General features: G+C 65.5%; 106 protein-coding genes and 2 tRNA genes (2 of these 108 only partly in view). 43 read left to right on the top strand and 65 right to left on the bottom strand.

The window, feature by feature from the left end; genetic code table 11:
• The 4 genes from ACXYN8_RS03960 to ACXYN8_RS03945 all read left to right on the top strand — a co-directional run.
• Positions 1-462, top strand: the 3' portion of a protein-coding gene (locus ACXYN8_RS03960) for a hypothetical protein (protein WP_458888009.1). The gene continues 417 nt to the left of window position 1, outside the view; only the last 462 of its 879 coding nucleotides appear in the window; its start codon lies off the left edge, out of view; the stop codon is at positions 460-462.
• Positions 463-523: 61 nt separating this feature from the next.
• Positions 524-599: transfer RNA gene (locus ACXYN8_RS03955), tRNA-Thr, on the top strand.
• 124 nt (positions 600-723) lie between these two features.
• Positions 724-2,115 carry a sugar transferase gene (locus ACXYN8_RS03950; RefSeq protein WP_458888008.1) on the top strand — a complete coding sequence of 464 codons (1,392 nt, stop codon included), beginning with the start codon at positions 724-726 and terminating at the stop codon, positions 2,113-2,115.
• Positions 2,115-2,555, top strand: coding sequence for a hypothetical protein (locus ACXYN8_RS03945; RefSeq protein WP_458888007.1), 441 nt, complete (start codon positions 2,115-2,117; stop codon positions 2,553-2,555). Before ACXYN8_RS03950 ends, ACXYN8_RS03945 begins: the two co-directional genes overlap by 1 nt.
• On the opposite strand, the gene ACXYN8_RS03940 is transcribed toward ACXYN8_RS03945, so the two are convergent.
• The 4 genes from ACXYN8_RS03940 to gmd form a co-directional block, all read right to left on the bottom strand.
• Positions 2,552-4,312, bottom strand: coding sequence for a pectate lyase family protein (locus tag ACXYN8_RS03940; protein WP_458888006.1), 1,761 nt, complete (start codon positions 4,310-4,312; stop codon positions 2,552-2,554). The two genes, ACXYN8_RS03945 and ACXYN8_RS03940, sit on opposite strands and share 4 nt — an antisense overlap.
• The gene (locus ACXYN8_RS03935; protein ID WP_458888005.1) at positions 4,309-4,755 is read right to left on the bottom strand and encodes a hypothetical protein; all 447 of its coding nucleotides are present in this window, start codon (positions 4,753-4,755) and stop codon (positions 4,309-4,311) included. Before ACXYN8_RS03935 ends, ACXYN8_RS03940 begins: the two co-directional genes overlap by 4 nt.
• A 71-nt stretch (positions 4,756-4,826) precedes the next feature.
• Positions 4,827-5,792 (bottom strand): GDP-L-fucose synthase family protein, encoded by a 966-nt coding sequence (locus ACXYN8_RS03930; protein WP_458888004.1) that lies wholly within the window; start codon positions 5,790-5,792, stop codon positions 4,827-4,829.
• A complete protein-coding gene (gene gmd, locus ACXYN8_RS03925; RefSeq protein ID WP_458888902.1) occupies positions 5,792-6,862 on the bottom strand; it encodes a GDP-mannose 4,6-dehydratase in 1,071 nt (356 codons plus the stop codon). Before gmd ends, ACXYN8_RS03930 begins: the two co-directional genes overlap by 1 nt.
• Positions 6,863-6,944: 82 nt before the next feature.
• On the opposite strand from gmd, the gene ACXYN8_RS03920 reads away from it, so the two are divergent.
• On the top strand, positions 6,945-7,697 hold the full coding sequence (locus ACXYN8_RS03920) for a WecB/TagA/CpsF family glycosyltransferase (RefSeq protein ID WP_458888003.1): 753 nt from the start codon (positions 6,945-6,947) through the stop codon (positions 7,695-7,697).
• Here the strand turns inward: ACXYN8_RS03920 and ACXYN8_RS03915 are convergent.
• Genes ACXYN8_RS03915 through ACXYN8_RS03890 form a run of 6 tightly spaced genes read right to left on the bottom strand, consistent with a single transcriptional unit; the run spans position 7,694 to position 14,904 of the window.
• The gene (locus ACXYN8_RS03915) at positions 7,694-8,935 is read right to left on the bottom strand and encodes a lipopolysaccharide biosynthesis protein (protein ID WP_458888002.1); all 1,242 of its coding nucleotides are present in this window, start codon (positions 8,933-8,935) and stop codon (positions 7,694-7,696) included. The genes ACXYN8_RS03920 and ACXYN8_RS03915 overlap by 4 nt on opposite strands.
• Positions 8,932-10,113, bottom strand: a complete 1,182-nt coding sequence (locus ACXYN8_RS03910) for a glycosyltransferase (protein WP_458888001.1) — start codon at positions 10,111-10,113, stop codon at positions 8,932-8,934. Before ACXYN8_RS03910 ends, ACXYN8_RS03915 begins: the two co-directional genes overlap by 4 nt.
• Positions 10,110-10,769: a hypothetical protein gene (locus ACXYN8_RS03905; protein WP_458888000.1), complete on the bottom strand. Its 660-nt coding sequence runs from the start codon at positions 10,767-10,769 to the stop codon at positions 10,110-10,112. Before ACXYN8_RS03905 ends, ACXYN8_RS03910 begins: the two co-directional genes overlap by 4 nt.
• The gene (locus ACXYN8_RS03900) at positions 10,762-12,882 is read right to left on the bottom strand and encodes a GumC family protein (protein ID WP_458887999.1); all 2,121 of its coding nucleotides are present in this window, start codon (positions 12,880-12,882) and stop codon (positions 10,762-10,764) included. The genes ACXYN8_RS03905 and ACXYN8_RS03900 overlap by 8 nt, the downstream gene beginning before the upstream one ends.
• Positions 12,883-12,886: 4 nt before the next feature.
• Complete coding sequence (locus tag ACXYN8_RS03895; protein WP_458887998.1) at positions 12,887-13,579, bottom strand: polysaccharide biosynthesis/export family protein; 693 nt, start codon at positions 13,577-13,579, stop codon at positions 12,887-12,889.
• On the bottom strand, positions 13,576-14,904 hold the full coding sequence (locus ACXYN8_RS03890) for an O-antigen ligase family protein (protein WP_458887997.1): 1,329 nt from the start codon (positions 14,902-14,904) through the stop codon (positions 13,576-13,578). Before ACXYN8_RS03890 ends, ACXYN8_RS03895 begins: the two co-directional genes overlap by 4 nt.
• On the opposite strand from ACXYN8_RS03890, the gene ACXYN8_RS03885 reads away from it, so the two are divergent.
• From ACXYN8_RS03885 to ACXYN8_RS03870, 4 genes are read left to right on the top strand one after another with little or no spacing between them, the layout of a single operon-like run.
• Entirely contained in the window at positions 14,806-15,906 is a 1,101-nt protein-coding gene (locus ACXYN8_RS03885; RefSeq protein WP_458888901.1) for a glycosyltransferase family 17 protein, read from the top strand. The two genes, ACXYN8_RS03890 and ACXYN8_RS03885, sit on opposite strands and share 99 nt — an antisense overlap.
• Positions 15,903-16,598 (top strand): sulfotransferase family 2 domain-containing protein, encoded by a 696-nt coding sequence (locus tag ACXYN8_RS03880; protein ID WP_458887996.1) that lies wholly within the window; start codon positions 15,903-15,905, stop codon positions 16,596-16,598. Before ACXYN8_RS03885 ends, ACXYN8_RS03880 begins: the two co-directional genes overlap by 4 nt.
• A complete protein-coding gene (locus ACXYN8_RS03875) occupies positions 16,595-17,428 on the top strand; it encodes a glycosyltransferase family 2 protein (protein WP_458887995.1) in 834 nt (277 codons plus the stop codon). Before ACXYN8_RS03880 ends, ACXYN8_RS03875 begins: the two co-directional genes overlap by 4 nt.
• Positions 17,425-18,702, top strand: a complete 1,278-nt coding sequence (locus ACXYN8_RS03870; RefSeq protein WP_458887994.1) for an O-antigen ligase family protein — start codon at positions 17,425-17,427, stop codon at positions 18,700-18,702. Before ACXYN8_RS03875 ends, ACXYN8_RS03870 begins: the two co-directional genes overlap by 4 nt.
• On the opposite strand, the gene queF is transcribed toward ACXYN8_RS03870, so the two are convergent.
• Positions 18,684-19,136 (bottom strand): preQ(1) synthase, encoded by a 453-nt coding sequence (gene queF, locus ACXYN8_RS03865; RefSeq protein ID WP_458887993.1) that lies wholly within the window; start codon positions 19,134-19,136, stop codon positions 18,684-18,686. The two genes, ACXYN8_RS03870 and queF, sit on opposite strands and share 19 nt — an antisense overlap.
• Positions 19,137-19,221: 85 nt before the next feature.
• Here queF and ACXYN8_RS03860 point away from each other — a divergent pair, with 85 nt between their 5' ends.
• The 8 genes from ACXYN8_RS03860 to ACXYN8_RS03825 all read left to right on the top strand — a co-directional run bounded on the left by ACXYN8_RS03860 (position 19,222) and on the right by ACXYN8_RS03825 (position 26,381).
• Complete coding sequence (locus ACXYN8_RS03860) at positions 19,222-20,064, top strand: sulfurtransferase (protein ID WP_458887992.1); 843 nt, start codon at positions 19,222-19,224, stop codon at positions 20,062-20,064.
• The gene (gene metC / locus ACXYN8_RS03855) at positions 20,061-21,269 is read left to right on the top strand and encodes a cystathionine beta-lyase (RefSeq protein ID WP_458887991.1); all 1,209 of its coding nucleotides are present in this window, start codon (positions 20,061-20,063) and stop codon (positions 21,267-21,269) included. The genes ACXYN8_RS03860 and metC overlap by 4 nt, the downstream gene beginning before the upstream one ends.
• 9 nt (positions 21,270-21,278) lie before the next feature.
• Positions 21,279-22,397 (top strand): mechanosensitive ion channel family protein, encoded by a 1,119-nt coding sequence (locus ACXYN8_RS03850; RefSeq protein ID WP_458887989.1) that lies wholly within the window; start codon positions 21,279-21,281, stop codon positions 22,395-22,397.
• A 112-nt stretch (positions 22,398-22,509) separates the two neighbouring features.
• Positions 22,510-23,271 carry a uroporphyrinogen-III C-methyltransferase gene (gene cobA / locus ACXYN8_RS03845; protein WP_458887987.1) on the top strand — a complete coding sequence of 254 codons (762 nt, stop codon included), beginning with the start codon at positions 22,510-22,512 and terminating at the stop codon, positions 23,269-23,271.
• Complete coding sequence (locus ACXYN8_RS03840; protein WP_458887986.1) at positions 23,268-23,567, top strand: DUF2849 domain-containing protein; 300 nt, start codon at positions 23,268-23,270, stop codon at positions 23,565-23,567. Before cobA ends, ACXYN8_RS03840 begins: the two co-directional genes overlap by 4 nt.
• 1 nt (position 23,568) lies before the next feature.
• On the top strand, positions 23,569-25,203 hold the full coding sequence (locus ACXYN8_RS03835) for a nitrite/sulfite reductase (protein ID WP_458887985.1): 1,635 nt from the start codon (positions 23,569-23,571) through the stop codon (positions 25,201-25,203).
• On the top strand, positions 25,196-25,621 hold the full coding sequence (locus ACXYN8_RS03830; RefSeq protein ID WP_458887984.1) for a DUF934 domain-containing protein: 426 nt from the start codon (positions 25,196-25,198) through the stop codon (positions 25,619-25,621). Before ACXYN8_RS03835 ends, ACXYN8_RS03830 begins: the two co-directional genes overlap by 8 nt.
• On the top strand, positions 25,614-26,381 hold the full coding sequence (locus tag ACXYN8_RS03825) for a phosphoadenylyl-sulfate reductase (RefSeq protein ID WP_458887983.1): 768 nt from the start codon (positions 25,614-25,616) through the stop codon (positions 26,379-26,381). The genes ACXYN8_RS03830 and ACXYN8_RS03825 overlap by 8 nt, the downstream gene beginning before the upstream one ends.
• Position 26,382: 1 nt before the next feature.
• On the opposite strand, the gene ACXYN8_RS03820 is transcribed toward ACXYN8_RS03825, so the two are convergent.
• The 29 genes from ACXYN8_RS03820 to ACXYN8_RS03680 all read right to left on the bottom strand — a co-directional run bounded on the left by ACXYN8_RS03820 (position 26,383) and on the right by ACXYN8_RS03680 (position 57,555).
• A complete protein-coding gene (locus ACXYN8_RS03820) occupies positions 26,383-27,291 on the bottom strand; it encodes an NAD-dependent epimerase/dehydratase family protein (protein WP_458887982.1) in 909 nt (302 codons plus the stop codon).
• Entirely contained in the window at positions 27,288-28,418 is a 1,131-nt protein-coding gene (proB, locus tag ACXYN8_RS03815) for a glutamate 5-kinase (RefSeq protein ID WP_458887981.1), read from the bottom strand. The genes ACXYN8_RS03820 and proB overlap by 4 nt, the downstream gene beginning before the upstream one ends.
• 52 nt (positions 28,419-28,470) lie before the next feature.
• The gene (gene obgE / locus ACXYN8_RS03810) at positions 28,471-29,553 is read right to left on the bottom strand and encodes a GTPase ObgE (protein WP_458888900.1); all 1,083 of its coding nucleotides are present in this window, start codon (positions 29,551-29,553) and stop codon (positions 28,471-28,473) included.
• A gap of 258 nt (positions 29,554-29,811) precedes the next feature.
• Positions 29,812-29,887, bottom strand: a tRNA-Ala gene (locus ACXYN8_RS03805).
• 110 nt (positions 29,888-29,997) lie between these two features.
• A complete protein-coding gene (locus ACXYN8_RS03800) occupies positions 29,998-31,143 on the bottom strand; it encodes a hypothetical protein (protein WP_458887980.1) in 1,146 nt (381 codons plus the stop codon).
• Positions 31,144-31,313: 170 nt separating this feature from the next.
• Positions 31,314-32,066: a Bax inhibitor-1/YccA family protein gene (locus ACXYN8_RS03795; protein WP_458887979.1), complete on the bottom strand. Its 753-nt coding sequence runs from the start codon at positions 32,064-32,066 to the stop codon at positions 31,314-31,316.
• A 109-nt stretch (positions 32,067-32,175) separates the two neighbouring features.
• Positions 32,176-32,973, bottom strand: a complete 798-nt coding sequence (locus ACXYN8_RS03790; protein WP_458887978.1) for a pyrroline-5-carboxylate reductase family protein — start codon at positions 32,971-32,973, stop codon at positions 32,176-32,178.
• 10 nt (positions 32,974-32,983) lie between these two features.
• Complete coding sequence (locus ACXYN8_RS03785) at positions 32,984-33,490, bottom strand: type III secretion system chaperone family protein (RefSeq protein ID WP_458887977.1); 507 nt, start codon at positions 33,488-33,490, stop codon at positions 32,984-32,986.
• A 117-nt stretch (positions 33,491-33,607) separates the two neighbouring features.
• Positions 33,608-35,617, bottom strand: a complete 2,010-nt coding sequence (locus tag ACXYN8_RS03780; RefSeq protein ID WP_458887976.1) for a tetratricopeptide repeat protein — start codon at positions 35,615-35,617, stop codon at positions 33,608-33,610.
• A gap of 126 nt (positions 35,618-35,743) precedes the next feature.
• Positions 35,744-37,471, bottom strand: coding sequence for a cell division protein FtsZ (gene ftsZ / locus ACXYN8_RS03775; protein ID WP_458887974.1), 1,728 nt, complete (start codon positions 37,469-37,471; stop codon positions 35,744-35,746).
• Between the two features lie 136 nt (positions 37,472-37,607).
• Positions 37,608-38,912: a cell division protein FtsA gene (gene ftsA, locus ACXYN8_RS03770; protein ID WP_458887972.1), complete on the bottom strand. Its 1,305-nt coding sequence runs from the start codon at positions 38,910-38,912 to the stop codon at positions 37,608-37,610.
• Positions 38,912-39,805: a cell division protein FtsQ/DivIB gene (locus tag ACXYN8_RS03765; protein WP_458887971.1), complete on the bottom strand. Its 894-nt coding sequence runs from the start codon at positions 39,803-39,805 to the stop codon at positions 38,912-38,914. Before ACXYN8_RS03765 ends, ftsA begins: the two co-directional genes overlap by 1 nt.
• 9 nt (positions 39,806-39,814) lie before the next feature.
• Positions 39,815-40,780 (bottom strand): D-alanine--D-alanine ligase, encoded by a 966-nt coding sequence (locus ACXYN8_RS03760; protein ID WP_458887970.1) that lies wholly within the window; start codon positions 40,778-40,780, stop codon positions 39,815-39,817.
• A complete protein-coding gene (gene murB / locus ACXYN8_RS03755) occupies positions 40,777-41,748 on the bottom strand; it encodes a UDP-N-acetylmuramate dehydrogenase (RefSeq protein ID WP_458887968.1) in 972 nt (323 codons plus the stop codon). Before murB ends, ACXYN8_RS03760 begins: the two co-directional genes overlap by 4 nt.
• Positions 41,748-43,163, bottom strand: coding sequence for a UDP-N-acetylmuramate--L-alanine ligase (murC, locus tag ACXYN8_RS03750; protein WP_458887967.1), 1,416 nt, complete (start codon positions 43,161-43,163; stop codon positions 41,748-41,750). Before murC ends, murB begins: the two co-directional genes overlap by 1 nt.
• Positions 43,160-44,359, bottom strand: a complete 1,200-nt coding sequence (gene murG, locus ACXYN8_RS03745) for an undecaprenyldiphospho-muramoylpentapeptide beta-N-acetylglucosaminyltransferase (protein WP_458887966.1) — start codon at positions 44,357-44,359, stop codon at positions 43,160-43,162. Before murG ends, murC begins: the two co-directional genes overlap by 4 nt.
• Positions 44,356-45,594, bottom strand: coding sequence for an FtsW/RodA/SpoVE family cell cycle protein (locus tag ACXYN8_RS03740; RefSeq protein WP_458887965.1), 1,239 nt, complete (start codon positions 45,592-45,594; stop codon positions 44,356-44,358). Before ACXYN8_RS03740 ends, murG begins: the two co-directional genes overlap by 4 nt.
• On the bottom strand, positions 45,591-46,970 hold the full coding sequence (gene murD / locus ACXYN8_RS03735; RefSeq protein WP_458887964.1) for a UDP-N-acetylmuramoyl-L-alanine--D-glutamate ligase: 1,380 nt from the start codon (positions 46,968-46,970) through the stop codon (positions 45,591-45,593). Before murD ends, ACXYN8_RS03740 begins: the two co-directional genes overlap by 4 nt.
• A 10-nt stretch (positions 46,971-46,980) precedes the next feature.
• Complete coding sequence (gene mraY, locus ACXYN8_RS03730; protein ID WP_458887963.1) at positions 46,981-48,051, bottom strand: phospho-N-acetylmuramoyl-pentapeptide-transferase; 1,071 nt, start codon at positions 48,049-48,051, stop codon at positions 46,981-46,983.
• On the bottom strand, positions 48,052-49,509 hold the full coding sequence (locus ACXYN8_RS03725; RefSeq protein WP_458887962.1) for a UDP-N-acetylmuramoyl-tripeptide--D-alanyl-D-alanine ligase: 1,458 nt from the start codon (positions 49,507-49,509) through the stop codon (positions 48,052-48,054).
• A 4-nt stretch (positions 49,510-49,513) separates the two neighbouring features.
• Complete coding sequence (locus tag ACXYN8_RS03720; protein WP_458887961.1) at positions 49,514-50,983, bottom strand: UDP-N-acetylmuramoyl-L-alanyl-D-glutamate--2,6-diaminopimelate ligase; 1,470 nt, start codon at positions 50,981-50,983, stop codon at positions 49,514-49,516.
• On the bottom strand, positions 50,980-52,737 hold the full coding sequence (locus tag ACXYN8_RS03715) for a peptidoglycan D,D-transpeptidase FtsI family protein (protein ID WP_458887960.1): 1,758 nt from the start codon (positions 52,735-52,737) through the stop codon (positions 50,980-50,982). The genes ACXYN8_RS03720 and ACXYN8_RS03715 overlap by 4 nt, the downstream gene beginning before the upstream one ends.
• Complete coding sequence (locus ACXYN8_RS03710) at positions 52,734-53,261, bottom strand: hypothetical protein (RefSeq protein WP_458887959.1); 528 nt, start codon at positions 53,259-53,261, stop codon at positions 52,734-52,736. Before ACXYN8_RS03710 ends, ACXYN8_RS03715 begins: the two co-directional genes overlap by 4 nt.
• Positions 53,258-54,205, bottom strand: a complete 948-nt coding sequence (rsmH, locus tag ACXYN8_RS03705; RefSeq protein ID WP_458887958.1) for a 16S rRNA (cytosine(1402)-N(4))-methyltransferase RsmH — start codon at positions 54,203-54,205, stop codon at positions 53,258-53,260. The genes ACXYN8_RS03710 and rsmH overlap by 4 nt, the downstream gene beginning before the upstream one ends.
• Entirely contained in the window at positions 54,202-54,645 is a 444-nt protein-coding gene (locus ACXYN8_RS03700; RefSeq protein WP_458887957.1) for a division/cell wall cluster transcriptional repressor MraZ, read from the bottom strand. The genes rsmH and ACXYN8_RS03700 overlap by 4 nt, the downstream gene beginning before the upstream one ends.
• A 415-nt stretch (positions 54,646-55,060) precedes the next feature.
• The gene (locus ACXYN8_RS03695; protein ID WP_458887956.1) at positions 55,061-55,798 is read right to left on the bottom strand and encodes an ABC transporter; all 738 of its coding nucleotides are present in this window, start codon (positions 55,796-55,798) and stop codon (positions 55,061-55,063) included.
• A complete protein-coding gene (locus ACXYN8_RS03690; protein ID WP_458887955.1) occupies positions 55,776-56,144 on the bottom strand; it encodes a hypothetical protein in 369 nt (122 codons plus the stop codon). Before ACXYN8_RS03690 ends, ACXYN8_RS03695 begins: the two co-directional genes overlap by 23 nt.
• Before the next feature lie 31 nt (positions 56,145-56,175).
• Positions 56,176-57,174 carry a cysteine synthase A gene (locus ACXYN8_RS03685; RefSeq protein WP_458887954.1) on the bottom strand — a complete coding sequence of 333 codons (999 nt, stop codon included), beginning with the start codon at positions 57,172-57,174 and terminating at the stop codon, positions 56,176-56,178.
• Positions 57,175-57,237: 63 nt separating this feature from the next.
• Positions 57,238-57,555: a 2Fe-2S iron-sulfur cluster-binding protein gene (locus ACXYN8_RS03680; protein WP_458887953.1), complete on the bottom strand. Its 318-nt coding sequence runs from the start codon at positions 57,553-57,555 to the stop codon at positions 57,238-57,240.
• Between the two features lie 90 nt (positions 57,556-57,645).
• Between ACXYN8_RS03680 and ACXYN8_RS03675 the strand changes: the two genes are divergently transcribed.
• The gene (locus ACXYN8_RS03675) at positions 57,646-58,263 is read left to right on the top strand and encodes a DNA-3-methyladenine glycosylase family protein (RefSeq protein ID WP_458887952.1); all 618 of its coding nucleotides are present in this window, start codon (positions 57,646-57,648) and stop codon (positions 58,261-58,263) included.
• 25 nt (positions 58,264-58,288) lie between these two features.
• The gene (locus ACXYN8_RS03670) at positions 58,289-59,095 is read left to right on the top strand and encodes an SDR family oxidoreductase (protein ID WP_458887951.1); all 807 of its coding nucleotides are present in this window, start codon (positions 58,289-58,291) and stop codon (positions 59,093-59,095) included.
• Here the strand turns inward: ACXYN8_RS03670 and ACXYN8_RS03665 are convergent.
• Positions 59,092-60,222 carry a hypothetical protein gene (locus tag ACXYN8_RS03665; protein ID WP_458887950.1) on the bottom strand — a complete coding sequence of 377 codons (1,131 nt, stop codon included), beginning with the start codon at positions 60,220-60,222 and terminating at the stop codon, positions 59,092-59,094. The two genes, ACXYN8_RS03670 and ACXYN8_RS03665, sit on opposite strands and share 4 nt — an antisense overlap.
• Positions 60,209-60,520, bottom strand: a complete 312-nt coding sequence (locus ACXYN8_RS03660) for a 4a-hydroxytetrahydrobiopterin dehydratase (protein WP_458887949.1) — start codon at positions 60,518-60,520, stop codon at positions 60,209-60,211. Before ACXYN8_RS03660 ends, ACXYN8_RS03665 begins: the two co-directional genes overlap by 14 nt.
• A gap of 39 nt (positions 60,521-60,559) precedes the next feature.
• Between ACXYN8_RS03660 and ccmA the strand changes: the two genes are divergently transcribed.
• From ccmA to ACXYN8_RS03645, 3 genes are all read left to right on the top strand, one after another.
• On the top strand, positions 60,560-61,144 hold the full coding sequence (gene ccmA / locus ACXYN8_RS03655; RefSeq protein WP_458887948.1) for a heme ABC exporter ATP-binding protein CcmA: 585 nt from the start codon (positions 60,560-60,562) through the stop codon (positions 61,142-61,144).
• A complete protein-coding gene (locus ACXYN8_RS03650) occupies positions 61,141-61,794 on the top strand; it encodes a heme exporter protein CcmB (RefSeq protein WP_458887947.1) in 654 nt (217 codons plus the stop codon). Before ccmA ends, ACXYN8_RS03650 begins: the two co-directional genes overlap by 4 nt.
• A 179-nt stretch (positions 61,795-61,973) precedes the next feature.
• A complete protein-coding gene (locus tag ACXYN8_RS03645; RefSeq protein ID WP_458887946.1) occupies positions 61,974-62,405 on the top strand; it encodes a cupin domain-containing protein in 432 nt (143 codons plus the stop codon).
• Positions 62,406-62,439: 34 nt separating this feature from the next.
• On the opposite strand, the gene ACXYN8_RS03640 is transcribed toward ACXYN8_RS03645, so the two are convergent.
• Genes ACXYN8_RS03640 through ACXYN8_RS03630 form a run of 3 tightly spaced genes read right to left on the bottom strand, consistent with a single transcriptional unit; the run spans position 62,440 to position 64,505 of the window.
• Positions 62,440-62,796, bottom strand: a complete 357-nt coding sequence (locus tag ACXYN8_RS03640; RefSeq protein WP_458887945.1) for a VOC family protein — start codon at positions 62,794-62,796, stop codon at positions 62,440-62,442.
• Between the two features lie 27 nt (positions 62,797-62,823).
• Positions 62,824-63,651, bottom strand: coding sequence for a type I methionyl aminopeptidase (gene map, locus ACXYN8_RS03635; RefSeq protein ID WP_458887944.1), 828 nt, complete (start codon positions 63,649-63,651; stop codon positions 62,824-62,826).
• Between the two features lie 26 nt (positions 63,652-63,677).
• Positions 63,678-64,505, bottom strand: coding sequence for a DUF3298/DUF4163 domain-containing protein (locus ACXYN8_RS03630; protein ID WP_458887942.1), 828 nt, complete (start codon positions 64,503-64,505; stop codon positions 63,678-63,680).
• A 66-nt stretch (positions 64,506-64,571) separates the two neighbouring features.
• Here ACXYN8_RS03630 and ACXYN8_RS03625 point away from each other — a divergent pair, with 66 nt between their 5' ends.
• The 8 genes from ACXYN8_RS03625 to ACXYN8_RS03590 all read left to right on the top strand — a co-directional run bounded on the left by ACXYN8_RS03625 (position 64,572) and on the right by ACXYN8_RS03590 (position 71,889).
• A complete protein-coding gene (locus tag ACXYN8_RS03625) occupies positions 64,572-65,960 on the top strand; it encodes a leucyl aminopeptidase family protein (protein ID WP_458887941.1) in 1,389 nt (462 codons plus the stop codon).
• A gap of 106 nt (positions 65,961-66,066) precedes the next feature.
• On the top strand, positions 66,067-66,417 hold the full coding sequence (locus ACXYN8_RS03620; RefSeq protein ID WP_458887939.1) for a hypothetical protein: 351 nt from the start codon (positions 66,067-66,069) through the stop codon (positions 66,415-66,417).
• Positions 66,414-67,340 (top strand): N-acetyl-gamma-glutamyl-phosphate reductase, encoded by a 927-nt coding sequence (argC, locus tag ACXYN8_RS03615; RefSeq protein ID WP_458887938.1) that lies wholly within the window; start codon positions 66,414-66,416, stop codon positions 67,338-67,340. Before ACXYN8_RS03620 ends, argC begins: the two co-directional genes overlap by 4 nt.
• A gap of 256 nt (positions 67,341-67,596) precedes the next feature.
• Positions 67,597-67,935, top strand: coding sequence for a P-II family nitrogen regulator (locus tag ACXYN8_RS03610; protein WP_458887936.1), 339 nt, complete (start codon positions 67,597-67,599; stop codon positions 67,933-67,935).
• Between the two features lie 67 nt (positions 67,936-68,002).
• Positions 68,003-69,412, top strand: coding sequence for a type I glutamate--ammonia ligase (gene glnA / locus ACXYN8_RS03605; protein ID WP_458887935.1), 1,410 nt, complete (start codon positions 68,003-68,005; stop codon positions 69,410-69,412).
• A 138-nt stretch (positions 69,413-69,550) separates the two neighbouring features.
• Entirely contained in the window at positions 69,551-70,162 is a 612-nt protein-coding gene (locus ACXYN8_RS03600) for a lysozyme (RefSeq protein ID WP_458887934.1), read from the top strand.
• Between the two features lie 61 nt (positions 70,163-70,223).
• Positions 70,224-71,273, top strand: a complete 1,050-nt coding sequence (locus tag ACXYN8_RS03595) for a hypothetical protein (RefSeq protein WP_458887933.1) — start codon at positions 70,224-70,226, stop codon at positions 71,271-71,273.
• Between the two features lie 19 nt (positions 71,274-71,292).
• Positions 71,293-71,889 (top strand): fasciclin domain-containing protein, encoded by a 597-nt coding sequence (locus ACXYN8_RS03590; protein ID WP_458887932.1) that lies wholly within the window; start codon positions 71,293-71,295, stop codon positions 71,887-71,889.
• Here ACXYN8_RS03590 and ACXYN8_RS03585 read toward each other — a convergent pair whose 3' ends face one another.
• The 4 genes from ACXYN8_RS03585 to ACXYN8_RS03570 all read right to left on the bottom strand — a co-directional run bounded on the left by ACXYN8_RS03585 (position 71,890) and on the right by ACXYN8_RS03570 (position 80,573).
• Positions 71,890-76,083, bottom strand: coding sequence for a translocation/assembly module TamB domain-containing protein (locus ACXYN8_RS03585; RefSeq protein ID WP_458887931.1), 4,194 nt, complete (start codon positions 76,081-76,083; stop codon positions 71,890-71,892).
• Positions 76,083-78,215: an autotransporter assembly complex protein TamA gene (locus tag ACXYN8_RS03580; RefSeq protein ID WP_458887930.1), complete on the bottom strand. Its 2,133-nt coding sequence runs from the start codon at positions 78,213-78,215 to the stop codon at positions 76,083-76,085. Before ACXYN8_RS03580 ends, ACXYN8_RS03585 begins: the two co-directional genes overlap by 1 nt.
• Before the next feature lie 46 nt (positions 78,216-78,261).
• On the bottom strand, positions 78,262-79,110 hold the full coding sequence (locus ACXYN8_RS03575; protein WP_458887929.1) for an arginyltransferase: 849 nt from the start codon (positions 79,108-79,110) through the stop codon (positions 78,262-78,264).
• Positions 79,111-79,319: 209 nt separating this feature from the next.
• Positions 79,320-80,573, bottom strand: a complete 1,254-nt coding sequence (locus tag ACXYN8_RS03570; protein WP_458887928.1) for a threonine ammonia-lyase — start codon at positions 80,571-80,573, stop codon at positions 79,320-79,322.
• Between the two features lie 83 nt (positions 80,574-80,656).
• Between ACXYN8_RS03570 and ACXYN8_RS03565 the strand changes: the two genes are divergently transcribed.
• Positions 80,657-82,354, top strand: a complete 1,698-nt coding sequence (locus ACXYN8_RS03565; protein ID WP_458887927.1) for an amidohydrolase — start codon at positions 80,657-80,659, stop codon at positions 82,352-82,354.
• Here ACXYN8_RS03565 and tatC read toward each other — a convergent pair.
• The 9 genes from tatC to ACXYN8_RS03520 form a co-directional block, all read right to left on the bottom strand.
• Entirely contained in the window at positions 82,351-83,145 is a 795-nt protein-coding gene (gene tatC / locus ACXYN8_RS03560) for a twin-arginine translocase subunit TatC (RefSeq protein ID WP_458888899.1), read from the bottom strand. The genes ACXYN8_RS03565 and tatC overlap by 4 nt on opposite strands.
• 14 nt (positions 83,146-83,159) lie before the next feature.
• Positions 83,160-83,555, bottom strand: a complete 396-nt coding sequence (gene tatB / locus ACXYN8_RS03555) for a Sec-independent protein translocase protein TatB (protein ID WP_458887926.1) — start codon at positions 83,553-83,555, stop codon at positions 83,160-83,162.
• Positions 83,556-83,595: 40 nt separating this feature from the next.
• Complete coding sequence (locus tag ACXYN8_RS03550; RefSeq protein WP_458887925.1) at positions 83,596-83,841, bottom strand: twin-arginine translocase TatA/TatE family subunit; 246 nt, start codon at positions 83,839-83,841, stop codon at positions 83,596-83,598.
• A 76-nt stretch (positions 83,842-83,917) separates the two neighbouring features.
• Entirely contained in the window at positions 83,918-84,532 is a 615-nt protein-coding gene (gene scpB / locus ACXYN8_RS03545; RefSeq protein ID WP_458887924.1) for an SMC-Scp complex subunit ScpB, read from the bottom strand.
• A complete protein-coding gene (locus ACXYN8_RS03540) occupies positions 84,529-85,329 on the bottom strand; it encodes a segregation and condensation protein A (protein ID WP_458887923.1) in 801 nt (266 codons plus the stop codon). Before ACXYN8_RS03540 ends, scpB begins: the two co-directional genes overlap by 4 nt.
• Entirely contained in the window at positions 85,326-86,357 is a 1,032-nt protein-coding gene (gene nagZ / locus ACXYN8_RS03535) for a beta-N-acetylhexosaminidase (protein WP_458887922.1), read from the bottom strand. The genes ACXYN8_RS03540 and nagZ overlap by 4 nt, the downstream gene beginning before the upstream one ends.
• 77 nt (positions 86,358-86,434) lie before the next feature.
• The gene (locus tag ACXYN8_RS03530) at positions 86,435-87,235 is read right to left on the bottom strand and encodes an SPOR domain-containing protein (protein ID WP_458887921.1); all 801 of its coding nucleotides are present in this window, start codon (positions 87,233-87,235) and stop codon (positions 86,435-86,437) included.
• The gene (gene argS, locus ACXYN8_RS03525) at positions 87,235-88,992 is read right to left on the bottom strand and encodes an arginine--tRNA ligase (protein ID WP_458887920.1); all 1,758 of its coding nucleotides are present in this window, start codon (positions 88,990-88,992) and stop codon (positions 87,235-87,237) included. The genes ACXYN8_RS03530 and argS overlap by 1 nt, the downstream gene beginning before the upstream one ends.
• Before the next feature lie 56 nt (positions 88,993-89,048).
• A complete protein-coding gene (locus ACXYN8_RS03520; RefSeq protein ID WP_458887919.1) occupies positions 89,049-89,699 on the bottom strand; it encodes a hypothetical protein in 651 nt (216 codons plus the stop codon).
• A 129-nt stretch (positions 89,700-89,828) separates the two neighbouring features.
• Here ACXYN8_RS03520 and ispH point away from each other — a divergent pair, with 129 nt between their 5' ends.
• The 3 genes from ispH to rnhA are packed head-to-tail and all read left to right on the top strand — an operon-like array spanning position 89,829 to position 92,262.
• Positions 89,829-90,800: a 4-hydroxy-3-methylbut-2-enyl diphosphate reductase gene (gene ispH / locus ACXYN8_RS03515; protein WP_458887918.1), complete on the top strand. Its 972-nt coding sequence runs from the start codon at positions 89,829-89,831 to the stop codon at positions 90,798-90,800.
• A gap of 15 nt (positions 90,801-90,815) precedes the next feature.
• Positions 90,816-91,799: a homoserine kinase gene (gene thrB / locus ACXYN8_RS03510; RefSeq protein WP_458887917.1), complete on the top strand. Its 984-nt coding sequence runs from the start codon at positions 90,816-90,818 to the stop codon at positions 91,797-91,799.
• Between the two features lie 16 nt (positions 91,800-91,815).
• Complete coding sequence (gene rnhA / locus ACXYN8_RS03505) at positions 91,816-92,262, top strand: ribonuclease HI (RefSeq protein WP_458887916.1); 447 nt, start codon at positions 91,816-91,818, stop codon at positions 92,260-92,262.
• Positions 92,263-92,288: 26 nt separating this feature from the next.
• Here the strand turns inward: rnhA and ACXYN8_RS03500 are convergent, their stop codons facing one another.
• The 3 genes from ACXYN8_RS03500 to ACXYN8_RS03490 all read right to left on the bottom strand — a co-directional run bounded on the left by ACXYN8_RS03500 (position 92,289) and on the right by ACXYN8_RS03490 (position 94,482).
• On the bottom strand, positions 92,289-92,465 hold the full coding sequence (locus ACXYN8_RS03500; RefSeq protein WP_458887915.1) for a YegP family protein: 177 nt from the start codon (positions 92,463-92,465) through the stop codon (positions 92,289-92,291).
• Between the two features lie 62 nt (positions 92,466-92,527).
• Positions 92,528-93,634: an NAD(P)/FAD-dependent oxidoreductase gene (locus ACXYN8_RS03495; RefSeq protein ID WP_458887914.1), complete on the bottom strand. Its 1,107-nt coding sequence runs from the start codon at positions 93,632-93,634 to the stop codon at positions 92,528-92,530.
• Positions 93,631-94,482 carry an alpha/beta fold hydrolase gene (locus ACXYN8_RS03490; protein WP_458887913.1) on the bottom strand — a complete coding sequence of 284 codons (852 nt, stop codon included), beginning with the start codon at positions 94,480-94,482 and terminating at the stop codon, positions 93,631-93,633. The genes ACXYN8_RS03495 and ACXYN8_RS03490 overlap by 4 nt, the downstream gene beginning before the upstream one ends.
• Positions 94,483-94,687: 205 nt before the next feature.
• Between ACXYN8_RS03490 and ACXYN8_RS03485 the strand changes: the two genes are divergently transcribed.
• The 7 genes from ACXYN8_RS03485 to ACXYN8_RS03455 all read left to right on the top strand — a co-directional run bounded on the left by ACXYN8_RS03485 (position 94,688) and on the right by ACXYN8_RS03455 (position 102,019).
• Entirely contained in the window at positions 94,688-95,182 is a 495-nt protein-coding gene (locus tag ACXYN8_RS03485) for an A24 family peptidase (RefSeq protein ID WP_458887912.1), read from the top strand.
• Between the two features lie 87 nt (positions 95,183-95,269).
• Complete coding sequence (gene cpaB, locus ACXYN8_RS03480) at positions 95,270-96,304, top strand: Flp pilus assembly protein CpaB (RefSeq protein ID WP_458887911.1); 1,035 nt, start codon at positions 95,270-95,272, stop codon at positions 96,302-96,304.
• A gap of 81 nt (positions 96,305-96,385) precedes the next feature.
• On the top strand, positions 96,386-97,951 hold the full coding sequence (locus ACXYN8_RS03475; protein WP_458887910.1) for a type II and III secretion system protein family protein: 1,566 nt from the start codon (positions 96,386-96,388) through the stop codon (positions 97,949-97,951).
• A gap of 14 nt (positions 97,952-97,965) precedes the next feature.
• On the top strand, positions 97,966-98,622 hold the full coding sequence (locus tag ACXYN8_RS03470) for a CpaD family pilus assembly protein (protein ID WP_458887909.1): 657 nt from the start codon (positions 97,966-97,968) through the stop codon (positions 98,620-98,622).
• 2 nt (positions 98,623-98,624) lie between these two features.
• Positions 98,625-99,923: an AAA family ATPase gene (locus ACXYN8_RS03465; protein ID WP_458887907.1), complete on the top strand. Its 1,299-nt coding sequence runs from the start codon at positions 98,625-98,627 to the stop codon at positions 99,921-99,923.
• Positions 99,924-100,020: 97 nt separating this feature from the next.
• On the top strand, positions 100,021-100,992 hold the full coding sequence (locus ACXYN8_RS03460; protein WP_458887906.1) for a type II secretion system F family protein: 972 nt from the start codon (positions 100,021-100,023) through the stop codon (positions 100,990-100,992).
• A 25-nt stretch (positions 100,993-101,017) separates the two neighbouring features.
• A complete protein-coding gene (locus ACXYN8_RS03455) occupies positions 101,018-102,019 on the top strand; it encodes a type II secretion system F family protein (RefSeq protein ID WP_458887905.1) in 1,002 nt (333 codons plus the stop codon).
• A gap of 62 nt (positions 102,020-102,081) precedes the next feature.
• On the opposite strand, the gene ACXYN8_RS03450 is transcribed toward ACXYN8_RS03455, so the two are convergent.
• From ACXYN8_RS03450 to ACXYN8_RS03440, 3 genes are read right to left on the bottom strand one after another with little or no spacing between them, the layout of a single operon-like run.
• Complete coding sequence (locus ACXYN8_RS03450) at positions 102,082-102,525, bottom strand: MarR family winged helix-turn-helix transcriptional regulator (protein ID WP_458887904.1); 444 nt, start codon at positions 102,523-102,525, stop codon at positions 102,082-102,084.
• A 58-nt stretch (positions 102,526-102,583) separates the two neighbouring features.
• Entirely contained in the window at positions 102,584-103,465 is an 882-nt protein-coding gene (gene mtnP / locus ACXYN8_RS03445) for an S-methyl-5'-thioadenosine phosphorylase (RefSeq protein WP_458887903.1), read from the bottom strand.
• Between the two features lie 5 nt (positions 103,466-103,470).
• Positions 103,471-104,253 carry an SDR family NAD(P)-dependent oxidoreductase gene (locus ACXYN8_RS03440; RefSeq protein ID WP_458887902.1) on the bottom strand — a complete coding sequence of 261 codons (783 nt, stop codon included), beginning with the start codon at positions 104,251-104,253 and terminating at the stop codon, positions 103,471-103,473.
• A gap of 427 nt (positions 104,254-104,680) precedes the next feature.
• Between ACXYN8_RS03440 and ACXYN8_RS03435 the strand changes: the two genes are divergently transcribed.
• Positions 104,681-107,734, top strand: coding sequence for a TonB-dependent receptor plug domain-containing protein (locus ACXYN8_RS03435; RefSeq protein ID WP_458887901.1), 3,054 nt, complete (start codon positions 104,681-104,683; stop codon positions 107,732-107,734).
• 81 nt (positions 107,735-107,815) lie between these two features.
• Here ACXYN8_RS03435 and clpB read toward each other — a convergent pair whose 3' ends face one another.
• The gene (clpB, locus tag ACXYN8_RS03430) at positions 107,816-110,395 is read right to left on the bottom strand and encodes an ATP-dependent chaperone ClpB (RefSeq protein ID WP_458887900.1); all 2,580 of its coding nucleotides are present in this window, start codon (positions 110,393-110,395) and stop codon (positions 107,816-107,818) included.
• A 247-nt stretch (positions 110,396-110,642) separates the two neighbouring features.
• Between clpB and ACXYN8_RS03425 the strand changes: the two genes are divergently transcribed.
• On the top strand, positions 110,643-112,962 hold the 5' portion of the coding sequence (locus ACXYN8_RS03425) for a M16 family metallopeptidase (RefSeq protein ID WP_458887899.1). 584 nt of this gene lie beyond the right edge of the window; 2,320 of the gene's 2,904 nt are visible here — the first part of the coding sequence; its start codon is at positions 110,643-110,645; the stop codon falls past the right edge of the window.

Genomic DNA, 112,962 nt, shown 5'->3' with positions numbered 1-112,962 from the left:
GGACGCGGACGCTTCCGCGTAACGGAACACGCGCAGGCGGCCATGGGGTGCAAGCCCTATTCCAATTTCAACCTCGTCGGGGCGGCGCAGGTCGGCAAGTCCAGCCTTACCGGAATGCGGATGCTGCACCACTTGCGGGGGCATTTGCCGGTGTGGCCGGTCGATCCGCTGCCCGGCAGCGGTTCCGTCATCGTCGAAATCTACACCACTCTCGCCGCGCGTGAGGCGGGGCGCAGCGCCGCGCGTTCGAAGATGCGGAGTTACGAGGAACTCGACGCTGCCCTCATTGCCATCGGCTCCGCTCCCCTCGGCAGGAACGGCGCGATAGACGATCACGCCACCGATGCGCTGCTTACTGCCGCGTGGCTACGAGCGGTGGCAGGGGACGAGCGCCGCTGGTCGCCAGACGCGCTCGACGCGCAGATCGCGCAAACCGAAGGCTGGACCTTCGGCGCAATCTGACGCATGGGCACCACCGCCCACACGCAGTGTCGCGAAAGCGCAGCGACGGGGCCATTGGTAAGCCGGTTTAGCTCAGTTGGTAGAGCAGTTGATTTGTAATCATCAGGCCAGGGGTTCGAATCCTCTAACCGGCACCACCCCCTCGAACATGGTTATCGGACAAGGTAAACCCGCGCGGTAGATTTTAAGCTTTTCGCTGATATACGTAATAGCCCGTAAGCCGCCGATGATCGGCACAGCCAAGGGTCGCGTAGACGTATCATGCCGAACACCACTGGCCTTGCAGAGCGGAGCGTGCCTGTGCTCTCCGACGCGCGGCCAGATGCGGCGCGGCGTTCGCTGGCGCGGTGGTGGCTCAACGGGCTGATGATCCTCGCGGACCTCGTGGCGATCGTCGCCGCCTTCGCGCTTGCCGGACTGGCATACGAAGGCATCTGGCTGGAAAGCCGCGCAATGATGCAGGGAATGCTGATGACCGCGCTCTATTGCGGGCTTGCGGGCATCAACGGCAGCTGGTCCTACACTGCATTGCTGCGCTGGCACTCCGCCGTGGGGCGGATGCTGGTGGCGCTTCTGCTGGCCGCGGCGATGCTCAACCTAGTGGCATTCTTCCTCAAGGCGAATGCTGACTTCAGCCGCGGCACCTTCGCGATCGCGATCATTCTGGCGAGCGGCGCCATGGCTGTGTCTCGGCCCATCCTGTCGCGCCTCGCACGGCGCCGTTTCGGGGAGACCCTGCTGCGCACGCTGGTGATCGATGCAGGCGGGCCGTCGGCCCCCCGGACCGGCGACACGCGGATGCACGCAGCGGCGCTCGGCGCGGTCGAACAGCTCGACGATCCCGAAGTGATGCGCCGCCTCGCCGTGGAAACTGCGGGCTACGACCGCGTGGTCGTGACTTGCCCGACGCGCAGCCACCAGGCTTGGGCAGCGGCGCTGCGTTCCCTCGGCGTGAGGGCAGAGATCATCGACGACCGGATTGCGCAGATGGGCGCGGTCGGCATCGGCAGCTACGGGGCAGGCAACATCCCGACGCTCGTTGTGGACGCAGGGCCGATGGGTCGCCGTGCGCGGGCTTTGAAGCGCTGCTTCGACCTGCTTGTCGCAACCATGCTGCTGATCCCGGCGCTGCCGCTGATGGGCGCGATAGCGATTGCGATCCGTCTCGACGACGGCGGCGCACCGATGTTCCGGCAGCAGCGCATCGGCAAGGCGAACCGCCCTTTCACCATCCTGAAGTTCCGCACGATGAGCGCGGTGCAATCGCTCGGGCGGAACGGCCCACAGATCATGCAGGTGACCAAGTTCGGCGCTTTCCTGCGCCGCACCAGCCTCGACGAACTGCCCCAGCTATTCAACGTCCTGCGCGGCGACATGAGCATCGTCGGTCCGCGTCCGCACACCGCTCAGTCGGTCGCGGGGGACCGACTTTTCTGGGATATCGACCCCAATTACTGGTCACGGCATAATCTGCGCCCCGGCATGACCGGGCTGGCGCAAGTGCGTGGCCATCGCGGGCCGACCGATCACGAACGTGACCTGACCGATCGCCTGCGCGCGGATCTGCAATATGTCGCCGAGTGGAGCCTTTCGCGCGACATCGCCATCCTGTTCGCGACGCTGCGCGTGGTCATTCACGAGAAGGCGCTGTGATGCGGACTGGAAGAGTCATTCTCGCACTTTCGTCGCTGACGATGATCGCGCAGCCTCTGGCGGCGCAGGCGACACGTCCTGCCGATGCCCTGCCCCCGCCGACATGGGAAATCGTCGACGATGGCGAAGTTGCGGAAAGGGACGATGACATCCAGTGCCGCGAATGGGATCGCGTCCGCATCGCCAATCCCCAACTGCGCGTTCCCGCCTATCGGGGAGAGAGCGAAGTCGACGATCCGCACGTCCTGACCGATGAGGATGGCGTTCCGCTGCTGGACGAGTTGGGCAATTTCATCGGTTGCGAAGGTGCTGCCGGCGCTGCCTGGCTGAGCGGGCCGGTGCCCTATCTGATCGGTGCGGCGGTAATCGCGCAGATCGTGCTGTTCGCCGGCGGATCGGGCGATGACGCATCCGACCCGCGCGGCGATTCACCCGGTTAAAGGTTGCCGAATTCCGCGCGCGCCCACCACGCGAAGTTCACATTGGCGCTGACGTTCTGGCTCGTCTGGGCATTGATGACGTTGGCCGCCGCCCCGCACCACGGCGGCGAGTTGGTGTTCCCGACATTTCCGAGCGGAGCGATCCCGTAGCTCGCCGGAGCGACGCCGAGGCCGTGATCCACGCCGACATATTTCGACCCGCTCGCCATGGTCAGCACACCGCTGGCGAAGATGCGCTTCCCGGTATTGGTGTCGGTATAACGCACGCTCGCCCCGCCGGTGAGCATGACCGGTGCCCAACTTGCCGGAGCATTGGGCGCGGCAAGCGCATTGCCGTCCACCAGCACATTCGCACTCTCTGCACCGAACACGCCAACCGGGCTGACACCGCCGCTGCCTGTCGCGGTGATCCGGTTGCCGCGATAGCGATTGCGCGGCGACTTGAAGTTCTCGATCACGACATTGGCATTGCTCTGCAGCACGCAGTTTTCGACGAGGTTGTCCGGCGACGGATAGTTCACCCCCAGCCGCACCGCCTTGTCGCCTGCCGTCGTCAGGTGGATGTCCCGCAGCACGCCGTCGCGCCAGTTGTCGAGGCGAATGCTAACGGGCACGCTCGGGGGCGTCTGCAACACCGAAGCCCCATCCGGACCGACCCATCGCAGCCCGTCGATGACGTGGCCGGACATCGCGCGGCCGTTGGTCGCCTGGATCAGTGCCGCCCCCAAGGTGTCGTAGCGCACCCGGACACCGCGGACCTCGACGCGGGACGGACCGACCAGTTCGATGCAGACCTGCCTGACATTGTCGAAATAAGGCTGATCGATGCGGATCTGCTCGCCATAGCCTGACAGCGATATGCCCATTCCCGCGCTGTACCCAGCGCTGGCATTGGCGCCGCCGATGTCGATGAAGCGGGGCCGCACGAAGGCGATGTCCGAATAACGCGCAACATCGTCCGCCGTGTGGTTCTGGAACTCGACGCCCATGCGCCCGCAACCCCGGAATTCGCAATCGACAAAAGCCACATCCTGCGCGCGGGCGCTGCCTTCCACCACCCAGCGTATGCCGTTGGTGGAGCTGAACCAGCGTCCATCCCCGGCCTCGCGTGCGTCCGAGGTGAAACGCACCCGCTCGAACCGGGCGTGACGCACCACGGCATTGCTGGAATGCAGCGTGCCGTAGGCGTCGGTGCCGTGCAGGGTAATGTCGGCCACGACCAGCCGCTCGCAACTTCCCAGTTTCACTGCGCAACCGTTGGTCGTGGCATGGTTCACCTGCCGCAACACGGTGCGTTCCATGCCTTCGCCGCGCAGGGTCAGACCGTCCTGCGCGATGGCAAGACCACCCGCATTGTCGATAACGTAGGTGCCCTTGCCCAGCCGTACGCCCGAGGCACCGATCGCTTCGCAATATTGCAGCGCGGCGAACAGCGCGTTGTCGCAGGGCGTGGCGCCATCCCCGACCGCCCCGCACTGGTCGGCGTGGATCAAGCCGTCCGGCCCGGCGCAGAGGCGAAAATAGCGCCCGTTGCCGGTGCGGAAAATGAAGCGCGGATGGCCTTCGAACAGCAGGGAACTGGCGAACGCGTCTGCGACGTAGCTGCCTGCGCCCCGCCCCGCGACATGGTAGCCGGAGGTATCCAGCCGATCGATCGCGTCGGGTACGCTGCGGTAACGATAAGCGGTAAAAAGCGCGGGCTGCGCGGCTCCGGCGCGGCGGGCAATGCCGCGCGCGACCATGTCCAGCCCGCTCATTGCGAGAGCCTGTAGGTCATTGCGCCGCTCGACGGCTCGAGGTGGAGATAGAGCTCGGCACCCTCCTCGCTCTCCTGCCAGACGGGTTCCGCGATGTTGGTGCTGAAGACGGCCCAGGGGTCGCCTGCCAGCGTGACCGGCAGTTTCGTCGCACCGCCATTGGTGGACCGCATGAGGCGCACGACCCCGGTCCAGCTGCCCTGAATGGTGAGGATCACCGGCCGGCCGGCCAGCGGCACGAAAGGCCCGACGATTGCGGAGGAGGAGGCGGTACCGGCGAGCGGTGTAGGCGGAGCGCCGTTCGCTCCGGGTTCGGCGCTGCCGCTGGTTGGCAAGGGATTGTCGGCGGAAATGACGACGAATTCGCCGTTCTGGTCGGCAAAGCCCACCGCGGTCGCTGTGGCGAAACCGGCGGGCATCTGGATGGGGGATTTTGTTGGCATAGGTTCGCTCTCTCGAAAGGAAAGGAACCGCGCCGGTTAATCATGCGCGCTCGAGTAGGAAAATGATTTGTTCAGCCGTCGAGGCGGACCCGGCGAACGTTAGCCCCCTCCGCGTAGGTGCGAAGCTCTGCGGCAATGCCCTCGGCAAGCGCGATGCGCGGTGCCCAGCCCAAAGCCGCTAGGCGACTGCTGTCGAGCAGCTTCCGGGGCGTTCCGTCCGGCTTGCTCGGATCGAAGTGGATTGCGCCCTCGAAACCTGCTGCCGCGCAGACAAGCCCAGCGAGATGGGCGATCGTCACTTCCTCCCCCGATCCGACATTGACCGGTCCCTCGCCCGTGAACTCGCGTATCAACAGCACGCAGGCGTCGGCAAGATCGTCGACGTGGAGGAATTCGCGCAAAGGCGTGCCGCTGCCCCAGACAGCGATGCTGTCCGCGCCCGCCACTTTCGCCGCATGGACCTTCGCGATCAGCGCGGGCAGGACGTGGCTGGTCGCCGGATCGTAATTATCGCCAGGCCCGTATAAGTTGGTGGGCATGGCGCTGATGAAGTCGCAGCCGTGTTCGCGCCTGTACGCGTCGCACAGCTTGATTCCGGCGATCTTGGCTATCGCGTACCACTGGTTGGTCGGCTCCAGCGGGCCGGTCAGCAACGCATCTTCAGTCAGCGGCTGGTCGGCATCTCGCGGGTAGATGCACGACGAACCCAGGAACAGCAGCTTGGCGACACCGCTCGCCCGCGCGGACTCGATGACGTTCGCCTGGAGCATCAGGTTGTCGTAGAGAAACTGCGCTGGATGGGCGTCGTTCGCGGCAATCCCGCCGACTCGCGCCGCCGCAAGAAAAACCGCCTCGGGCTTCTCGGCAGCGAACCATGCGCCCACTGCGGCCTGTTCGCGCAAGTCGAGCGAGCGCGGCGTGGTCAGCACCTCGCAATCCTCGCGCGCCAGCCGACGGACGATGGCAGAGCCCACCATGCCGCGATCCCCCGCGACGTAGACCCGCCTGCCCGCCAGTTCGAACGGCAGCGCCGCCATCAGTGGTCCCTCGCGATGGTCGCGTCCTGCATTACGCGCAGATCCGCTTCCACCATCTCGCGCACCAGTTCGCGCACCGGCGTTTCGTGACGCCAGCCCAGTATCTGGTTCGCCTTGCCCGGATCCCCGATCAGCAGGTCGACCTCTGTCGGGCGGAAGTAGCGCGAATCGACTTCGATCAGGCAGCGCCCCGTGGCCTTGCAAAAGCCCTTTTCCTCGACGCCCGCGCCGCGAAACTCGACCGGGATACCGGCGTCCTCGAACGCCCAGCGGGCGAAATCGCGCACGCTGGTCGTTTCGCCAGTGGCGAGGACGTAATCGTCCCCTTCGTCCTGCTGCAGCATCAGCCACATGCCGCGCACGTATTCGCGGGCATGACCCCAGTCGCGCCGCGCGTCGAGATTGCCGATGTAGAGCGTGTCCTGCCTGCCGTGCCGGATCGCGGCAGCGGCGCGGGTGATCTTGCGCGTAACGAAGGTTTCGCCGCGCAGGGGGCTCTCGTGGTTGAACAGGATGCCGTTGCTGGCGTGGATGCCATAGGCCTCGCGGTAATTCACCGTGATCCAGTACGCGTAGAGCTTTGCCGCGGCGTAAGGGCTGCGGGGATAGAACGGCGTGGTCTCGCGCTGCGGCACTTCCTGTGCGAGCCCGTAAAGTTCGCTGGTCGAGGCCTGATAGAAGCGCGTGTGCTTTTCGAGGCCGAGGATGCGGATCGCCTCGAGCAGGCGCAACGTGCCGATGCCGTCGGAATTGGCGGTATATTCCGGCGTTTCGAAACTGACGTGCACATGGCTTTGCGCGGCAAGGTTGTAGATTTCCGCCGGCCGCACGTCCTGAACGATGCGGATGAGGTTGGTCGCGTCGGTCATGTCGCCATAGTGGAGAATCAGCCGGGGATCGGGATCGTGCGGGTCCTGGTAGATTTCCTCGATCCGCCCCGTGTTGAAGCTGGACGACCGGCGCTTGATACCGTGGACTTCGTATCCCTTGTCGAGCAGCAGGCGCGCCAGATAGGCGCCATCCTGCCCGGTGACGCCGGTGATCAACGCGGTCCTGCGATCTTGAGCCATTTGCGTCCCCTGTTCCTTGGCGAACGGCGTAGCGGGCAGCGCGGTGCTTGTCAGCAGCGGCGGGAGCGGACATTGCGGATGGATGGCAGGGACCGACATCGCGAGCTTCGACGTGCTGGGCGTGCCGGTTTCGGTGGTAACGCCGGAGACGGCCTTGAACACGATCGTCACCTGGGCTTCCGACGAGACCGGCCGCTATGTGTGCATCCGCGATGTCCACGGCGTTATGCGGGGGCAGGAGGATGCCGAGTTGCTCGACATCCACCGCCGTGCCGCGATGGTGACGCCAGACGGAATGCCGCTCGCGCTGATCGGCAAGCGGCGCGGCCTGCCGGTGGAGCGGACGACCGGGCCGGACCTGATGCTGGCGGCGATGGCGCGGCCCGAACTGCGCCATTACCTGTACGGCGGTGGCAGCGGCGTCGCGCAATTGCTCGAGACGCGCCTGCGTTCTTTGCCGACCGATCCGCTGATCGTCGGTCTCGAGACGCCGCCCTTCCGGGTTGAAACCGATGACGAACTGGATGCACTCGCCGCGCGGATAAAAGCCAGCGATGCCAACACCGTTTGGATCGGGCTTTCGACACCGAAGCAGGAACGTCTGATGGCCCGCCTCGCGCCCCTGACCGGCGCCACGCTGATAGGTGTCGGTGCCGCGTTCGATATTCACGCGGGTCTGATGAAGCGACCGCCACGCTGGGTGCAGCGGTCCTCGCTGGAAGGTGTCTATCGGCTTTGCAAGGAACCACGCCGATTGTGGTATCGCTACCTCGCGCTCGCCCCCAGGTTCGCGGCCCTGGCAGCGCGTGAGGAATGGCGCCGCGCGCGGCGTTAGCCAGCTCTCTCGAACAGGTCCGGTCCGATGGTTTGGTGCTCCATCCAAAGGCAAGCCAGGCGCTGCGCCAGAACGGCGAACCCCGTAAGCCACGCCGCGCCCTGCGTGCCGAAGACTATGCAGACGGGCAGCAGGGCGATCACGCTTCCGAACGCCACAAAAACTGTCGCCCGGCGATAGATATCCTGCCTTCCGACGGAGGACAGCGCCGCGCCAGCCGGCCCCGCCATGATCGCAATCCCCATCAGAACGCCCATGATCGTCACTTCGCCCGTGGCAGCGACGTAGTCGTTTCCTGCAAGCGATAGCAGCCATTCGCCCGCCAGCAGGACGAAGCCGACAAAGACAATGCCGGCGGTAATCATCAGCCACCCAGCCTCTCGTCTCGCCCGTCGCCATCCTTCGAAATCGCCATTGCCATGTGCCACCGCCAGCCGCGGCATCAGCAGCAGCACGACGGTCGAAACAGGCAGCGCGATTGCCGAGACAATACGCAAGGCCAGATTGAACGAACCGACCTCTGCATTCGACACCACCCAGGGGAGCACGAGCATGACCGCCTGCGCATTGGCGAAGGTCGCGATCTCGGCCAAAGCGAAGTCCCGCGCGCGCTCCGGACGATCGGCCAAGGGCGTCACCGCTCTGGCGGTTGAATGACGCGGCATCGAGGCGGCCATCGCAGCGGCTGCGAGCGTCGTTCCCGCCAGATAGGCCAATGCGCCTTCCGACCAATCGCGCGGCTCCGATGCGGCGAACCAGATGAGGACAACGAGCGGCATGGCCGCAAATTCGCATGACACGGCCCGCCGCGGAGCTTGGCGCGCGCTCGCCTTGGTCGAAAGCAGTTGCAGCAGCGTCGTCGTCACGACGAGACACACCAGCAAACCCGCGGCTGTCAGCTGTGCATCATCGTAGACCGTCATGCCGAGGATCACGCCTGCCGGTAGGGAAACCAGCGCCGCTCGCAGGGTTGCCCCTCGGATTGCGCGCGACGCCACTTCGCTGCCCCGTGGGCCAGCCAGTCGGGGCAACACCACCAGCAAGAGGTCGCGTTCTCCCCACCGGGCGAGAATCGCCAATGCATAGACCCATGCCATCAGGCCATAGAGCAGCCCCGCCTGCGCCGGGCCTAGCGTGCGGCTGACAAGGATCGTCGCAACGAAGCCGAGCGCGGCACCAGCGACCCGCAACATACCCAGCGATCCGTGCGAGCCGACAAGGCGCAGGATCGCCATCATGCCGCCGCCTCGGCCATGGCTGCAGCGTAAATGGACTGAAGGGCGGCGAGATTCGCCGTTTCGGAATAGTGGAGTTCGTAGGCCGACCGCGCCCCGGCACCGAGCCGGGACGTCAGTTTGTCGTCATGGGTCCTTGCCAGCGCTTCGGCCAGCGAAGCGACGGAATTGGGCTCGAACAGCAGCCCCGTCTGCCCGTCGCGCACGATTTCCGGCAGGCCTCCGATGCGCGCGGCGATGGCAGGCAGGCCGTTTGCGAACGCTTCGGCAAGCACCATCGGGAAGCCTTCGTACCAGCGTGACGGCAGGATGAGCCAGCGGGCCGCCCGCATGGCGGTGCGGACCTGCTCTGGCGTAGCGGTTCCGGCAAAGCGGACATTTGCAGCGGCCATTCCTTCCAGCAGCGCGCGGTCCGGCCCTTCGCCCAGAACCGTGATCGGCAAGTCCGGGTGCGCACGGGCAGCCTCGCACAACAGATCGACGCCCTTTTCCGGCGAAAGCCGACCGACGAAGAGCAATCCCTGCCGTATGGCGCCCGCTTCAGGCGGTCCGGGGTCGGAAACGGCATTGCCCTTCACCACCACGCGCTCGGCGGGAAGTCCCTCGCCAACGAACAGATCGCGGGCAAATTCGCTCAGGGTGACGAAGCGCGTGACGCTCGCGACCCAGCGGGGATCGCGGAGCGTGGCATTCTGCATCCGCAAGACAGCGGCACTCCCGGTCAGCGAGCCTCGGTAGCAGCGGTGGCGCAGGGCGCTCAGCCGCAACCTGTCGAGACAGTCGCGGCAGGGTTCGCCATTACGCAACAGCATCGCGTTGGCGCACAACAGGCGGTAATTGTGCAGGGTCTGCACGACGGGAAAACCGGCCTCCGCCAAGGCAATATGCGCGGCGGGCGTCACCAGTGGCCAGAAGTTGTGAATGTGGACAAGATCCGCGCAGTGGTCCCGCGCCTTCGCCACGAGATCGCGCGCCACGGCGTTGTCGCCGCCAGCTTTGCGGAACGCGCTGACCTTGCCTGCCACGCCCGAGATCGCTGCATTGTCGAAACACGCCAGCCGCACGTCGACGCCCGCCCCGCGCAACAGCTCTGCTTCCGCCTCGACCACGGCATCCTCCCCGCCGCGTTGGCGGTAGGCATTATGGACGAACAGGATGCGGCGCGGCGGTTCGCCGGTCATGCCGGGTCGGCGCAGTGCCGTTCGCGAAGAGTTCGGGCCGTGGGGGCGCTGCCGCGTTCCTCCAGCCGACCGATCAGCATGGCAACGTCCTCGCAGGCCAAGGCGCGCCCGGTCTCCGTCACCACCTGCGCGCGGGCGAGCAATTGCGCGTCGGAGATTTCGCCCAACGCGCGCAGATAGCGGGCGCGCCATGGCGATGGGTGGGCGATGGTTTGCGCCAGCGCCTCGCGCCCTTCCACGCTCGCCTCGAAGGGTGCGAGGAGGTTCTGCATATTTTTCATCTGCGGATCGGTGCGAAGCAGCGCGTCGAGGCGCAGCGCCGCCTGACGCCAGTCGCCCCGGTCCTGCGCGCGCGAAAGCCAGTAGGCCTGCGTTCCGGCATCCCGCCAGCCTGCCTCTGCGCTGGCGCGGTAGGCCGCATCGGCACCCGCCGCATCCCCGCTCGCCAGGCGGGCCGCACCGAGCAGGCCGAGCCTTTGGCCGTTCATCGGCTCGGCTGCCACCAGACGGCTCGCGGCGACTTGCGCGACAGCGGGATCGCCCAGCACCAGCGCGGCACGCGCCTCGCTCGCCGGGTCGTTCAGGCGCGGTTGCCCCATCAGCAATGCGGCCCCCGCATAGGCCATTGCGAGCGCCGTGGCCGCCAGCTTAAGCATCGGCCGAACCGTAGCGATAATAGTTCTCGCCCGAATAGCTCGAATAACGGTTACCCGCGCGCGCCGGGTCGAACTTGGTCAATACCGCGCCCGCGATCTCCGCATTGGCAGCGCGCAACCGGCGCAGCGCCGTCTTGAGGCTGCCACTGCGTCCCCGGTCGGCTTCGATCACGAACAGGACCGCGTCGCTGATGGAGGCCAGCATCGGCGCATCGGCAAGACCCAGCACCGGCGAACTGTCCAGCACCACCGCGTCATACTGCGCGGACAACTGCTCCAGCAGCGCGGCCATGCGCGGACCGCCGATCAGCCGCGTCGGATCGGGCGGCACGGGGCCGGAGGTGAGGACGGACAGGTTCGGCTGCGCGCTGGCGCGAACCGCCTGCTCCAGCGGACTGGCATCGACAAGCACGCTCGACAGGCCAGCCGAATTGTCCATCCCGAAGGCGCGGTGGACCCCGGGACGGCGCAGGTCGGCATCGACCAGCAACGTTTTCCTGCCCAGCTTGGCAAGCGCCGTCGCGAGCGCGGCGCTGGTCACGCTCTTGCCCTCGCCCGGCTGCGAACTGGTGACGAGCAGGATGGGAGGATGCCCTTCCGCACTGGCGAACATCAGTGAGCCCCGAAGGGCGTTGTACGCCTCGGCCAAGCCCGAAGTCTCCTCTGCCATCTCTGCCAGCGGATCGCCCCCCGCAGCAACCGGCACCACGCCAAGCAGCGGCAGGCCCGTCTTGTCCTCGACATCTTCGGGCAGGCGGATCGTATCGTCGAGCTGGTCGCGCAGGAACACCGCCAGCGCGGCGAAGCCCAGTCCCACCGCCAGCGCCATCAGCAGATTGCGCAGCAGGTTCGGCGTGTAGGGCGCCTCGGGCGGCTCCGCCCGGTCGATAATCGCGATATTGCTCGCTGCGATGCCGGAAGCGGCGTTGAGCCCGCGATAACGCTCCAGCAAGCCCTGATAGAGCTGGCGGTTGGTGTCTGCTTCGCGAGCGAGCGTGTTGTAGCGCACCGAGCGGTCCTGTTCCGCCAGGGTTTCTCCGCGCAACTGCGATACGCGCTCGGCCAGTTGGCGCTCCGCATCGCGTGCGGCGATATACTCTGCCTGCACACCGGCGCGCGCGGTGCGGGCATTACGCGTAATGGCGGAGCGGGTGGTCGCGAGTTCTGTTTCCAGTCGCTGCACGGTCGGATGGTCGGGGAGATACCGTTCGCGCGCGGATTGCAGCTGCGTTTCCAGTTCGGCCTGTCGGGCCACGAGTTGCTGCACCGCGGGGCTGGCCTGTGCCGCGCGCGAGGACAGCAGCGGCGCATTGCGTTCCGCCTGCCAACGGCTTTCGGCAGCGATCCGGTCGGCCTCTGCGCGGTTTGCGGCCTCGTTAAGCTGCGCGAGGCTTTCTCCCGTCACGCTGCCGCTGCCGATTTCCCCGGCTGGACGGATAAGGCCTGCGCCGCGCGCGTAATCGTTGAGCGCCCGCTCCGAACCTTCGAGCCGCGCGCGCGCTTCCTCCATCTGCTCCGCCACGAAGCTGCGCGCATATGTAGTGGAATCGAACCGGCGGCGCAGGTTCGCCGCGATCAGTTCTTCGGCATAGGCATTGGCAAGTTCCGCGCTAATATCCGCGCGCGCGGTCGAGAAACCGATCCGCACGATGCGCGAATTATCCGGCATCTCCAGCGTCTGGTGCGCTCGCAGCGCGGCAATGGCAGCAGGTTCCCCCAGCGCAGTCGACGCCGACACGGCATCGGCGAAATCGGCGCGGCGGTCGAGCTTCAGTTTCCTTGCCACGCGGCGCGCCAGCTCGCGGCTTCGCAGCACTTCGAGCTGCGTGTTGATGAGCCGATCGACGTCCCAGTCCGGCGTAGGGTCCTGCAATCCGTCCACCGCATTGCCGAGCACGGTGTCACGCTCGTCCTCGATCTGGATAGCGGCATCGGCGGCGTATTGCGGCGTGGTCAGCATCGTGGCGACCACGCCGATTGCCAGCGCAGCCGCGATGATGGCCGCGATCAGCCAGATGTTGCGCGCGAGCAGCTGCGCGACGTGGCGCAGCATCGCCCCTGTCGCGCCGGGGCGCGGTGCGTAGGGATCGATGGTTGCCGCAGCGCTCTCCATAGTCTCAGAACTGCGTGAACACGTTGAAAAGCGGCGCGGCCTGAAGGATGTCGCGATAGCCGCCGCGCAGCGCGCTGAAGCCGACCACCACGACGTCGCCCGGCAGAACCTGCGGATCGGGTGCCTTGCCGGAACGGATCGCCGTGACGTCGAACAGCCCACCGGTGCGCTGGCCGTCTACGGTGCGGAAGATCACCACCTCGTCCAGCTCGGCGGTGTTTGTCGGGCTGCGCGCAAGTGCCAGCGCGGTGAGCAGCGTGTAACCCGGCTGAATCTCGAACACGCCGGGCAGCTCGACTTCGCCTTCCACCGCCAGCGTGCGCCTCGCCGCCTCGTCCAGCCGCACGGAGACGCGCGGGTTGCGGAGGTAGCGTGCGCCGTAGGCCGCCTCGATCCGCATGGCGAGTTCCTGCGGGTCGAGGCCCGCCGCCGCGATCGTGCCAATCAGCGGCAGGGCGATATTCCCGGCCGGATCGATGCGCGCATTTTCCTGCGACAGGTCCGGTTCCTGAAATACGCTGATGCTAACGACGTCGCCGGGGCCAAGTGGGTAGGCTCCGGTCGGAGCGGCAGGCGCTGCGATCGCGGCATAGGCAGCATCGCCCGCCGGCACCACCGGGTCGAGCGTTGGCTGACACGCGCCGGCGATCAGCGCCAGCACCGCCACCATGCCCGACCGGACGTTCCTTCGCCTCACTCGCTTGCCCTCCGCGACCTGCCATCCCCGCCGCTGCCGTTCGCTTCCGGCAATCGCGCCACTGATCCCGCCGCAACGCCTGCTAGAACCGCCAGCGCCATTGCGCGCAGGGGATAGTCGACGAGGGAATGCGCGGCGAGCACAGCCAAGGTCAAGCCCGCAAACGGAATATACACGCCCGCGCCTTCCCTGTCGCGCCACGCCGCGCGCAATATCGCGGCCAGCAAAACGGCACAGACGACGAGGACCGCGACGCCGGGCGCCCCCGCTTCAAGAAGGAATTCCAGCCAGTCGTTATGGACGCGGTTGGGCACGGTGGGATCCAGTGCCTCGATCCGCTCGAACCATTCGAGCACCAGCCGGCCTGTCCCCATTCCCGACCCGGCAGGCCAGTAGCTCGCCAGCGCTTCCCAAGCATCGCGCCACAAACCCATGCGCGCGTCGCTGCCGAACACGAAGCGCGCGAAGACCTCGCGGGCGCGCAGGCTGGCAATCAGCGCCGTGAGCAGGCCGAGCCCACCTGCAGCCGCGATCCAGCGCCATGCTCGCCTGCTCCCGCTCGTTCGCAGCATGATCCAGCATCCTGCCAGGACCGGCAAGATCAGCACGATCCCCGCGCGCGAAGCGGTGAAGAAGACTGCCGCCGCCATCAGGCCCAGCAAAAGCCAGACCAGCGGTTTGCGTTCCGGAGCGATGCTTCGCGCCGCGCAGGCCGCTGCCACCATGGCAATCAGCAGCAAGTCCGCGGCGGCATTACGATTGGCGAAATTCGCAGTAACGACGCCCGTGTGGGTTTGCGGATAAAAGCGCGGCGCCGCATCGCCACTCGACAATTGCCACGCGCCGAGCAAACTCGCGGCCAGACCCGTTGCGGCGATGGCCCACAGGACACGGCGACGCCCCAGCCCGCCCAGGCTGGCGACCATCACCATTGCCAGAAGCGGTGGTCCGAGAGACAGGAGCGATGCCATAGTCGCGCCGGGAGACAGCGTGGCTGCACGCCAAGAATTTGCCTCCCCTGATAGCGCCAGACCCTTCTCGACAGCCGCACGGCCCGGCAAGGCCTGCCATACAGCGGCAGGAAGCGGCAATATCTGCAACAGCGGCACGATCACGACGCACAGGGCCAGCAAAGCTATCTTGCGGTCTACCCGCGTCCGGGCGTTCCACAGCCACAGAGTGGCGAAGAGCCCCGCGAGCGTTTCCAACGCTATTTCCGTCGCTGCATTGGGCGTTCCGCCACCACCGAGCACGATGCACACGTCGACGAAGCAGGCCGTGAGCCAGCCTGCCCTTCGTTCCGCCAGTGTTTCCCCCCGCACCATGCGGCGCACTTACCGCACCCGCGCGCTCATGGAAATCCGCAGGCTTTTGCGCTGGACCGCGCGCGCGCTTGCGCCATAATGGCCCGCAAGGGTCGGGGGTCAGACAGAAAAACGCGCATGGCGGTTCACGAATTCTGCCTGTTTCACAACGAAGGCGCCGCGCTTGAAATCAAGCGGCGGGAAGCTGCGCGATGGGTCGACCGGCTCACTCTGTGCCAGGCAACCCGCACCTTCCGTAACGCTCCGCGTCCATTGGTCGGGCTGCCGCAGGACGCATTGCTGCATCCCGTTACTTTCGAGGCCGAAGGGCAATTCGAAGCAGCATACGCCTGGGGGCCGAGCCGCCGCTTCCCATTCTGGCGAAAGCGCAAGCGTGCCAGGCAGAACGAAGCGAGACAGCGCAATTTCGTCCACCAGGCGCTTGCCGACGTGGCTGACGCCGACATCGTGGTGCTGAGCGATGTCGACGAAATCATCGACGCCCGCCGCGCCGGCGAAGTCATCTCCGCCGCCCGCAAGCATGGCGTGGTCAGCGTGCGGCTGCATCACACGCTGTTCTACCTCAATCTCTATTCGCGCAACTGGGATGCGGTCTGGCCCGGCTCCCCGCCGGATTACGCGCACCGCGTCTTCGTGATGACCGGAGCATACTTTCGCGCAATGCGCGAGACCTCCGATAGCCTGCGCCAGCTGGGCGAACGCGGCCGGTTGATCGGCAAGGTTCCGCTGGTCGAGGGGTTCTGCGGCTTCCATCACAGCTGGCTAGGCGGGGAGGAGGCGGCGCTCGCCAAGATCCGCTCCTATGCTCACAGCTTCGACGAACATCGCGCGGATCTCGTGAACGCCGACGGTTCGCTGAACGAAGCGCGGCTGCGGGCTTGCGTGAAGGCGGGCGAGTCCATCTTCCCCGGACACGAGCTGGAAATCCGCAGCTTCGCGCAACAACCGCCGCTGCAATCGGTCGCCGAAATGCGCGGCGAATTGGCGGAAGTGGTGCTGTGAGGCTGTCCACCCTCTACGCGCGGAACCTGCTGCGTTACGGGCGGATCGATCCGATCGAGTATCTCGTCAGCCATGAAATGAAGCTGGTTTATGTGCCCATTGCCAAGGCGGGGTGCACCGCGATCAAGCAGGCTCTTCTGCCGGACCTGTCCTACGGCAATCTGGGCCTCGACGAGTTTCACCGCCAGGTCGCAATGCGCATGACGAGGCGGCGACCCGGACAGCTCGACAACTACCTGTGGTTCACCTTCGCGCGGGAACCGGCGCGGCGACTGGCGAGCTGCCATGCCGACAAGATCGTAGGTGGCGGCGGAATCTTCGCGACGCGGGCGCAGCAGGCGATATTCCGGCTTTGCGCCGGAGCCTCCGCACAGGACGCGTCGCTGGTCGCATTTGCGGAAGCGGTGGCCGATATTCCCGACCGACTGCGCGACCGGCACATCGCGGCACAAGCGCCCGTCCTTCGCGCCGTCACTTCCGCACCCCGTCATTTCGTGGGACGCATCGAAATGCTCGCCCGCGATTGGGAGCGTTTGCAGGAGCACGCACCGCTGCCGGAGATAACGCGCCTCAACACCTCCACCCCGATCGCGAGCAACGCGATGGAATACCCCGCGTTTCAGGCGGCGATCGCGCGCGCCTACGCCAGCGACATAGCGATGCTGCGCGATCTGGCAGGGACACCGTCATGATCTCCGTAATCATCGCCACGATGAACAGCGCGGCTACGCTGGAAAGGTGTCTCGACAGCCTGCACGCACAGCGCGGCGCGGCCTTCGAAGTCCTGCTGAGCGATGGCGGATCGAGCGACGGGACGCTCGATATTGCGCGCGCACATCCGCTGACGTTGGCGCATTGTCGCAGCGGGCCGGACGGCGGGGTCTATGACGCCTGGAACCAGGTCATCCCGGCGGCGCGGGGCGAGTGGCTGATGTTCCTCGGCGCGGACGACGTTCTCTCCGGGACCGGGACGCTGGCCGAAACGGAGAAAGCGCTGGACACGATTCCGGCGTCAGACCGCGAAAGCAGCTTCGCCTTTGGCACCACGCTGTTCGTTGACGGCGATACGGTGATCGAACGCTTCGGCGAAGCTCCTTTGCCGAACGGTCGCCTCGACCCCGACCGCGACGTTCCCTTCAGCCACACCGGCCTGCTGCACCATAGCAGCCTGTTCGACCTGTTCGGCCTGTTCGATGCCGACTTCCGCTCGGCCGGCGATTATGAGTTCCTGCTCCGCACCGCGCGCGACGAGGAGACGCGGTTTCACCACCTGCCCCTGGCCGTCGCGCGGATGGCGGCAGGCGGGATGAGCAACAGCGCGAAAGGGCGCGCGCGGCATTATGGCGAGATGAAGCTGGCGCGCGCCAAGCTCGGTATGGATACGCCCGGCTGGCTGACGCGCGCCGCGCTGCGATCGCAAGGGCTGGCGGCGGCGGGGAGGGTGCTGCCGGACCGTCAGCTGGTCGGCCTCGCCAACATCTACCGCAGCGTGCGCGGCAAGGCGCGCAGGCATTCGCTGTGATCGCCCAGCGCGCGCCCGCACCGGCACTGCCTTGCGAACAGGCCGCAGCGCTCGCCTATCTGCTGTTTCTCGTCGCCCTGCCGCCCGCGATAGGCGCAGCGCTTTATGCCGCGCTGATCTTTGCCGGCAGCGCGATCTACTTGCTGCCTCAGGGCCGCGCCAGCCTCGGCCAGCTGGTGTTCGGCGAATACCTCGCCGTTGCTGGCATAGTCTTGCTGTACCTCCTGCTGTCGACGACGGGGTGGTTCGCGTGGCCCGGCCGATTGCGGAGCGGAGACGCCGTCGCTCCGCAGGCGGCCGGACTGCTGCTCGTTTGCGCCTGCATTCCCGGACTAACGAAAGTCTCACGCGTGCTTTTTGCGGACCGTGCGCGCCTGTTGCCCTTTGCGGTGCTGGCGACACTGTGCCTCTGGTCTGCGCTGACCTGGCGTCGGGACGAATCGATCATTCTCGAAGGCCAGCTTTACGGCGTTCTTGCACCAGCGCTGTTCATCCAGTTCTCGATCTTCATCGCGGTCGTCACCCTCACCCGGAACCGTGCGGCGCGCGTCGTCCTGTTGGCCCTGCCGCTGGTGTTCATGGGGGCCGCCTCCAATGCGGTCATCCAGCTGAGCCTGATCGCGCTCGTGCTGGCTGGCGGGCACGTTTGGACGCTGCGCACGCTGGCCGTGCTGCTTGGCATTGGCGTGCTGACCGCGATCTACAGCGCGAGCTGGCTCGATCCGCTGGTGGCAGGCGACACCAATTCGCTCGTGCGCCTGCACCTTTGGCGCGAGGCGTGGTCGGGCATCCTTTCCCACCCACTCGGGTTGGGTTTCGGCAGCGGTTTCACCGAGACGGCGGCCATGAACGATCCGGTGATCGCGAAGGTGTACAAATACGATGCGGCGAGCGCGCTGAGCATTGCGAACCATTCATCGCTGCTCGACGTGACACTGCGGCTGGGCTTGCCGGGGCTGATCGCATTCGTGCTGGTGATGCACCGCGCCCTCGCGCAGGCGCGGGGGACGAGGCAATATCTACCCGCAGCCGGTGCCATTGCCATGGTGCTGGTGGCGGGCGCGATGAATCCGATCCTCGAAAGCGCCCGCAGCGCGCTGTTCGTCGCGTTCGCCATCGGTTTCGCGCGCGGCATTGCGCTGGATCGACAGTCGAAGCCTGCACTGCGGATCGACAGAACCGTCAGCCAGCCCTCACCCGCAGAGCGTCGCCGGGCGCTGGCTGCGCAGGCACAACCCCGAACTCAAACCCAAGCTCAACCGCGCCCGCGGTAACCCGCTACGCCCTGATCGGGCAGCCACAAGGCCTCGGATGGCGCACCGCTCTGCCAGAAGACGTCGATCGGAATGCCGCCGCGCGGATACCAGTAACCGCCGATGCGCAGCCAGCGCGGCTTCATTTCTTCGAACAGGCGCTGCCCGATGCCGACCGTCACGTCTTCGTGAAAGCCGCAATGGTTACGGAAACTGCCGAGGAAAAGCTTTAGGCTCTTGCTCTCCACGATGGTTTCGCCCGGCGCGTAATCGATCACCAGATGCGCGAAGTCCGGCTGGCCCGTCACCGGGCACAGCGAGGTGAACTCCGGCGCGGCGAAGCGCACCATGTAGAGCGTGCCGACGCGCGGGTTGGGCACGTAATCGAGAGTCGCGGCCTCGGGCGATGCGGGAAGCTCGCTCGTCTGGCCGAGGTGGATCGGTTGGTCTGCCATGCGCGCGCCATGCCGCAGGCCCGCGCGGCGGACAAGAGGGCGCGAGTTCTCGACGCAGCACGCGTGGGGGGTTAAGCCCTCTGGCATGGACTCACTTGTATCGACCGATTGGCTGGCGAGCCGGCTGGGTAGCGACGACATCGTGGTGCTCAGCGCGAGCGCGCACCTGCCCGACGCGGGACGCGACGCCGCTGCCGATTTTGCTGCGGCGCATATTCCCGGCGCGCTGCGTCTCGATCTCTCCCGCCTTGCCGACGCCGACCACCCGGCCCCGGGCATGGTCCCCCCACCGGAACAGTTTGCCGAGGTCGTCGGCGAACTTGGGGTTAGCAATTCTTCGCGCGTCGTTTTGTATGACGACAGCGCAATCCACAGCGCCTTCCGGGCCTGGTATTTGTTCCGCCTGTTCGGCCATGCCGATGCCGCGGTGCTCGATGGCGGGCTGGCCAAGTGGCAGGCCGAAGGCCGCGAAATCGATAGCGGCGCGGCGAATGCCTCTCCCCGACCCTTCCATGCCAGCCGCGACGACGGGCTTCTGCGGCTCAAGGACCAGATCGCCGCCAATTGCGAGACCGGCATGGAACAGCTCGTCGATGCTCGCGGAGCGGGCCGTTTTACCGGTAACGAACCGGAAATCCGCCCCGGAATGGCAAGCGGGCACATTCCCGGCGCCCGCAATCTGCCCTATTCGCAGCTGTTTCGCGATGATGGCACGATGCTTCCCCCCGATAGGCTGCGCGCAGCATTCGAAGAAGTTGGCATCGACCCTGCCAAGCCCGTGGTCACCACCTGCGGAAGCGGCGTCAGCGCCGCGATCCTGTTCCACGCGCTCGATCAGATCGGCGCTACCGACATCGCGCTCTACGATGGCAGCTGGAGCGAATGGGCGATGGACCCCGACACCCCGAAGGCAACAGGACCTGCATGAGCAAGACCCCCGGCGAAGGCAAACCCGCCACGCGCCTCGCAACCGGCGGTCGCCGCCCCGAATGGACCGGCGCGGTGGTCAACCCGCCGGTCTGGCGCGGCAGCACGCACCTTTATGCCAGCGAAGGCGAAAGGAAGCGCGCAGCCGCGCGCAACCGCGATGGTGATTTCTTCTACGGCCGCAGAGGCTCGCCGACGCAATGGGCGCTGAGCGACGCGCTTACCGCAATCGAGCCGGGCGCAGCGGGCACGGTGCTCTATCCCAGCGGCCTCGCCGCGCTGGTCGGCGCGATGCTCGCCGTGCTGGAGGCCGGCGACACCGTGTTGATCTGCGACAATGCCTACGACCCCACGCGCAACACCGGGCTCGGCCTGCTGAAGCGTTTTGGCATCACCGCGCGGTTTTTCGATCCGCTCGATGTGGACGGTTTCGCAGAACAGATCGACGATACCTGCAAGGCCGTCATGTTCGAGAACCCAGGCAGTCTGACGATGGAGGTTTGTGACATCCCTGCGCTGGCCCAGATTGCTGGCGATCACGGGTTGGTCCGGATGATCGACAACACATGGGCCACCGCGCTGGGCTTCCCGGCGCTCGAGCGGGGCTGCGACATCACGATCCAGGCGCTGACCAAGCACGTTGGCGGCCATTCCGATCTCTTGATGGGCAGCGCGTCTGCGGGGGAGGCGTACTATCCGAAGCTGCGCGCCACCGCACAGGCGCTGGGACACGTCGTTTCGCCTGACGATGCCGCGCTCGCCCTGCGCGGTCTTCGCACCATGGGCCTGCGGCTGGAAAGCACGACGCGGTCCGCCCTCGCTATCGCGCACTGGCTGTGCGCGCGCGAAGACGTTTCCGCCGTGCTCTACCCTGCCATGCCCGGCGCGCCGGGCCATGACCTGTGGCAGCGCGATTTCACCGGTGCCTGCGGCTTGTTCAGCTTCCTTCTCGACACCGCCGACAGCGCCGCACGCGCCCGGTTTGTCGATGCGCTCGAACTGTTCGGCATCGGGTACAGCTGGGGCGGGTTCGAAAGTCTCGCCCTGCCGTTCGACCCAGACAGCATTCGCGACACGATGCCCTTCCCGCCTTCGGCCTGCGGGGGTGGCGAAGGACTTGGCATTCGCTTATCCATCGGCCTCGAAGACACCGATGATTTGATCCGCGATCTCGAACGCGGCTTTGCTGCCCTGAAAGGCGACTGACCGATCGCAATGAGCGCCCCGCAGACCCTTCCCGAAAGCGACGCCCCCGCCCCCGATGCGCCCCCGGCCGACGCGCCCGCGGCCGACGTTGCCGCGGGTTCGGGCAATGACCCGGTGGCGGAACTGCCGCCGATGCCCGGCTCGCTTCCGGCGGATAGCGGAGACTCGGTGAAAGCCGCGGAGGACATCAAGGACGCCGTTTCGGGCCGAAGCGAGACCGTCGGCAGCATTGTCGAACGGCTGGACCGGCTTGCTCTCGACGTTGGCAATTTCCACGTGTCGATGTGGGACGCGCTGGTCGTTCTGATGGTGATCGCGGGCGTCATCTTCGCCGCCTTCGCCCTGTCGCGCTTCGCCCACGCCATCTTGCGCCGCGCGACGAAGCTCGATCCCTCTCAGCGATTGCTGGCCGAAAAGCTCATTACACTGGGTGTCTGGGCGCTCGCCATTCTGGTCGGCATCGATCTGCTGGGCATCGATCTGACCGCGCTGGCGGTATTTTCCGGCGCGTTCGGTCTCGCCATCGGCTTCGGCCTGCAAAAGACCTTCGGCAATCTGATCGCAGGGATCATCCTGCTGATGGACAAGTCGATCAAGCCGGGGGACGTCATCGCGGTGGCCGACCAGTCCGGCGCCAGCACCTTCGGCCAGATCCGCAAGATCGGAATTCGCGCGGTCTCCATCACCACGCGCGACCAGAAGGAATACCTCATCCCGAACGAGAACCTGATGGTCAATCAGGTGGAGAACTGGTCCTATTCCAGTCGCAACGTGCGAATGCAGGTGCCGGTCGGTATCTCCTACAATTGCGACATAAAGCTGGCCGAAAAGCTGATGCTGGAAGCCGCGAGGAGCGCGGAACGCGTTCTCAAGACCCCGCCTCCGACCGTATGGCTCGACCAGTATGGCGAAAGCTCGGTCGACTTCATCATCCATTGCTGGATCACCGACCCGGAAGAAGGGATCGGCAATGTGCGGTCGCAGGTTCTCAAGAAACTGTGGGACCTGTTCCAGGAAAACGGCATCGAGATCCCCTTCCCGCAACGCGACATCAACCTGCGCAACAACGCGCAGTTCGAACAGTTGATCGCCGCGATCGCCCAGCGGCTCGACAAGCCTGCGCACTAGTTTGCCGAAGTTCTGCTTCCCGCCATGGAAGCGTCGATTTCAAAATCTGCGCTTAGCGATGGGACAAGCATTCTGATTGGTGCGGCGGCAGTACGATTGCCATTTGCCCGACATGGCAGAAACCGGAACCATATATCTTGTCGGCGCAGGTCCGGGTGATCCCGACCTGCTGACGCTGCGCGCCGCGCGCCTGATCGAAAGCGCGCGTCTCATCGTGCACGACGGGCTGGTCGATCCCGCCATCCTTGCGCTGGCCGCTCCTTCGGCAAAGCTCGTTTCCGTCGCCAAGAGCCGGGCGCGCCACACCCTGCCGCAGGAAGACATCAACGCCCTGCTCGTGCGCGAAGCTCTCGCAGGTCGCGACGTCGTGCGGCTGAAGGGGGGCGATCCCTTCATCTTCGGGCGCGGCGGCGAGGAAGCCGAAGCCGCACGCGCTGCCGGAGTGGCCGTGGAAATCGTGCCCGGCATCACCGCTGCACAAGGCGCGGGCGCGGCGGCGCAGATCGCGCTGACGCACCGCGACGCCTCCAGCATAGTCAGCTTCGTCGCCGGGCAGTGCAAGGGGCTGGCGGAACAGGACTGGGCGGGCCTGGCCGGAAAAGGCCGCACGCTGGTCATCTACATGGGGGTCAAGACTTCTGCCAGCATCGCGGAAAAGCTGATGGCCGACGGCCTCGCGCCCGACATGCCGCTCGCCGTGATCGAGAATGCCAGCCGCCCGCAGATGCGCGTGCTGCGCGGTCCGCTCGCGGCGCTGCCCGACATTGTGGAACAGCACAAAGTGGTCAGCCCCGCGCTGATCGTGATCGGCGAAGTCACCGCGCGTCAGGACGATGCCGCCCTCGCCTTCTCCCTGCAGGAACATATCGCATGAAGATTCTGACCGGAAACGACCTGAAGAGCGGGGCGGTGGTCTGGTGGACCGGTTACGACTGGTCGATCCACGTCGCCGACGCCGTGGACGTGGGCGATCAGGCCGACACTATCGCCGCCAAGGAAGAAGCCGCCCGCCGCGTCAATGCGCCCTACGCCATCGAAGCGGAGCGGGACGACAAATTCGGCGTGCGCCCCGCCCACATCAAGGATCGCATCCGCGCGCTGGGCCCGACGGTGCGTCCCGACCTCACTCTCAAACCCGCCGACCCGACCGCCGGCAACTGGGTGATCTGACATGTATCTTTACGACCAATACGACCAGGCGATGGTCGATGCACGGGTGGAGGAATTCCGCGACCAGTGCCGCCGCCGTCTCGAAGGCACGCTCACCGAAGACCAGTTTAAGCCGCTGCGGCTGATGAACGGCCTCTACCTTCAGCTGCACGCCTACATGCTGCGCGTCGCGGTGCCTTACGGCACGCTCAATGGCCGCCAGATGCACGCGCTGGCCGACATCGCGGACAAGTACGACCGCGGTTACGGCCACTTCACCACCCGCCAGAACATCCAGTATAACTGGATCAAGCTGGAAGAAGCGGGCGATCTGCTGGCCGATCTCGCCAAGGTCGAGATGCATGCCATCCAGACCAGCGGCAATTGCATCCGCAACATCAGTTCGGACCATTTCGCAGGCGCTGCGGCGGACGAGCTGATCGATCCGCGCCCCTATGCGGAGCTGCTGCGCCAGTGGTCGAGCTTCCACCCGGAATTCAGCTACCTGCCGCGCAAGTTCAAGATCGCGGTCATCGCCAGCGACACCGACCGCGCGGCCATGCGCCTGCACGATATCGGCATCCAGATCGTGAAGAATGACGCTGGCGAACTCGGCGCGGCGTTCTACGTCGGCGGCGGCATGGGCCGCACGCCGATGATCGCTCCCTGCATCCGCGACTTCGTGCCGCTAGACCAGCTGGTGACCTATTCGGAGGCGTGTTTGCGGGTCTACAACCGCTACGGCCGCCGCGACAACAAGTACAAGGCGCGGATCAAGATCCTCGTCCACGAACTCGGTGCGGAGGAATACACCCGCCAGGTCGAAGAGGAATTCGCGCACCTGCTGGATCAGGGCGTCGAACCGCCCTTTGCCGAGCTGGAGCGTATTCGCACCTTCTTCGCCGACCCCGAATTCAAGACCGGCCTGACGGACAAGCCCGACCGCTCCGATCCCGACTTCGCACTATGGATCGACCGCAACTGCACCGCGCACAAGGCGCCCGGCTATGTCTCCGCCGTCATCAGCCTTAAGCCCGTGGGCGGCATTCCCGGCGATGCCAGCGCGCAGCAGATGCACCTGATGGCCGACCTCGCGGCGGAATACAGTTTCGACGAACTGCGCGTCATGCACACGCAGAACATCGTCCTGCCCCATGTCGAAATCGGGCGGCTCTACGAGTTGTGGCAGAAGCTCGACGCGGCAGGTCTCGGCACGCCGAACCTTGACCAGATCGACGACATCATCGCCTGCCCCGGCCTCGACTATTGCTCGCTCGCCAATGCGCGCTCCATCCCGGTCGCACAGAAGATTTCCGAACGCTTCGCCGCCAATGGCAAGGGCGACGCGCTGGGCGAGCTGAAGCTGAAGATTTCCGGCTGCATCAACGCCTGCGGCCATCACCATGCGGGCCACATCGGCATCCTCGGCGTCGACCGCAAGGGCACCGAGAATTACCAGCTGCTGCTCGGCGGCAGCGAAGGCGCGGACACCTCGCTCGGCAAGATCACCGGCCCCGGTTTCACCGAGGACGGCATCGTCGACGCAGTCGAAAAGGCGACCGACGTCTACCTCGCCCAGCGCAGCGAGGGAGAGCGCTTCCTCGACACCTATCGCCGTATCGGCATGGAACCCTTCAAGGAGGCTTTGTATGAGTGAGATCCTCCGTTTCCGCGATGACGAGACCGTCGATCATCCGGCTGTCACCGTCGATGCCTTCATCGACCAGAGCAACGCCAGCGCAGTTCGTATCGAACCGGGCGACGATGCCCGCGCGCTGATCCCGCATCTGGACCAGATCCGCCTCGTCGAAGTGAATTTTCCCGTCTTCGGCGACGGGCGCGGCTATTCCGCAGCGCGGGTGCTGCGCGAGGCTGGCTATGACGGCGAACTGCGCGCGGTGGGCGATGTGCTCGTCGACCAGCTGGAATATATGCGCCGCTGCGGCTTCGACAGCTTCGATCCGGACAAGGCACTCAATCCGGCAGACGTCGAGGCGGCGCTCAACCGCTTCCCGCACGTCTACCAGTCCGCTGCCGATGCGCGGACCCCGATCTGGAACCTGCGCCATGGCTGAAGCCGATCCCGTGCGTGCCATCGACCGTATCGACACTGGGCCGCGCCATAGCGAGCAGGACGCCGTGCGCCTGAACCGCATGTTCCGCGGCAGCGACGCGCACGAAGTTCTCGAAGCCGTGCTGAAGGATCGCATTGCGGGCGACGTCGCCACCGTCTCCAGCTTCGGGGCGGAAAGCGCGGTGCTTCTGAAGGTGGTGGCGGACATCGATCCGGCCATCCCTGTGCTGTTCCTCGAAACTCGCAAGCATTTCCCGGAGACGCTGACCTATCGCGACGATCTGGTAGCGCACCTCGGTCTGACCAATCTCCAGATACTCGAACCCGATCCCGCCGAACTGGCCGCCAAGGACGACAACGGCCTGCGCTGGAGCTTCGACCCCGACGGCTGCTGCGAAATCCGCAAGGTGCGCCCGCTGGCGAAAGCACTGGCGCATTTCGATGCGACGCTGACGGGTCGCAAGGCCTTCCAGGCCGCCACCCGCGCGCATCTGCCGCGCTTCGAGATCGACAATTCGGACACGCAGGGGCGCCTCAAGATCAATCCGCTGATCGACTGGACGGCGGAGCAGCTCGACGCCTTCATGATCGAACATGACCTGCCGCGTCATCCCTTGGTGGCGCAGGGCTATCCCTCAATCGGTTGTTCGCCCTGCACCCGGCCCGTCGCGCCGGGCGAAGATCCGCGTGCCGGGCGTTGGGCCGGTTGGGACAAGACCGAGTGCGGCATCCACAAGCCCGGCGAGGAGCCCTTCCTCTAGGTCAGAGCCAGCCCTGCTGGCGGTACCAGTCGGCGGTCGCTTTCAGCCCTTCGCGCGTTTCGATACGCGGTTGCCAGATGCGCGGTGGAACGGCGCGTCGCTTTGCGGCGGTCCAGTCAGGGTGCACCATGTAGTCCACGCGGTCGGCGGTCAGCTTGGCCTTGCTGCCGCGAAACAGCCGTTCGGCCGCGGACAGTTTCGACAGCGTCGCCTTGCTCATCTGCGGCACGCGAACGTCCTTGCCTACGGCCTTGCCAATCGCCCGCGCCCATTCACTGCGCGCCCAGCCGCCTGCTGTCCCGTCGTCGGGTTCGAAAATTTCGTGCGTCACTTCCTCGCGCGACGGGATGAGGTCGAGCAACAGGCGCGCGAGATCGTCGACATGGAGCAGGGAATCCCGCCCCTCCTGGGGCATCGGCACGACGCCCAACTTCGCCAGCTTGAACAGTTCGAGAATCTCGCGGTCGCGCGGGCCGTAGATCGCGGGCGGGCGCACGATGGTCCAGTCGAGGCCACTCGCCGCGACCAGCTTCTCCGCCCGCCGCTTCGACGCCCCGTAAGCCGACAACTGCGGCTCACGCGCGGAGAGTGAGGACACATGGACGAAACGCGGCACGCCCGCCGCCAGCGCCGTTTCCACGAGGTTGAGCGTGCCGGTGACATTGCCGCGCTCGAACCCGGCCTTGTCGGGCGCGTTCACCACGCCCGCCACGTGGATCACGGCTTCCACGCCGCGACACAGCCGCGCGAGCGCACGGCGGTTGTCGAGATCGCCGTGAATCCAGTCTACTCTCTCGCGCGGTGATTGCGTGCGACGGGTCAGCGCGCGGACGGTCAGCCCGCGCCGTGTCGCTTCATCCAGTACAGCCTGCCCGACGAACCCGGTCGCGCCGGTCAGCGCGATGGTCACAACAGCACCAGCTGGTCCCGGTGGATGACCGAACTGCGCGGCGTGTGGCCGAGGATTTCCTCATGCTGTTCGGTCTGCCGCCCCATGATCGCGCGGCATTGCGACGCGTCGTATTCGACCATGCCCTTGGCGACCATGCGCCCCGTCTCGTCATGGACGGAGATAATGTCGCCACGCTCGAAATCGCCGTCCACCTTGGTAACGCCGGCGGCCAGCACGCTCTTGCCCCGCCCCAACGCGGCAACGCACCCGCTGTCCACCTGCAACGAGCCGTTGAAGCGCAGCCTTCCGCCGATCCATGCCTTGTAGGCGCTGTCGTCGCGTTTCGGCAGGAACAGGGTGCAGCGCTGGCTCGCGATGGCGACGCCCAGCGGGTACTGGTGCGCCCCGTCGATGATGGCGAGAGCAATGCCGGCCCGCTCCGCAATCTCGGCGGCGAGCAGCTTGGCGGTCATGCCGCCCGTTCCCACACCAGATCCGGACTTGCTGTCCGCCATCGAGTGAATCTCGTCGGTTACGCCGCGCACTTCGGACAGGCGTTCCGCATCGGGATGCTCAGGGTGGCGGTCGTAAAGGCCATCGACATCGGTCAGCAGGAAAATGCCCGATGCGCCGCAAGCCTGTGCGACGCGGGCGGACAGGCGGTCGTTATCGCCGAACTTGATCTCGCTCGTCGTGATTGAATCGTTCTCGTTCACGACCGGGACGACGCCTTCCTTCAGCAGGCGGCGAAGGGTGGCCGAGATGTTGAGATAGCGCGCCCGCGCCTCGAAATCGTCGAGCGTCAGCAATAGCTGGGCAGCGACAAGACCTTCTTCGGCCAGCAGTTCGGACCATGTCGCGGCCAGTGCGATCTGCCCGACGGAGGCGGACGCCTGCGCTTCGGACAAGGTGCGCCGCCCGCCGCCCGCAAAGCCAAGCTTGCGCGCGCCGATCGCAATGGCGCCAGAGGAGACGATCACCACCTCCTGCCCGCGATCGCGCGCGGTCTTCACTTCCTGCACCAGGGTGCGAAGCCAGTCGCGGCGGATCATGCCGGCCCCGTCGACCAGCAGCGCGCTGCCGATCTTGATCACCATGCGTGGGCAGTTGGCCTGGTCGCGGAAGTCCTGAATAGTTTCGATCATGTCGCGTGCGGACCTAGGACACGCAGAGGAAATATCAACGGCGGATCGACGATCAGATCGGTGACCAGGGGCGATCCGACGCATCGGCGTCGCCATCGTCGTCCGCATTGTCCTCCGCCTGCGATATTCCGGGCTGTTCGGTCGAAGTCGTCGCGGGCAGATAGCCAAGGACGGCATCGAGCAGCGCTTCCATCCCGGCGCCCGTGGCGCCCGAGATCGGGAAAACCGCCTGTGCCCCGGCAGCCTTCAGTTCCTCCGCAAATCCGGCACACAACTCGGCGTCGGCTAGGTCGATCTTGTTCAGAGCGACAATGCGCGGCTTGTCATCCAGTTCGCCTTCGTAGGCCGACAGCTCGGCCTCGACCGTCTGCATCGCGGCTGCCGGATCTTCGCCGGAGATGTCGATCAGATGGATCAGCACGCGGCAGCGCTCTATATGGCCCAGGAAGCGATCACCGATCCCCGCGCCTTCCGCCGCGCCTTCGATCAGGCCGGGAATGTCGGCCAGCACGAATTCGCGGTTCTTGTGCCGCACCACGCCGAGCTTGGGCACCAGCGTGGTGAAGGCGTAGTCGCCCACTTTCGCCTTGGTGTTCGAAACCTGGTTGATGAAGGTCGATTTGCCCGCATTGGGCAGACCGACGAGCCCCGCGTCGGCAAGCAGCTTCAGTCGCAGCCAGACCCACAGTTCCTCGCCCGCTTCGCCAGGCTGGTGCTGACGCGGGGCGCGGTTGGTGCTGGTCTTGTAACTTGCGTTGCCGCGCCCGCCCATGCCGCCATGCAGGATGATTTCCTCCTGCCCGACCTCGGTGAAGTCGTAGAGCACTTCCTCGCGATCTTCTGACAGGACCTGCGTGCCGACCGGCACTTCGATGATCAGATCGTCAGCGCCCGCGCCGGTGCGGTCTTTGCCCATGCCGTGCTCGCCACGCTTTGCCTTGAAGTGCTGGGCGTAGCGGAAATCGATCAGCGTGTTGAGCGATGGCACTGCGCGGAAGATGACGTCGCCGCCCTTGCCGCCGTTCCCGCCGTCGGGCCCGCCGTACTCGATATACTTCTCCCGCCGGAAACTGACCGCCCCCGGCCCGCCCGCACCCGATTTGAGGTAGATCTTAGCCTGGTCGAGAAAGTGAATGGTCGGAGTCCTTCGTGGTTGAGCGGGCGCATCCGCGCTCGCATCCTCGGTGCTATGCCCTCGGCTGGCGCTGCGGAGCATTTGCAGGTGGGCACTTGCCCTTGCGGCCCTATGGGCCGAAACGTGCGATCTCGCAATGCGGCGCTGGAACGCGGTCCGTGCCGAGGCTTAGCAAGTGCCGGAACTGGCAGCGTGCTCGATAGTCCGGACAGGCATCGCAAAACCGGAAAGCCATCAGTCGAAATAAAGAATTTGGACTGGTGGAGCCGAGCGGGATCGAACCGCTGACCTCGTCATTGCGAACGACGCGCTCTCCCAACTGAGCTACGGCCCCGTTCCAGTCTCGCCGCGAGTGACGGAACAGGCCGCCAGCCGCGCGCGGCGTCTTAGCGAAACTGGCGCGGCGAAGGGAAGCGAAAAGTCACGCCCCCTCGCCGCCAGTCGTCAGCCTGCGTCGTCGGAAGCAGGCTCTTCATCAGGCATTTGCACCACCGGCTGCGATACGAAGCGCGGCTGCTCGGTCGCGGTCTGAACCACCGGATCGCCTGGCAGGACGATGGCAGGTTGCGCGACGGTGTCCGAACCGACCGGCGGAAGCGCACTCGCTGCGGCCGCCGAACTCTGCGTGGTCATAGTCTCCACCACGACTGGAGAACCGGCGGCGGTGGCCGCCGTGCCGGTCGATGCCGTGTACTGCGGCGCGGGCGCGCCCTGCACCACCGGCGTCGACTGAACCGTCGCAGCACCCTGCACCACCGGTGTGCTCTGCACGACCGGAGCGCCCGTTGCGGCAGACGGCGGCACATAGACCTGCTGCGGCGCCGCTTGCGGCATTGCCGTGCCGCTCATGTCGATCGACGCGCTGGTCGTCGCAACCGCACCATAAACGGGCTGCGGCGTCGGGCTGTAGCCGGGGTAGAGATACCCCCACTGCGCGCCATACTGCTGGTCCCACGCCGCCAGGTTGACGCGGTATTCCTCGTAAGCGCGATAGAAGCGGTCGAACACCGCTTCCATCTTCGGCAGGGTCGACAGTGCGTAGCTGCCCAGATCTTCCGGCGGGAGCAACAGGTACTCGGCGGAAATAGCCTGCGCCGCATCGCAGAAATCGCGTAGCGCGGGCGGCAGGGCGAAATAGTTGTAGACCTGCGTCGAATAGCTGTCCCGCACGCTCCGCCACGAAGAACCGTTTTCCTCGCGGTAGTATTTGTCGAGCGCGTTGTTCGTGCTCTTCAACGGCTTGGAGAACCGGTCGAGAAAGTTGACGTAAGCGGGCAGAATCTGGCCGTGCTCTGGCCGGATGCAGTTGAGCGCCGCGACATTCCAGCCCGAGCGCAGGTTCCAGATCGCCTGGTCGGTGCTGAGATTGGCATTCACCGTCAACCGTTGCCCGGTGACATCGACCGGCGGAATGAACATGCCGGCAGCCGCGCCCATCGGCGGGATAGGGCGCGAAGGCGGCGGCGGCGGCGGAGGCGGCGGCGGAGGCGGCGGAGGCGGCGGAACCTGCGCGGCACAGGCCGCCAGCACGCTCAGCCCCGCGAGGCTGACGATCTTGCGAATATTGAGTGGCGAATGTGTGGTCGCCATGATGCGCCCCTTCCCGTTGATTTGGCCGGATATATTACCGCACAACCCATGTTGCGCCGACCAGCCTTGCCCGAAGCTGAAGCGGCGACCCTAAATCACTCTTCGCGCAAAGAAAATGCCCGGATCGCAATGAAGCGACCCGGGCACGATGAAGCGAGTCGGGCGTGCGGTTATTCGCGGCCCATGAAGGTCAGCAGGAACTGGAACATGTTGATGAAGTCCAGGTAGAGGCTGAGCGCACCGAGGATGATCGCCTTGCCGGCCATGTCGGTACCAGCGACGTAATCGTACTGCCGCTTCAACATCTGCGTGTCGTAGGCGGTAAGGCCTGCGAAGATCAGCACGCCGAGAGCGCTGATCGCGAGGCCCATCGCGCCGGACTGGAACACGAAGGCGTTGAGCAGCATCGCGACCAGGAGGCCAATCACGCCCATGACCAGGAAGGTGCCGAAGCCCGACAGATCCTTCTTGGTGGTGTAGCCGTAAAGGCTGAGGCCAGCGAAAGCGCCTGCCGCGGCGAAAAACGCCGTGGCGATCGACTGGCCCGAGTAGACCAGGAAGATCGTCGAAAGCGACAATCCCATAACGGTGGCGAAACCCCAGAACATCAGCTGGAGAGCGCCGGTGCTGAACTTGTTGCGCCCAAGGCTCATCGCGAGAACGAAGGCCAGCGGCGACAAGATGATCAGCCAGGCGAGTATTCCGCCCTGCGTCATGATCTGCGCGGCCAGACCGGATCCTGCGAACAACATCGCAACGATGCCGGACAGCAGAACGCCGGACGCCATGTAGTTGTAAATCGACAGCATGTGCTTGCGCAGACCCGCATCATACTGCGCTGCCTGCGGTGCGACCCGGCCATCCTGACCGGGAACGGTGCCGAAGCCCGTCCTCGTCGCACGTGGGTCGTTCCAATCAGCCATTTGTCTTCAACTCCTCTGGTCGGCCACGAATGGTGGGCCGCTCCCGCACAATATCGCGTGGAAGTTGCGAATTTTCAAGGGAAACCGGAGGAAATCGGCGGGGGACTGTTTACCCTGTTTTCTTCGCCTCTTCAGACATTTGCGCGCTGCGATCGCGGGCAGAGCGAAGGGTAGCCGTAAGCAACTCGCGTATCGCATTGCCTTCGTCGAGCACATCGAGGCCTGCCTGCGTTACCCCGCCGGGGCTCGCCACGCGGCGCGCAAGCTCGCCCGCATCATGTTCGGACCCGGCAGCGAGCGCGGCGGCACCCTCGACCATGCTGGTCGCCAGCCGCTGTGCCTGCTCATCCGGCAGGCCGAGTTCGTGCGCACCGGCAGCCAGTGCGTCGATGAAGCGATAGAGAAACGCCGGACCCGAACCGGCCAGCGCCGTCACCAGGTCGAATTGCGCCTCGTCCGCGAGCCATTCCGGAGAACCAAGCGGCGCCAGCAGGCCATCCGCCGCCGCGCGGTCGACCTCTCCATCGGTCACCAATGGAAGCGGCGATTTCCCGAGCGCACAGGCGATATTCGGCATCAGCCGCATCCGACCGGCAGCGTCCGGAAAATGTTTCGCCAGCGTTGCGAGTTCGACCCCGGCCAGCACGGAAACGACCAGCTTGCCGCGCGCAGCATCCTGCAAACCGGGTGCGAGATCGCCAAGCATGTAGGGCTTGAATCCCAGCACCAGCACATCGAAGCCGTCTTCCGGCGGTTCGCGCATGATCCGCACGCCCGATGGTGCCTCGCTGCGGTTGGGCGACAGGATCGCCAGCTTTTCCGCCGGCCACTGGCCCGCGACCCAGCCATCGAGCATGGCTCCGCCCATGTTGCCCGCACCGGCAATCAGTATCGAATCGTATGGCATGACCGGCAGTCTAGTGTTCCCCGGCCGCATCGACCAGTGCGCTGGAAAGCGCGTCCTGCGGCAGCTTGTCCCCCCACAGCGCGAACTGGAAGGCGGGGTAGAAGCGGTCGCATTCGCCGATCGCGCTTTCGATGACGGCCTGCGCGTGATCGAGCGCGAGCAATCCATCGTCGCCCAGCATCAGGCCGTGGCGGTAGAGCAGCATCCCGCCCTGCGACCAGATGTCGAAATGGCCGACCCAGATCTGTTCGTTAACCAGCGCCAGCAATTCGAACATCTGCGCGCGCTTTCCTTCGGGCACGCGGATGTCGGGCAGGCAGAGAATTTGCAGAACCTTGTCTTCCACGCGCCAGATCGCGCGCAACTGATAATTCGTCCAACTGCCCTGAATTTCCACGAGGATTTCCTCCTCGCTTTCCGTTTCGCACGGCCAGCCGCGCGCTTCGAACAATGCCGACAGCATGTCGAGCGGCGCTGCGCCCTCGTTGCTTTCTATCCTTAATGCGACCGTCCTCATGCGTGCTGGATGCGCTCCATTGGTGGGGTCTGGCAACGGGTGTGGGCAAGGCTGTTGGGGGAAACGCAAACAGCTTGTTCAAAACTTGTGAACAAGCTGTCCTGTCCCGAGGGCGCGCTACAGCGGCCGCACTTCCTCGCCGCTTGCGCTGGTGAAGCGGAAGGAATCGATCCCCTGCTCTTTCAGGTCGCTGACGAAACTGTTGGCCTCGGCATTGCTGGCGAACGGCCCGGTAACGAGTCGGTTCGTCTGGCCCCAACTGGCGGTGAAGCCCTTGCGGCTGCTGAGCAGACCCGGAGCCTGGCGCGCCATGCGCCGGAAATCGAAGGCCAGCGCGGACGTGTCCTGACCGGTGGCAAGCTGCACCCAGATGCGACTCGGCTCCTTGGGCGGCGGCGGCGGTGCGGGCTTTGGCTGCGGCTTGGGCTCCGGCTCGTCGATTTCGCGCGGGATCTCGATAGAGGTAATGTCGACCGCGCCTGCGGCTAGCCGGGCCGAAGTGCTCTCGAGGTCGAAGCCCGAAAAGGCATCCGCCACGCTCGCCGGCTCCGCAGCCGGAACTGGCACGGCGCTGCTCGTTGGCGCGGGCATAGGGGCCGGCGCAGGCATCGGTGCGGGAAGAGTCGAGCCCGGCGGCAAGCGCTCGATCGTGGAAGAGCGTGCAACGACCACTGGCTCGGGCCGTTCAGGCGGAAGTTCGATTGCCGGGCCCGGAGCCGACGTCGCTGCTGGTGTCGGCGCTGGCGTCGGCGGGGGTACAAACGCCGGAGTCGGCGTCGGGGTAGACGCTGGCGTGATATTGGGGACCGGTTCGGATACGCGTGGAACAGAGCCGTTCACCGGCGGAAGCTCGCCGATTGGGCTTTGATTGGTGGCTGCGGACTGGGGAGACTGGGCTGGCACCGAGGCCGCGACGGCAGGCGTCGCTGTACCCACCGGCGGCAGTTCGCCCATCGGGGAACTGTTCGTCGCGGCCGCTGCCTGGCTTGCGGGCGCCTGCGCGCCGCGGGTCAGGTCGGCGCGGGTCGGAGCAGGCAGCTCGCGCATGTTCGTAGCGAGCACCTGACCGACGCTCTGGTCGGATGCCGCCGCTGGCGGTCGCACCGGACCTGGGGTGGGCGTGGGCGTGGGAGTCGCCGCCACAGTCGCCGTCTGCGTCGCAGCGGCAGAGCGTGTCGGCAGGATCCTGCTGGTGCGAGCAGCCCGTCGAGCCTCCTCGCGCGCTTCGCGGCGAGCATCGGCAGCCGAACTGCGGCCCGGTTCGCGCGCGGCCGTCTGCGGCGTGCCGAGTGCCTCGCCGCGCGGGACCAGACGATTCCCATCAGCCTGCGCAACCTGCACCGGCGCCGGGCCTGCACCAATCTGGGAAGCGTAAGAGGCGATACGCGGATCATCCCGGCCGATTTGCGAGGCGAGCGGGAAATTGCCGAAATTGCCTGCCGCGGCCTGCTGCGCGCGGGTCAGCCTGTCCATGTAGCCGAGATAAGGCTCGAGCCGCTTCGCCATGGCCGGCGGCATCACCGCCTCGACGATCGACATGGCCTCGTCGCGCTTTCCGCCGATTGCCAGCACGAAGGCGCGAGTCCGGAAAGCGGTGAGTTCCTGCTGTTCGAGGAGCGGCAGGAGAGTTGCTTCCGCCCCGCGCTGGTCGCCGGAAATGGCCTGGCTCAGAGCCAGACGTCGGACAAGTTCGCTATTGCGCCGACCGCGCAACGCCTCGCGGTAGAACTGCTGCGCGCGCGCGTTGTCGCCAATCAGGTCGTAGGCCAGCCCCCGATCTGCGGCATAGTCGGCGGAGTCGCGGCCCATTGCCTGCACTTCGTCGAACAGGCGCAACGCGGTCAGGGGGTCTTCCGTCCGCACCGCTACGGCAGCAAGGCCGAGCTTCGAATCGGCCGCATTGGGCATCATCGCCTGCGCTTTTAGAAAGAAACCGCGGGCACCTTCAACGTCGCCGACGTCGAGCGCGGCCTGGCCAGCCTCGATCATCGCGGTGCGATCCTGCGGGTTGAGCGCCAGACGGCGAACGGCGGCATTCAGCCGTCCCATCCCTTCTGGCGGGAGCGGCTGGACCACGGCAACGCCCTGGGCCTGGGCCGCTGTCGGCAAGCCGAGCGGGACCAGCATCAGCGGCGCGATACTTGCGCGCGCCAAAAGCCAGGTACGGAGCGATCTGTCAGTCATTATAGCGATGCGCCGCATCGTGGCGGGCCGCGCCTGAACTTTTGCCGAACAGGCGCGGCGCGCGCAGTATTACTGGTTGTTCTGACGGCCGAGGAAGCGCGGGATCGACAGCGACGAACCATCGTCATCGTCGTCGTCCTCGCTCTCGTCCTTCGAACCACGCGAGAGGTTGGCCATCCGTTCGAACAGCGTGCTGCCGCTCGATGCCGGGGCGCTGCCGCCACCGCCGCCGGAACCACCCGCAGGCGCGCCACCACCGGCAGCGCCAGCACTGCCGCTGCCTTCGGCTTCCTCACCGACGACCAGACGACGGCGACGACCGCCGGGATTCTGGGCTACCGGCTCGTTCGCATCGGCAAGACGGCTGGCGTCGAGCAGCAATTCGTCGCTGCCCTTTTCCTCCGGCGCTACGTTGGCAAGGTCCAGCGTGCCATCGTCGGTGTCGCCGGCACGCCAGCTGTCCTCGTCGAAAGGCGCGTCATCTTCCTCGTATTCCTCGCCGTTGTCGGTGGCGGGATCGTAGCTGGAAAGACCGGCGGCGGGCGCCGGTGCATCCTCATCTTCCGGTTCTTCGTCATAGGCGTCCGACATGGCCGGCTCGGCTTCGGCGGTCATCGCCTCTTCATCGAGTTCGAACGGTTCGGGCACCGCCGGGCTCGTCACCGGCGACATCTCCTGCGCGCCGTAATCCTCACGCTCGCCGAGATCGCTTTCCTGCGGGGCGCTGTCTTCCGCCATTTCGGCTTCGGTCGGCAAGGGAAGAACGGGCCGCTTGGGACCGCGCGAAGCGGACAGATTAACCGGGCGCTGCGCCATCTGCGCCTGCTCGCCGGTCTGTTCGATACCCGTCGCGACAACGGACACGCGGATGCGACCGTCGAGGTCGGGGTTGAAGGCCGAACCCCAGATGATGTTGGCGTCTTCGTCGACCAGTTCGCGGATGTGGTTCGCGGCTTCATCGACTTCCAGCAGCTTCATGTCTTCGCCGCCGATGATCGAGATGATCACGCCCTTCGCGCCCGCCATGCTGACACCGTCGAGCAGCGGGTTGGCAATGGCGCGTTCGGCGGCCTCGAGAGCGCGATTCTCGCCCTCGCCTTCGCCCGTGCCCATCATCGCCTTGCCCATTTCCTGCATCACCGACCGGACGTCGGCGAAGTCGAGGTTGATGAGGCCCGGCATGACCATGAGGTCGGTAATCGAACGGACGCCCTGCTGCAGCACTTCGTCGGCGAGGCCGAAGGCTTCCTTGAAGGTGGTTTCCGCCTTGGCGACCAGGAACAGGTTCTGGTTGGGAATGACGATCAGCGTGTCGACGTGCTTCTGCAGCTCCTCGATACCCTGTTCGGCGGCGCGCATGCGGCGCGTCCCTTCGAACAGGAACGGCTTGGTTACCACGCCGACGGTCAGAACGCCCTTGCGGCGCGCGGCCTCCGCGATCACCGGAGCGGCGCCGGTGCCGGTTCCGCCGCCCATGCCCGCGGCGATGAACACCATGTTCACCCCGTCGAGCGCGCGTTCGAGTTCCTCGACCGTTTCTTCCGCCGCCGCGCGACCCACTTCGGGGCGCGAACCTGCGCCGAGGCCCTGCGTGATATCCGGGCCAAGCTGGATGCGGCTTTCGGCGATCGCGTTGTTCAGCGCCTGAGCATCGGTATTGGCGACGATGAAGTCGACACCCTCGATCTCCGCCTCGATCATGTTGGCGATCGCATTCCCGCCGGCTCCGCCGACACCGATCACGGTGATGCGGGGGCGCAGCTCCTCGACGGAAGGGGGACCGATGTTGATGCTCATTTCGCTGTCTCCGACAGGCAGGTCATTTTCAGACGGGTTGTATTCAATCGTTATAACACTTGTCGCGCGTCATTCTGGCACAAACCGATTCGGCCGTGCAGGCAAGCGACTTTCTTATCCACAGCGCGCGTATATCCTAGAAATACTCGCGCATCGCCCCGAAAAGACGGGAAAATGATCCCAGCGGGGAGGTCCGGTGCGTGATCTGGCGCCGCGCCGCGAGCGAGCGGATGTCGACCGGGTCCGCCGCGGCGTACTGCACGAGGCCGGCCAGCGTGGTGAAACCGGGGCCGGAATGCGCCTCCGCCAGACCGGTCAGCGCAGGGGGACGACCGATCCGCACCGGCTTGCCGAGCGCGTTCTGTGCGTAATCCGCCAGCCCCGCCAGTTCCGCCCCTCCGCCCGTCAGCACGACCTGCTGACCGCGCGCGCCGGCAAAGCCCATGTCCTTCAGCGCTTTCCCGATCTGCGTGATCAGCACGTCGAGCTGCCCGGTCAGTATCGAGATCAGTTCGGCGCGCGGAATCCGGTTCTTGTCGTCGGCATGGCGGGCGATCGGGCCGCTGCCGTCATCGCCGGGACCGAAAACCGGGATCATCTCGCGATGATCGGTCGGGCTGGCGATGGCCGATCCGGCGACGCATTTCAGGCGTTCCGCCTGGAAGCGCCGGATGCCGAAGGCGGAGGCAACCGCATCGGTGATGTCGTTCGACCCGATGGGAATGGCCGTAAGACCCAGCAGCATCCCGCCCGCGTAGACGGACACGTTGGTCACCTGCCCGCCGATCTCGATCAGCGCGACGCCCAGTTCCCGCTCCTCCGCGCTGAGGCAGGCGTATCCAGCCGCGATGGGAGAGGCGACGATGCCGTCGACTTCCAGATGTGCGTTCTGCACCGCCTCGGTGATGTTGCGGATCGGCGCACCGTCAGCCAGCATGACGTGGATGTCCACCCCAAGACGCTCCGCATGGAGGCCCTTGGGATTGGCGACGCCGTGCGCCCCGTCCAGCGTGTAATGCGCCGGTTGGGCGTGCAGGACCATGCGGCCATCCGGTTCGATCGCGCCCTGCGCGGCGAGCAGCAGGTCCTCGATATCCTCGTCCTCGATCCGGCGTCCGCCGATATCGGTTTCGACCGTGGAGACCTTGCTCGCGAGCCCCGCGCCCGAGCAGCCGATCCACACGCTGGAAAGGCTTGCGCCGGCGACCTGCTCCGCCGTTTCGACTGCGTGGCGGATGCCGTGGGTGGCGGCGTCCATGTCGGTGACATAGCCGCGCTTGATCCCGACCGCCTGCCGGTGGCCGGAGCCGAGCACGACCATCTCTCCGGTTTCGGTCACGCCCGCGATCATCGCGGAAATGCGAAACGAGCCGATGTTCAACGCGCCGAACAGCTTGGAAATGCGCGGAGTGCGCGATGTCGGGCGAGGTTGCGAGGCCATTACTCCTGCTCCCCCTTCGTGCTTTCCCACGGGCGCATGTAGATCCTTTCGGGGCTGCGCATATCGAATGTCGCGACCTTGCCGCCGATCAGTCGATTCACGCCATCCATCTGAGCGAAGGAGACGAAGGCGGTTGCCGCTTCTTCGTCCCCCATCGGCAGCGCGAGCACCTGGTCGGTGTTGAAGGTCACGTTCCAGCGGCGGTTGCCGACCCATTCGGCATCGGTCACTTGCGGGCGCAAGGCAGGCGCGGCGTCGAGAAGACGGGAAAGCCGTTCCACCTGCTTGCCCGCGCCGGGGCCAGAAATATGCAGCATTCCCTTGGCCGCATCGGCGGCAATCGGTTCGAGCTCCGCGCCTTCCGCATCGATCAGCACCAGCCGCCCGGGTTTGCGTAGCACGGCGTGCGGCTCGCGTTCGACGATATCAACCACCAGCGTGTCGGGCAGCTGACGCGAAATGCGCGCATCCTTGACCCACGACAGTTCGAGCAATCCGCCCCGCATCGCGTCGAGATCGACCAGCGGCATCGCCCGGTCCTTCGCGCCGAGCACGCGTTCGTAGACCTTCAGCTCGTTCATCCGCTCGACCCCGCGCACTTCGACGCGGCGAACTTCGAACCCGCTATCGGCAGCGGCGACGGCGAAGCGGTGGTGCGCCAGTTCGATGACCCCCGCGACCGTCGCGAGCCACCATGCGAAGGCGGCGGTGACGAACAGGATCGCCGCGACCATGGCGCGCTGGATCTGTTCCTCGGTGAAGGGCAGCACGCTCAGCACCGCGCCCATGAGCGAGCTGGTCTGCGCGCGCGCCTTGCCGACCCTGGCCTTCGTGCTCTGCCGCCGTGCGGTCTTGCGAACCGCTGTGCCCCCGCGCTTGATCCGTTGCCCCATCTGCGCCCCCTACTGCGCTTTGCTTCTTGCGTGGTCACGCAGGGCGGCAGCAATGATCGCCTCCACCAGCGCACCATATTCCATGCCGCAGTATTTCGCCTGCTCAGGCACGAGGCTCAAAGGCGTCATGCCCGGCTGGGTGTTGGTTTCGAGCACAAACAGCCCCTCGCTCCCAAGCTCGTCGTCCCAGCGGAAGTCCGTGCGGCTGGTGCCGCGGCAGCCGAGAACCTTGTGCGCCTGAAGCGCGTAGTCGCAGCACAGTCGCGCAATCTCGTCGGGTACCTCTGCCGGGCACACATGGTCGGTCATGCCGTCGGTGTATTTCGCATCGAAATCGTAGAAGCCGGACTTTGGCACAAGCTCGGTGACGGTGAGCGCGCGGGGGCCGTTTTCCTCGTCGATCACGGCCGTCGTCAGCTCGCGCCCGCGAATGTAAGGTTCGGCCAGCAGGGTCTTGAACTGTTGCCATGGCCCGACCGCATCGCGCGCGATGGGATTGCCGTAATTTCCCTCGTCCGTCACGATGGCGACGCCAACGCTGCTGCCCTCGTTGACGGGTTTCAGGACATAGGGGCGCGCGATGGGATCGCCTTCGAACAGCTCCGCCGAAGTGACGACCCGCCCGCCGGGCATCGGGATGCCGTGCGGGACGAGCGCCTGCTTGGTCAGTTCCTTGTCGATCGCGATGACGGAGGTCGCGAGGCCGGAATGGGTATAGGGCACGCCCATCAGGTCGAGCATACCCTGCACCGTGCCGTCTTCCCCCGGCACGCCGTGGAGCGCGTTGAAGACGACGTCGGGCGCGGCCTCGGCGATCTTCGCCGCGACGGTGCGGTCCATGTCGATCCGGGTCACGCGGTGGCCCCGTTCCTCCAGCGCCTTGGCAACGCCCTCCCCGCTCATCAGAGAGACGGGCCGTTCGTTGGCCCAACCGCCCATCAGCACGGCGACGTGGAGTTTCTCCGACAGGCTCATGGCCGCCCCACCCGCTGGATTTCCCAGTGCAGCTCGATGCCGGAATTTTCGTAGACGCGGCGTTTCACTTCTTCGCCCAGCCCTTCGATGTCGGCGCTGGTCGCATCGCCGGTGTTGATGAGGAAATTGGTGTGCTTCTCGCTCACCTGAGCGCCGCCCATGCTGAGGCCGCGACAGCCTGCTGCGTCGACCAGCTGCCATGCCTTGTGACCGTCAGGGTTCTTGAAGGTCGAGCCGCCGGTCTTGGTCCGCAGCGGCTGCGATTCCTCGCGCGCGGCTGCGATGCGGTCCATTTCGGCGCCGATGACCTCCGGATCGCCGGGTTCGCCCTGGAAGCGGGCGGCGACCACGATGGCGCCCTCTGGCAAGGCCGAATGGCGGTAGCTGTAGGCGAGGTCGGCAGCGGGCAGCGTCACGTGTTGGCCAGCGGGGAGGATCACATCGCAATCGATCAGGATGTCGGCAACCTCGCGACCGTAGGCGCCGCCGTTCATGCGGACGAAGCCGCCGACCGTGCCGGGGATGCCGCGCAGGAACTCCAGCCCCGCTATCCCCGCATCGCGCGCGGTCGAGGAGACGAGAATGCCGCTCGCCCCGCCGCCGCATTTCAGGACATGGCCGTCCTCGACCTCAACCTGAGCAAAGGCCTTGCCCAGCCGCACCACGACGCCCGGCACCCCGCCATCGCGCACGATCATGTTCGAGCCGAGGCCCAGTGCCATCACCGGCACGCCAGCGGAAAGATCGGCGATGAAGGCGGCGAGATCTTCCAGATCGGCAGGCTCGAACAGCCAGTCGGCTTTGCCGCCCGCCTTGAACCACACCAGCTTGCCGAGCGGCGCTTGGGGCGTCAGCTTGCCGCGCACGCGATAACGCCCGAGGTCCGCCTGCAAGACGCCTTGCGCGCCTGCGCCGGGAGCCTCGCCATTGTCCCACATCGCCCAATCGTCCGGCTGCGCATCGCTCATCACGGCAGCCTTTCCTTCAGGGCGGCGGGAAGTTCGGCCGCCCAGCGGGTGATGTCGCCCGCGCCGAGACAGACGATCAGATCGCCATCCTCAAGCTCTCCTGCGAGCACTTCGGCCAGCGCGTCGCGATCCGCGACCGTGGCAGCGCTGCGGTGACCGCGCGACTTCAGCCCGGCGACCAGCGCATCGGAATCGACCCCGTCGATCGGGTCTTCACCCGCTTCGTACACCGGCGTCACATAGACCACGTCCGCTTCGTTGAAGGCGGTCTGGAATTCGTCCATCAGGTCCCGCAGCCGGGTATAACGGTGCGGCTGGGCGACCGCGATCACCCGGCCCCCGCGCGCTTCGGCACTTTCGCGCGCAGCGGAGAGAACGGCGCGAATTTCTACCGGGTGATGCGCGTAATCGTCGATCACCGTGGCACCGCCCGCTTCGCCCACGCGGGTAAAGCGGCGACGCACGCCTCCGAAGTTCGCGAAGCCGGAGCGGATGACATCGTCCGGACAACCCATCTCGATGGAGACGGCAATCGCGGCAAGCGCGTTCTGGACATTGTGCCTGCCCGGCATGGGCAGCATCACGCCTTCGATCCGGCGATCTTCTTCGCCGCGCTGGCGGATGATGACGTCGAAAGTATTGCCGCCCGCGCTCGGCCGAATGTTCACGCCGCAGATATCGGCCTGGAGCGAGAAGCCGTAAGTGACCACGCGGCGGTCGCGGACCTGTCCGATCACTGCCTGCACCTCCGGGTGGTCGATGCACAGGATCGCCGCGCCGTAGAACGGCACGTTGTGAATGAACTCCACGAAGGCGCGCCGCACGCCGTCGAAATCGCCGTAATGGTCGAGGTGCTCGGGATCGATATTGGTGACCACGGCGATGGTCCCGTCGAGACGAAGGAAGCTGCCGTCGCTCTCGTCCGCTTCGACGACCATCCAGTCACTGTCGCCCAATCGCGCGTTGGAGCCGTACTGTTCGATGATCCCCCCGTTGATCACGGTGGGGTCGATGTTGCCGCAGTCGAGGAGTGCGGCGATCATGCTGGTGGTCGTCGTCTTGCCATGCGTGCCCGCCACCGCGACGGTGCTCTTCAGGCGCATCAGCTCGGCCAGCATTTCGGCGCGGCGGACCACGGGGATGCGGTTTTCAAGCGCGTAGGCGACTTCGGGATTGGTGCGCTTGACGGCAGTGGAGGTGACGACGACGGAGGCGCCTTCCACGTTTTCCGGCGCATGGCCGACCATCACGGTAATGCCGCGATCGCGCAGGCGCTGGACGCTGACGCCTTCGGACAGGTCGCTGCCCTGCACGGTATAGCCGAGGTTCTGCATGACCTCCGCGATGCCGGACATGCCGATCCCGCCGATGCCGACGAAGTGGATCGTCCCGATATCTGTCGGCACACCCTTCATCGTGCGTTCTCCTGCGCCAGCGCTTCGCCACCGACCGGGGTCGCCGCCGCCGCGCCGCCGACGCGGATTACGTCCATCATCTCGGCCCCGCCAAAGCTCTCGACGAGGTCGGCGAGATCGCTGGTCGCCTTGGGGCGTCCACAGTTCCAGGCCGCGTGAGCCGCGCGGCCCAGCGTGTCGGGATGCTGGGCCATCGCCTGGATCTGCTTCGCCAGCGTCTTGCCGTCGAAGCCCGCCTGCCGGATCATCCGCGCGCCGCCCGCCTTCACCATCTCGCGCGTGTTGGCGGCCTGATGATCGTCCGTCGCGATAGGCAGCGGCACGAGGATCGCGGGGCGCCCAACGGCGGTCAGTTCGGCAATCGTTGATGCGCCCGCCCGGCCAATGAACAGGTGTGAGTCGGCCAGCCGCTGGGCCATATCCTCGAAATAGGTGCCGAGTTCGGCCGGAATATCGTGGCTGGCATAGCGCGCCCGCACGGCCTCGATATCCTCGGGCCGGCATTGCTGGGTGACCTGCAACCGGCTCCGCAATGCAGGAGGAAGCATGGCGAGGCCGTCCGGCACCACGTCCGAAAGAACGCTCGCTCCCTGACTGCCGCCGGTGATCAGGATGCGGAACAGGCCATCTTCGGTGAAGGCGGGGAACTCCGCATCGCGCAGCGGCAGCAGCTCGGCGCGCACGGGATTGCCGACGAGATGCGCCTTGGCGTTGTGAGCCGCCTTCAGGCGGTCGATTTGCGGATAGGCGGTGGCAATGGCATCGACGCGCTTCGCCAGCATCCGGTTGACCCGCCCCAGCACGGCGTTCTGTTCGTGCACGATCGTCGGGATGCCCGCCGATTGCGCGGCGGACAGTGCCGGGAATGCGGGATAGCCGCCGAAGCCGATCACGGCGCTCGGCTGGAAGCTTTCGAACAGGCGCAGGGCCATCTGCCGCCCCTGCCAGATCGCGCGCAGCCCGGCGGGCCAGCGCAGCGGGTTCTTGCCGATCCGTCCGGCGGGAAGGATATGCGCGGGGAGAAAGTCCGGCTTGCCGGGTATTTTTGCACCGCGCTCGTCCGTGATCAGCGCGACGTGGTGACCGCGCCGTTCCAGCTCGTGCGCCAGCGCGAAGGCGGGAATAAGGTGCCCGCCCGTGCCGCCCGCGGCGAGGACATAGTGCCGGTTGGCGCCGCTGCGTTCCGGTTGCGTCATTGCGGTTTGCCGCCGGTGATCATGTTGCGAAAATCCACACGGTCGCGTTGCAGGTAGGGGTTGCGCCGCGTCAAGGCCAGCAACAGCCCGATGCCGAAACATACGGCGATGGTCGACGACCCCCCGTAGCTCACCAGCGGCAGGGTCATGCCCTTGGACGGGAACAGCTGCAAATTGACGAGGATGTTGATGAAAGCCTGCCCGCCGAAAAGCGTGACCAGCCCCGTCGCGGCCAGGATGCGAAACAGGTCTTCTTCTTCCACCAGCCGGGACAGAACCCGCAGGACGATGGCGAGATAAACGGCGACGATCACCGCGCAGGTGAGCAGGCCGAACTCTTCACCGATGACCGAGAAAATATAGTCGGTGTGCGCCTCGGGAAGCGACATCTTGCGTACGCCCAGCCACAGCCCGCTGCCGAGCCAACCGCCTGCTTCCAGCGTGCGACTGGCCAGATCGACCTGGTCATAGGCCGTGCCGCCGCCGATGAAGCTGTCGATGCGATGCCGTGCGTTGTCGTAGAAGGCGTAGGCAAGCCCGAGGCCGCCCAGCCCGCCGCCGATCATCGCGCCGATGTGTTTCCACGGCATCCCCGTCAACAGGACGAGTGCGAACCAGCAGGCCGCGAACAGGATCGTATCGCCCAGGTTTGGCTGCACCATCAGCAAGGCCGCGATGATCGCGAAAAGGACGGCGCTGATGGCGACGACCGGCATCGTCGGATCGCGCAACCGCCAGGACAGCACCCACGCCAGCGTCACGGCGAAGGCGGGCTTCAGAAACTCGGAGGGCTGGAACCGCATCCCCAGGTTGATCCAGCGCCGCGCACCGTTCACCTCCGCCCCGATCAGCGGCACGAGAACCAGCGCGCCCATCATCACGGCACACAGAACGATCGCGCCGCGTCGTGCGTTTTCCTGAGCGACCATCGACGTGCCGACCATCACCACCAGCCCGACCAGCTGCCAGCGAATATGCGCCCAGAAGAAGAACATGCTGTCGAGTTCGACGGCGGCGGTAGAAAGGCGTTGCGCGCTGGCGGGCGACGCGGCGGCGACGGCAATCGTGCCCATCGCCATCAGCGTGACGATCAAGCCGAGCAATACGCGGTCGACTTCCCGCCACCAGATGCGCGTGCTTGCCCGCCAGTCGTGCATGGGCGGGCGGGTCGCGGGCAGTCGCGGGCGGGTGGAGCCGGGCAGGTAAGGACCGGGCGCGGTGGTCGGGCGGTTCATGCCGCCTCCATCCCTTCAGCGGACCCGAAATGCGAGCCCGGTGCGCCGGGCGGCTGCGCGGGCGCGCCGGCAAGAGCCTGCACGATGCGGCGGAAATCCTCGCCCCGCGCCTCGAAATCGCGAAACTGGTCGAAGCTGGCGCAGGCAGGCGATAGCAGAACGACATCGCCCGGCTTGGCGGCCTGTAACGCGCGTCGGGTAGCCTCGTTCAGCATCTCGCACCGTTCGACCGGAACTTCGCCTTCGAGCAACTGCGCGAACATCGGCCCCGCTTCCCCTATCGTATAGGCCCGCGCAATGTGGCCGAGATGCCGCGCGCAATCGCCCAGCCCCTCTTCCTTGGCGAGACCGCCGAGTATCCAGTGGATGCGGCGTGCCGGATCGGGCGGGAAAGCGGCAATGGCGGGCGCGGCGGACGCGAGGTTGGTCGCCTTGCTGTCGTTGAAGACCTGCACGCCGCCGAAGTCACCGAGCCATTCCATCCGGTGCGGCAATCCACGAAAGCTGGCGAGGCCGGCGCGCCATTGCTGCGGCGTCACGCCCAGTTCCTCTACCAGCGCAACCGCAATGGCGGCGTTCTCGAGGTTGTGCGGGCCCTGAAGCGAGACCCACTCGCCCTGCATCGCGGCAAGCGCGGCCCGGTCACCGCAAACCGCACGACCATTGGGACGGCGCGCACGTTCCGCATCGCAGATGGCAATGGTCGGAGCGTCGTCGCAGCCGAACACGGCAAACTGGTCCGCCGCCTGCATCTCCAACAGCCGTGCCTTGGACGCGGCGTAGGCTGCGAAGTTGTCGTAGCGGTCGAGATGGTCCGGCGTGATGTTCGTCAGCGCTGCCGCCTCGCACGACAAGGAGCGCGTCAGGTCGATCTGGTAGCTCGACAATTCCAGCACATAAACGCCGCCTTCGGGTAGCGGCGGCTCGCCGAGCACGGGCAGTCCGATATTGCCGCCCATGCGCGCGGCGAATCCGGCCTGTTCCAGCAGGTGATGGACGAGCGCTGTGGTCGTGCTCTTGCCATTGGTCCCGGTGATGCCGACGACCTTGTGCGGCGGCAGATCGGCGCGCGCCTGCGCGAAGAGTTCTATGTCGCCGATGACCGGCACGCCGGCGTTTCGCGCCCGCTGAGCAATCGGATGGCTGTTGAGCGGCACGCCGGGGCTGACGACGATGGCGTCGAACGCCGACAGGTCGATGGTCAGCGGATCCTCCAGCGTTGCGCGGCCTGCCAGCTTGTCGCGGGCGACGTCCTGCCGATCCCACGCGGTCACCTCTGCGCCCGATGCCAGCAGCGCTTCGGCCGCGGCCAGCCCCGACCGGGCAAGGCCGAGGACGATGTAGCGTTTGCCGGCGAAGGCGGAGGAGGTGATCACGCCCGCCCCCTCACCGCAGCTTGAGCGTGGAAAGCCCGATCAGCGCGAGCACGATGGAGATGATCCAGAACCGGATCACGACCGTGCTCTCCGCCCAGCCGAGCTGTTCGAAATGGTGGTGGATCGGCGCCATGCGGAAGACCCGCTTGCCGGTCCGCTTGAAGAACCAGACCTGGATGATAACGCTGGCAGCCTCCAGCACGAACAGCCCACCGACGATCGCCAGCACGACCTCGTGATGCGCGGCGACGGCAATGGCCCCAAGCGCTCCGCCAAGCGCCAGTGAACCGGTGTCGCCCATGAAGACCGCGGCAGGCGGCGCGTTGAACCACAGAAAGGCAAGGCCTGCCCCCATGATAGCCGCGCAGAAGATGGCCAGCTCGCCCGCGCCCGGCACGTGCGGAATGCCAAGATACGCGGAATAGTCGACGCGCCCGACGAGGTAGCAAATGATGGCGAAGGTGCCTGCGGCAATGACCACCGGCATGGTCGCCAGCCCGTCCAGCCCGTCCGTCAGGTTCACCGCGTTGCCCGCCCCGACCATCACGAATGCGGCGAAGACGTAGTAGAACGGTCCGAGCGGGATCGCCCGGTCCGACACGAAGGGAACATAGAGCCAGGTGTTGATCTCACCCACGATCAGCCACGCGGCGATGCCAGCGACGGCGAATTCCAGCAAAAGGCGCACCTTGCCGGAGACGCCGCGATGGCTGCTTTTCGTGACCTTGTCGTAATCGTCCATGAAGCCGATCAGGCCAAAGCCCACGGTCACCGCGATGCAGGCCCAGACGAACGGATTGCTCAGATCCATCCAGATCAGCATGGCCAGCAGCAGCGAAGTGAGGATCATCAGCCCGCCCATCGTCGGCGTACCGCGCTTGGCAAGATGCGTCTGCGGCCCGTCCTCGCGGATAGGCTGCCCCTTGCCCTGGCGCACGCGCAACAGGTTGATGAACTTCGGCCCGATGATCAGTCCGATCACGAGCGCGGTCATCAGCGTCGCCCCGGCGCGGAACGTCTGGTAGCGCACCAGGTTGAAAATCCCTTCGAATTCCAGCCATTGTGCGAGAAAATAGAGCATTCAGCCTTCCCGGCCCGTGAAATGTGCGACCAGCCCTGACAGGCCGATCGAATTCGATCCCTTGACGAGCACCGCGTCACCGCCTGCAAGGCCGAAGTCCTCCAGCGCGGCGATCGCCTGTGCCACCGTATCGCAATGGGCAAAGGGAAGCGCGTTGCCAAGCGCCTGCGCGTTCGGTTTCCCCAACTCGCCTGCAAGTGCGCGCATCTCCTCGCCCACGAGAACAGCGTAATCGACCTTCGCATCGCCCAGCGGTTCCGCCAGCTGTCGGTGGAAGCGGTCGGCGAAATCGCCCAGTTCCTTCATGCTGCCCAGCACCGCCACGCGGCGATGCGCGGGCGTCTGGCCCAGCTGCGCCAGCGTCGCGCGCATGGAAGCCGGGTTCGCATTGTAGCTTTCGTCGATGAACAGCGCATTCCCGCCCGGCGCCGGCACGCGGTGGCGTGCGCCGCGGCCTTTCAGCCCGCCCATCTCTGCCAGCGCGAGACCCGCTGCGCCCAGGTCGCCGCCCGCAGCCTTTACCGCCGCCATCACGCCGAGCGAATTGGCGATCCAATGCTCGCCCGGTTCGGCAACGGTATAGCACAGCCGCGTCCCGTCGATGTCGGCCGTGACGAGCGAGCCGCCGTGTGCATTGGGCAGAGCATCCAGGAGGCGGCACTGGGCATGGGCGCTGCTGCCGAAGGAAAGGACACTCGCGCCGAGCGCTTCGGCCGCTGCCTTCAGCCGCGCGAAATGCGGATTGTCGGCGGGGATCACGGCGGTTCCACCCGCTTCCAGCCCACCGAAGATTTCGGCCTTGGCATCGGCAATCGCCTCTTCGCTGCCGAGATTTTCGATATGCGCGGGGGCGATGGTGGTGACGACGGCGACGTGCGGGCGAACCTGCGTGGTCAGCGCGGCGATTTCGCCAGCATGGTTCATGCCCATTTCGAACACGCCGTAGGCGCTGCGCGCATGCATCCGAGTCAGGCTGAGCGGCACGCCGACATGGTTGTTGTAACTGCGAACGGAGCGGTGCGCGCGGCCCCGGCTGGCGCGATCGAGCGCGGCGAAGATCGCTTCCTTGACGCCGGTCTTGCCGACCGAGCCGGTGACGCCGATCACGCGCGCTCCGGCGCGCTCCCGCGCCGCCCTGGCAAGCAGCTCAAGCGCACTTGAAGTATCATCCACCAGCACGTGCGGGCGGTCGATCGGGCGATCGACCAGCGCGGCGACCGCGCCGTTGGCGAACGCCTTGTCGAGGAAGGCGTGGCCGTCCATCGCATCGCCCTTCAGCGCGACGAACAGGTCACCCGCTACGACATCGCGCGAGTCGATATCGACGCCGGAAACTTCGAAGTCGTCGCTGGCGGTGCCGCCCGTCGCTGCTGCGATGGCATGGCTGGTCCACAGCGCGAGCGGAGCCTCGTCAGCCGGTGCGACCGGCCAGGAAAGCAAGGCGGGATGCGATGCCATACAGTCAGTTTCCTCCACGCGCGGCGCATTCGCGCGCCACTTCCACATCGTCGAAAGGCAGGATCCGGCGGCTCTCGCCCGCTCCCACGATCTGCCCGGTTTCATGGCCCTTGCCCGCAATCAGCACGATGTCGTCGCTGGTCGCCTCGGCAATGGCGGCGCCGATGGCTTCGCGCCGGTCGCCGATTTCCATCGCACCTTTCGCCTTGGCGAGGATGGCGGAACGAATGCTTGCCGGTTCCTCGCCGCGCGGGTTATCGTCGGTGACGATCACCACTTCGCTGCCCGCCACCGCTGCCGCACCCATCGGTCCGCGCTTGCCCGCATCACGGTCCCCGCCGGCGCCGAACACGGTGATGAGCCGCCCGCTGACGTGGGGTCGGAGCGCGTCCATTGCCGCCGTCAAAGCGTCTGGCGTGTGTGCATAGTCTACGTACACCGGAGCGCCGCTCGCGGAAATGGCCGCGCGTTCCAGACGTCCGCGCACAGGCTGCAACCGGCCCAGCGCATCGAACACCCTCGACGCATCGCTTCCAGTGACGATCGCCAGCCCCGCAGCGACAAGCGCATTGGCGGCCTGATATTCGCCGATCAGCGGCAGCAGCACGCGCTTCTCAGCGCCGTCATGGGCAACCGTCAGCTCCTGCCCCAGCCGCGTCGGCTGACGGTCGAGCAGGCGAATGCGGTCCGCCCCGTCTTCCAGACCCGGCCCGACCAGAAACAGCCGCAGGCCGCGCGCCTCTGCATGGGCGCAAGCCTTTGCGGTCCATTCATCCCCGCTCCAGACCACGGCCGCGCCACCATCGTCGACGACCTCGTCGAACAGCCGCATCTTGGCCGCGAAGTAATCGTCCATGTCGGAATGGTAGTCGAGGTGATCGCGGCTCAGATTGGTGAAGCCGCCCGCCGCCACCGGCAGGCCTTCGTTGCGGTACTGCGACAGGCCATGGCTGGAGGCTTCGTAAGCAACGTGGCTCACGCCTTCGCGCGCAAGACCGCTCATGTTCGACAGGAACGTCACGATGTCGGGTGTGGTCAGGCCCGTAGGCACGCTGCCGTCGGGCGTAGTGACGCCGAGCGTCCCGATGCTCGCTGCGCGTTCTCCCAGCATCCGCCAGATCTGGCGGGTCATCTCTACCGTGGAGGTCTTGCCGTTGGTGCCGGTCACCGCGACCACCGTCTTGGGGGTCGGCGTGAAGAAGCGCGCGGCGGCCCGCGCGAACAGGCGGCGCGGCATTTCGTCCGCAAGGTGCAGTGCGCCTTCGACCGTGGCTTCGGGCCGTGCCACCACGGCCACCGCGCCGGACTGGATTGCGGCGGGAATGAAGTCCTCGCCATTGACCTGCGCGCCCTGAAAAGCGCCGAACACCGTGCCGGGTGCGACCTTGCGGTGATCGATAGCGAAGCCGGTAACATTCTCACCGGCAGCGGCGCCGGCGTCGGCAAGCCCTACGAGGATCGTGCCGAGCTTCATCCCTCGTCCCCGACCAGCGGACGCAAGTCCGTGATGTCGACGTCTCGCGTGTCGTCCGGCATCACGCCCAGAAGTGGGCCGATGCGCGGCACGACGCGCCCGACCACCGGTGCAGCGTTCCACGCGGCCGTGCGCTGGTAGGAGCTGGCGGCGGTGCCCTTCGGCTCATCGAGCATGGCGATGACGACGAAGCGCGGGCGGTCCATCGGGAAGGCGGCAGCGAAGGTGGAAACCAGCGTGGTGCGGCGATAGCCCCCGCGACCGGGCTTCTCGGCGCTGCCGGTCTTGCCGCCGACACGGAAGCCCGGTGCATCTGCATTGCGGCCCGTGCCGTAGAGAGCGATCATGCGCATCAGCTGGTTCATGCGCGCGCTGGTGCTTGCCTTGAACACGCGGCGACCCTTGGCGGCATGGCCCGGTTCCACGCGGTAGAGAGTGGCGGGGCGCCAGATGCCGCCGTTCACCATCGCGGCATATGCGCTCGCCAGATGCAGCGGCGTCACCGCGATGCCGTGGCCGAAGCCAGCGTATAGCGCCTTGGAGTGGTTCCATTCCTCGTTCATGCCGAGGGGCCGGCCACGGGCGGGCAGTTCGATCTGCGCGCGTTCGTCCATGCCCATCTGCGCGAAGTAGCTCTTGAGCCGGGGTCCGCCGACTTCGCCCGCGATCTGGGCGGAGACGATGTTGGACGAGTGGATCAGCGTTTCGGGCACGTTGAGCGATGCGCCGATCGTGTGGCTGTCGCTGATGCGATTGCCGCCGACCATCAAGGGCCGGCTGGCCTGCCAGCGGCGGCCCACGTCGGTGATCATGCCGGCATCGATGGCTGCGGCTACGGTCAGCGGTTTGAAGGTGGAGCCGAGTTCGTAAACCTGGTTGGTGACGCGGTTGAAGCTGCGCGGCATTTCGCCCGTATCCATCCGCGCCTGCGACAGGACCACGTCGTCGCTGACCACCTGGTTGGGATCGAATTCCGGCAGGGAAGCAAGCGCCATGACTTCGCCTGTATCCACATCGAGGATGACGCCCGCTGCGCCCAGCGCATCGGTTTCCAGCATGGCCCGGCCCAGCTCGTCTTCCAGCGCGCCCTGCACCCGCATATCGATGGACAGTTGCACCGGCGTGCCGCGGGTCGCGGGGTCGTTCAGCCGCTTGTCGAGCACCTGTTCCATGCCCACGCGGCCATGTCCGTCCGCGGCGACATAGCCCAAGATGTGCGCCGCCATCGATCCCTGCGGATAGAAGCGATCGTTCTCGCGCGGCAGTTCGAGGCCGAGTTCGCCGATGGCGATGACCTTGTTGGCCTGTTCCGGCAGCACCTGTCGGCGCAGATAGCCGGGCTTGCCGGACTTCAGATGCGCGACAAGCTTGGCCCGGTTGATGTCGGGGAAGATCGCGGCAAGTTCGGCGGCGACTTTTTCCGGGCTCTTGATCAGGGGCGTGCCAGTTTCGCCCAGCGCTTCGGGATTGAACCACAGCGCGTAGGACGGGAAGGCGCGCGCCAGCGGCACGCCGTTGCGATCCGCAATTTCGCCGCGCGGGGGAAGGAGCGACTCGGACAGGGAAACCTGCTGCGTGCCGGGCTGGGCAATGCCGATCCATGCAATGCGGGCGGTCGCCCCGAGCGCGATCAGACAGAACAGCGCGATCAGCGTAAAGACGCGCAGGCGCGCGGTCGCGAGGTAGCGCCGCCGGATGGTGAAGAGCTCTCCGCGCCCCGTCGCAATCGCGGTCGTCACCCCGATCGCGTTCATTCGGCCATGCTCCGCAACTGCGCGGTGCCGGAACGACGGGCGAGACGCTCGCCGAGCGTCGCGGCCGTCACGGCATCGCGGGGCGCAACGCGCGTTTCGGTCTCGTCGGGGCCGAAGGCTTGCCCGGTCAGCGGCGACACCATGGAGAGCAGCGTTTCGCCATCGTCGCCGCCGGTATCTTCACCATCACCCAGCGCCATCTGGATCGGTTCCGGCGCGTCGATGCCGCGGGGTGCACCGAGGCTCGCGAGCTTGCGCTCGTCCTCGACGAACTGGCGGGCGAGCGGAGCGACGTAACCGAAATCCACCGCGTTCCAGTCGGAAAGCTGCTGCTGGTTGGCGCGGGTCTGGAATTCGGTTTCCAGCACCATCTTCTGGCGTTCGAGCTGGATGATGCGCCGTTCCGCCAGCCGCACTTCGCTGCGGACCGAATTGACCTTGATGGTCAGGCCGATGAACAGCGCGAGGCAGACAAGCAGCACGGCGGCCCATCCGATCGAACGCTGGCGCAGGGTGAAGCTCATGCGGCCCTCCGTGCCGGGGCGGCGGTGCGGGTGGCAGCGCGCAGCACGGCGGAACGGGCGCGGAAATTGCGCGCGATCTCGATCTCGTCGGCGCGAATGGCCTTGCTGAGCTTGGTGAACACGGGCGCGGCTGCGTCGGGCTCGCCCGGCAGGTGACGAGAAACCGCCCGGCCCGCGCCAGAGGCTTCGCGCAGGTAACGCTTCACGATGCGATCTTCCAAACTGTGGAAGCTCACGACTGCCAGTCGCCCGCCCTCGCCCAGCAGCTGCTCCGCAGCGTCGAGCGCGGTTTCGAGCTCCTCCAGTTCGGCGTTCACATGGATGCGAATGGCCTGGAAGCTGCGGGTGGCGGGGTCTTTCTTGTCGTGCGGCTTGTGTCCCAGCGCCTTGCGGATGACGCGTGCCAGTGCGCCCGTGGTTTCGATCGGGCGTGCGGCCACGATGGCCCGCGCAACGCGGCGCGACTGCCTTTCCTCCCCGAAGTGATAGAGCACGTCGGCAATGGCAGCTTCGTCGGCTTCGTTGACGAAATCGGCGGCGCTCGGCCCTTCCTGGCTCATCCGCATGTCGAGCGGTCCATCGGAGGAGAACGCGAAGCCGCGCTCCGCCTGGTCGAGCTGCATGGAGGAGACGCCGATGTCCATCGCGATGCCATCGACCTGCGCCACGCCTGCTTCCGCCATGGCGGCGAGCATTTCGGAGAAGCGACGGGCGTGCAGGACGAGGCGGGGCGGTTCCTCGCTCGCTTCGGGCCATGCGCGTCCGGCGGCGATCGCGTCGGGGTCACGATCGAAGGCGTGGACGGTCGCGCCGGCATCGAGCAGCGCGCGCGTGTAGCCACCAGCACCGAAGGTCGCATCGATCAAGACGTCACCGGGCTGCGGGGCGAGCTCGGCGATCACGGGGTCGAGCAGGACGGGGATGTGGGGGGCTTCGCCGGTCACTTGCGCGTCCCCTTTCCTTCGGCCTTGGCGAGCGTTTCGGCTTCCAGCTTGCGGCAGGTGGCCTGCGCCGCTTCCCAGCCAGCGCTCTGGCGATAGAGTTCTTCCGGGTTCCAGATGGTGAAGAACGATCCCGCGCCGTTGAAGAACACGCCGTGGTCCAGGCGGCCAAGGTCGGCGAGATAGTCGGGCATGACGAAACGCCCGCTGGCATCGAAGGGCAGTTCGGCAAAACCGTAGAGCTGCATGGCGCGAAGATCGCGGTCGAAATCTTCTTCGCGGCGCAGGGCGCGCTCTTCCTCGCGGTCGATCTGGTCGGCGAATTCTTCACGGCGCGAGAGGCCGAAGCCGGTCAGGCAGTTCCAGCGTTCATGCTTGGCCAGGCACAGGACGCGGTCGCCGGAGCTTTCAGTAACCATCTTGCGGAAGGCGGGCGGCAGCACGAAACGGCTCTTTTCGCCGCGAAGCGAAAAGCCGTGTCCACTGTAAATATGAGCTCCCGCTCCCGCCACTTGTGGTCCCCGCACGTTTTAGGCCCCGTCCGACACGCACGGCTTCACCACCGGCATGCGCGCCCCGCATGCCGAGCAACCGGGCAACCCGGCTGCATCGAAACTTGTGCTTATCGATGTGTTAACGGTTTATCGCTGGCGAGGCGGGGATGGAAGGGGTTTTTGCGGGAATTTGCGGGATAACTACGCAAGGTATTGATATTATGACGTTAATTTCCGCCGCTTAGCTGTTAACCATAGGCGACAGCCGCGAACGCCCGGCTGGCTAAGTAACTGATTTTGCTGGAGCGTCCCATGCTCTCAACCGCAGCTCCCGCGTTTTCCCGTGCGAGTCCCGCGCTCCGAGTCAGTCGGCGGAGAAGGCCTGTCCGGCCATTGCCATCAGCGCTTCCTCGCCGTCGGGTTCCGCCAGCAGCGTTGCATCGGCGACGATCAGTGCGCGGCCCTGCCCGACCGAGCAGTCGGCAATCAGCGCCTCTGCCTTGAAAGCGCACTCTGCATCCGCGTGCTCGGAAGGCGCGGACCGCAAGGTGCCGGCATATTCGATCGGAAGGCTGCCGTATGGCGTATCGCGCTGGTGCAGGGCATCGTTCGCCGTGTCGTCGAAATGCAGGGCCAGCCCCCACCGCGCGAGGATCGGAGATAGCAGCGCAACGTCCTGCGGCCGACGCCGGTCTCCGATGCCGAACTCGGAGTGACCGGTGTAGAGCGGATCGGCGAACAAAAGCACGCGCCCGCCTTCACGCACCCAAACATCGAGAGCGACGTTTTCGGAACCGGACAGCGCGCGCGGTTGCGCCAGCAGCAGGTACCGCTTGCCCGCAAGCCCCTCTGCATCGAGCGTGTCGACCGGCGTCAGATCGTAGGATCGCTCCAGCACTTCGCGCGCCCAGTGGAGTTCCGTTTCGCCGCGCAAGGTTGCCTGCATATCGGCCGCCTCGCCCCAATAGATCGGGATCGTACCGAACAGCGCCACTTCATCGCGCGGCCCTTGCGGACCTGCGCGGGTGAAGGCCAACGCGGCAGCGAAACTGACGAGCAGCGCGCCCGCGACGAGCAGGCTAAGGCGCTTCAGGCGGCTCATCCGTGCCCAGCATCATCGGATCGGCATCTACCGCCGCGCCCGCATCGCCTTCGGGATCGGAGGGAAGTTCGGGCACGACGCCAGCATCGGCCAGCGGATCGCTTTGCGCATTGCCGCTGCCTTCGTTCGTTACGGCTTCCACCGCTTCGGGCACGGCCTGGTCCTTGGTCAGCTGCGCGCGCGAGTTGATGGCATCGGCCAGCGCAATCAGCAGCAGGACCGCGCCGAGACCCGTCAAGCCGATCTGCAAGCGCTGGATCGCTTCCGAGCGCGTCCCTGCAAGTGGCGCAATCGGATCCTCCGCCGCAGCGGTCGGGGATTTGTCGAAGAAAGGCTTCAGCGCCATGCGGCCTAGGTGGTGGCTTTTGCCGGCAGCGTCAATCCTGCAACCAGTCGAACACCGGCAGCCCCTTTTCGCGCAGCCAGGCGGCGTTGTAGAGGCTGGAAAGATAGCGGAAGCCGGTATCGCACAGGATTGTCGCAACGCGGCTGCCGGGGCCGAGCTGCTTGCCCAGCGCGACCGCGCCCGCGACATTGATGCCGCTCGACAGGCCGAGGCACAGCCCCTCTTCGCGCAGAAGGCGAGCCACCCATTCGAGGCCCTCTTCATCCGAAATGCGGAATTGCGTGTCGATCGGCGCGCCTTCCAGATTGGCCGTGATACGCCCCTGCCCGATTCCTTCCGCGACCGAGCTGCCCTCCGACTTCAGTTCGCCATCCGCATAATAGCTGTAGAGCGCCGCGCCATGCGGATCGGTGAGAGCGATGGTGATCTTCTCGTCGAATTCCTTGAGCCCCATGCCAACGCCTGCGAGCGTGCCACCGGTGCCGACCGCGCAGGTGAAGCCATTGACCTTGCCGTCCAACTGCGACCAGATTTCCGCGGCCGTGCCCTCGATATGCGCCTTGCGATTGGCGGTGTTGTCAAATTGGTTGGCCCAGATCGCGCCATCCGTTTCCTCCGCCAGGCGGCGGCTGGTGTGAACGAAGTGATTGCTGTCCGCGAATTTTGTCGGCGGTACGGTGACCAGCTCCGCGCCGAGCGCGCGCAGCGTGTCCATCTTCTCGCGGCTCTGGTTGTCGGGCATAACGATGATCGTGCGATAGCCCAGGGCATTCGCAACCAGCGCAATGCCGATGCCCGTGTTGCCAGCCGTGCCCTCCACGATCGTCCCGCCCGGCTTCAGGTCGCCCCGCGCCTCCGCATCGCGCACGATGCCGAGCGCCGCGCGGTCCTTCACCGAGGCACCGGGATTGGCGAATTCGCACTTGCCGTAGATGTCGCAACCCGCCGCCTCACTCGGTCCGGCGAGACGCACCAGCGGGGTATTGCCGATCAGGTCGAGCGTGTCGGCAGTCAATGTAGAAATCGTCATGGCGAGCGAGATAGGCCGCGCCGCCCGAAGCGGCAATGCAATCGCGCTAACAGGGGGGTTAGATCAGTCTTCAGGAGCGATGGTGACCTTCAGGCCGTCAAGGTCGCTGCCGAAGGGGATCTGGCAGCTGAGGCGCGAGGTTTCGTTGCGATGATCGCTGCTTTCCAGCAGGTCGTCCTCGTCCTCGCTCATGGCCGGCAGCTTGTCGGCGAAATCCGGGTCCACATGGACATGGCAGGTGGCGCAGGAACAGCAACCTCCGCACAGCGCCAGCAGTTCGTCGAAGCCGTTGTCTCGGATCGCTTCCATCACGGTCAGGCCGTCCGCAACGTCGATCTCGGAGGTTTCACCTTCGCGCGTGGTGACGATCAGCTTGGGCATGGCGATGGAGTTCCCTTGACAAGTTTGTGCTGCGAAATGCTGCGCGGGGCGCTAGGCGGTTGAGGGATTTTTGGCAAGCGGAGCGCCGGTGTGGGCCTGTCGACACAGCAATTGCAGCAAGGGATCGACGCGGTTGCCGCGCTGGAGCCGGGGGTGGCGCGCGCGCTGGAAGCGGCGGGATACCCGGAGCCGCGGATTCGCCCGACCGGCTACATGGCCATGCTGCGCACCATCGTCGGCCAACAGGTCAGCGTCGCGGCGGCCGCGTCGATGTGGAACAAGCTGGAGGCGGAACTGGGCGCGGACTTCGCCCCAGCCGACCTGCTCGGCCGCGACTTCGACACGCTTCGCGCTTGCGGGCTTTCCCGCCAGAAGCAGGGATATGCGCGGTCGCTGTGCGAGCTGGTGGATACTGGCGAAGTCGTGTTCGACGATTTGCCCGCGGACGATGAGGAGGCCATCGCGCAACTGACGAAGATCAAGGGCATCGGCCGCTGGTCGGCAGAGATATACCTCCTCTTTGCAGAGGGCCGCCCGGACATCTGGCCCGCAGGCGACCTCGCCGTGCAGGCCGGCATGGCCCGCATCCTCGACATGGATGAACGCCCCAGCGAAAAGCAGGCTCGCGAACGGGCCGAAGGCTGGTCGCCCCATCGCGGTGCAGCGGCGATTTTCACCTGGCATTGCTATAACAATCCGGCGCCGTGACGCCGCGAACTTACCGGAGAGAACCATGAGCCAACGTAAGTCGATCTTCATTACCGGCGCCGCTTCGGGCATCGGGCGTGCCGTTGCCCAGCGCTTCAACCAGGAAGGCTGGTTCGTCGGCATGGGCGATGTCGACGCGGAGGGGCTCGCAGGAACGGAAGCGCTGCTGAAGGGCGGCTTCCATTATTCGCACAAGTTCGACGTGCGCGACCGCGCCGCCTGGGACCAAGCGCTGAAGGGCTTTCACCTCGCCACCGGCGGGCGCATCGACGTGCTGGTCAACAATGCGGGCATTCCGCTGGGCGGATCGCTGTCCGAAAACACGCCGGAGGAAATCGAGCGCTGCCTCGACATCAACCTGAAAGGCGTGCTGTTCGGCGCGCAGGCGGTGCTCCCTTATCTCAAGGAAACCGCACCGGGCAGCGCGCTCATCAACACCGCGAGTGCGGCGGGTATTTACGGCACCGGCGGGGCATCGGTCTATTCGGCGACCAAGTTCGGCGTGCGTGGCCTGACCGAGAGCCTCGATGCGGAATGGTCCGAATTCGGGATCAAGGTCGCTTCGATCTGCCCCGGCTTCATCGAGACGCCGCTGATCGACCACACGCCCAACCAGGCGAGCAATCAGTCGATCCGGCAGCGCCTTTCCGAAGCGGGCATCGCGCTGATCCCGGTGGAGGATATCGCGCAGGCCGTGTGGGACGCGGTGCATGGCGACAAGCTGCACTGGAACATCGGCAAGACCGCCAACCAGCTCGCCTTCGGCGCACGCTGGATGCCGGGTCGCCTCAGGAAACGCGCGAAGGCGATGCAGCGTCCGCTGGGAGGCTAGTCGCTGGCGAGCAGCCGCGCCTTGCCCGCGCGGCCTGCGTCACTGAGCCAGTCGTCCAGCGCGCTCCACGGCAGGGAAATGGGGTTCTCGCAAGCGGTCGCCACGTGCGGCAGGTCGGGCGTGAAGGTCACGCCGTCGCGGGTCAGTTGCAGGTTCCAGTAGCCTTGCGTCCGCGCAAGGGCGAGGCATTCGGCATCGTAATCGGCCTCGGATCCTTCGGCATCCGCGAAGGCAAGCACGTGGTCGCGGAACCCCTCCGTCATGGGTCGCGTGTCGTATTCGTCTGTTTGGAAGGCCGCATCGGCAAACCATCCGTCCAACTCGATTTCCTCGCCCGATTGCCGGTCGAACAAACGATGGAAGCCGACATGGTTCGGGTGCGCTCCGCCGCAATAAGTCGAGCCTGCGATGGAGATCGCAATAAAGGCGTCGGAGATCAGCTCAGGACGCACGTCACGGTCGAAATAACCGTCGCCGCCCAAGTGTGACATCGCCCCGGATAGGCATTCGACCCAGTCGTCGGCCAGCGTGCCGGTCGGGATGTAGTTCGCCACGGCGGCATTGATCGCGGCGTCGCCGGGCTGATCCACGATCAGCGAAAAGCCATTAGCCGAGACGTCGAGTTGGGGCGGATTTCGGTAACGGTGCAACACATAAGCGATTCCGTCCGTCTCTGCCGCCTCCTGCACTACCTCTCCGCCAGCCAGTCGCGGCGAAATAAAGGCGAACGCCTCGCACGGAATATAGGCCGTCTCGGCATCCTGCCACGCCAATGCCGTCAGGCGGATGGGCAGGCGGCGCTTGCCGTCGCTCCAGGTGCCGGTGATGGTGTCCGCCCCCACCGAATTGAAAGTCCAGCGGGCAGTCTTGTTCTCGCCGGGTGGATGCTCGACCCAGTCGGGCGAATCATCATACAACCACAGCCCGATGGGCTTCAGATGCTTGCGGTAATAGTAGGAGCCGATGCCGCCGCTGTTGTAGCGCTTGTCGAGGCAGGCGATGACGGGCAGCTTGCCGATGGTCCCCTGCCACACGCCGACCCACGCTGGCTTGGCCTCGGCCTCTTGCGCGGCGGCAGGCGCGGTGAGCAGCGCGAACGCCGCCAGCAGCAGGCTAAAGCAGCGCATCGATGCAGCGCGCCATCACCACGTCGCGCTGGCTTACCCCGCCTGCATCATGCGTGGTCAGCGTCACCTCGACGCGGTTGTAGACATTGAACCATTCGGGATGGTGGTCCTGTTTTTCGGCGAGCAGCGCGACGCGGGACATGAAGCCGAAGGCCTCGCTGAAATCTGCAAAGGAGAAATGCCGTTCGATGGCCTTGCCCTCCCGCGCTTCGACCCACTTGGCAAGTTCGCTCAGCGCGCTTGCGCGTTCGGCGTCGGTCAGTTCGGCAATGGCCACGATGCGGCTCCCATTCAGCATTCTTGTTCGCAAAAACGCTTTCGCCTAACGCCAGCGCCCATGCAAGCCGCGAGCCTCTCCGCCGCCCTCACCGCGCAAGGCCTCGCCTGCCGTCGGGGCGACCGCGTGCTGTTCCGCGGGCTTTCGCTTTCGCTGGAGAGCGGCGCTGCATTGCAGGTGCGCGGCGCAAACGGCACCGGCAAGTCGAGCCTGCTGCGTATCCTAGGCGGGCTGCTGCGCCCGGCCGCTGGCACCGTGGAGCGGCGGGGAAGCGTGGGCCTGATCGACGAGCGCCCCGCCCTCGACGAGAACCTGCCTCTGGGAAAGGCGCTGGATTTCTGGCGCGCGCTGGACGGCTCGGACACGCCATTGCCCGATGGTCTGGCCGACCTCGCCGACGTTCCGGTGCGCTATCTCTCGACCGGACAGCGCAAGCGCGCTGCGCTGGCGCGGCTGCAGGCACAAGGCGGGGCAATCTGGCTGCTGGACGAGCCTCTCAACGGCCTCGACACCAGCGGCGCGGCCATGCTGAGCGAGGCGGTTGCTGCACACTGCGATGCGGGCGGGATCGCGGTGCTGGCATCGCACCAGCCGCTTCCGCTGGCGGAGCTGCAAACGCTCGACCTTGCGGATTTCGCTGCGTGATCTTCACCCTCCTCCGGCGCGACCTTCGCAACCTGCTGCTCGGCGGACAGGGCGGAGGCGCGGTGCTGCCGCTGCTGTTCTTTCTAGCGGTGGCGATGTTGTTTCCCTTCGCCATCGGACCCAACGCGCCGCTGCTGGCGCTCACCGGCGGCGGCGTGATCTGGGTCGCGGCGCTGCTCGCGAGCATCCTGCCGCTCGACCGGCTGATCGCCCCCGATCTGGAGCACGGCGTGTTCGACCAGCTCGCCCTGCGCGGCGTGGCGGAGGAAGTGACCATGGCCGTGCGCCTGCTCGCCCACTGGCTCAGCTTCGCGCCGCTGCTGCTGCTCGCCGTGCTGCCCGCCGCCGCGCTGCTGAAGCTTGATGGGGAGACGGTCCGCCCCCTGCTGCTCGGCCTGCTCGCCGGAACGCCGGGCCTTGCCGCTATCGGCCTGGTAATCGCCGCGCTCACGGCGAGCCTGCGGAGCGGAGCGGCGCTCGCTGGCCTCCTGCTGATCCCGCTGAGTGTCCCGGTGCTGATCTTCGGTGCAGGCGCCCTCGCCGCGCCCGGCAGCGGCGGCCTCGCCCTGTGCGCCGCGATCAGCCTGCTGCTCGTGGCCGGAGCGCCCTTCGCCGCCTCTTCGGCGATCAGGGCAGCGAGGGAGGGATGAAATCCCTCCCACTGCCAAGCCGCGTGTGGCCGCTTGACCGCCTGCGCGCCGGGCGCGATGTTGCAGGTTCGAACCGAAGGGAAAAACGGATGCCGCACTTGAACCTCCGGATACTCTGCGCGCTGGGACTGGCCCCCCTGTCTTTCGGTTGCGTAGCGGGCGAGGACCGGTCGGCGCCAGTGACTGCCCCGACCACCCAGCCAGGCGCGTTCGCCCTTGCGACGGGCGCAGATGTCCGCGCGCAGGTCGCTGCGATGCTCGCTGAAATGGAACCCGAGCAGGGCTTCATGTGGCGCCCCCTGGTGCAAGACGGCGCGCGGGTTGCTGCGATCGAGGTCTGGAAGAAGCCCGGTCGCCCGGCAACCCATCCGACCGAGGCGGAATATGCGATCGTGCTGGAAGGCAACGGCACATTGATTGCCGGTGGCACAATGGTCGATCCGGTAACCTTGGCGAGCGGTATGATCGAAGGCGAGCGGATCGAAGGCGGCAGCGAGCGTGCGCTGGGTCCGGGCGATGTCATGCTCATCCCCGCCGGCGTTCCTCACTGGTTCGGCATCACCGGCGACCGGCTCGTGTTGCTCGGCACCAAGATGCCGTCCGAGGAATAGAAGCGCCGGTTACCCTTCCGGACCGCCTGTCCCACTAACCTTCCGGCGGCTCCCACAATTCTATCGGATTGCCTTCCGGATCATGGACGCGGGCGAACTGGCCCGTTTCCGGGGAGTTCCACTCCTCCTTCGTGATCACTCCGACCCCTGCAGCGCGCAAGCCTTCGAGCATTGCGTCGAGGCCGGTCACGCGGAAATTGATCATGTGCTGGCGGTCGGGCGGGAAGTAGTCCGTGCTTTCGTCGAAAGGCATGAACACCGTCGGCCCGGCCTGCTGCTCCCATGGGGTCCAGCCTTCGGGCACGGTGCCGAGATGCTGACGATACCATGCCTTCAGCGCATCGGGGTCCTTCGCGCGGAAGAAGACGCCCCCTATCCCGGTCACCGGCATCGCATGGATTCCCCCTTGTTAAGCGTGTCAGGCGTAGGGCGGCTTGTGCAGGCCCTTTTCGCTCAACGTGAAGATCTCGTTCCCGGTTTCGGTGATGCCGATCGAGTGTTCGAACTGCGCCGAATACGACTTGTCGCGGGTTACGGCGGTCCAGCCGTCCTTGAGCAGTTTCACGTGAGGGCGGCCTAGGTTGATCATCGGTTCGATGGTGAAGAACATTCCCGGCTTCAGCACCGGGCCGGTTCCTGCGCGTGCGGCGTGAACCACTTCGGGCGCATCGTGAAACAGGCGACCCAAGCCATGGCCGCAGAACTCGCGCACCACGCCGTAGCGGTGCTGGCGGGCGTGTTCCTCGATCGCGGCGCCGATATCGCCGAGCCGCGCGCCCGGCTGCGCCTTTTCGATACCGATCATCAGGCACTCGTGCGTCACGTCGACCAGCTTCTTCGCCTTCAGCGGCACATCGCCGACGAGGTACATACGGCTGGTGTCGCCGTGCCAGCCGTCGAGCAACGGGGTAACGTCGATATTGACGATGTCGCCATCCTTCAGCGTCTTCTCGCTCGGGATGCCGTGGCACACGACGTGGTTGATCGAGATGCAGCAACTGTGCGTGTAACCGCGGTAGCCCAGCGTCGCGGGCACCGCGCCGCCATCCAGCGTCATTTCACGCACGCGCGCATCGAGCGCCTCGGTCGAGATGCCGGGCTGCACCATGTCGACCATTGCGTCGAGGATGCTGGCAGCAAGCTTGCCCGCCTTGCGCATCCCCTCGAACCCTTCGGGGCCGTGGAGCTTGATGGTGCCGTCGCGGATGACGGTCTCTTCGCCGGTAATTGTCTGGTATTCGGTCATGCCGGACTATCTAGCGACGATCGCCCTCAATTGCGAGCGGAGAAGGACGCGCGGAAGGTGGGCTTGACGATGCCGACCACGGCGGGCGTCACCGGCAAAGTGATGTCGTATGTTCCCTCGGCATAGGGGCCGGCGGTGTAGGGATCGATCAGGAAGCCGAGCCGGTCGAAGGTCTTGCCGTTGGCAGAACCTACGATGACGGTCGTCTCTGCGATGGAAGGGCAGTCGTTGGGCCATTCGCCGTCACTCGGCACTGGCGCGCCGCGCCGCTTCTCGCGCTCGGCATTCAGGGCGTCGCAGAAAGGTTCGCCCATCATCGTCGAGAAGGCGTCGTCGCTTTCGAACAGATCGAGCGCGCGATACCCTCTGCCGCCCTCACGGTCCCAGACCATGGCGTCGAAGCCGGTGTTGCCATGCGCGCCGCCGGTGAAGGTGTATATCTGCGCCGACAGCGAAAGCAGGCGCGGCGTGTCGGCGACCACCTTCCATTCCTTCTCGAATGCGTTGCTGCGGCAGGAGACCGCGTCGGGCGGGCACCCCTCACCCATTTCGCTGAACATTTTCTTCTGATCGGCCAGCTGCGCGGTCCGCTCTTCGGTCAGGCGTTCGGCAAGCACGGGGATCGCCGAGACTTCGGCGGGCCAGCTGTATTCGAAGATCCGCTTCCCGCCATCGCGGGTCTGGTTGTCGATGATCTCGGTCGCCTTGGCAGCAGACGAACGCGAAGCGTTCGCAGAAGCGGTCGTCGTGGCAGCCGCACTGGCTTCAGCCTTGACCTGTGCCTCCGCCCCCGGCGCGTCTGTCGCGGGCGAGCAGCCAACGATGGCAAGGGCGAGAACGAGCGGGCGGATCATCGGGCTTTCCTCCTGCCAAGGCAGCAAATGGTGACAGGCGTATGTCCTGCCACTAGATGCCACAGCATGAGCGAAAAAACCGATCTTATCCAGCCCGATCGCGGCCAGAGTGCCGTGGACATCCACCTCGTCGACAGTGACGGGTTCCCGGACTGGGCGGGCAAACTGACGAAGGCGCAGCGCGCCGCTCTGGCAGCACAGAAATTCGATGGCGGCGGCTATCAGGTCGGCATCGTTCCGGAAAAGGACGGCGACGGCTGGTTCGCAGTCGGCGGCGTCGCCAATCCGGCGGAGCTATCGAGCTGGTGCATGGCCAAGCTGGCGGAGGCGCTGCCGGCCGGCACCTATCGCCGCGCGGGCGGTGAACCCGGCCCCGCCCTCCACGGCTGGCAAACCGCGCAATATCATTTCGACCGCTACCGCAAGGATGCCGAGCACGAAGGGCCGCGCGTCCTGCTGACGAAGGATGCAAAGGCGATCGAGCCCGCGCTGGCCGAAGCGCGCGCGGTGTGCCTCGTGCGCGATCTCGTCAATACGCCTGCCGAGGACATGGGCCCCGCCGCGCTGGAGGCGCAGGCGGAACGATTGGCGAAAGCGCACAAGGCGCAGCTGTCGGTCGTGTCGGGTGATCGGCTGGAAAGCGATTATCCGATGGTCCACGCTGTCGGTCGTGCCGCCGCCCGCCACCATGCCCCGCGCCTGATCGAACTGACTTGGGGGAAGGAAAGCGACCCCGAACTCGCCATCGTCGGCAAGGGCGTGTGCTTCGATTCCGGCGGACTCGACATCAAGGGCGCGAGCGGCATGGCGCTGATGAAGAAGGACATGGGCGGCTCTGCCCACGCCCTCGCACTGGCGGGGCTGGTGATGGGTGCAGGCCTGCCGGTGCGGCTGCGGCTGCTCGTCCCCGCGGTCGAAAACGCGATTGCAGGCAATGCCTTTCGTCCCGGCGACGTGCTGAAAAGCCGCAAGGGGATTACGGTCGAAATCGGTAATACCGACGCGGAAGGCCGCCTGATCCTGGCCGATGCGCTGACCCGCGCAAGCGAAAGCAAGCCCGACCTGATCATCGATTTCGCCACGCTGACCGGCGCGGCGCGGGTCGCTGTCGGCCCGGACCTGCCCGCCCTGTTCGCCCGGCGTGACGAAACCGCCGATGCGCTGATCGCCGCGGGCCGTGCGCATGACGACGAGCCTTGGCGCCTGCCGCTGCACGAAGGTTACGTCGAATATCTGAAGTCCGACATCGCCGACACCAACAACGCGCATGGCAATGCCTATGCCGGGGCGAGCGTTGCTGGCCTGTTCCTCGACAAGTTCGTGGGCGAAGGGCTGGACTGGGCGCATTTCGATACCTTCGCCTGGCGTCCCTTCGCCAAGCCCGGACGACCGAAAGGCGGCGAAGCGCTCGGCCTGCGCGCAGCGTGGCATATGTTGCAGGCGCGCTACGCCTGAACGTGGCCGGACACGCAGCTGTGCCAAAGAACGGGCGGTAAACTTGCCGGAAACCACATCGCGCTATAGGGGCGCGGTAAGTTTGCTATTTGAGGAACACGACCGGGTGAGCGAGGCTGCCACGGCACAGATACCGCAAGGCCCGTTCGTTCTGTCGGGGCCCGTTGCCCGCGCCGAGGCGTGCCAGCTGCCGATCCGCGGCGATCTGGCGCACATCGGCCTCGCGGGTCGTTACTTCGTGCCCCATTACATCGTGCCCGAGCGCTACGTCGTCGGTTCCGGGGGGGCCGAGCTGCGGACACGGTCCAAGGGACATGGCGACATGATCGCCATGCTTGAAGCCGACCAGGCGTTCGAAGTGCTCGACATCGCCGAAGGCTGGGCGTGGGGCTGCTGTTCCATCAAGGGGCCGTCGGGTTACGTGCCCCTGAGCGCGATCGAACGGGCCGAGGCATGACCGCCACCGTCTTCGTCGACGGTGCGGCGGGGACCACCGGGCTCGAAATCGTCGAGCGGCTGTCGGGCCGCAGCGAATTTTCCCTGATCGTACTGAACGATGCCGCGCGCAAGGATGCAGGCAAGCGCCGCGAAGCGCTGAACGATGCGGATTTCGCCATCCTCTGCCTGCCCGACGACGCCGCGCGCGAGGCCGTGACGCTGATCGACGCAAGCAGCGGCACGCGCGTAATCGACGCGTCCAGCGCGCACCGCGTGGCGGACGGATGGACCTACGGCTTCCCAGAACTGACCGGACGCGACGCAGTCGCGGGCGCGCTGTTCGTCACCAATCCCGGCTGCTATCCGACCGGCTTCCTTGCGCTGATCGCGCCGCTGGTGCGCGCCGGATTGCTACCTTCCGACTGGCCTTTCACCGTCCATGCCGTCAGCGGCTATTCGGGCGGCGGAAAGGCGCTGGTCGAACGGTTCGAACAGCATCCCGAAATCGCATACCGCGCCTACGGCCTCGCCATGGGGCACAAGCACCTCCCAGAAATGCAGGCTTATGCCGGGTTGGCACATCCGCCAGTGTTCTCGCCTGCGGTCGTTCCCGCTTACCGGGGAATGCTAGTCGAAGTGCCGCTCCAGCTGTCCGCCATCGCAGGCGTCGGCAGCGTGGCCGCGATGCGCGATGCGTTGCGCGGATTCTGCGCCGACAGTGCGCTGCTGAGCTTCGACGCGGGCGATCATTCCGAATTGGTGATGGAAGCGCCGGGGATCGATGACGACACGCTGCGCCTGCATCTGTTCGCCGCGCCGGACGAAAGCCAGGTCCGGCTGGTCGCCCGCCTCGACAATCTCGGCAAGGGTGCGAGCGGCGCTGCGATCCAGAACCTCAATCTGATGGCAGGACTGCCGGAAACCGCTGGCCTGCGGGTCTGATGCCCAATCCTTAGGCAGTGTGTGCCTGCGCGTTGGGCACATCGGGTCGTTGCGTATCCGGCAGGCCGGCGCAATCACCTTAGGCTTTTCAAGAACCATGCCGAAATCGGCGGCAATCCGCGCTTTCGCCGGTCGGCGCGATGCCCTAGGCTCCGTTCAGCGCCTTGGCACGATTCTTGTTAGTATCTGGCCAAGGGATTTCGGGACAGCGGCGGCCGCATCGCGCGCCGCCGACATTCGCAGGGGCCAGCGCCAAGTGAAAAAGATCGAAGCTATCATCAAGCCGTTCAAGCTCGACGAGGTGAAGGAAGCGCTGCACGAAGTCGGCGTGTCCGGCATCACCGTGACCGAGGCCAAGGGCTTCGGCCGGCAGAAAGGCCACACGGAACTTTACCGCGGGGCGGAATACGTCGTCGACTTCCTGCCCAAGGTGAAGCTGGAGGTCGTCGTGGCCGATGGCATCGCCGAACGCGTGATCGAAGCGATCGCCAGCACCGCGTCCACCGGCCGCATCGGCGACGGCAAGATCTTCGTTACCCCGATCGAAACCGCCATCCGCATCCGTACCGGGGAACGGGACGAGGACGCGGTCTGATCCCGCAAATCCATTCTATCCGCCCGGCAACGGGCACGACAGCCAAACCAGCGAAAGGTTGAATTACATGTCGAAAGCCAAGGACGTCATCAAGCAGATCAAGGACAATGAGGTCGAATGGGTCGACCTGCGCTTCACCGATCCCAAGGGTAAGTGGCAGCACCTCTCGATGGTCGCCAGCGTCATGGGTGAGGACGAGCTCGAAGACGGCCTGATGTTCGACGGTTCCTCCATCGCAGGGTGGAAGGCCATCAACGAATCGGACATGATCCTGAAGCCGGACCTCGACCGCGTCTACATGGACCCGTTCAGCGCGACGCCGATGATGATCATGTTCTGCGACATCATCGAGCCTTCGACCGGTGAAGACTACGCCCGCGATCCGCGTTCGACCGCGAAGCGCGCCGAAGCCTTCCTCAAGTCGAGCGGCGTGGGCGACACGATCTACGTCGGTCCGGAAGCCGAGTTCTTCATGTTCGACGACGTGCGTTTCGAAGACGGTTATGCCGGTTCGGGCTACGCCATCGACGACATCGAACTGCCGGGCAATTCGGGCCGGGAATATGATTCAGGCAACATGGGCCACCGCCCGCGCGCCAAGGGCGGCTATTTTCCCGTAGCGCCGGTCGACAGCGCCGTGGACATCCGCGGCGAAATGGTCGCCACGATGCTCGAAATGGGCCTGCCCTGCGACAAGCATCACCACGAAGTCGCCGCCGCGCAGCACGAACTGGGCCTGACCTTCGGCACGCTGACCGAAACCGCCGACCGGATGCAGATCTACAAGTACGTCGTGCACCAGGTCGCCCACGCCTACGGCAAGACCGCGACCTTCATGCCGAAGCCGATCAAGGACGATAACGGGTCGGGCATGCACACCCACATGTCGATCTGGGACGGCGGCAAGCCGCTGTTCGCGGGCAATGGCTACGCCGGCCTTTCTGATATGTGCCTCTACTTCATCGGCGGTGTCGTGAAGCACGCCAAGGCGCTGAACGCCTTCACCAACCCGACCACCAACAGCTACAAGCGTCTGGTGCCGGGCTTCGAAGCTCCGGTGCTGCTGGCATACTCGGCCCGCAACCGTTCCGCATCCTGCCGCATCCCCTACGGTGCAGGCGAAAAGGCGAAGCGCGTGGAGTTCCGCTTCCCCGACGCGATGGCCAACCCCTACCTCGCCTATTCGGCGCTGCTGATGGCGGGCCTCGACGGGATCAAGAACAAGATCCACCCCGGCGACGCGATGGACAAGAACCTGTACGATTTGCCCCCGGCAGAACTGGCCGAGGTTCCGACCGTGTGCGGTTCGCTGCGCGAGGCACTCGAATCGCTGGAAGCCGATCACGAGTTCCTGCTGCAAGGCGACGTCTTCTCGAAGGACCAGATCGACGCCTATGCCGAACTCAAGTGGGAAGAGGTCAGCCGCCTCGAAACCACCCCGGCTCCGGTCGAATACGACATGTATTATTCGATGTAATCGATCGAACGAGTGACAACAAAAAAGGCGTCCGGAGCGATCCGGGCGCCCTTTTTCGTTGCGCGAAAGCATTTTCCTACTTGGCCAAATTCTGCATGACCGGTCCGCTTCGTTTCCGTCGTTAACGAGGTGGTCCCCATGAATCGCAAACCGATCTTCGATGCCGTCCGCCGCCTGATGGGGCGCGGGTTTCGCTCTGCCGACATAGCCGTGCTCGACCGCGCGATTGATTCTGCCATCGCGGGGGAAGAGACTCCGCCACAGAACTGTGTTCCATGTGTTCCATCCCACAGCGTTTCCGCCGAAGGCGTAGCGCTGATCCAGCGATTCGAAGGATGCGCGAAACGCCGCGCCGACGGGCTGGTGGAGGCCTATCCCGATCCCGGCACGGGCGCCGATCCCTGGACAATCGGCTGGGGGGCGACCGGCCCGCACATCGGGCCATCTACCGTCTGGACGCAAGCGCAGTGCGACGCACGACTGACGGATGACCTGCGCCGGTATGCCGCCGATGTCGCACAAGCGATTGGCGATGCACCGACCTCGCAAAGCCAGTTCGATGCTCTCGTCAGCTTTCATTACAACACCGGCGCAATCGCCCGCGCCACCCTGACCAGGCGCCATAAAGCGGGCGACCGTGCGGGCGCAGCCGAGGAATTTGCCCGCTGGGTTCACGCGGGTGGGCGCGTGATGCGCGGGCTTGCGCGGCGCCGCGCCGCCGAAGCCGCGCTTTACCTTAAGCCTGCCTGACTCCTTCGTTGTTGGAACCGTGCCTGCCAGAGCCGCGTTCCAAGGGGCAAAGGAGCATATCATGCGTATTCTTATGGCAAGCGTCGCAGCCCTCGCAATGGCGGCGACTCCCGCTTTGGCCCAGCCGGGCAAGGACAAGGGCAATGGCAATGGCAATGGCGGCGGCAAGCCCGCTGCCGCAGCGAAAGCCGAACGTGGCAATGGCGGTGGCAATGGTGGCGGTGGCAACGGCAACGCCGCCACGAAGTCCGACCGCGGCAATGGCGGTGGCAACGACCGCGTCATGGCGCAGAGCGACCGTGGCAACGAAAACGGTAACGGCAACGGCAACGCCTCCGTTCGCGCCGCCTCCGTTCGCGCCGCCGCCGAGAGGGACAACGGCAACGCGAAGGCTGCCGTGAAGGCCGACCGCGGAAACGGCGCGAATGATCGCGGCGTGGTCCGGCAGGTCGAGCGCACCATCGATCGCCGTGGCGCGGACTACGACCGACGCGGCGGCGATTACGTTCGGCGCGCAGCGGACTATCGCTTCGGCGACGTCAATCGCGGTCTGATCAACGGTTGCCCTCCGGGCCTCGCCAAGAAGCGCAACGGCTGCAACCCGCCGGGACAGGTGAAGGACGACGGCTACTACCGCTCGGATTGGTGGGGATATGACCGATACTTCGGCAATAACGACTATCGCTACCGCGACGGTTATCTCGTGCGTTACGGCGACCGGGGCATAGCCAGCTACATTCCATTGCTGGGCGGCGCGCTGTCGATTGGCAACCAATGGCCGAGCTACTACCAGCCGTATGAAATGCCGCGCTATTACAACGACTTTTACGGCCTCAACGACCCGCGTGGCTATCGCTATGCTGACGACGTGATCTATCGCGTCGATCCGGAGACTTCGGCGATCACCTCTATCGCGGCGCTGCTGACGGGCGACAACTTCGCCGTCGGTCAAACCATGCCGATGGGCTACGACGTGTACAACGTTCCCTACGGCTACCGCGATCGTTACTACGACAGTCCCGACGCCTATTACCGCTACTCGGACGGCTACATCTACCAGGTCGATCCCGAGACCCGCCTGATCGCAGCCGCGATTGAACTGCTGGTCTGATCCAGAGGAGACCTGACCGATGAAGATTTCCAGCTATCTCGCGCTGGGCGCGCTTGCGCTCGCCATCCCCGCTGCCGGTTGCAGCAAGGTGGAGGACGATACCGCCGAAACCGCTTCCGCTGAGGAAGTGAGCGATGGCACGCTTGCAGACCTGCTGGCCGACCAGGGCGATTACGACATCGCCCGGTCGGCGCTCGACGAAACGGGCCTCGAAGGCGTGTTCGATGGCGCTGCCAGCTACACGCTGCTGCTCCCCACCGATGCCGTCTTCGAAGGCCTCGGCAGTTCCGCCGAAGATCTCCAGTCGGAGGAAGGCCGCGCGGCACTCGTCGCGATCATGCGCGATCACATCGTGCCGGGCTATCTGGCGCCCGAAGACATCAGCGCCGCTATCGACAGCGCCAGCGGCGCGGCGGTGGAGATGAGCACGGTGGGCGACGCCACGCTGTCCTTCGCGAAGGATGGCGAAGCGATCGTGGTCACCGGAGCCGATGGCGCGACGGCGCGCTTTGCCGGAACTGCGCTCAAGGCCAGCAACGGCGTCGCGATCCCCGTCGACGGCCTGCTCAAGCCCTTGGGCGCCTCCGCAGAGGCGGCGGCAACCCCCGCGGACTGATCAGTAGTCGCGGGAATATTCGGCGGCCACGCTCTCGCGTCCGATCGTGGAGATCGACGCGAGCAGCGTGAGCCAGCTGGTCACCCGGAACTCCACATCGGTGGCGGAATAACCCGCCCCGTCGGTGATGATCTCGGCATAGAAACGCCGCCCGAAGTTCTTGCCCAACGCAACCGACGTTCCGCGATCCAGTGCGGGATCGGCCGGAACGATACGCAGGCGGTCCAGCCCGATCGAGGTGCGCAGCTTGTTGATCGGGTCCATCCCGCCGCCTCCGCGCAGCGATGCGAGCGCGCTGCCGAGTTGCAGGGCATCGGTCGCGGAGAGGTTCGAGATCGAGCCGCCGAACAGCAAGCGTGACAGGATTTCCTCCTCCGGCAGAGCGGGCACGGAATTGAACGCGATCTCCGGCTGCGTCGCATTGCCCGTCACTGAAACGCTGACCGAGAGGCCGGTAACGTCTGTTTCGGCCAGAATGTTGACGCGCGGGTCGATGGGCACGTTCTCGTCGAAGTCGATTTCGCCCCGCGTGAGTTCGAACCGGGTGCCTGCGAAGCTGTAGCCTCCGCGAATGACCTCTGCCGACCCGCCGATGCGCGGATCGTCGGTGGTGCCGCGAATGAGCACGTCGGCGCTCCATTCGCTGTCGAGGCCCATCCCGCGCACTTCGACCCGGCTCGGCGCGCGGGCGTCGATCAGGTAGCGCCAGGGCGCGCTGGCCGACGCTTGCGGAGCGATGTCGGGCGGCAGATTGATCTCGCGCGTCCGGATATTGGGCAGTTCGACCGCCTCTTCCGCAGCGCCCAGGCGCCAGCGCGCGCGGTTTACCCGCAACCGGCCCGCAATGGTGCCGCCGACGCCGTTCGAAACCACGCGCATCGGCCCGGTGACTGTCGCCGCCATGTCGGGCCGGTTCAGGATCTGCGCGTTGCTCGCCGCCATTCGCAGGTCGATCTGCGGTCCGCGCGGGCCCAGCCCGGACAGGTCCACCGTTCCGCTGCCCGACACCGTGCCGCCATTGGGCGCTTCGCCGCGGAACGATGTCAGCCGCAGCAGCGAGCCGGAGAAATTGCCGCGTGCACGAATGCTGCGCACGTCGGTGCCGGTCAGCGCGCTCCTGAGCCGCAGATCGTCACTGGCGAGCGACCCCGCGACGCGCGGATTCTGCAAGGTCCCGCGCGCGTCGGCGGATACCCGAAGCGGGCCGGTCAGATCGAAAGTGTCGATCGCAGCCAGGCGCCAAAGCGCGTCCGCAGGGCCGTTGAAACGCAATTGCGCGAACAGATCGCCGCGATTCAGCCGTCCGATCAGGTCGCCACTGGATGGCAGGTTCGAAATGCGCGCCTGCAGGCGCCCCCGCCGCTCGCCTTCCTCGACGATGACGGCGCGCGACACCAGCCTGTCGGCGGAAAGCTTCGCGATCATCGAGAGGTCGACCGGGCGCGAGGTGAGGACCAGTCCGGAGCGGCTGAGACCCTTCACCTGCACCCGCGCCTCGCCAACCGGCAGTCCGCCTGGCCCGGCGCTGACGTCGATAAGACCGCTGACATATCCGCCGAGGCCCAGCTCTCCGCCCAGTACGTCGATAGCGGACAGCGGCATCCGCGCGAGCTGGACGTTTGCCTCCACCGGCCCGTTCCCGCCGAACCGCCCACGCGCCACCATCCGGCCACTGCCGAAGTTCAGCTGGGTCGGCGCAAGTTGCCAGCCATCCCCGTTGCGCGTCAGTACGGCGCGGCGCGGCATCTCGATCTTGCGTCCGCCGTAATTGCCGCGCGCGACCGCTGCGATGCGGTCCGGCGCGATGTCTCCGGTCAATTGCAGGTCGAAGCGGCTACCGCGCCGACCGGCGATGGCAGCGTTGAAACGTCCGGTTCCGTTGCGCAAGCTGCTGTTTGCCACCAGCCGTCCGACGAAGACATTGCCATAGCTGATCCCGGCGGCGCGGACGTTGCCCTCTATGGTCGAATTGCCCTCCACCAGCAGCCCGGAGACGTCGATGTCCGCCTCCCGGATCGCGATCGGTGTGGCACCGGCGAAAGTCGCATTGCGGGCGGCGAGATCGACATCGAATCCCTGCCCGCCGCCGCGAGGCGCAAGCTGGATGGTGCCGTCGAGGCCGCCGCCCGCGAGCGTCAGCGTGCCGCTGGCCGCGTCGCCGAGCGTGATGTCGCCCGTGACCGATGTGCGCCAGATGTCGAGCCGCTCGATCGCCAGACGGGTTGGTCCGCCCGGCGAAGAGAACAGGTTGATCGTGCCGTCGAACGGACCGAGCAAGGATTGCCCCGCCGTTTCGATGGCGAAACCATCGTCGATGGGCGCGAGCGCGACGCGCACGTCCTTCAGTCCGGCGGCGGGCAACGGGTCGGCAAAGACAAGTTCCGCGCGCGGGCCGTCGCCGGCGATGGTAGCCTGTACGGTGAACGGCCCATATTCGGTGTGCCGGCCGCGCCCGGCGAGCGAGGTGCGCCCGCCATCGACCTTGCCATTGAGCGTCAGCGCCAGCTTGCTGGCGTTGAGCGAGGCGTCCTGAAAGGCGATGGGGCGGTTCGCGCCCAAGGTGACGCCGCCCTTGAAGCGGATATTGTTCCCGGCAAGGTCGGCCAGCGTCGCATTGGTGACACGCGGCATCCGCCCGGCGAGATTGGCCTGCAGCGTCCAGGGCACGTTGCTGCCCATGCGGAACAGGATCTTCGCAGCAACGTCGACCTCGCCCAGATCCTCCAGCAACAGCCGCTCGGCATTGACCGGCCCGGCAAGTGCGTAGACGCCGTTGGCAAAGTCGCCGCGAAGCGAAAGTCGTGCGTCGAGGCCCGGGAAGGCAACCGCCAGATCGTCCGACACCAGACGATCGCCGGAATAGACGATGGTGCCGCCCAGCGTTCCGTTGGTGAGGCGCGGGTCGACCATCGCGTTGCCGGAAACCACGCGCGCCACGTCGGCATCGAGCGGCAGGACGAAGCGCGTCCCGTCCCACGTCGCGGTGCCCCGCTGGACGAGACCGGCAAGTTGCGTCGTGCCCGCGGCGAAGCGGTCGACATTGATGACATGGGCGACGGTCAGGTCGGACATCGGCCCGTCAAGTTCGGCTGCGATCGTCGCGCCTTGCAGCGTGAGGTCCGGCCCGAACAGGGCGGGATCGGTCAACCGCGCCTTGAGGTCGAAATCCTGCAAAGCGTTGTTGCCGAGGTCGATGCCTCCGGCTCCGTTTGCCCTGACCGCGGCGCCCGCGAGGCTGAAGCGCCCGTCGATGACATTGTCAGCGAAGGTTCCGCGCGCGGACAGCGCCACCTTGCGGCCCAGCGCGTCGAGCGGAAGCCCGGCAAGGACCGGCGAGGGATCGGCGGTGCCCAGAATGCCGTAGGTTCCTTCGCTGGCCGTCAACTTGAACGCGGCAACCTGTTCTCCTGCCCGGCGCACCCGCAGGCCGCCGTCCCAGGCGCTCCAGCTGCCGTCACCGATCAGGCTCGCCTCGTAATCCTCGTCCGCTCCGAGCAGACCCGCAAGCAGGCCACCGGCAGGTGCGCGATAGTCGATCTTCGCGTCGAACTTGTCCGCTTCCTCGTCGAGATCGACCAGCGCATAGAGCCGGTCCTCGCCGCCCAGCCGCCCGTCGGCCAGCAGGTAAAGCTTTCCGCTTTCCGTCCGCACCCTGGAGACGAGATTGACCCGCCGCGCTTCGTCCCCGGCAATGCCGCGCGCGACGGTGAAGTCGACCAGTTCCAGCCGATCGAGCCGGATGTCGAAATCGGGCAGGAACCCGCCTTCGCTTTGCGTTTCGTTGAATTCCGGCAGTCGCAACAAAGTGCCGCGCCGCGCCACGGCACTGCGAATATCGAGACCGCTGGACAGCCAGCTGAGCGGGCGCCAGTCCAGCTCCAGCTCGGGTATCCGCAGGAAGATACCCCTGGGGTCGGCCACGGTGACGTCGTGCAAGGTGGCTTCGGAATATATCGAGCCTTCGATCCTGCCGATCCCGATGCGAAGTCCGGAATCCGCTTCGATCTGTTCGACCTGATCGATGATGAAGCGCTTGCCTGCCGAACTGTCGAGCAAGGCGATACCGGCGACGATCAGCAGCACGATGGCGGCGATGATGCCCAGCGTCCACTTGGCGACACGGCGCGGCCAGCGGCGCTTCGCCGTCAGCACCTCCGCTTCTCTCTCGACCATGTCGCCCTCCGCCGTACTCATCAGAAGGCCTGACCGAGCGAGACGTAGACCGCGAAACTGTCGTCATACGGGCCGGGGTTGAGCGGAACGCCGACATCGAGACGGATCGGCCCGAAACCGGTGGCATAGCGCACGCCCAGCCCCGCGCCGTATTTGATGTACTTGAAGTCCGGGGTGGGATCCGCCGACACCGAACCCACGTCGAGGAACGGCACCACGGAAAGGGCCCCGTCGAGGAAGCCGGTCTTGATGCGCGCTTCGCCCGCCAATTCGACCAGCGAGCGTCCGCCGGTCGGCTCGCCCAAATCGTTGAGCGGACCGACCGCCTGGTAGCCATAGCCGCGTACCGAGCTGCCGCCGCCAGCATACAGCCTGCGCGACGGAGCGACTTCGAACGTGTCCGCCCCCTGGATGGTCGCCACGCGTGTACGGCCGGCCAGCACAATGCGGTCGTTGACCTGCCGGTAGATGCTGCCGTCCGCCTGCGCGCGCAGGTAGAATGTTGTCGTGTCGAACGCGCGCGACACTTCGGGCGAGAGGAAGCCGGTCAACCGGAACCCCTCGGTCGGATCGAGCAGGGAATCGCTCTTGTCGATGGTCGCGCGGCCGAACACCGCGCCGACGAAATAGGTTTCGCGCGGCCGCGGGATGTCGTCGATCACGCGGTTACGCTCGTCGGTGGCAAGGATTTCCGCGCCGACCGCCCAGCTCAGTTCCTTCTGGAACAGCAGGTTGGAGACCTTCTCGTAAGTGCCCCTCACCGCGACCGTCCGGCCATCATAGGCTTCGGTGTCGATGGTCGTCGCGTAAGCATCCAGCGTCAGGATACGGTCGCGGTTGCCGAAATTGTTCTTGCGAAAGGTAACACCGGCCAGCTGTTCGCGCGTGCCAGCGATGCCGCGCAGGCGCAGCATCCCTTCGGGCGGGAAGAGATTGCGGTGCTCCCAGCTCGCCTCTAGCTTGAAGCCTTCCCCGCTGCCGTAGCCGATGGAACCGGCCAGCGTCCGAAGCGGCGCCTGCGTAATGTCGACATCGAGATCCACCGTGCCGGGTTCACCACCGACGGCCGGTGCGACTTCGCGCGGAGTGATCGTGACACTGGAGACGAGGCCGGTGGCGAGGATCGCGCGGCGCAGATCCAGTTCGTCGCTGCGGTTGTAGATATCGCCCGGATCGAAGCGGGCGATGCTGGCGAAGTGTTCGCCGGAAAGGAAATCAGGCAGGCTCGAATTGACGCCGCCGAAGCGGTATTTGTCCTGCGGCTGGACAATCATCGTCAGGTCGCCCTGCTGGCGCGCGTGATCGACCAGCAGTTCGGGTTCGTCGATGGATGCGAACGGATACCCGTTTTCGCCCAGCCACCGGTCGAGGTCGTACCGCTCCTCCACGATGCTGTCCGAAAGCAACGGATCACCCACGTCCATTCCGAACGCCGCACGCGCCGCCGCCGCATCGCCGAAGGGTGCCGTATCGGATTCCAGACTGCCCAACTCTATCGCGCCGAGGCTGTATTGCCGCCCCGGAATGATGGCGAAGCGCACCGCGCCTTCGGGCGGCGGGATTTCCGCGGCCAGACCGGTTTCGTCCTCGGCCCCGATCTCGCGGATGATCTGGTTGTCGTAATAGCCGTAGATGCGAAGCAGGCGGTCGAGCAGTTCCTCATCTGCGCGGGCGCGCGCGGCGAGCACGGCGATATTGCCGTCCTCGTCATCGAATTCCTCGACCTGCGACAACGCCTTGAAGCGGTCGACGAATTCATCCGTTTCGGGAAACAGCGACCGCTCGCTGGGTAGCACCAGCGTCAGGTCGCGACCGAGATTGATCTCGTAGCCGTCGGGCAGAGCGAGTAGCGGATCGAAGTCCTCCTCCACCTCGGCGAACTCGATGTCTTCCTCAGGCTCGAGATCGGCGAAGTCCTGCACGATATCGCCATCCGGCCAGGGCAGATCGACTTCCGGCAGATCGGCAAGTTCGTTGTCGGCATCCACGTCCTCGACCGCGAGGGCTTCGACATCGTCGAGGCTCGGATCGGGTTCCACCCCCTCGGCGGCCCATGCTTCGGGATTTTCGATCGCGCTGTCGGGGATCAGATCTTCCAGACGCTCCGGCGCGTTGGGATCCTGTGCCAGCGCCGGCACTGCGAGCAGCGCCATCGCGAGCGCGATTGTTCCGGCGAATGTATGAGCGCCGTAGCGCAGGTCAGGCGAGCTTGTATTGATCGCGGGACTGGGGAACGCCGTCCTTGCAGCCACCGTCGGGCGCACCGGCAGTACCATCGCCGGCCACGGCGGCGCGGATGAGGGCATCCTGTTCGTCAGGTGAAATGCGGCGCCAGCCATCGGGGCCGAGCCGTTCGAGCGGGCGGAAGCGGATCTTGTACTGCATCCGCGAGGACCCTTCGACCCAGTAGCCGAGGTAGACATACGGCAGGCCAGCTTCAGCCGCGCGACGGATGTGGTCAAGTATGATGAAATTGCCAAGACCCGGGCGACCTTCGTGATCAGCGTCGTAGAAACTGTATATCATCGAAAGACCGTCCGCCTGGCGATCGCTGAGGCATGCTCCGATGAGCCGACCCGGCTTCCCGTCTTGCGATGGTTCCCGATATTCAACGACATAGCTGGAAACAGGCGTGTGTTCCACCATATCCGCAAAATCGATTTCGTCCATCGTCGCCATGCTGCCGCCGGGGTGGCGCCGGCCCAGATAGTCCTGCAACAATTCGAACTGTTCGGGCGTTGCCCACGGGCGGCATTCGCTGACTTCGATGTCGGCATTGCGCTTCAGTATGCGCTTCTGCGTGTTCGACGGGCGGAATTCGTCCGCAACCACGCGCACCGACACGCATGCGCGGCAATCGGCGCAGCTGGGGCGGTAGGCGACGGTCTGGCTGCGGCGGAAGCCGATCCGGCTAAGCGCGTCGTTCAACTCGTTCGCATGGTCGCCACGCAATTCCGTGAAAACCTTCCGCTCCGTCTTGCCGGGCAGGTAGGGGCACGGCGACGGGCTGGTCACGAAGAAGCGGGGAAAGCGAACCGGTGCGGTCACGAAAAGGCCTGTTTTCCTTGGTCGAACGAGTTTTCTTCGCGCGGAGCGGGGTTGGGAAACAGACTATGACGACCCGACTCGCGTTGCGGAACCTGTTTAACCAAGTTTCATGGTTAACCGAATCTTATTTTGCACAGGCGCCTTGGTTAAGAAATTGAATCGCGTTTCGTTTCAATAAGTTAAAAACGCGAATCGCGCTGTCTTACGAATCACCCCAGTTCGACTTGGTTAACGGAGTAGCCCTTGTCCCGCAGGCTGGAGACGAGCGCGTCAAGTTGCGCCTTGTCGCGCGCCTCGCATTCGATGTCGGTGATCAGCCCCTTGGCCGGCAGCGTGGTGAAGATGCGCTGGTGATAAATTTCGATGATGTTGACGTTGTGCGCGTCGAATTCGCGCATCACCTTGAACAGCGCGCCGGGTCGATCCTGCAACGTGATCCGCAGGCGCGCGAGGCGACCGGAGCGGGCAAGGTCGCGCAGCAGCACGTTGGCGAGCAGGCGCGTGTCGATATTGCCCCCGCACAGCACCACGCCGACATTACGCCCGGCGAAGCGGTCCGGATGGGCGAGCAGCGCGGCAAGGCCCGCGGCGCCTGCGCCCTCCACCACGGTCTTCTCGATCTGCAGCAGCAGCGAGACTGCCTGTTCGAGATATTTTTCGGACACCAGCACGATGTCGTCCAGCACGCCGGCCAGCACCTTGGCCGTGAACTCGCCCGGTTCTTTGACCGCGATGCCTTCGGCCAGCGTGTCTCCGCCGCACGGGCGGTTGGAGTTCTTCAGGCGGTTGTACATGGAGGGATAAAGCTCCGCCTCCACGCCGAGCACGCGCATGTCGGGCGACCTGGCCTTGGCGACCGTGCCCATCCCGCTCGACAGACCGCCCCCGCCGACCGGCACGATCAGCGTGTCGATCTGCGGTGCGTCGGCCAGCATCTCCAGCGCGACCGTGCCCGCCCCTGCGGCCACGTGCGGATCGTCGAAGGGGTGCACGAAAGTCAGCCCCATGTCCTGTTCCAGCTTGCGCGCATGGGCGTAGGCATCGTCGAAAGTCTCGCCTTCCAACACGACCTTGCCGCCGACGCTTTCGGTCTGCATCACCTTCACCGCCGGCGTGGTGCGGGGCATTACGATCGTGACTGGCACGCCCAGCCGCGTGCCGTGATACGACAGCCCCTGCGAATGGTTGCCCGCCGATGCCGCGATGACGCCGCGCTTGCGGCTTTCTTCGTCCAGCAGCAGCAAGGCGTTGAGCGCGCCGCGTTCCTTGTAGGCGGCGGTGAATTGCAAGTTCTCGAACTTCAGCCAGATCTGCGCGCCGGTGATTTGCGACAGGGTCTGGCTGTGCAGCGTCGGCGTGCGAACGACCGCCCCTTCGATCCGCGCGGCGGCGGCCTCCACGTCGGAGAGGGTCAGCAGCGCATCGGAAGGCGCCGCCTGCGGTACGGGCATGGTCTGGTTCATCCGCTGCGCCCTATCGCAATCGCGGCCCCAAGCAAACACGCGAAGCATTTGCCAAGCCGCATCGGACACGCCACAGGATCGCCATGACGAACGCAATTTCCCGCACCGCGCTGCTCACCAGTGCCGCCGCCCTCGCCTGCCTCGCATCGCCCGCCTGGGCGGATACGCTGGTCGATAATATCCAGGGGATGAGCGTCGACCGCGACGGCAAGGTCACGCGCTTCACCGGCATGGTGATCGACGACGACGGCAAGATTACAGAGCTGCTCGACCGCCGCGACAAGCGCCCGCAGGACGTCGACTATCGCGCGGACGGACGCGGTCGTTTCGTCATTCCGGGCATGATCGATGCGCATGGACACGTCATGGGCCTCGGCCTCAGCGCGCTGACGCTCGACCTGTCGGAAACGCGCTCGCTGGCGGAGGCACAGGCCAAGGTTGCCGAATTTTCTGCCGCCAATCCGGGACGTCCGTGGATCCTTGGGCGCGGCTGGAACCAGGAACTATGGGGCCTTGGTCGCTTCCCTACCGCTGCGGAGCTCGATGCCGTCGTGTCCGACCGCCCGGTCTACCTCCAGCGCGTCGACGGCCATGCCGGCTGGGCCAACAGCGCCGCCCTGCGCGCGGCAGGGATTACCGCAGCCACGAAGGATCCGGTCGGCGGCCGGATAGAACGTGGAGCGGGCAACGCACCGGCTGGCGTCTTCGTCGATGCAGCGGAGGAACTGATGACGCGGGTGATACCTGCGCCCAACCCGGAAGACCGCGACCTTGCGCTGATGAAGGCGCAGGAACTGCTGCTGGCAAACGGCGTCACCGCCATGGCCGACATGGGCACCAGCATAGAGGACTGGCAGACCTTCCGCCGAGCAGGCGACGAAGGGCGGCTCAATTTCCGCATCATGTCCTACGCCGACAGCATCGACAACATGGTGCTGATGGCCGGCGGCGGGCCGACGCCGTGGCTGTATGACGACAAGCTGCGGATGAACGGCATCAAGCTCTACCTTGACGGCGCACTGGGATCGCGCGGCGCCTATCTGAAGGCTCCCTATGCCGACGCACCGGACCAGCGCGGGCTGGTGCTGACCGACAGCACCAAGCTGCGTAATCTCGTCAGCCGCGCGACGATAGACAATTTCCAGATCGCGATGCACGCCATCGGCGATGCCGCCAATGCCGAAGCGCTCGATGTGATTGCGGAGATACAGGACAGCTACAAGGGCGAACGGCGCTGGCGGATCGAACACGCACAGGTCGTCGATCCGGTCGACATCCCGCGCTTCGGGCAGCTTAACGTGATCGCCTCCATGCAGCCGGTCCACCAGACCAGCGACCGCGTGATGGCGGAAGCGCGGCTCGGCCCGAACCGCCTGACGGGCGCCTATGCCTGGCGCTCGCTGGCGGACAATGGCGCGGTGCTGGCCTTCGGCTCCGACGCGCCGGTCGAACGGCCAGAGCCGTTCACGGGCCTCGCTGCCGCGATCAGCCGCACCGATGCGAGCGGACAGCCGTTCGGCGGATGGATGCCGCAGGAGCAGGTCAGCCGCGAGCGCGCACTAAGCGCCTACACCGCCAACGCCGCCTATGCCGGATTTGCGGAAGGGCGCTTCGGCCAGCTCAAGAAAGGCGAGCGCGCGGACTTTGTCATCGTGGACCGCGACCCGCTGGTTTCCAGCCCGGACGAGATTCGCGCGACGCGCGTGATCGAGACATGGGTGGGTGGGCGCAAGGTCTACGAGGAAGGCCGTGGCTCTACGACACGGGTCGAGGGGCGCTAGGCGGCGCTTTCGGACGCGGCCTTTTCTTCCGCCTCCTCCTCACGCGCATTCTTGCGGTCCTGCCAACGCATGATCAGCAGTGAGCTTTCGAACAGCAGATAGATAGGCACCGCCAGCAGCAGTTGCGAAACGACGTCCGGCGGCGTGATGATCGCGGCGACCGTGACGATGGCGACGATGACGTAACGCCGCGCGCCCGCAAGCGTTTCGCGGCTCACCAGCCCGGCGCGGTTCATCAGCAGCAACAGGACCGGCAGCAGGAAACTGACCCCGAAGGCCAAGATGAACTGCATCACCAGGCTGAGGTAATCGCCCATCGCCGGCAGGGCTTCCTGCTTCAGCCCGCCCGCCATACCTTCGAAGCCGAGGAACCAGCGGAATGCGGTCGGCATGACGACGAAGTAGGCAAGCGAAGCGCCCATCGTGAACAGGACAGGCGTGGCGAACAGGAACGGCAGGAAAGCGCGCTTTTCCTTCGCGTAGAGCCCCGGCGCGAGGAACGCCCAGAGCTGATTGGCGATGATCGGAAAGCTGACGAAGAAGGCAGCGAACAGCGCCACCTTGATCTCGACGAAAAAGGCTTCGTACAGCTTGGTGTAGATCAGCCGTCCTTCGCCATTGGGAAAGGCGGCCGTCAGCGGGCGGACCAGCATTCCGAAGATCTCGTCTGCGAAATACATGCACACGGCAAAGGCGATCGCCAGCGCGAAGACGCAGCGCACCAGCCTCGCGCGCAGTTCGATCAGGTGATCGAGCAGCGGGGCCTGCGTTTCGTCGATGTCCTTGATTATTGCCACGCGCGACCTCAATCCCTGGCGGCGGGGTCGAGCGGCAACTGCGGCTCTTCACCGGTGGTCTGCGGCCTGGCGCGCTCCCGCGCTGCGGCGGCGCGGGCTTCGGCGGTGGCTGGCTCTGCCGACGGAGCATCGCCCTGCGACGGCAGCGGCTCCATCTCCGCGCTTGTTTCCGGATGCTCGGCCATGATCTTGGCGTTGCGTTCCTTCCACTCCTTTTCCATCTCGGCCAGCTCGGCTTCGCGGACCATGGCGTCGAGACCCGCGCGGAAGTGACCGGAGACCTTGCGAATCCTGGCGATCCACTGCCCCGCCGTTCGCATGGCGCGCGGCATCTCGCCCGGGCCGATCACGACGATCGCCACGATAACGATGATGAGCAGTTCGCTGGCGCCGATATCAAACATTACGAGTCAGTGGGCCGTCACATGGGCCGCCGGGGCGCGATCAGGACAGAGGCTTGTCGTCGGCCTGCGTGTCGCGGCTGGCGGTGTCGGTGGTGGCGGTGGTCGAGTTGGAAATGCGCGGGCTGTCGGCGGGCCGGTGATCGGGCTTCTCCTCGTCAGCCATGCCTTGCTTGAAGCTTTTCACGCCCTTGCCGAAATCGCCCATCATTTCCGAAATCTTCCCCTTGCCGAACAGCACGAGGATGACGGCGGCGATGATCAGCAATTGCCAGACACTAAGACCCATGGGGATTCTCTTTCGTTAGGTGTTGGCAAGAGTATAGGCGCTCGTGCGGCGCGATGCCAGCGATGCTTGCGGAGGATCACTCTTCTTCCGCGTCGTCGCGTACGAAATCGCCATCCTCTTCCCCCGGCGTGACCAGCGCGTCGAATGCCTCGTCCACGGGGTCGAGCAGGCCTGCCGCCTTCAACTCGTCGATGCCGGGCAGGTCGCGGCGGCTTTCGAGGCCGAAATGCGTCAGGAAATCGGGCGTCGTGGCATAGATCACCGGGCGGCCCGGCACCTCGCGCCTTCCCGCTACGCGTACCCAGCCAGCCTCCATCAACACATCGAGGGTGCCCGACGACGTTTGCACCCCGCGGATCGATTCGATCTCCGCGCGGCTTACGGGTTCGTGATAGGCGACAATCGCCAGCACCTCGGTCGCGGCACGGCTGAGCTTGCGGATCTGTTGCTTCTCCCGCCGGAGCAAGTGCGCCATGTCGGGCGCGGTGCGGAATTGCCAGCGCTTGCCCAGCTCGACAAGCTCGATGCCGCGTCCCTCGTAATGCGATTGCAGGTCGGCGAGCGCCTGCCGCACCGCCGCACCGCCGAGGTGGGTCGAAATGGCATCGGCGCTCATCGGTTCTTCGGCTGCGAACAACGTCGCCTCGACTGCGCGCAACAGGTCGTCGCCATCGAATGCGCCTTCGTTCATCCGCGGACCCGCCGCAGCGAAAGAGGACCGAATATCTCGTCCTGCTTGAGTTCGGCGCGCCCAGTGCGCGCCAGTTCCAGCGCGGCGACGAAACTGGAGGCGCGCGCAGAGCGTCGCAATTGCGGATCGGCGTGCTGGGGCAGGAATTCCTCCAGCGTCATCCAGTCGAGCGTCAGGCCCAGCATGTTGGAAACGCGGTCGAGCGCGGTTTCCAGCGTCATGACAGCGCGGTCGCGCACCATGTGGACGGCCGGCTGGTTGCGCAGCTGCACGTCGCCGTACCCGCGGATGAGGTCGTACCAGTCGCACTGCCAGATATGCTTGCGGTCGACGCGCAGGCCCTCGGGCGCGCCGCGCAGGAAAACGTCGCGGCCCAGCCGGTCGCGCGCCATCAGACGCGCCGCCGCGTCGCGCATTGCGCCCAGCCGCTCCAGCCGCAACTGCAGTCGCAGCGCCAGTTCTTCGGGGCTGGGATCCTCCTGCTCTTCGCGCGGGAGCAGAAGCGAGCTCTTGAGATAAGCCAGCCAGGCCGCCATCACGAGATAGTCGGCCGCCAGCTCCAGCCGCAGCGCCTCGGCCTGCTCGATATAGGTCAGATACTGGTCGACCAGCGAGAGGATCGAGATCGAGCGCAGATCGACCTTCTGCCGCCGCGCGAGATCGAGCAGCAGGTCGAGCGGTCCTTCCCACCCGTCCAGCTCGAGATAAAGCTGCGCGTCGTCGGTCGGGGCATTGCCGATGCCGTCCCAGTCGTCGGTGGTTTCGTCCACCGGGAACAGGGTGGCCGTGTCGCTCACGCGCGCTGGACCTCGCCCTGCCCTGCCAGTTCGAGGAGGCTGTCGCGCCTCGCGAGCAGTTCGCTGCGTTCGACCGAAGCTTCGCGCGTACCGGTGCCTGCCAGTGCGCGTTCCAGCCGCATCGCGGTTTCGTCCGACATGGTGGCCAGTCGTTCGGCGATGCCGGTCATGTCGTCCATCTTCGCCCAGCAATTGAGCGCGATATCGCATCCCGCCGCAACGGCCGCTTCGGCGCGTTCGGGTACGCTGCCGCTCAACGCCTCCATGTCGAGATCATCGCTCAGCAACAGGCCGGAAAAGCCGATCTGGCTGCGGATAACCTGTTCGATCACGACGGGCGAGAGCGTGGCGGGCCGGTCCGCGTCCCACGCTGTGAAGCGGATATGCGCGCTCATCCCGATGGGTGCGTCGGCAAGCGTGCGGAAAGGTTCGATATCGGTTTCGAGTTCTTCCGCGCTGGCCGTGACGGTGGGAAGTTCCTTGTGGCTATCCGCCGTTGCACGGCCATGGCCGGGCATGTGCTTGATGCAGCCGGCGACCCCTGCCCTGGCCAGCCCGTCGAGCATGGCGCGGCCGAGCGCGGCGACCTGCATCGGTTCGGAACCGAGCGCGCGGTCCCCAATGACATTGTCGGTTTCGGGCCGCCGGACGTCGAGCGGGGCATTGAAGTCCACCGTGATGCCCATTTCGGCAAGTTCCATGCCCATCGCCTGCGCATTGGCCCTCACCGCCTCGATAGCGGAGGCAGGTGCCACGTCGTACAGCGCGGCAAAGGCTTCGCCAGCGGGATAGCGGCTCCATTCGGGCGGCTTCATGCGCGCCACGCGCCCGCCTTCCTGATCGATCGAGATCAACAGCCGGTCCCGCCCGTGCAGGGCGCGCAAATCATCGGTCAGAGCACGCAATTGCTCGCGTGTTTCGCAATTGCGGGCAAAGAGGATGTAACCAGCCGGGTCGCTGGCACGAAAAAAGGCCCGCTCGTCGTCGGTCAGGCTGGTTCCGGCAATCCCGAAAATGGCAGGCGTCATGGCGCGAAAGTCGCAGCTTTCAGGCTTAGCGGCAAGAGCGCGTCACCCGCCCCATGTGGGTAAGTGAACCGCGCCGTTTACTTGACCTGGCACGCACCGCCGGCGGCCTTTAGCCGGTCGCAAAGCTGGTTGGCGGCAGCGCGGCTGCCCGCGACGGCCTGAAGCCGGTAAACGGTGCCGATATCTGCCTGCCCCTGGACGACGCGGTGGCTGAAGCCCTGCAAAGCCTCGTAACGGCGGGTCAATTCGCCCCAGCCGAGCTCGGCGCTGGCTTTCGTCGAATAGGCGCCGACCTGCACGCCGACCCCGCCCGATGCCGGGGCTGGCGCGGGTGCTTCCTTCGGTTCCTGCGGTTCGCCGGTTTTTTGCTCTGTATCGATGCTCGGCTGCGGGGCCTGCGCGTTTTCCGCGATGCGGCCTTCGGGGCGCTGTCCCTCGGCGACGGCGGGAGCCACTGCGCTGGTGCCTTCGACCTGGCGACCGCCCGGATTCTCCGGCCGTTCCTTGTAAGGCGCGTCGGGTGCCTCGATGGTGCTGCCGTCCGCGACGACATCGGCCTGCGAGGCGGTGCGATTGGTTGCCCACCAGACACCGCCAAGTATCGCCACAAGGCCGAGAAGCGCCGCGGCGGCGAACCAGATGATCTTCGAATTGTCGCTGCCGTCTTCGTCGTATTCCTCGGCGGATTCGAGCCACGGCAGGCTTTCGTCCTCGTCGCGGAGGGCGAGTTCGTCGCTGGTCACGAAGGCGCCGTCATCGATGTCTTCGTGATCGAGCGGGCCTTCATTGGCGTGATCGTCGGCGAGATCGTAGTCGTCGCGCGAGAGAAACTCCGGCCCGTCGCGGTCGTCCCGGCCACCATCCCCGAAGCTGATCATCACAGTTCCTCCACTGCCTGGACCCCCAGTATCGCCAGGCCATTGCGGAAAACCTGCCCAATTTGCGCGGCGAGGAAAAGCCTCGCATCTGACAGCGCCTCGTTATCGGACAGAATGATGCGCTTGCCCGGATCGTCGTTGCCTGCATTCCAGAACGCGTGAAAGGCAGCGGCAAGGTCTTGCAGGAAGAATGCGATGCGGTGCGGTTCGCGCGCACGGGCGGCAGCTTCGACCTGCCTCGGGAACTGCGCAGCGTGGCGGATGAGTGAAAGCTCGTCCGCGCCCAGCTGATCGAGCCCGGCGTCGCTGGGGCGCAGGCCCTGTTCCTCGCCCTTGCGCAGGGTCGAGCTGATGCGGGCATGGGCATACTGGACGTAGAAAACCGGGTTGTCCTTGCTCGCTTCCACCACCTTGGCGAAGTCGAATTCCATCTGCGCTTCGGGCTTGCGCGTCAGCATGGTGAAGCGGACCACGTCCTTGCCCACTTCGCCCACCACGTCGGCCAGAGTGACGAAAGTGCCCGCGCGCTTGGACATCTTCACCGGCTCTCCGCCGCGCATCAGGTTGACCATCTGCACCAGCTTGACGTCGAAGGGGATCGGCTTGCCTTCTCCTTCGGAAAGGGCGGCAACGGCGGCCTTGATCCGCTTGACGGTGCCCGCATGATCGGCACCCCAGATATCGATCAGTTCGTCCGCCTTTTCCGCCTTCTGCATATGATAGGCGAGGTCTGCGCCGAAATAGGTCCAGTTGCCGTTCGACTTGCGGATCGGCCGGTCCTGATCGTCGCCGAAGCGGGTGGAGCGGAACAACGGCAGCTCGACCGGCTCCCAGTCGTCGAGGGTCTTGCCCTTGGGCGCCTCGAGCACTCCGTCGTAGACGAGATCGTGCTTGCGCATCCATGCCTCGGCTTCGGCAGGCTTGCCTGCGATCTGGAGCGATGCCTCGGATGCGAAAACGTCGTGATGGATACCGAGCAGGGCGAGGTCCGCCTTGATCAGCGTCATCATCTCCTCAACCGCGTGGGCGCGGAAGATGGGCAGCCATTCTTCCTCCGGCTGGTCGATGAAGCGGTCGCCCAGTTCCTTCGCCAGCGCATCGCCTACGGGGATCAGGTAGTCGCCGGGGTAAAGGCCTTCGGGGATCGCGCCGATTTCCTCGCCCAGCGCCTCGCGATAACGCAGGTGGGCGGAGCGGGCGAGAACGTCGACCTGCGCACCGGCATCATTGACGTAATATTCGCGCGTGACGGTATGCCCGGCGTATTCGAGCAGGCTGGAAAGCGCATCGCCCACCACCGCACCGCGGCAATGGCCCATGTGCATCGGTCCGGTGGGATTGGCGGAAACGTATTCGACGTTCACCCGCCGCCCCTCGCCCATGGTCGAGCTTCCGTATCCGACGCCAAGAGCGCGGATCGCGTTCAGTTCTGCCAGCCAGACGCGGTCGACAAGGCGCAGGTTGATGAAACCAGGCCCGGCGATTTCCGCCGCTTCGATGTCGGGATCGGCCGTCAGTTTTTCCGCCAGCTTTTCCGCCAGCGCGCGCGGGTTGGTCGCGGCCTGTTTCGCCAGCACCATGGCGGCGTTGGTCGCAAGGTCCCCGTGATCGGGATCGCGTGGCGGTTCCACGCTGACGTTGCCGCGCGCCACGCCGGCGGGCAGCGAACCCTCCAGCTCCAGAGCGTCGAGAACGGCGTCGATCTTGGCCGCGAAAGCGGCGTGAAGGGTTTGCGGCAGGTTTTCAGCTTCGGACATGGCGAGCCCGTTAGCCGGTTTATCTCCGCCGGGAAACCGCCGACGTTACCTTCGGATCAGCGGGTCGCGTTGTAGGCGAGCTGGTCCTGCGTCAGCTGGAAGCCGATCAGCATTTCGAAATTCGCGCGGTCGAGAGCGGCGCGGACTTCGGGCTTCGACAAAGGATCGATCGCCGCGTCGGCATCGCCGGCCTTGCGGCGACGGGTGATTTCCTCGCGAATGTCGGCAGGCAGGGTCGCTTCGGCCCGATCGACATAGGTTCCGGCGGATGCACTTGCCTGCGCGCGTTCCTGACCGTCGGCGAAGTTGAGCGTGACGGTGCCGACGCGCTTGGCGACCACCGCGCGGCCGCCGCGAAGGACGGTCACGAAATAGGGCAATTCGACCTGCCGGCCCCCCCGCGCATCGGCGCGGCGGGCGAGAACGTCGAACGTGGCGGAGGTGTAGACCTGCTCGCCCGTCTCGTTGCACTGGCTGCGCACGTTCGTCATCGCCGCGGTCACGTCGATGGCAGACGCCGCGCGCGATCCGGGCACGCTGAAGGTGGTCACATCGCCGGTGTAGTCCGGAATACCGACCGCCGGGCAGGTGGAACGGATCGCGGTGATGCCGACCCCCTGATCCAGAACGATGTCGCCGCTGCTGCGGCACCCCGCCAGCGCGGCGGTGCAGGTGAGAAGGGCGATCAGCGATTTGCGAAGCGGCATTGATGGTCCTCGTGAGGAAAAACTCATGTTCGGCGGCAGGCCTTACAGTTGCATTCTGGCAAGGGCAATCGCGCGTCTCCCCGGCTTTGCCACTTTAACCGCCATGCGAAGCGGGCTATCTGCACCTGCATGAACGCCCCCTTTAAGCCCGCCACGACCTCTTCCAAGCCGCCGCTGCAGGTGCTGATCGCTGCCCCGCGCGGCTTTTGCGCCGGAGTCGACCGCGCCATCGAGATCGTCGAGCGCGCGCTGCAGAAATACGGCGCGCCGGTCTATGTCCGCCACGAAATCGTGCACAATCGCTACGTCGTGGACGGGCTGAAGGCCAAGGGCGCGATCTTCGTCGAGGAACTGGAGGATGTGCCGGATGGCGTGCCCGTGGTATTCAGCGCGCACGGCGTGCCCAAGTCGGTTCCCGCCGAAGCGGAAGATCGCGGGCTCGATTATCTCGATGCGACCTGCCCGCTGGTCAGCAAGGTCCACCGCCAGGCCGAACGCCAGATCGAAAAGGGGCGCCACATCATCTTCGTTGGCCATCGCGGCCATCCGGAGGTGATCGGGACTTTCGGCCAGGTGCCGGTCGGCATGATGACATTGGTGGAAGCAGTGGAAGACGTGGACGCGCTGGTCGTGCCCGCGGATACCGAGCTTGCCTTTCTCACCCAGACCACACTGTCTGTCGACGACACCGCCCAGATCGTCGCGGCGCTGAGAGCACGCTTCCCGGACATCAAGGGCCCCAAGGCGGAGGATATCTGCTACGCGACCTCCAACCGGCAGGAAGCGGTCAAGGCCATCGCCAGCGGCTGCGATCTGGTGCTGGTGATCGGTTCGCCCAATTCCTCCAACTCGCTGCGTCTGGTCGAGGTTGCGGAACGCTGCGGCACCGATGCCAAGCTGATTCTGCGCGGGGACGATATCGATCCAGCCTGGCTCGACGGCGTCGGCACGATCGGCGTCACGGCGGGCGCTTCCGCACCCGAAACGCTGGTGCGCGAAGTGGTCGACAAGCTCCGCGAATGGCGGATGGTCGAAGAATTGCCGGTCGTCACCACCGAGGAACAGATGGTCTTCAAGCTGCCGCGCCAGCTGGTCGACTGATTTCCCTGGCAAGGCGTGGCGGTCTACACCCATCTCGGCGCGGAAACTCTTGCGCAACTGATCGGCCATTACGATGTCGGCGCGCTGGTTTCGGCCAAGGGCATCGCGGAAGGCGTCTCCAATTCCAACTGGTTGATCGAAACCGCGGGCGCGGATGGTTCGGGCTCGCGCTTCATCCTGACCATGTACGAACGGCGCATCGATACGAACCAGCTGCCTTTCTTCCTCGGCCTGCTCGACCACCTTGCCGAAAAAGGCGCGCCGGTGCCGCGCACGATCCACGACCGCAGCGGCGCGGCCTATCGCATTTTGGATGGGAAGGCGGTGGCGCTGATCGAGTTCCTGCCCGGCGTATCGGTCGATCACCCCACTGCGGCGCAGGCACGCAATGTCGGCGCAGCGCTGGCGCAGATGCATCTGGCGGCGGCGGATTTCTCCCTGACCCGGGAGAACGATCTCGACATCGCTACATCGCGCCACGTCCTCGATGCGTGCGGGGAAGACGCGCTTGCCGGAATCGACCCGGCGCTGCCCGAAATGCGCGAGACGGCGGCGAGGGTCGAAGCGGACTGGCCGAGCGGACTGCCGCAATCGATCGGCCACACGGACCTGTTCCCCGACAACGTGCTGATGCTGGGGGCGCGGGTCACCGGCATGATCGACTTCTATTTTGCCTGCCGCGAAGCGATGGCGTACGATCTGGCCGTCACCCACGCGGCATGGAGCTTTGCCGACAGCGGGCGGGAATATCGCGGCGATATCGGAACGGCGCTGGTCGACGGATACGAGAGCGTTCGCCAGATCTCTCCCGCAGAACGCGCCGCCCTTCCCCTGCTAGCCCAGGGGGCGTGCCTGCGGTTCGTCGCCAGCCGGGCGGAGGACTGGATCAACACGCCCGCCGACGCACTGGTGACACGCAAGGACCCGATGGATTTCGTCAGGCGGTTGTCCTTTTACGAGAATGTGGGCGAAAGCCTCTTTTCCCCCACTCCCGATTGAGCCATCGCCTGATCCCATGAAACGTGTCGAAATCTTCACCGACGGCGCCTGCAAGGGCAATCCGGGTCCGGGCGGCTGGGGTGCGCTGCTGCGCCTTGGCAAGCATGAAAAGGAACTGGCGGGCGCGGAAGCCGACACCACCAACAATCGCATGGAAATGCGCGCGGTGATCGAGGCGCTGAATGCCCTCATCGAGCCTTGCGAAGTCTCGATCTATTCCGACAGCAAATACGTCATCGATGGCATCACGAAGTGGGTCGATGGCTGGAAACGGCGCGGCTGGACCACGGCGAGCAAGAAGCCCGTCCGCAATGCCGATCTGTGGCACGACCTGATCGAAGCGGCGAACCCGCATCGAATCGAGTGGAACTGGGTGCGCGGCCACAACGGCCACGAGGAGAACGAGCGGGTCGACCGGCTTGCCAGCGACGCCGCCGACGCGATTGCAAACGGCGGCGCCTGAAGCCGGTCAGCCAGTTTCAGTAGGTGTCAGTAGGCGTCGACAGTTTCGGCGTTGGGACCGTTCTTCAGCACAGAGGCGATGGCGTTCTTGGCGCTGGCCTTGCTTGAATAGCCTTCTGTCCACCAGATGGTTTCGCTGTTGTAGCAGAAATAGGCGACGTACTCGCCCTTCTTGTTCTTCCGGATTTCGAACCTGTGCGCCATGTGAGAACCCCCTCTCGGCAGGATGGATGGAAAGCGCAGACTAACAAAAATTGATGCGCTGACTAGCCCCCGGAGGCGAACCGGCCTGGCGCGTAGAGACTGTCTTTGATTTCCGCGGTCAATTCGTCGCGCGGCAGATCGAGCAGGAGCTGCGCGCCGAGACGGGCCGCCGCGGGCGCGGTCTGGATGCCGTAGCCGCCCTGCCCCGCGAACCAGAAGAAGCCAGGGACTTTGCTGTCGAAGCCGTAGACCGGCGCGCGGTCGGGCGCGAAGCTTCTGAGCCCCGCCCATTTTCGTTCCAGCGCGGCGATGCGACAATCGATAACGCTTTCGAACCGGTCGATCGCGATCGCGACATCGAGTTCTTCGGGCGCGACATCATGCGCAGTGTCGGGCGTCTCGTCATGCGGGCTGAGCCACAATTTCGCGCCATCGGGCTTGAAGTAGAACTGGCCCGATATGTCGAGGACCAGCGGCTGGTCGGGCGTCGGTGGCGGCTCGATCCGCAGCTGCGCGACGGTACGGCGCAGCGGGACGATGCCGAGCGGCACGGCTCCGGCCAGCGCAGCGACGGGATCGGCCCAGGCCCCCGCGGCATTGACGACGGTCCGCGCAGACACGCTGCCACCGCCACCGAGCGCGATGGTCCACTGGTCGCCGCTCCGCGTGAGTTCTTCCACCCGTGCATTGCAGCGCAATTCGACGCCAGCGCGCCGCGCGGCTTTCAGATAATGCTGGTGCAGCCCTGCCACGTCGATGTCGGCGCAGGCAGGCTCCCAGATCGCGTCGCACCACTCGGGTCGGATATCGGCCACGTGTTCGAGCATTTCCGTGCGACCGATGCGTTCGATCGTCACGCCGGTGTCGCCGAACCGGTCCATGAAGCTATCGAGCTTCGCCTTGTCCTCTGCTCGCCCGATGTAGAGCGCGCCGCGCGGCGACAGGAAGCCGTGATCGCGCAGGTAACGGCCCGACGCGAGTGTCAGCGGCACGATCTCCGGCCCGCCGTAGCATTCTTCCCAGAAAGCGGCAGAGCGACCGGTGGTGTGGTAGCCGGGCGTCGCTTCGGCCTCGAGCATGATTACGCTGGCGTGTTGGCCGCTTTCGGCGGCGATGCTTGCGCCAGCCATGCCCGCGCCGATCACGGCGATGTCGTAGATTTCGCTCACTTCGCCTGCTCCGCAGCATCGTCGAGAAAGCCGTCAATGGCGGCAAGGGCACGGTCGCGCACCGGGTCGACCTCGCGCAGTATCTCGTGTGCCGCCTCGCTGCCCATGCGCAGATAGGTTACGTTGGGCAGCCGCTCTGCCGCGCGGTCGATGGCGCTGGCGGAAACGAGCTTGTCCGCGCTGGTTGCGACGATCATCGTCGGTGTCGTCACCCCTTCCAGCGCCCCTGCGCGATTCAGCACGGCCATGGAACGCAGCGAGGCACCCACCCAGCCCCAACTGCCCGGTCCCATAACCAGTTCGGGGCGCTGGCTGCGCCACCACAGTTCATCGGAATAACGATCCGCATCGTGGGTCAGCAGGTTGATCCGGCCTGCGGGAAACTCGCCGGGATTCTCGTTCCAGCGCCACGCCTGCCGTCGCGGGTCGCCGATGGCTGACATCAGTCGCGCCGTCCAGCGGCTGATGACCTGCGGCAGGTTGCCGACGAAGCCCAGCATCGGCGCGATCAGAACGGCGGCCCGTGGCGCCACGCGCTGCTCGACCAGCGCGCGCAGCAGGATGTGCCCGCCCATCGAATGGCCGACGGCCACGTGCGGACCGGGCCGCTCGCCCGTCCAGTCGGACCAGAACCCGGCCAGGTCATCGAGCCATTGCGTGTAATCCTCTATATGGCCGGTAACCGCGTCGCTGCCGAAACGGCCCGATGCCCCCTGCCCGCGCCAGTCGATGGCGGTCACGTTCCAGCCGCTTTGCGCCCAGTGGTCGAGCGTCTCGAGATACTTTTCGTAATTGTCGCCGCGACCGGGCAGGAAAAGCAGCGATCCCCGCGCTTCCCCGCCTTGCAACAGCCAGTCGATCCGCCGGATGGCGTGGCCATCGCCCGCGCGCCACTGCCCTTCGCGTGCACCATTCGGGATGGCGCGACGGTCGAAGGCGGGCCGAGGGGTCCGGGCCTGCGCTTGGCTAATATCATCCTCCGAGGTTGGGTTACTATTTGGTAAGCCCTGCAAGCTACCACGACACTCCGATGGGGTTTCGTGGGGGTAACAGGTGCCTGACAGCATCTTCCAGTATGTATTGCTCGGCTGCTTGGCAATCGCGCTGCTGATCGCGGCGGCGACCGATCTGCGCAGCCGCACGATCAGCAATGCGCTGAACGCAGCCGTCGCCGCGGGTGCGCCCTTGTTCTGGTGGGCAAGCGGCCTCTCGCTATGGCCCGGCGTCGCCATCCAGCTTGCCGTTGCCCTCGCCGCCTTTGTCGTTTGCGCCGGTTTCTTCGCGCTGCGCCAGATGGGCGGCGGCGACGTCAAGCTGCTGACCGCCACCGCGCTGTGGATCGATCCGCTCAACTTCATGCGCCTGTTGGTGGTCATGGCAATCGCGGGCGGTGTGATTTCCGCAGCGATGCTTATCGCGCGCCGGTTCCGCGAAGCGAACGCGCCCGCGCAGGTGCCCTATGGCGTGGCCATCGCGGCCGGCGGCCTGTGGGTGCTTTCCCGACATTACGTCCCCGCACTCGCCGGAAACAGCGGTTTAGCGGGGTGAACCTGATTTTAACCAATCGCGGCGTAGGGATGCGCCAAGAGACCGCCCGCGGGGTGTGCGGGTCGAACAAGGGGGCTTAGAAGCACCATGGACAAGAAGAAGCTGTTTTTGCTGGTTGGCGCACTGGTGATCGCGATTGCGACCGCCTTTGCCGCACGCAGCATGTTCGCCGGAGCCGCCGCGCCCGAAGCGACCGCCGCACCGGCGGAACCGACGGGGCCGAAGGTTCTCGTCGCCCAGCGCGCCCTGCCGATCGGCACGATCATCACGGCCGATTCGATCGCTTATCAGGCATGGCCGAAAGACATGGTCGACAACGCCTACTTCATCGACGGCGAGGCCGACATGAACAAGCTTCTGGGCACCGTCGTGCGCCATCCGGTCACCGCGGGTGAGCCGGTGACGCAAGGCGCCCTGGTCAGCCCCGGCGACCGTGGCTTCCTTGCCGCGGCCCTCGGCCCGGGCATGCGCGCCATCACCGTGCCGGTGTCCGCCAAGACCGGCGTTGCCGGCTTCGTCTTCCCGGGCGACCGCGTCGACCTGATGCTGACGCAGTCGGTCAAGGGTGCTGACGGCCCGGCGCTGAAGGCGACGGAAACCGTCCTGCGCAACCTGCGCGTGCTGGCGACCGACAAGTCGACCACGCAGGAAACCACGCCCGACGGCAACACGGTGGTTCGCGAATACAAGAACGTCACGCTCGAAGTGACGCCGCGTATCGCGGAAAAGATCGCCACCGCACAGACAATCGGTACGCTCAGCCTGTCGCTGCGCTCGCTGGCCGACAACCAGTCCGAGCTCGAACGCGCCATCGCCAGCGGGGACATCGACGTTCCCGAAGGTGCCAGCGCCGAGGACGAGGAAAAGCTGCTGCGCGCCGCCATGTCCCGTCCGCAAGAAGGCAACTCCACCTACGTGACCGGCGGCGACGTGTCGCGCTTCCAGCGCCGCACCGTGCCCAAGAGCAAGGAAGAGATGACGACGCGCGCCGTCCAGGCAATCGGCACGTCATACTCCAGCCCGGCTTATTCCGGCGCTCCGCAGGCACCTGCGGTTCCCACCGGACCGACCGTACGGGTCACCCGCGGCAAGGACACAACCGCCGTCAACGTGAGCAAGTGAGCCATGATGCGCGAACTTCACAGGGATAATCTGGATCAATCCTGCCGCCACGGCGCCGGGACCATTCTGAGGGGCAAGACAATGAAAAGCCGCCTGATTGCAACACTTCTGACCGCGGCTGCCGCCATGGCGCCGATGGCGGGGATCCCCGCCGGTGCCGCGCAGGCCCAGTCGGTCACCAGCCCGTCGCAGGATATTGCCCTGTCGATCGGCCGGGGCCAGCTGGTCACCGTGCCCGGCAACATGGCCGACATCTTCGTCGCCAACGAATCCATCGCGGATGTGCAGGTCAAGTCGACCCGCCAGCTCTATGTCTTCGGCAAGTCGGGCGGAACCACCACGGTCTATGCCAGCAATTCCTCCGGGGACGTGATCTGGTCGGCCAATGTCCGCGTCGGCTCCAACATCGACAGCATCGACCAGATGCTGGCGCTGGCCATGCCCGAAGCGAACATCTCGGTCGCGACGATCGGCGCCAACACCGTGCTGCTGACCGGCACCGTCGCCGCACCCGAAGACGCAGCCGAGGCGGAACGCCTGGTCGCGGCCTTCGTCGGTGACGATGCGAACGTGGTCAGCCGCATGAAGATGGCGACGCCGCTGCAGGTCAACCTGCAGGTCCGCTTCGCCGAAGTCAGCCGCTCGCTCGTGCGTTCGATCGGCACCAACCTTTCGTCGGTCGACGGCACCGGCGGCTTCAAGTTCGGCATCAGCCAGGGCCGCGCCGGGACCTTCCCGCAGTATACGCCGGGCAGCCCGGGCGGCCTTGGCGTCGGCTTTACCGACGCTCCGGATGGTGGCAGCCTCGTCAATGCCAACGGCACGGGTTCCACCATTGCCGGCTTCGGTCGCTTTCTTGGCCTCGATCTCGCGAGCGCGCTGGACCTCGGGGAAACCGAAGGCCTCGTGACCACGCTGTCGCAGCCCAACCTGACCGCGCTGTCGGGCGAAACCGCCGACTTCCTTGCCGGCGGCGAATTCCCGATCCCGCTCAGCCAGGGTCTCGGCACCACGACGGTCGAATACAAGAAGTTCGGCGTCAGCCTCGCCTACACCCCGACGGTTCTCGAAAACGGTCGCATCTCGATCCGGGTTGCACCCGAGGTTTCCGAACTTTCGAGCCAGGGTGCCGTGACGCTGAACGGCTATCAGGTCCCCGGCCTCACCATCCGCCGGGCGGAAACGACGGTCGAACTGGGTTCCGGCCAGAGCTTCATGATCGCCGGCCTGCTGAGCAACAGCGCACAGAACACGATCGACAAGACGCCGGGCGCCGGTGACATTCCGATCCTCGGCAACCTGTTCAGTTCCAAGTCGTTCCGCAAGGGTCAGACCGAACTGGTCATCGTGGTGACGCCGTATCTGGTCAAGCCGGTTGATGACAGCCAGATCAATCTGCCCACGGACGGCTTCCGTGCTCCGAGCGCGTGGCAGCAGATCCTGCTGAACAAGGACACCGACGGCGTTTCCGGCGGCGCGCGCCCCGGCCCCACAGCGGTGACGAACGACGCCAATCCGCAGGTCGGCATGGGAGATCTCCCCAGCTTTGCCGCAACGGAGAACCCCGACCATCGCAAGCCCCGCGCGGGCAAGGAAGCCAAGGATCGCCGCGCCGAAGCGGCCGCCCCCGGCTTCTCGATGAATTGAGAAAGGTGATCACGATGAACACTCTTAGCAAACGTCACCTTGGCGCGATCGCGGCGGTATCTCTGGGCCTTGCCCTTGCTGCCTGCGGCGGAGCCGACGCTCCCAACCGCACGCTGTATTCGGTGAAGCAGCCGGTGGTCGAAAAGACCAACTACACGCTCGACGTGCAGAGCGGCATGGGCGGCCTTTCGGTCCCCGAACAGCGCCGCCTGGCCGACTGGTTCGACAGCCTCGATCTGGGCTACGGCGACCGTGTCTATGTGGACGACGCCAACGTCAATCCAGCCACCCGCGATGCCATCGCCCAGATCGCAGGCCGCCACGGCCTGCTGCTGAGCGAAGGCGCGCCGGTTACCGGCGGCTACGTCGATCCCGGAATGTCGCGCGTTATCGTCGCGCGCAGCAAGGCCTACGTGCCCGGCTGCCCCGACTGGTCGGACACTTACGCCGGCAATTACAGCAACGCCACCACGTCCGACTACGGCTGCGCGGTCAACGGCAACATGGCCGCGATGATCGCCGATCCCGAGCACCTGCTGAAGGGTGCGCAGGGCACCGGCGAGACGACCGTGATGAGCTCGAGCAAGGCTATCGACAGCTACCGCAACCAGGCGCCGACCGGCGAAGGCGGCCTGAAGGCATCCTCAACGTCCGCCGGTGGAGGTAACTGATCATGAGCGCATCCTGGAAACCCGCCGGCGCTTCCGATCGCGACGCATTCGCCGCATTCATCTGCGACGAAAACGCGCTCGACATCCTGCGCCCGGTCGTGATCGAAATGGGCTGGCAGCCGGAAAAGTGCAACAAGGGCGGCCTGCGCAACGCAGTCCAGTCGCTCTCGATTGCCGCCTCGCCCGCCATCCTGATGGTCGACCTGTCGGAAAGCGGCGACCCGCTGAACGACATCAATGCGCTGGCCGAAGTCTGCGAACCCGGCACGGTGGTGATCGCCATCGGCCAGGTCAACGACGTGCGCCTTTATCGCGACCTTCTGGCGAGCGGTATTCACGACTACCTGCTCAAGCCGCTTTCGGCGGGCCAGCTGCGTGACGCGCTGGTTCAGGCGCAGGCCGTGTTCAGCGCGCCCAAGACCGGGGACGGGACGGTGGCCAAGCGCCACGTTTCCACCGCGGTCATCGGCACGCGCGGCGGCGTCGGCGCCTCGACGCTGGCGACCTCGCTCGCATGGCTGTTCAGTTCCGATCACAAGCTGCCGACCGCGCTGCTCGACCTCGACGTCCACTTCGGGACCGGCGCGCTCGCGCTCGACCTGGAGCCGGGCCGCGGCCTGACCGACGCGATCGACAACCCCAGCCGTATCGATGGCCTGTTCATCGAACGCGCGATGATCCGGGCGAACGATCACCTCTCGATCCTGTCGGCCGAAGCGCCGATCAACTCTCCGCTGATGACCGACGGCTCCGCCTTCGTGCAGCTCGAGGAAGAGTTCAAGCAGGCCTTCGAGATGACCGTGCTCGACCTGCCGCGCAACATGTTGATCAATTTCCCGCACGTGCTGGGAGAGGTCAACGTGGCGCTGATCGTCACGGAAATGACGCTCGCCTCGGCACGCGATTCGATCCGCATCCTTTCGTGGCTGAAGACCAACGCGCCGCACGCGCAGCCGCTAGTCGTCGCCAACAAGGTGCAGCCGGGCAATGGCGAGATCAGCCGCGCGGACTTCGAAGCGTCGATCGAGCGCAAGATCAACTTCGTGGTGCCTTACGATGCCAAGGCGGCGATCGCCGCAGCCAAGCTGGGCCAGACCTTTGTCGATGCCAATCGCTCGACCAAGGCGGGTGCAGCCATCCGCGACGTCGCGCAGGCGATCATCGGTGCCGGTGACGAAGACGGTCCGGGCTTCGAGGAAGAAGCATCGAAGTCGCTTCTCGGCAAGTTCGACATCAAGTCGCTGCTGCCGAAGAAGGACAAGAAAGCCGCAGCCGCTCCGGCTTCGGCGGACCAGGGCTGAGCGTGATGCGGGCGCGTTCCTTCACGGATGCGCGCCCGCACCACCGTCCCGCCCTTGGCCGAATGCCGGACGCTAATCTCGAGTTTGGGGAAATCGGATGAACATCCTCCAGTTGCTGCTTTTCGCCGGTGGACTGATGACCGTGCTGTTGCTCGGCTATCTGGCATTTGCCGGTCCTTCGACGGGCAAGGCCAGCCAGCGCCGTCTCGAGGCTGTGCGCGAGCGCCACTCGGAAAGCACCAATGCCAAGGTCGAGAGCCAGCTCAAGAAGGCCATCGCCGCGCGCAAGCCGACCCAGTACAAGCTGGCAGGCTCCGGTTCCCGCGCCGAGGCGCTCGCCCTGCGCCTGCGCCGGTCGGGCAAGAGCTGGACGATGTCGCAGTATATCTACGCCTCGCTGGGCCTGATGCTGGCGGTGGCCGTGGTGATCTATCTTCGCACCGGCGCGGCGATGCTTTCGCTCGGTGTGGGCGCCGTGGTCGGCCTCGGCCTGCCGCACATGGTCGTCGGCCACGCCATCAAGAAGCGCACCAACCAGTTCACCTCCAAGTTCCCCGACGCCATCGAGCTGCTCGTGCGCGGTCTGCGGTCCGGTTTGCCGGTCACCGAAACACTGGCGGTCGTCTCCAACGAAATCCAGGGCCCGGTGGGTGAGGAATTCAAGGCCGTGGTCGACCGTATCAAGGTCGGTCGCACGATGGAGGAATCACTCCAGGAAACCGCTGACCGGCTCGACACGGCCGAATTCAGCTTCTTCTGCATCACCCTCGCCATCCAGCGCGAGACCGGTGGTAACCTTGCAGAGACCCTTTCGAACCTGGCCGACGTGCTGCGCAAGCGCGCGCAGATGAAGCTGAAGATCCGCGCAATGAGCTCGGAATCCAAGGCATCGGCCTACATCGTGGGTGCCCTGCCCTTCGTGGTGTTCATCATGATCTGGTGGATCAACCCCGGCTACGTCGGCGACTTCTTCGTCGAGGAACGCCTGATCGTTACGGGCCTCGGTGGCCTCGTGTGGATGAGCATCGGCGCCTTCATCATGGCCAAGATGGTCAGCTTCGAGATCTGAGCAGGAAACGGGAAGGAATACAGATATGCAACCCGGACCCACATTGCTTGGCGTCGACGTCGTACTCGTCGGCTCGATCCTGGCAGGTATCGCGGCACTGGCGGTATTCATGGCGGTTTATGCCGCGGTCACCGTTCGCGATCCGATGCAGAAGCGCGTCAAGGCGCTGTCCGCCCGGCGCGAGGAACTGAAGTCTGGCATCGTCACGCAGAAGGCGAAGAAGCGCCAGAGCCTCGTCCGCAAGAACGAGAACGTCGACAAGATGAAAGACACGCTGCAGGGCATGAAGGTCCTGCAGGCGGAACAGGTCGCGGCGGTGCAGCAGAAACTGGCGCAAGCCGGTATCCGCAACAAGGAACTTGCCGTCGTCGTCATCTTCGCGCGCATGGTATTGCCGATCCTGTTCGGCGCGCTCGGCGGCTTCCTGTTCTACTGGTCGGACATGTTCCCCGAATGGGGCAGCATGAAGCGTTTCGGCGGCTTCGCGGTGATGCTGATCCTTGGTTACAAGGCACCGGACATCTTCATCCAGAACAAGGTTTCGAAGCGTTCCGACGCGATCCGCAAGGGCCTGCCCGACGCGCTCGACCTGCTGGTCATCTGCGCCGAAGCCGGTCTGACCGTCGACGCCGCCTTCAACCGCGTGGCGAAGGAACTGGGCCGGGCCTACCCGGAACTGGGCGACGAATTCCAGCTTACCGCGATCGAACTGTCATTCCTCAGCGAACGCAAGAAGGCTTTCGACAACTTCGCCTATCGCGTCGACCTGGAAGCGGTGAAGGGCGTGGTTACGACCATGGTGCAGACGGAACGCTACGGTACGCCGCTTGCCTCGGCCCTGCGGGTGCTTTCCGCAGAATTCCGCAACGAGCGCATGATGCGCGCCGAAGAAAAGGCCGCGCGTCTGCCCGCGATCATGACCGTGCCGCTGATCCTGTTCATCCTTCCGGTGCTGTTCATCGTCATTCTCGGTCCGGCGGCCTGTTCGATCTCCGACGCCTTCGCTGGCGACGGACCCGGATCGTAGAATCTGCCCAATACGAAGATCAGGGGGCGTCTCGCGAGAGGCGCCCCTTTTTCGTCGGGCGATCAGTCGAGCGCTGTGGCCCGGTCCGATATGCGGCGCAGCATCTGCTTGAGCTCTTCACGCTCAGCCGCCGAGAAATCGGCGAATATGCCCGCTTCCATTTGCTTGGCCAGCGGCATCACCTCGGCATAGATCGCCGCACCGTCGCCCGTCATCTCAAGGCGGTGAGAGCGACCATCCTCGGCATTGGGCTGCCGCACGATCAGGCCACGGTCGACCATGCTCTTGCACGCGCGATTGACCGCGACCTTGTCCATCAGCGTGGCGGCGGTGAGTTCGCGCTGCGTCTTGGGACCGGCATCGCCGAGCACCGCCAGCACGCGCCATTCGGCGATCTTCAGCCCGAAGCGCACGCGGTATTTCTCCGCAATGCGCGTACTGACCGCGTTGGACGTCACGGACAGCAGGTAGGGCAGGAAATCGACAAGGCGCGCGGACTGGGACATGGCGCAAACTGTGTCGAATGCGCGCGCGACAGGCAAGTGCGGTTACAAATGCAATTGCTTAGCGTCGAGGAAGCAGGACTCGCCCGGCAACCGCGTCGAGCCGCAACATGGCGTCGCGGCTGCGGGCATCGGGCGCGGTGACAATGGCCCCGTCCAGCGCGCGGTCAATGGGAGACGCGCTGCGCCGCGCAGGCAGGCCCGCCGCCAGCTCACCGATGGTGGCGCGCGCCAGTGCAGCGTTCTCTGCCATCACCTTCAGGACATCGCCTGCCGCAACGCCCGCCTCTGCCTCGCGCCAGCTATCGTAATCGGTGACCATGCCAAGCAGCGCGTAGGGCAGTTCCGCTTCACGCGCGAGACGGGCTTCGGGCATCGCCGTCATGCCGATAACCTGCGCGCCCCAGCTGCGATACATCGCGCTTTCCGCACGGGTGGAGAATTGCGGCCCCTGAATGGCCACATAGGTACCGCCCTTGTGCACACTGCCCCCTGCCCGCCTCGCCGCGTCCCCCGCAAGGTCGGACAGGCGCGCGCACACAGGATCGGCGAGCGAGACGTGGGCGACGATGCCGTCATCGAAGAAGGTACCGGCACGGCCCGTGGTGCGGTCGATGAACTGGTCGACCGCGACGAAGCTGCCGGGCACCATGCCCTCTGCCAGAGAGCCGACCGCGGAAATCGCCAGGACATCGCTGACGCCGCAGCGCTTCAGCACATCGATATTCGCGCGGTAATCGATTTGGTGCGGCGGGATCGCATGACCCTCGCCGTGTCGGGGCAGGAAGGTGAAGCGCACGTCGCCGATGCGGCCCATCGTGACCGGGCCGGACGGAGAGCCGAAGGGGCTTTTCACGGCGAGCTGCTGGACATCCTCCAGTCCCTCGACCGAATAGAGGCCGGACCCGCCGATGATCCCGATATTCCAGCCGCGATCGACCATGGCGTTCAGCGCGGCGCCATGCGGATCGCGCCGTCGAGCCGCACGTCCTCGCCATTGAAATAAGCGGTTTCGATCATGCAGAGCGCAAGCTCTGCGTATTCCTCCGGCTGGCCGAGGCGCGGCGGATAGGGCACCTGCGCCCCCAGCGCGTCGCGCACGTGCTGCGGCGCGCCGGCAAGTAGCGGCGTGTCGAAGATACCCGGCAGAATGGTGTTCACGCGGATGGCCTCTCGCGAAAGATCGCGCGCGATGGGCAATGTCATGCCGACGATGCCGCCCTTGGAGGCGGAGTAGGCCGCCTGCCCGATCTGTCCGTCCTCCGCCGCGACCGAGGCTGTGTTGACGATCGCGCCGCGTTCGCCGTCCGTCATCGGTTCAAGTGCAAGCATTCCCGCCGCCGACTTGGCAATGCAGCGGAAGGTGCCGATCAGATTGACCTGAACGATTCGCTCGAACTGATCGAGAGGGTAATGCTTGATCGACCCGTCTTCCTTGGAACGGCTGGCCGTCTTCGCCGCGCCGCCGATGCCGGCGCAATTGACGAGTATGCGTTCCTGCCCATGCGCCTCCCGCGCCTTCGCGAAGGCGGCATCGACCTGCGCCTCGTCTGTCACGTTGACCTGGCAGAAGGTTCCGCCGATCTCTCTGGCCAACGCGTCGCCCTTCTCGACGTTGAGATCAAACAGCGCGACCCGGACGCCCTTCGCGGCCAGCGCGCGCGCCGTCGCCGCGCCAAGACCCGAAGCACCGCCGGTAATTATAGCCGATACCGTCTGGTCGAGTTGCATGGCGTCTCCTCTCGCGTGCTCTGCGTTCGCAGGCAATGGGCACGATGGGCCGACCGGTCAAGCGGGCCATCATGTCCGTCTTCGCGGAGCTTAAAAGGATCCTTTCTTTTACAATGCCAAGATCGCAAACCACCCGAAGTCAGTTCGCGAAGGCGGACACCTGCCAACGAGCTCCACGTAAGAATATTTCTCAATTTCTGTTTCGGTTGAAACTAAATTCGTTGGTGTTTGTGAACCTGTGGTTATTGAGCCACAGGGCTCGCCTTAACTGCGAGGGCAGGACACAAACATTTTGCAAAACAAGTCATGCTACGGGCATTCGACCGTTTCATCCATACGCCAGCCGCCTTGAAAATCTGCGGTTTGGAACACGTTGGGATAGAGCGGGGGTGCGTAGCCCCTCATAAAAGTAGAAAGGGAAACATTCGTGAAACTCCAGCACCTTTTTAAGGCAGGCGCTGCACTTACGGTTGTCGGCGCGGCCCTTGCCTCGACTTCGGTCATGGCACAGGACGCTTCGACTCCGACAGTGTCGCCCGGCGCGGCTTGCGACGTTGAGAACGATCCAGCTTGCGCCGATGATTCTGAATCGTCGGTCATCATCGTTACCGGCTCTATTCTCCGTACCACCCGCGAAGATGCGAACCCGGTTACCGTTATCGACGCTGACAACCTCGATACGCGTGGTATCACGACAGTCGAAGACGCCATCCAGAACCTGTCCGCAAACGGTGCCGGCACTCTGCCGAACTCGTTCACTGCAAATGGCGCATTCGCTGCAGGTGCATCGGCAGCATCGCTGCGTGGCCTGACGGTTTCTTCGACGCTTGTCCTGTTCGACGGCCTTCGCGCTGCTTACTATCCGCTCGCTGATGACGGCACGCGCAACTTCGTCGACCTCAACACCATTCCCGACGCCACCGTTGAACGCGTGGAAGTTCTGAAGGACGGCGCATCGTCGACCTACGGTGCCGACGCAATTGCAGGCGTGGTCAACATCATCACCAAGCGTCAGATCACCGGCCTGCACCTCGATGCAGAAGCTGGGATCTCACAGCGCGGCGACGCTGGACAGCGCAACCTCGCTCTGACCTACGGTGTCGGCGACCTCGCAATCGACGGCTTCAACATCTACGCCAGCGGTCGCTACTACGAGAGCGATGCGCTCTATAACCGTCAGCGTAAGGGCTATCTCGGTTCGGACGCACCGTTGCTCTGCAACGACGACGGCACGGACTGCCTTGCCACCGGCGTAGTCAACGGTCGCGAATTCAATGGAGATTTCGATGGGTTCGGAACCTCACAGGTCGGATTCCTGTCGCGTCCGTATACTCCGGGCGGCGGTGCCGTTGGTCCGTACGAGCGTTACGACCTCGGTGACAACTGCTACGGCTATCCCACGACGACCCTGTCGCCGGCTGAAGTCGCAGCAGAGGGCATCCTTGGCAGCAGCGAATTGTGTCAGAACGACATCACCCAGAATTTCGGTGTGGTCACTCCCGACCAGAAGCGTATCAACGCTACAGTTCGCGCAACTGCAGCGCTTAACGATTCGATCGAAGGCTATGTGCAGGTCAACTTTGCGCGTTCGGATGTGTCCTATGACTACATTCCTTCGCTCATCGTGAGCACCACGGCACCGGCGGCTTCGGGTATCCGGTTCAACACCAACCCGCTGTATCTGCCCGTCTACCTGTGCGACGATCCAACGCCGACCCTCACGGGCCTGAACGGATGCGACGCAACTTCGGCTGGCGCTCGCCTGAACCCGAACAACCCCTATGCCGCAGATGGCAACACTGCTCGCATCTTCGGTTGGCTGCCGGACATCAACGAAACGCAGAAGTACCTGACGAACTCCTACCGCGCAGCGGCTGGCGTTTCGGGCGAATTTGCCGATGGTTGGTACTTCGACGTTTCGGGTACTGCGATGAAGGTCGATCTCGAGCGTGAACTCGGTGGTCGCGTTTACGTGGCTAACCTCCAGCAGGTGGTTGCCGATGGTTCCTACAACTTCGTGAACCCGTCAGCCAACAGCCAGGCGGTTCGCGATTTCCTGGCTCCGACAATCTACAATCGCAACGATTCCCAGCTGTACCATCTGCAGGGTTCGATCGCGCGTGATCTGTTCGAACTGCCCGGCGGTCCGCTTCAGCTCGGTCTCGGCGCCTCGATCCGTTACGAATCGGTCGATGCTCCAAGTGCAAACCCGGATAATTCGTCGGATCCCGACCTTGTCGATCCGGCGCAGCGTTACTTGCGTGTGAATCCGTTCGGTTCGGCTGGTTCGCGTACGGTGTGGTCGGCTTTTGCCGAGGCAAACGCCCCGATCACTGACTTCGCGACGGTCAATCTGTCTGGTCGCTATGACAAGTACAACACTGGTCAGAACTACTTCTCGCCCAAGGCCACTCTCGAAGTTAGCCCGGTGGATCAGTTCAAGCTGCGTGGTACTTACTCACGTGGTTTCCGGATCGGCTCCTTCGCCGAGTTCGGTGCCGATCCGACGACCGGCTACATCACCGGTACGGCTACCGTTTCGGATGCTGTGACGGCTCAGTATGTCGCAGCAAACGGCGGAACGCTTCCAGCGTATCTGGGAACTTACTCTCTGGGCCTGACCCAAGTTGGCAACCCGAACCTGGATCCGGAAAAGTCGCGTAACTTCACCGTTGGTATTGTGGGTGAGCCGGTTCGTGGCTTCAGCTTCACTGTCGACTATTGGGACATCAAGAAGACCGACCTTATCACGGGCGCGGACTTCAACCCGGCAGTCGAAGCATACTATGCTGGTCAGCCCATCCCCGAAGGGTTCACGGTTGTTGCTGATGACCCGTCGACCGATCCAGCATTTGCAGGCCTGCTGCCCCGTATCGCCTTCGTGCAGTATTCCTTCACCAACAAGGATAGCTCGCGGGCACGTGGTATCGACTTCGCAGCATCTGCTTCCTTCGACATTAGCCCGGATATCAACTTCTCGAGCTCGATCGAAGGTTCGCGTCTGCTGGAACTCAGCCAGACCGTTGATGGTGTGAAGCAGGAATACCAGGGTTCGATCGGACCATATGTGATCACCTCGGCTGCTGGCTCGCCGAAGTGGCGCGGTAGCTGGCAGAACACGCTGAAGTACAAGAACATCTACCTCAGCGGTACTGTGTACCACACCAGCGGTTACAAGACGACTGCGGAGGATATCTTCGGTGAGGATACAATCAACGACTGCGACACTTCGCTCGCATCGTCGTACTACCTCAGCGGCGATTCCTACCAATGCCGTGTCAAGAGCTTCACCTACGGAAACGTTTCCGTGGGCTTCGATGCCACGGATAATTACCGCTTCTACCTGACCGTTAACAACATCACCGACGAGAAGCCGCCGATCGATACGGCGACCTATGGCGGTCACTATTACAATCCGGCCTGGGCAAACCCCGGCATGATTGGACGGTATTTCAAGGCAGGCGTGAAAGCGACCTTCTAAGAAACGTCTCTTACTGGAAATTGGAAAGGCCCCGGGAAACCGGGGCCTTTCTTCGTTTCGGCATCGCTTAAAAGATCAAGCTCAGGTGACCTGCATTTCCAATGCGCCGTCACCCTCGTCTATCCGCACGGTGGAGCCGTCCGGAACCTGGCCCTGCAACAGCATGTCGGCCAGCGGATCCTGCACGTAGCGCTGCACCGCCCGTTTCAGCGGGCGTGCACCGTAGACCGGGTCGTAGCCCACCCGGCCGAGCCAGCGCATCGCGGCGTCGGTGAGGTCGAGCGTGATCTTGCGGTCCTTGAGCAGCTTCTGCACCCGTGCCACCTGGATTTCCACGATCGGCCCCATGTGTTCTGCCGCCAGGCGGTGGAACAGGATGATCTCGTCCAGTCGGTTAAGGAATTCGGGGCGGAAATGTCCGCGAACCACGTCCATCACCTGCGGCTCGACATCCTCGACGCTCTGGTCGTCGGTCATGTTCGCGAGATACTGGCTGCCGAGATTTGACGTGAGAATGATCAGCGTGTTGCTGAAATCTACCACCCGGCCCTGCCCGTCGGTCAGGCGGCCGTCGTCGAGCACCTGGAGCAGCACGTTGAAGACGTCCGAATGCGCCTTCTCCACCTCGTCGAACAGCACGACCTGATAGGGCCGCCGACGCACGGCTTCGGTCAGAACGCCGCCCTCCTCGTAACCGACATACCCCGGAGGCGCGCCGATCAGCCGGGCGACCGCGTGCTTTTCCATGAACTCGCTCATGTCGATGCGCACCATCGAGTCGCTGTCGTCGAACAGGAATTCGGCCAGCGCCTTGGTCAGCTCGGTCTTGCCCACGCCGGTGGGGCCGAGGAACAGGAAGCTGCCGAGCGGACGGTTCGGGTCCTGCAATCCGGCGCGCGCACGACGCACCGCCTTGGAGACGGCCTGCACGGCCTGTTCCTGCCCGATCACGCGCTTGCCGATCAGCTGCTCCATCTGCAGCAGCTTGTCCCGCTCGCCCTCCATCATCTTGTCGATCGGCACGCCGGTCCAGCGCGAGACGACGGAGGCGATGTCCTCCTCGGTCACCTCTTCGCGCAGCAATGCGTTCTCGGTCTGGCCGGACGCTTCCTCCAGCTGCTTCTCGAGTTCCGGGATCTTGCCGTAGGAAAGCTCGCCCGCCTTCGCGAGGTCGCCCGCGCGCTGCGCTTGTTCCAGTTCCAGCCGCGCGGCGTCGAGATCCTCCTTGATCCGCGCCTCGGCATGGATCTTGTCGCGCTCGTTCTGCCAGCGGGTCGTCAGTTCGCTCGACTGCTGTTCGAGGTTCGCCAGTTCCTCGCGCAAGGACGCGAGCCGATCCTGCGAAGCGCGGTCGCTTTCCCGGGAAAGCGCGCTTTCCTCGATCTTGAGCTGGATGATCCGGCGATCGAGTGCCTCGATCTCCTCGGGCTTGCTCTCCACTTCCATGCGGATGCGGCTCGCAGCCTCGTCCATCAGGTCGATGGCCTTGTCGGGCAGAAAGCGGTTCTGGATGTAGCGGTTGGAAAGCTGGGCAGCCGCGACGATGGCGTTGTCGGTGATCCGCACGCCGTGATGCAGTTCGTACTTGTCCTTGATGCCGCGCAGGATCGAGATGGTGTCCTCGACGCTCGGCTCGTTGATGTACACGGGCTGGAAGCGCCGCTGGAGCGCCGGGTCCTTCTCGACATACTTCTGATATTCGTCGAGCGTCGTTGCGCCGATGCAGTGCAGTTCGCCGCGCGAGAGTGCGGGCTTGAGCAGATTGCTGGCATCCATGCTGCCTTCCGATGCGCCCGCGCCGATCAGCGTGTGCATCTCGTCGATGAACAGAATGATTTGTCCGTCAGCGCCCTTCACCTCGTCGAGCACGGCCTTCAGACGTTCCTCGAACTCGCCGCGATATTTCGCCCCTGCGATCAGCGATCCCATGTCGAGCGACATCAACGTGCGCCCTTTCAGGCTGTCGGGGACATCGCCGTTCGCGATCCGCAGCGCGAGGCCTTCCGCGATCGCGGTCTTGCCGGTGCCGGGCTCGCCGATCAGCGCGGGATTGTTCTTGGTCCGGCGCGCCAGAATTTGCACGGTGCGGCGGATTTCCTCGTCGCGGCCGATGACAGGATCGAGCTTGCCGTCGCGCGCAGCCTGCGTCAGGTCGCGGGCGTATTTCTGCATCGCGTCGTAGCTTTCCTCCGCGCCCGAACTGTCGGCAGAGCGACCGCCGGTGACGTCCTGGATCGCCGCTTCGAGGCTTTTCACGTCGACCCCTGCGGCCTTCAGCGCCCTGCCTGCGGTCGTGTCGCCTGCCAGCGCCATCGCCTGCAGCAGCCGCTGCACTGGCACGAAGCTGTCGCCGGCCTTCTTCGCAACCTGTTCCGCGCTATCGAGCAAGCGCACCGAATCATTATCGAGACCCGGCGTCTGCTGCGCCCCGCCCCCGCTTACTGCGGGAATCTTCGCCAGCGCCCCGTCGACGCTGTCCACCGCCAGCTTCGGATTGCCGCCAGCGCGCTGGATCAGCCCGCTCGCCATACCCTCGCCATCCTCCAGCAGCGCCTTGAGCAGATGCTCGGGTGCGATACGCTGATGGTTCATGCGAATGGCGATGGTCTGCGCGGCTTGGAGAAAGCCTTTTGCGCGATCGGTGAACTTCTCGAGATTCATGCGTGATCCCTCATCCTAAGAATTGCCCGACGGATATGGTGTTGCCCATTTGCAACACAAGAGCACGGCGGCAATTTTTCGTCCAGCCTCTGCTGGTGGAGATAAGCGCGTTTGTCGCCGGGTCCAGTCTCGCCAAGCCAGTCAACCGGCGATGTTGGCGGTTCGCAGAAAACCCGTCTCGCTCCGTATGCTTGACCGGCAGGGCAATTTGCGACCAGTTGCACCTGCAACAAGACTTCGGGGATGCATGAACGTGACCGCCAAATTCGCCACCGCCTCGCTGCTCGCTCTCGCTCTGGGAGCCTGCGCCACGACCAATACCGCGCCTGCGGAAACCGCGGCAGCCGCCATGCCTGCCAGCGCGGAACCGGCACCGCTGGAAGAGCTCGTCGATGCGGTGAACATCCCCTACGATCGCTTCACCCTCGATAATGGGCTGGAGGTTCTGGTCCATACCGATCGCAAGGCGCCTGTCGTTGCCGTCTCGGTATATTACGCCGTCGGATCGAAGCACGAGCCGGACGGCAAGACCGGCTTCGCCCACCTTTTCGAACACCTAATGTTCAACGGCAGCGAGAATGCGCCGGGCGACTTCTTTGAACCGCTGCGCCAGGTCGGCGCGACCGATTTCAACGGCACGACGTGGTTCGACCGGACCAATTACTTCCAGACCGTGCCGACCGGCGCGCTCGACCGCGCACTGATGCTCGAAAGCGACCGCATGGGCTACCTGCTGGGCGCAGTCACGCAGGAGAAGCTGGATAACCAGATCGGTGTCGTCCAGAACGAAAAGCGGCAGGGGGACAACCAGCCCTACGGCCTCGTCGAGTACGAGGAGCTGGAGAACCTCTATCCCTCCGGCCACCCCTATCACCATTCCACCATCGGCTCGATGGACGACCTCTCCAACGCCACGCTCGACGACGTGAAGGGCTGGTTCCGCGATCATTACGGTCCGAACAACGCCATCCTCGTGCTGGCAGGCGATATCGACACGGCGACGGCACGGACGAAGGTCAACAAGTGGTTCGGCGCGATCCCCGCCGGGCCGGAAATCCAGCCGGTCGCGGCACCTGTGCCGACCCTCGATGCGCCGGTCTCCAAAACCATAAAGGATCAGGTCGCGACCACGCGCGTCTACCGGATGTGGGCGGTGCCGGGGCTGGACAATCCGTCCGAAAGCATCCCGCTGGCGGTCAGTTCGCTGGTGTTGGGCGGCCTCTCGTCCTCCCGTCTCGACAATGCGCTGGTGCGCGAACAGGAAATCGCCACCAGCGTCGTCGCCTATGCCGGTATCTTCGCGCAGGCGGGCCAGTTCGTGACCTACGCCGACGTCAAGCCGGGGGTGGAACCGGCAACGGTTGAAGCTGCTTTGGACGCGGAAATCGCGAAATTCCTTGCCGAAGGGCCTACGGCGGACGAACTACGCCGCGCGGCGACCGTCTCCACCGCCAGCACCATTCGCCAACTGGAATCGGTCGGCGGCTTCGGCGGCAAGGCCCCGACGCTGGCCGAAGGTCTGCTCTATTCCAACGATCCCGCGGCCTACAAGCGCGAGCTGGAAACGATTGCGACGCTCGACCCTGCACAGGTTCGCGACGCTGCGGCCCGGTGGCTGTCACGCCCCGCGTTCAAGCTGACCGTCGAACCGGGCGAGCGGACCGAAGGCGGCGAGAACCGCGGCGGCTTCGTCACCGGCGAGGGGGCGACGGGCGGCCCGGCATGGTATGCCAACCCTGCCTTCGAATTCCAGGCAAGCACGGGCGTGGCCGCGACGCAGGCCGACCGCTCCAAACTGCCGGAACTCGACGAACTTGCCCCGCTGGACTTCCCCGCGATCGAGCGCACGACGCTTTCCAATGGCATGAAGGTGCTGTTCGCCCGCCGCGCGGCAATCCCCGCCGTGCTCGTGCGCGCTTCCTTCGACGTCGGCTATGCTGCCGACAGCAAGGACACGCTGGGCCTGCAATCGCTCATGCTGCAGATGATGGACGAAGGGACGGAAGATCTCGATGCGACCGAACTCGCCGTCGCGCAGGAACGGCTGGGTGCGAACATCAGCACACTCGCCGATTACGACGTAACCGCCTTCCAGACGAGCGCGCTGGCACCCAACCTCGCACCCACGCTCGAACTGCTGTCCGATTTCATCCGCAAACCCGGCTTCGATCCCAAGGCGCTGGAGCGCGTACGCGCCCAGCAGCTTACCCGCCTGAAGTCCGAAGCGACCACGCCGGCCTCCATCGCGCAGCGCGTGCTGATGCCGACGCTCTACGGCGCTGGTCATCCCTACGGCATTCCGCCGTCCGGCCTGGGCGAGCAATCGGTGGTCGAAAACGCGACGGTGGACCAGCTGCGCGCCTTCCACGACACCTGGCTGCGGCCCGACGCCGGCACGATCTACGTCGTCGGCGATACCACGATGGCCGAGGTCGGGCCGATGCTGGAGCGTGCCTTCGGCGACTGGCAGAACCCCGCCGGCGCGGCCCCGGTCAAGGATTTCTCCCCTGCCATCCCGCAGCAGCAGCAGCGCGTCATCCTGATCGACCGGCCCAAGTCGCCGCAAT

Source organism: Altererythrobacter sp. CAU 1778 (genome assembly GCF_054482795.1).
This window is presented reverse-complemented; position numbering and strand designations above follow the sequence as displayed.

Bases quoted from the DNA above. Each gene is read 5' to 3' on its own strand.
- tatB (WP_458887926.1), bottom strand. From the start codon at position 83,555: ATGTTTGATATCGGCGCCAGCGAACTGCTCATCATCGTTATCGTGGCG.
- ACXYN8_RS03710 (WP_458887959.1), bottom strand. From the start codon at position 53,261: ATGAGCTTCACCCTGCGCCAGCGTTCGATCGGATGGGCCGCCGTGCTG.
- ACXYN8_RS03825 (WP_458887983.1), top strand. From the start codon at position 25,614: ATGGCTGAAGCCGATCCCGTGCGTGCCATCGACCGTATCGACACTGGG.
- ACXYN8_RS03930 (WP_458888004.1), bottom strand. From the start codon at position 5,792: ATGGCGGCGCTGCCGTTCGAACTGGCGGGCAGGCGGGTCTACGTCGCG.
- ACXYN8_RS03475 (WP_458887910.1), top strand. From the start codon at position 96,386: ATGAAAAGCCGCCTGATTGCAACACTTCTGACCGCGGCTGCCGCCATG.
- ACXYN8_RS03920 (WP_458888003.1), top strand. From the start codon at position 6,945: ATGGCAGGGACCGACATCGCGAGCTTCGACGTGCTGGGCGTGCCGGTT.
- metC (WP_458887991.1), top strand. From the start codon at position 20,061: ATGAGCAAGACCCCCGGCGAAGGCAAACCCGCCACGCGCCTCGCAACC.
- ACXYN8_RS03530 (WP_458887921.1), bottom strand. From the start codon at position 87,235: ATGATCAGCTTCGGGGATGGTGGCCGGGACGACCGCGACGGGCCGGAG.
- glnA (WP_458887935.1), top strand. From the start codon at position 68,003: ATGTCGAAAGCCAAGGACGTCATCAAGCAGATCAAGGACAATGAGGTC.
- clpB (WP_458887900.1), bottom strand. From the start codon at position 110,395: ATGAATCTCGAGAAGTTCACCGATCGCGCAAAAGGCTTTCTCCAAGCC.
- ACXYN8_RS03840 (WP_458887986.1), top strand. From the start codon at position 23,268: ATGAAGATTCTGACCGGAAACGACCTGAAGAGCGGGGCGGTGGTCTGG.
- ACXYN8_RS03950 (WP_458888008.1), top strand. From the start codon at position 724: ATGCCGAACACCACTGGCCTTGCAGAGCGGAGCGTGCCTGTGCTCTCC.
- ACXYN8_RS03665 (WP_458887950.1), bottom strand. From the start codon at position 60,222: ATGCGCTGCTTTAGCCTGCTGCTGGCGGCGTTCGCGCTGCTCACCGCG.
- ACXYN8_RS03570 (WP_458887928.1), bottom strand. From the start codon at position 80,573: ATGAACCAGACCATGCCCGTACCGCAGGCGGCGCCTTCCGATGCGCTG.
- argC (WP_458887938.1), top strand. From the start codon at position 66,414: ATGACCGCCACCGTCTTCGTCGACGGTGCGGCGGGGACCACCGGGCTC.
- ACXYN8_RS03470 (WP_458887909.1), top strand. From the start codon at position 97,966: ATGAACACTCTTAGCAAACGTCACCTTGGCGCGATCGCGGCGGTATCT.
- ftsA (WP_458887972.1), bottom strand. From the start codon at position 38,912: ATGGCCTCGCAACCTCGCCCGACATCGCGCACTCCGCGCATTTCCAAG.
- ACXYN8_RS03520 (WP_458887919.1), bottom strand. From the start codon at position 89,699: ATGCCGCTTCGCAAATCGCTGATCGCCCTTCTCACCTGCACCGCCGCG.
- nagZ (WP_458887922.1), bottom strand. From the start codon at position 86,357: ATGACGCCTGCCATTTTCGGGATTGCCGGAACCAGCCTGACCGACGAC.
- ACXYN8_RS03940 (WP_458888006.1), bottom strand. From the start codon at position 4,312: ATGAGCGGGCTGGACATGGTCGCGCGCGGCATTGCCCGCCGCGCCGGA.
- ACXYN8_RS03640 (WP_458887945.1), bottom strand. From the start codon at position 62,796: ATGCCGGTGACCGGGATAGGGGGCGTCTTCTTCCGCGCGAAGGACCCC.
- ACXYN8_RS03795 (WP_458887979.1), bottom strand. From the start codon at position 32,066: ATGGCTGATTGGAACGACCCACGTGCGACGAGGACGGGCTTCGGCACC.
- murB (WP_458887968.1), bottom strand. From the start codon at position 41,748: ATGAGCGATGCGCAGCCGGACGATTGGGCGATGTGGGACAATGGCGAG.
- rnhA (WP_458887916.1), top strand. From the start codon at position 91,816: ATGAAACGTGTCGAAATCTTCACCGACGGCGCCTGCAAGGGCAATCCG.
- ACXYN8_RS03660 (WP_458887949.1), bottom strand. From the start codon at position 60,520: ATGCTGAATGGGAGCCGCATCGTGGCCATTGCCGAACTGACCGACGCC.
- ACXYN8_RS03565 (WP_458887927.1), top strand. From the start codon at position 80,657: ATGACGAACGCAATTTCCCGCACCGCGCTGCTCACCAGTGCCGCCGCC.
- murC (WP_458887967.1), bottom strand. From the start codon at position 43,163: ATGAAGGGTGTGCCGACAGATATCGGGACGATCCACTTCGTCGGCATC.
- ACXYN8_RS03905 (WP_458888000.1), bottom strand. From the start codon at position 10,769: ATGCTTAAGCTGGCGGCCACGGCGCTCGCAATGGCCTATGCGGGGGCC.
- ACXYN8_RS03630 (WP_458887942.1), bottom strand. From the start codon at position 64,505: ATGATCCGCCCGCTCGTTCTCGCCCTTGCCATCGTTGGCTGCTCGCCC.
- mtnP (WP_458887903.1), bottom strand. From the start codon at position 103,465: ATGGTCGATCGCGGCTGGAATATCGGGATCATCGGCGGGTCCGGCCTC.
- map (WP_458887944.1), bottom strand. From the start codon at position 63,651: ATGACCGAATACCAGACAATTACCGGCGAAGAGACCGTCATCCGCGAC.
- ACXYN8_RS03875 (WP_458887995.1), top strand. From the start codon at position 16,595: ATGATCTCCGTAATCATCGCCACGATGAACAGCGCGGCTACGCTGGAA.
- ACXYN8_RS03785 (WP_458887977.1), bottom strand. From the start codon at position 33,490: ATGAGGACGGTCGCATTAAGGATAGAAAGCAACGAGGGCGCAGCGCCG.
- ACXYN8_RS03625 (WP_458887941.1), top strand. From the start codon at position 64,572: ATGAGCGAAAAAACCGATCTTATCCAGCCCGATCGCGGCCAGAGTGCC.
- ACXYN8_RS03680 (WP_458887953.1), bottom strand. From the start codon at position 57,555: ATGCCCAAGCTGATCGTCACCACGCGCGAAGGTGAAACCTCCGAGATC.
- ACXYN8_RS03460 (WP_458887906.1), top strand. From the start codon at position 100,021: ATGAACATCCTCCAGTTGCTGCTTTTCGCCGGTGGACTGATGACCGTG.
- ACXYN8_RS03945 (WP_458888007.1), top strand. From the start codon at position 2,115: ATGCGGACTGGAAGAGTCATTCTCGCACTTTCGTCGCTGACGATGATC.
- queF (WP_458887993.1), bottom strand. From the start codon at position 19,136: ATGGCAGACCAACCGATCCACCTCGGCCAGACGAGCGAGCTTCCCGCA.
- ACXYN8_RS03765 (WP_458887971.1), bottom strand. From the start codon at position 39,805: ATGGGGCAACGGATCAAGCGCGGGGGCACAGCGGTTCGCAAGACCGCA.
- ACXYN8_RS03450 (WP_458887904.1), bottom strand. From the start codon at position 102,525: ATGTCCCAGTCCGCGCGCCTTGTCGATTTCCTGCCCTACCTGCTGTCC.
- ccmA (WP_458887948.1), top strand. From the start codon at position 60,560: ATGCAAGCCGCGAGCCTCTCCGCCGCCCTCACCGCGCAAGGCCTCGCC.
- ACXYN8_RS03725 (WP_458887962.1), bottom strand. From the start codon at position 49,509: ATGGCATCGCATCCCGCCTTGCTTTCCTGGCCGGTCGCACCGGCTGAC.
- ACXYN8_RS03790 (WP_458887978.1), bottom strand. From the start codon at position 32,973: ATGCCATACGATTCGATACTGATTGCCGGTGCGGGCAACATGGGCGGA.
- ACXYN8_RS03670 (WP_458887951.1), top strand. From the start codon at position 58,289: ATGAGCCAACGTAAGTCGATCTTCATTACCGGCGCCGCTTCGGGCATC.
- ACXYN8_RS03690 (WP_458887955.1), bottom strand. From the start codon at position 56,144: ATGGCGCTGAAGCCTTTCTTCGACAAATCCCCGACCGCTGCGGCGGAG.
- ACXYN8_RS03715 (WP_458887960.1), bottom strand. From the start codon at position 52,737: ATGAACGCGATCGGGGTGACGACCGCGATTGCGACGGGGCGCGGAGAG.
- argS (WP_458887920.1), bottom strand. From the start codon at position 88,992: ATGTCCGAAGCTGAAAACCTGCCGCAAACCCTTCACGCCGCTTTCGCG.
- ACXYN8_RS03440 (WP_458887902.1), bottom strand. From the start codon at position 104,253: ATGCAACTCGACCAGACGGTATCGGCTATAATTACCGGCGGTGCTTCG.
- ACXYN8_RS03890 (WP_458887997.1), bottom strand. From the start codon at position 14,904: ATGGTGCGGGGGGAAACACTGGCGGAACGAAGGGCAGGCTGGCTCACG.
- mraY (WP_458887963.1), bottom strand. From the start codon at position 48,051: ATGCTCTATTTTCTCGCACAATGGCTGGAATTCGAAGGGATTTTCAAC.
- ACXYN8_RS03800 (WP_458887980.1), bottom strand. From the start codon at position 31,143: ATGGCGACCACACATTCGCCACTCAATATTCGCAAGATCGTCAGCCTC.
- ACXYN8_RS03740 (WP_458887965.1), bottom strand. From the start codon at position 45,594: ATGAACCGCCCGACCACCGCGCCCGGTCCTTACCTGCCCGGCTCCACC.
- cobA (WP_458887987.1), top strand. From the start codon at position 22,510: ATGGCAGAAACCGGAACCATATATCTTGTCGGCGCAGGTCCGGGTGAT.
- ACXYN8_RS03595 (WP_458887933.1), top strand. From the start codon at position 70,224: ATGCGTATTCTTATGGCAAGCGTCGCAGCCCTCGCAATGGCGGCGACT.
- cpaB (WP_458887911.1), top strand. From the start codon at position 95,270: ATGGACAAGAAGAAGCTGTTTTTGCTGGTTGGCGCACTGGTGATCGCG.
- ACXYN8_RS03455 (WP_458887905.1), top strand. From the start codon at position 101,018: ATGCAACCCGGACCCACATTGCTTGGCGTCGACGTCGTACTCGTCGGC.
- ACXYN8_RS03685 (WP_458887954.1), bottom strand. From the start codon at position 57,174: ATGACGATTTCTACATTGACTGCCGACACGCTCGACCTGATCGGCAAT.
- ACXYN8_RS03830 (WP_458887984.1), top strand. From the start codon at position 25,196: ATGAGTGAGATCCTCCGTTTCCGCGATGACGAGACCGTCGATCATCCG.
- ACXYN8_RS03465 (WP_458887907.1), top strand. From the start codon at position 98,625: ATGAGCGCATCCTGGAAACCCGCCGGCGCTTCCGATCGCGACGCATTC.
- ACXYN8_RS03835 (WP_458887985.1), top strand. From the start codon at position 23,569: ATGTATCTTTACGACCAATACGACCAGGCGATGGTCGATGCACGGGTG.
- ACXYN8_RS03850 (WP_458887989.1), top strand. From the start codon at position 21,279: ATGAGCGCCCCGCAGACCCTTCCCGAAAGCGACGCCCCCGCCCCCGAT.
- ACXYN8_RS03720 (WP_458887961.1), bottom strand. From the start codon at position 50,983: ATGAAGCTCGGCACGATCCTCGTAGGGCTTGCCGACGCCGGCGCCGCT.
- ACXYN8_RS03900 (WP_458887999.1), bottom strand. From the start codon at position 12,882: ATGGAGAGCGCTGCGGCAACCATCGATCCCTACGCACCGCGCCCCGGC.
- ACXYN8_RS03580 (WP_458887930.1), bottom strand. From the start codon at position 78,215: ATGGCGCTGCTCGCAGTGCCGGCGCTGGCACAGGATCCCAACGCGCCG.
- ACXYN8_RS03695 (WP_458887956.1), bottom strand. From the start codon at position 55,798: ATGAGCCGCCTGAAGCGCCTTAGCCTGCTCGTCGCGGGCGCGCTGCTC.
- ACXYN8_RS03780 (WP_458887976.1), bottom strand. From the start codon at position 35,617: ATGCTGGTCCCGCTCGGCTTGCCGACAGCGGCCCAGGCCCAGGGCGTT.
- ACXYN8_RS03500 (WP_458887915.1), bottom strand. From the start codon at position 92,465: ATGGCGCACAGGTTCGAAATCCGGAAGAACAAGAAGGGCGAGTACGTC.
- ACXYN8_RS03910 (WP_458888001.1), bottom strand. From the start codon at position 10,113: ATGACCGGCGAACCGCCGCGCCGCATCCTGTTCGTCCATAATGCCTAC.
- gmd (WP_458888902.1), bottom strand. From the start codon at position 6,862: ATGGCTCAAGATCGCAGGACCGCGTTGATCACCGGCGTCACCGGGCAG.
- ACXYN8_RS03915 (WP_458888002.1), bottom strand. From the start codon at position 8,935: ATGATGGCGATCCTGCGCCTTGTCGGCTCGCACGGATCGCTGGGTATG.
- ispH (WP_458887918.1), top strand. From the start codon at position 89,829: ATGAACGCCCCCTTTAAGCCCGCCACGACCTCTTCCAAGCCGCCGCTG.
- ACXYN8_RS03935 (WP_458888005.1), bottom strand. From the start codon at position 4,755: ATGCCAACAAAATCCCCCATCCAGATGCCCGCCGGTTTCGCCACAGCG.
- murG (WP_458887966.1), bottom strand. From the start codon at position 44,359: ATGACGCAACCGGAACGCAGCGGCGCCAACCGGCACTATGTCCTCGCC.
- proB (WP_458887981.1), bottom strand. From the start codon at position 28,418: ATGATCGAAACTATTCAGGACTTCCGCGACCAGGCCAACTGCCCACGC.
- ACXYN8_RS03860 (WP_458887992.1), top strand. From the start codon at position 19,222: ATGGACTCACTTGTATCGACCGATTGGCTGGCGAGCCGGCTGGGTAGC.
- ACXYN8_RS03760 (WP_458887970.1), bottom strand. From the start codon at position 40,780: ATGAGCCTGTCGGAGAAACTCCACGTCGCCGTGCTGATGGGCGGTTGG.
- ACXYN8_RS03550 (WP_458887925.1), bottom strand. From the start codon at position 83,841: ATGGGTCTTAGTGTCTGGCAATTGCTGATCATCGCCGCCGTCATCCTC.
- ftsZ (WP_458887974.1), bottom strand. From the start codon at position 37,471: ATGAGCATCAACATCGGTCCCCCTTCCGTCGAGGAGCTGCGCCCCCGC.
- ACXYN8_RS03590 (WP_458887932.1), top strand. From the start codon at position 71,293: ATGAAGATTTCCAGCTATCTCGCGCTGGGCGCGCTTGCGCTCGCCATC.
- ACXYN8_RS03585 (WP_458887931.1), bottom strand. From the start codon at position 76,083: ATGAGTACGGCGGAGGGCGACATGGTCGAGAGAGAAGCGGAGGTGCTG.
- ACXYN8_RS03600 (WP_458887934.1), top strand. From the start codon at position 69,551: ATGAATCGCAAACCGATCTTCGATGCCGTCCGCCGCCTGATGGGGCGC.
- scpB (WP_458887924.1), bottom strand. From the start codon at position 84,532: ATGAACGAAGGCGCATTCGATGGCGACGACCTGTTGCGCGCAGTCGAG.